110 protein-coding genes (2 of these 110 only partly in view) are annotated in these 115,343 nt (G+C 51.9%); 69 read left to right on the top strand and 41 right to left on the bottom strand.

Translation table 11 applies throughout. From position 1 onward, the window contains the following. Positions 1-172 carry the 5' portion of a LysR family transcriptional regulator gene (locus EVX52_RS10540; protein ID WP_129991275.1) on the bottom strand. It extends 758 nt beyond the left edge of the window, so 172 of the gene's 930 nt are visible here — the first part of the coding sequence; it begins with the start codon at positions 170-172; its stop codon lies off the left edge, out of view. Positions 173-273: 101 nt separating this feature from the next. On the opposite strand from EVX52_RS10540, the gene EVX52_RS10535 reads away from it, so the two are divergent. Next, entirely contained in the window at positions 274-708 is a 435-nt protein-coding gene (locus EVX52_RS10535; protein ID WP_129952429.1) for a DMT family transporter, read from the top strand. Between the two features lie 3 nt (positions 709-711). Continuing rightward, a complete protein-coding gene (locus EVX52_RS10530) occupies positions 712-1,164 on the top strand; it encodes a DMT family transporter (RefSeq protein WP_129952430.1) in 453 nt (150 codons plus the stop codon). A gap of 27 nt (positions 1,165-1,191) precedes the next feature. Here EVX52_RS10530 and EVX52_RS10525 read toward each other — a convergent pair whose 3' ends face one another. Both EVX52_RS10525 and EVX52_RS10520 read right to left on the bottom strand, forming a co-directional pair. After that, positions 1,192-1,650 (bottom strand): RES family NAD+ phosphorylase, encoded by a 459-nt coding sequence (locus EVX52_RS10525; RefSeq protein WP_129952431.1) that lies wholly within the window; start codon positions 1,648-1,650, stop codon positions 1,192-1,194. Further along, positions 1,647-2,108 (bottom strand): antitoxin Xre/MbcA/ParS toxin-binding domain-containing protein, encoded by a 462-nt coding sequence (locus tag EVX52_RS10520; RefSeq protein ID WP_129952432.1) that lies wholly within the window; start codon positions 2,106-2,108, stop codon positions 1,647-1,649. The genes EVX52_RS10525 and EVX52_RS10520 overlap by 4 nt, the downstream gene beginning before the upstream one ends. A 350-nt stretch (positions 2,109-2,458) precedes the next feature. On the opposite strand from EVX52_RS10520, the gene EVX52_RS10515 reads away from it, so the two are divergent. Continuing rightward, complete coding sequence (locus EVX52_RS10515) at positions 2,459-3,346, top strand: nucleoside-specific channel-forming protein Tsx (protein WP_129952433.1); 888 nt, start codon at positions 2,459-2,461, stop codon at positions 3,344-3,346. A 185-nt stretch (positions 3,347-3,531) separates the two neighbouring features. After that, a complete protein-coding gene (locus EVX52_RS10510; protein WP_129952434.1) occupies positions 3,532-5,127 on the top strand; it encodes an ABC-F family ATPase in 1,596 nt (531 codons plus the stop codon). 268 nt (positions 5,128-5,395) lie between these two features. Here EVX52_RS10510 and moeB read toward each other — a convergent pair whose 3' ends face one another. After that, the gene (moeB, locus tag EVX52_RS10505; protein ID WP_129991242.1) at positions 5,396-6,157 is read right to left on the bottom strand and encodes a molybdopterin-synthase adenylyltransferase MoeB; all 762 of its coding nucleotides are present in this window, start codon (positions 6,155-6,157) and stop codon (positions 5,396-5,398) included. 2 nt (positions 6,158-6,159) lie between these two features. Then, a complete protein-coding gene (gene moeA / locus EVX52_RS10500; protein ID WP_129952436.1) occupies positions 6,160-7,401 on the bottom strand; it encodes a molybdopterin molybdotransferase MoeA in 1,242 nt (413 codons plus the stop codon). Between the two features lie 245 nt (positions 7,402-7,646). On the opposite strand from moeA, the gene EVX52_RS10495 reads away from it, so the two are divergent. Beyond that, positions 7,647-7,880, top strand: a complete 234-nt coding sequence (locus EVX52_RS10495) for a DeoR family transcriptional regulator (RefSeq protein WP_013574728.1) — start codon at positions 7,647-7,649, stop codon at positions 7,878-7,880. Positions 7,881-7,947: 67 nt separating this feature from the next. On the opposite strand, the gene tsgA (EVX52_RS10490) is transcribed toward EVX52_RS10495, so the two are convergent. Further along, positions 7,948-9,144: an MFS transporter TsgA gene (gene tsgA, locus EVX52_RS10490; protein WP_129952437.1), complete on the bottom strand. Its 1,197-nt coding sequence runs from the start codon at positions 9,142-9,144 to the stop codon at positions 7,948-7,950. Positions 9,145-9,153: 9 nt separating this feature from the next. Next, positions 9,154-9,987: a xanthosine phosphorylase gene (gene xapA, locus EVX52_RS10485; RefSeq protein ID WP_129952438.1), complete on the bottom strand. Its 834-nt coding sequence runs from the start codon at positions 9,985-9,987 to the stop codon at positions 9,154-9,156. A gap of 158 nt (positions 9,988-10,145) precedes the next feature. Between xapA and EVX52_RS10480 the strand changes: the two genes are divergently transcribed. After that, a complete protein-coding gene (locus EVX52_RS10480) occupies positions 10,146-11,066 on the top strand; it encodes a LysR family transcriptional regulator (RefSeq protein WP_129991241.1) in 921 nt (306 codons plus the stop codon). Between the two features lie 34 nt (positions 11,067-11,100). On the opposite strand, the gene tsgA (EVX52_RS10475) is transcribed toward EVX52_RS10480, so the two are convergent. Further along, positions 11,101-12,300 (bottom strand): MFS transporter TsgA, encoded by a 1,200-nt coding sequence (tsgA, locus tag EVX52_RS10475; RefSeq protein WP_129991240.1) that lies wholly within the window; start codon positions 12,298-12,300, stop codon positions 11,101-11,103. A gap of 278 nt (positions 12,301-12,578) precedes the next feature. On the opposite strand from tsgA (EVX52_RS10475), the gene EVX52_RS10470 reads away from it, so the two are divergent. The 5 genes from EVX52_RS10470 (at position 12,579) to gsiD (ending at position 19,044) form a co-directional block, all read left to right on the top strand. After that, on the top strand, positions 12,579-13,592 hold the full coding sequence (locus tag EVX52_RS10470) for an isoaspartyl peptidase/L-asparaginase family protein (RefSeq protein WP_129952441.1): 1,014 nt from the start codon (positions 12,579-12,581) through the stop codon (positions 13,590-13,592). After that, positions 13,589-15,457: a dipeptide ABC transporter ATP-binding protein gene (locus EVX52_RS10465; RefSeq protein ID WP_129991239.1), complete on the top strand. Its 1,869-nt coding sequence runs from the start codon at positions 13,589-13,591 to the stop codon at positions 15,455-15,457. The genes EVX52_RS10470 and EVX52_RS10465 overlap by 4 nt, the downstream gene beginning before the upstream one ends. Positions 15,458-15,528: 71 nt before the next feature. Continuing rightward, entirely contained in the window at positions 15,529-17,085 is a 1,557-nt protein-coding gene (gsiB, locus tag EVX52_RS10460; protein ID WP_129991238.1) for a glutathione ABC transporter substrate-binding protein GsiB, read from the top strand. 109 nt (positions 17,086-17,194) lie between these two features. Next, on the top strand, positions 17,195-18,115 hold the full coding sequence (gsiC, locus tag EVX52_RS10455; RefSeq protein ID WP_129991237.1) for a glutathione ABC transporter permease GsiC: 921 nt from the start codon (positions 17,195-17,197) through the stop codon (positions 18,113-18,115). An 8-nt stretch (positions 18,116-18,123) separates the two neighbouring features. Continuing rightward, positions 18,124-19,044, top strand: a complete 921-nt coding sequence (gene gsiD / locus EVX52_RS10450) for a glutathione ABC transporter permease GsiD (RefSeq protein WP_129991236.1) — start codon at positions 18,124-18,126, stop codon at positions 19,042-19,044. 98 nt (positions 19,045-19,142) lie between these two features. On the opposite strand, the gene fghA is transcribed toward gsiD, so the two are convergent. Genes fghA through EVX52_RS10435 form a run of 3 tightly spaced genes read right to left on the bottom strand, consistent with a single transcriptional unit; the run spans position 19,143 to position 22,110 of the window. After that, complete coding sequence (gene fghA, locus EVX52_RS10445) at positions 19,143-20,000, bottom strand: S-formylglutathione hydrolase (protein WP_129991235.1); 858 nt, start codon at positions 19,998-20,000, stop codon at positions 19,143-19,145. Between the two features lie 11 nt (positions 20,001-20,011). Then, positions 20,012-21,136, bottom strand: coding sequence for an S-(hydroxymethyl)glutathione dehydrogenase/class III alcohol dehydrogenase (locus EVX52_RS10440; protein WP_129952447.1), 1,125 nt, complete (start codon positions 21,134-21,136; stop codon positions 20,012-20,014). A 44-nt stretch (positions 21,137-21,180) separates the two neighbouring features. Further along, a complete protein-coding gene (locus tag EVX52_RS10435) occupies positions 21,181-22,110 on the bottom strand; it encodes a LysR family transcriptional regulator (RefSeq protein WP_129952448.1) in 930 nt (309 codons plus the stop codon). A 199-nt stretch (positions 22,111-22,309) separates the two neighbouring features. On the opposite strand from EVX52_RS10435, the gene EVX52_RS10430 reads away from it, so the two are divergent. The 7 genes from EVX52_RS10430 to mglC all read left to right on the top strand — a co-directional run bounded on the left by EVX52_RS10430 (position 22,310) and on the right by mglC (position 30,852). After that, positions 22,310-23,437: a YbfB/YjiJ family MFS transporter gene (locus tag EVX52_RS10430; RefSeq protein WP_129952449.1), complete on the top strand. Its 1,128-nt coding sequence runs from the start codon at positions 22,310-22,312 to the stop codon at positions 23,435-23,437. A 142-nt stretch (positions 23,438-23,579) separates the two neighbouring features. Further along, positions 23,580-24,245: a GTP cyclohydrolase I FolE gene (gene folE / locus EVX52_RS10425; protein ID WP_129952450.1), complete on the top strand. Its 666-nt coding sequence runs from the start codon at positions 23,580-23,582 to the stop codon at positions 24,243-24,245. A gap of 113 nt (positions 24,246-24,358) precedes the next feature. Next, positions 24,359-25,513, top strand: a complete 1,155-nt coding sequence (gene yeiB, locus EVX52_RS10420; protein WP_129991234.1) for a DUF418 domain-containing protein YeiB — start codon at positions 24,359-24,361, stop codon at positions 25,511-25,513. 270 nt (positions 25,514-25,783) lie between these two features. Further along, positions 25,784-26,815, top strand: coding sequence for an HTH-type transcriptional regulator GalS (gene galS, locus EVX52_RS10415; protein ID WP_129952452.1), 1,032 nt, complete (start codon positions 25,784-25,786; stop codon positions 26,813-26,815). Between the two features lie 250 nt (positions 26,816-27,065). After that, positions 27,066-28,064, top strand: a complete 999-nt coding sequence (gene mglB, locus EVX52_RS10410) for a galactose/glucose ABC transporter substrate-binding protein MglB (RefSeq protein WP_129952453.1) — start codon at positions 27,066-27,068, stop codon at positions 28,062-28,064. A gap of 226 nt (positions 28,065-28,290) precedes the next feature. Continuing rightward, entirely contained in the window at positions 28,291-29,823 is a 1,533-nt protein-coding gene (gene mglA / locus EVX52_RS10405; protein ID WP_129952454.1) for a galactose/methyl galactoside ABC transporter ATP-binding protein MglA, read from the top strand. An 18-nt stretch (positions 29,824-29,841) separates the two neighbouring features. Then, complete coding sequence (mglC, locus tag EVX52_RS10400) at positions 29,842-30,852, top strand: galactose/methyl galactoside ABC transporter permease MglC (RefSeq protein ID WP_129952455.1); 1,011 nt, start codon at positions 29,842-29,844, stop codon at positions 30,850-30,852. A gap of 139 nt (positions 30,853-30,991) precedes the next feature. Here mglC and sanA read toward each other — a convergent pair whose 3' ends face one another. The 9 genes from sanA to EVX52_RS10355 all read right to left on the bottom strand — a co-directional run bounded on the left by sanA (position 30,992) and on the right by EVX52_RS10355 (position 39,719). Then, entirely contained in the window at positions 30,992-31,915 is a 924-nt protein-coding gene (gene sanA, locus EVX52_RS10395; RefSeq protein ID WP_129952456.1) for an outer membrane permeability protein SanA, read from the bottom strand. Positions 31,916-32,143: 228 nt separating this feature from the next. Further along, entirely contained in the window at positions 32,144-33,841 is a 1,698-nt protein-coding gene (locus EVX52_RS10390; RefSeq protein WP_129952457.1) for an NAD-dependent malic enzyme, read from the bottom strand. 158 nt (positions 33,842-33,999) lie between these two features. Next, positions 34,000-34,884 carry a cytidine deaminase gene (gene cdd, locus EVX52_RS10385; protein WP_129991233.1) on the bottom strand — a complete coding sequence of 295 codons (885 nt, stop codon included), beginning with the start codon at positions 34,882-34,884 and terminating at the stop codon, positions 34,000-34,002. A gap of 174 nt (positions 34,885-35,058) precedes the next feature. After that, a complete protein-coding gene (locus EVX52_RS10380; protein WP_129952459.1) occupies positions 35,059-35,793 on the bottom strand; it encodes an arginine ABC transporter substrate-binding protein in 735 nt (244 codons plus the stop codon). 230 nt (positions 35,794-36,023) lie between these two features. Beyond that, positions 36,024-36,692, bottom strand: a complete 669-nt coding sequence (artM, locus tag EVX52_RS10375; protein WP_129952460.1) for an arginine ABC transporter permease ArtM — start codon at positions 36,690-36,692, stop codon at positions 36,024-36,026. Then, positions 36,692-37,408: an arginine ABC transporter permease ArtQ gene (gene artQ, locus EVX52_RS10370; protein WP_129952461.1), complete on the bottom strand. Its 717-nt coding sequence runs from the start codon at positions 37,406-37,408 to the stop codon at positions 36,692-36,694. The genes artM and artQ overlap by 1 nt, the downstream gene beginning before the upstream one ends. 12 nt (positions 37,409-37,420) lie before the next feature. Further along, the gene (artJ, locus tag EVX52_RS10365) at positions 37,421-38,152 is read right to left on the bottom strand and encodes an arginine ABC transporter substrate-binding protein (RefSeq protein ID WP_013574754.1); all 732 of its coding nucleotides are present in this window, start codon (positions 38,150-38,152) and stop codon (positions 37,421-37,423) included. A gap of 47 nt (positions 38,153-38,199) precedes the next feature. Continuing rightward, entirely contained in the window at positions 38,200-38,928 is a 729-nt protein-coding gene (artP, locus tag EVX52_RS10360; protein ID WP_129952782.1) for an arginine ABC transporter ATP-binding protein ArtP, read from the bottom strand. A gap of 209 nt (positions 38,929-39,137) precedes the next feature. Then, positions 39,138-39,719 carry a lipoprotein gene (locus EVX52_RS10355; RefSeq protein ID WP_129952462.1) on the bottom strand — a complete coding sequence of 194 codons (582 nt, stop codon included), beginning with the start codon at positions 39,717-39,719 and terminating at the stop codon, positions 39,138-39,140. A gap of 188 nt (positions 39,720-39,907) precedes the next feature. Here EVX52_RS10355 and EVX52_RS10350 point away from each other — a divergent pair, with 188 nt between their 5' ends. Together EVX52_RS10350 and EVX52_RS10345 are read left to right on the top strand one after the other, a co-directional pair. After that, entirely contained in the window at positions 39,908-40,234 is a 327-nt protein-coding gene (locus EVX52_RS10350; protein WP_013574757.1) for a heavy metal-binding domain-containing protein, read from the top strand. An 11-nt stretch (positions 40,235-40,245) separates the two neighbouring features. Then, positions 40,246-41,079, top strand: a complete 834-nt coding sequence (locus EVX52_RS10345) for an N-acetylmuramoyl-L-alanine amidase (RefSeq protein WP_165383712.1) — start codon at positions 40,246-40,248, stop codon at positions 41,077-41,079. A 22-nt stretch (positions 41,080-41,101) separates the two neighbouring features. Here the strand turns inward: EVX52_RS10345 and EVX52_RS10340 are convergent, their stop codons facing one another. The 7 genes from EVX52_RS10340 to EVX52_RS10310 form a co-directional block, all read right to left on the bottom strand. Then, positions 41,102-42,136, bottom strand: coding sequence for an NAD(P)-dependent oxidoreductase (locus EVX52_RS10340; RefSeq protein WP_129952464.1), 1,035 nt, complete (start codon positions 42,134-42,136; stop codon positions 41,102-41,104). A gap of 157 nt (positions 42,137-42,293) precedes the next feature. Then, a complete protein-coding gene (locus EVX52_RS10335) occupies positions 42,294-43,748 on the bottom strand; it encodes a DUF2867 domain-containing protein (protein ID WP_129952783.1) in 1,455 nt (484 codons plus the stop codon). Positions 43,749-43,832: 84 nt separating this feature from the next. After that, positions 43,833-44,846, bottom strand: coding sequence for a low-specificity L-threonine aldolase (gene ltaE, locus EVX52_RS10330; RefSeq protein ID WP_129991232.1), 1,014 nt, complete (start codon positions 44,844-44,846; stop codon positions 43,833-43,835). Between the two features lie 75 nt (positions 44,847-44,921). After that, positions 44,922-46,643, bottom strand: coding sequence for a ubiquinone-dependent pyruvate dehydrogenase (gene poxB, locus EVX52_RS10325; RefSeq protein WP_129952466.1), 1,722 nt, complete (start codon positions 46,641-46,643; stop codon positions 44,922-44,924). A gap of 179 nt (positions 46,644-46,822) precedes the next feature. Beyond that, a complete protein-coding gene (hcr, locus tag EVX52_RS10320; RefSeq protein WP_129991231.1) occupies positions 46,823-47,836 on the bottom strand; it encodes an NADH oxidoreductase in 1,014 nt (337 codons plus the stop codon). A 6-nt stretch (positions 47,837-47,842) separates the two neighbouring features. Beyond that, positions 47,843-49,495, bottom strand: a complete 1,653-nt coding sequence (gene hcp, locus EVX52_RS10315; protein WP_129991230.1) for a hydroxylamine reductase — start codon at positions 49,493-49,495, stop codon at positions 47,843-47,845. Positions 49,496-49,660: 165 nt separating this feature from the next. After that, entirely contained in the window at positions 49,661-50,560 is a 900-nt protein-coding gene (locus EVX52_RS10310) for a lysine exporter LysO family protein (RefSeq protein ID WP_129952469.1), read from the bottom strand. A 189-nt stretch (positions 50,561-50,749) separates the two neighbouring features. Here EVX52_RS10310 and EVX52_RS10305 point away from each other — a divergent pair, with 189 nt between their 5' ends. Further along, on the top strand, positions 50,750-52,483 hold the full coding sequence (locus EVX52_RS10305) for an ATP-dependent endonuclease (RefSeq protein WP_129952470.1): 1,734 nt from the start codon (positions 50,750-50,752) through the stop codon (positions 52,481-52,483). On the opposite strand, the gene EVX52_RS10300 is transcribed toward EVX52_RS10305, so the two are convergent. Together EVX52_RS10300 and cspD are read right to left on the bottom strand one after the other, a co-directional pair. Next, a complete protein-coding gene (locus tag EVX52_RS10300; RefSeq protein ID WP_129952471.1) occupies positions 52,480-53,469 on the bottom strand; it encodes a VirK/YbjX family protein in 990 nt (329 codons plus the stop codon). The two genes, EVX52_RS10305 and EVX52_RS10300, sit on opposite strands and share 4 nt — an antisense overlap. Before the next feature lie 292 nt (positions 53,470-53,761). Then, on the bottom strand, positions 53,762-53,983 hold the full coding sequence (cspD, locus tag EVX52_RS10295; RefSeq protein ID WP_015696601.1) for a cold shock-like protein CspD: 222 nt from the start codon (positions 53,981-53,983) through the stop codon (positions 53,762-53,764). A 393-nt stretch (positions 53,984-54,376) separates the two neighbouring features. On the opposite strand from cspD, the gene clpS reads away from it, so the two are divergent. Next, positions 54,377-54,697: an ATP-dependent Clp protease adapter ClpS gene (clpS, locus tag EVX52_RS10290; RefSeq protein ID WP_013574769.1), complete on the top strand. Its 321-nt coding sequence runs from the start codon at positions 54,377-54,379 to the stop codon at positions 54,695-54,697. Positions 54,698-54,724: 27 nt separating this feature from the next. Continuing rightward, a complete protein-coding gene (gene clpA, locus EVX52_RS10285; protein ID WP_120506948.1) occupies positions 54,725-57,007 on the top strand; it encodes an ATP-dependent Clp protease ATP-binding subunit ClpA in 2,283 nt (760 codons plus the stop codon). Positions 57,008-57,228: 221 nt separating this feature from the next. Here the strand turns inward: clpA and infA are convergent, their stop codons facing one another. The 5 genes from infA to trxB all read right to left on the bottom strand — a co-directional run bounded on the left by infA (position 57,229) and on the right by trxB (position 62,933). Next, positions 57,229-57,447 (bottom strand): translation initiation factor IF-1, encoded by a 219-nt coding sequence (gene infA / locus EVX52_RS10280; RefSeq protein WP_002211347.1) that lies wholly within the window; start codon positions 57,445-57,447, stop codon positions 57,229-57,231. Between the two features lie 93 nt (positions 57,448-57,540). After that, a complete protein-coding gene (aat, locus tag EVX52_RS10275) occupies positions 57,541-58,275 on the bottom strand; it encodes a leucyl/phenylalanyl-tRNA--protein transferase (protein WP_129952472.1) in 735 nt (244 codons plus the stop codon). A gap of 50 nt (positions 58,276-58,325) precedes the next feature. Beyond that, positions 58,326-60,047 (bottom strand): cysteine/glutathione ABC transporter ATP-binding protein/permease CydC, encoded by a 1,722-nt coding sequence (gene cydC / locus EVX52_RS10270; RefSeq protein ID WP_129991229.1) that lies wholly within the window; start codon positions 60,045-60,047, stop codon positions 58,326-58,328. Positions 60,048-60,049: 2 nt separating this feature from the next. Next, a complete protein-coding gene (gene cydD, locus EVX52_RS10265) occupies positions 60,050-61,816 on the bottom strand; it encodes a cysteine/glutathione ABC transporter permease/ATP-binding protein CydD (RefSeq protein ID WP_129952474.1) in 1,767 nt (588 codons plus the stop codon). Positions 61,817-61,964: 148 nt separating this feature from the next. Further along, positions 61,965-62,933: a thioredoxin-disulfide reductase gene (gene trxB, locus EVX52_RS10260; protein WP_120161190.1), complete on the bottom strand. Its 969-nt coding sequence runs from the start codon at positions 62,931-62,933 to the stop codon at positions 61,965-61,967. 733 nt (positions 62,934-63,666) lie between these two features. Here trxB and lrp point away from each other — a divergent pair. From lrp to EVX52_RS10200, 12 genes are all read left to right on the top strand, one after another. Further along, positions 63,667-64,161 carry a leucine-responsive transcriptional regulator Lrp gene (gene lrp, locus EVX52_RS10255; protein ID WP_013574775.1) on the top strand — a complete coding sequence of 165 codons (495 nt, stop codon included), beginning with the start codon at positions 63,667-63,669 and terminating at the stop codon, positions 64,159-64,161. A 120-nt stretch (positions 64,162-64,281) separates the two neighbouring features. Continuing rightward, complete coding sequence (locus EVX52_RS10250) at positions 64,282-67,758, top strand: DNA translocase FtsK 4TM domain-containing protein (protein ID WP_129991228.1); 3,477 nt, start codon at positions 64,282-64,284, stop codon at positions 67,756-67,758. A gap of 196 nt (positions 67,759-67,954) precedes the next feature. After that, on the top strand, positions 67,955-68,566 hold the full coding sequence (gene lolA, locus EVX52_RS10245; RefSeq protein ID WP_129952476.1) for an outer membrane lipoprotein chaperone LolA: 612 nt from the start codon (positions 67,955-67,957) through the stop codon (positions 68,564-68,566). A 7-nt stretch (positions 68,567-68,573) separates the two neighbouring features. Then, a complete protein-coding gene (locus EVX52_RS10240; RefSeq protein ID WP_129952477.1) occupies positions 68,574-69,917 on the top strand; it encodes a replication-associated recombination protein A in 1,344 nt (447 codons plus the stop codon). 107 nt (positions 69,918-70,024) lie between these two features. Then, the gene (serS, locus tag EVX52_RS10235) at positions 70,025-71,317 is read left to right on the top strand and encodes a serine--tRNA ligase (protein WP_015696611.1); all 1,293 of its coding nucleotides are present in this window, start codon (positions 70,025-70,027) and stop codon (positions 71,315-71,317) included. A 199-nt stretch (positions 71,318-71,516) separates the two neighbouring features. Beyond that, positions 71,517-73,964 (top strand): selenate/tellurate reductase subunit YnfE, encoded by a 2,448-nt coding sequence (gene ynfE, locus EVX52_RS10230; protein ID WP_129952478.1) that lies wholly within the window; start codon positions 71,517-71,519, stop codon positions 73,962-73,964. 82 nt (positions 73,965-74,046) lie between these two features. After that, entirely contained in the window at positions 74,047-76,494 is a 2,448-nt protein-coding gene (gene dmsA / locus EVX52_RS10225) for a dimethylsulfoxide reductase subunit A (RefSeq protein WP_129952479.1), read from the top strand. 11 nt (positions 76,495-76,505) lie between these two features. Next, entirely contained in the window at positions 76,506-77,123 is a 618-nt protein-coding gene (locus EVX52_RS10220; RefSeq protein WP_129952480.1) for a DMSO/selenate family reductase complex B subunit, read from the top strand. 1 nt (position 77,124) lies between these two features. Then, the gene (locus tag EVX52_RS10215; RefSeq protein WP_129991227.1) at positions 77,125-77,982 is read left to right on the top strand and encodes a dimethyl sulfoxide reductase anchor subunit family protein; all 858 of its coding nucleotides are present in this window, start codon (positions 77,125-77,127) and stop codon (positions 77,980-77,982) included. Positions 77,983-78,052: 70 nt separating this feature from the next. Beyond that, positions 78,053-78,661 carry a Tat proofreading chaperone DmsD gene (gene dmsD / locus EVX52_RS10210; protein WP_129991226.1) on the top strand — a complete coding sequence of 203 codons (609 nt, stop codon included), beginning with the start codon at positions 78,053-78,055 and terminating at the stop codon, positions 78,659-78,661. Beyond that, on the top strand, positions 78,661-79,233 hold the full coding sequence (gene napF, locus EVX52_RS10205) for a ferredoxin-type protein NapF (RefSeq protein ID WP_129991225.1): 573 nt from the start codon (positions 78,661-78,663) through the stop codon (positions 79,231-79,233). The genes dmsD and napF overlap by 1 nt, the downstream gene beginning before the upstream one ends. Positions 79,234-79,366: 133 nt before the next feature. Further along, positions 79,367-80,512 carry an MFS transporter gene (locus EVX52_RS10200; protein WP_129991224.1) on the top strand — a complete coding sequence of 382 codons (1,146 nt, stop codon included), beginning with the start codon at positions 79,367-79,369 and terminating at the stop codon, positions 80,510-80,512. 195 nt (positions 80,513-80,707) lie between these two features. Here the strand turns inward: EVX52_RS10200 and pflA are convergent, their stop codons facing one another. The 3 genes from pflA to EVX52_RS10185 all read right to left on the bottom strand — a co-directional run bounded on the left by pflA (position 80,708) and on the right by EVX52_RS10185 (position 82,934). Next, the gene (pflA, locus tag EVX52_RS10195) at positions 80,708-81,448 is read right to left on the bottom strand and encodes a pyruvate formate lyase 1-activating protein (RefSeq protein WP_015689580.1); all 741 of its coding nucleotides are present in this window, start codon (positions 81,446-81,448) and stop codon (positions 80,708-80,710) included. A 97-nt stretch (positions 81,449-81,545) separates the two neighbouring features. Then, positions 81,546-82,532: a tyrosine-type recombinase/integrase gene (locus EVX52_RS10190; RefSeq protein WP_015689581.1), complete on the bottom strand. Its 987-nt coding sequence runs from the start codon at positions 82,530-82,532 to the stop codon at positions 81,546-81,548. 102 nt (positions 82,533-82,634) lie between these two features. Beyond that, entirely contained in the window at positions 82,635-82,934 is a 300-nt protein-coding gene (locus EVX52_RS10185; protein WP_013574789.1) for a helix-turn-helix transcriptional regulator, read from the bottom strand. Between the two features lie 106 nt (positions 82,935-83,040). On the opposite strand from EVX52_RS10185, the gene EVX52_RS10180 reads away from it, so the two are divergent. The 9 genes from EVX52_RS10180 (at position 83,041) to EVX52_RS10140 (ending at position 91,078) form a co-directional block, all read left to right on the top strand. Next, positions 83,041-83,415 (top strand): Cox family DNA-binding protein, encoded by a 375-nt coding sequence (locus EVX52_RS10180; RefSeq protein WP_129991223.1) that lies wholly within the window; start codon positions 83,041-83,043, stop codon positions 83,413-83,415. A 178-nt stretch (positions 83,416-83,593) separates the two neighbouring features. After that, entirely contained in the window at positions 83,594-84,094 is a 501-nt protein-coding gene (locus EVX52_RS10175; RefSeq protein WP_013574791.1) for a hypothetical protein, read from the top strand. Between the two features lie 59 nt (positions 84,095-84,153). Next, positions 84,154-84,396 (top strand): DUF2732 family protein, encoded by a 243-nt coding sequence (locus EVX52_RS10170; RefSeq protein ID WP_129991222.1) that lies wholly within the window; start codon positions 84,154-84,156, stop codon positions 84,394-84,396. Further along, positions 84,396-84,614: a TraR/DksA family transcriptional regulator gene (locus EVX52_RS10165; RefSeq protein ID WP_129991221.1), complete on the top strand. Its 219-nt coding sequence runs from the start codon at positions 84,396-84,398 to the stop codon at positions 84,612-84,614. The genes EVX52_RS10170 and EVX52_RS10165 overlap by 1 nt, the downstream gene beginning before the upstream one ends. A 2-nt stretch (positions 84,615-84,616) precedes the next feature. Next, positions 84,617-84,895 (top strand): DUF5405 family protein, encoded by a 279-nt coding sequence (locus tag EVX52_RS10160; RefSeq protein ID WP_129991220.1) that lies wholly within the window; start codon positions 84,617-84,619, stop codon positions 84,893-84,895. A 7-nt stretch (positions 84,896-84,902) separates the two neighbouring features. Next, a complete protein-coding gene (locus EVX52_RS10155; protein ID WP_240783461.1) occupies positions 84,903-87,227 on the top strand; it encodes a replication endonuclease in 2,325 nt (774 codons plus the stop codon). 145 nt (positions 87,228-87,372) lie between these two features. Next, a complete protein-coding gene (locus EVX52_RS10150; RefSeq protein ID WP_129991219.1) occupies positions 87,373-88,584 on the top strand; it encodes a DUF3696 domain-containing protein in 1,212 nt (403 codons plus the stop codon). Next, positions 88,581-89,522, top strand: a complete 942-nt coding sequence (locus EVX52_RS10145; RefSeq protein WP_129991218.1) for a hypothetical protein — start codon at positions 88,581-88,583, stop codon at positions 89,520-89,522. Before EVX52_RS10150 ends, EVX52_RS10145 begins: the two co-directional genes overlap by 4 nt. Further along, the gene (locus tag EVX52_RS10140) at positions 89,519-91,078 is read left to right on the top strand and encodes a DUF262 domain-containing protein (protein ID WP_129991217.1); all 1,560 of its coding nucleotides are present in this window, start codon (positions 89,519-89,521) and stop codon (positions 91,076-91,078) included. The genes EVX52_RS10145 and EVX52_RS10140 overlap by 4 nt, the downstream gene beginning before the upstream one ends. Positions 91,079-91,524: 446 nt before the next feature. On the opposite strand, the gene EVX52_RS10135 is transcribed toward EVX52_RS10140, so the two are convergent. Then, entirely contained in the window at positions 91,525-92,538 is a 1,014-nt protein-coding gene (locus tag EVX52_RS10135) for a phage portal protein (protein ID WP_129991216.1), read from the bottom strand. A 1-nt stretch (position 92,539) separates the two neighbouring features. Continuing rightward, positions 92,540-94,309, bottom strand: coding sequence for a terminase ATPase subunit family protein (locus EVX52_RS10130; protein WP_129991215.1), 1,770 nt, complete (start codon positions 94,307-94,309; stop codon positions 92,540-92,542). 164 nt (positions 94,310-94,473) lie between these two features. Here EVX52_RS10130 and EVX52_RS10125 point away from each other — a divergent pair, with 164 nt between their 5' ends. The 11 genes from EVX52_RS10125 (at position 94,474) to EVX52_RS10080 (ending at position 100,131) form a co-directional block, all read left to right on the top strand. Then, positions 94,474-95,319, top strand: coding sequence for a GPO family capsid scaffolding protein (locus EVX52_RS10125; RefSeq protein ID WP_129991214.1), 846 nt, complete (start codon positions 94,474-94,476; stop codon positions 95,317-95,319). A 43-nt stretch (positions 95,320-95,362) separates the two neighbouring features. Continuing rightward, positions 95,363-96,463 carry a phage major capsid protein, P2 family gene (locus EVX52_RS10120; protein WP_129991213.1) on the top strand — a complete coding sequence of 367 codons (1,101 nt, stop codon included), beginning with the start codon at positions 95,363-95,365 and terminating at the stop codon, positions 96,461-96,463. 2 nt (positions 96,464-96,465) lie between these two features. Continuing rightward, complete coding sequence (gene gpM / locus EVX52_RS10115) at positions 96,466-97,212, top strand: phage terminase small subunit (protein ID WP_129991212.1); 747 nt, start codon at positions 96,466-96,468, stop codon at positions 97,210-97,212. Positions 97,213-97,307: 95 nt separating this feature from the next. Continuing rightward, entirely contained in the window at positions 97,308-97,802 is a 495-nt protein-coding gene (locus EVX52_RS10110; protein WP_112151133.1) for a head completion/stabilization protein, read from the top strand. Continuing rightward, entirely contained in the window at positions 97,802-98,005 is a 204-nt protein-coding gene (locus EVX52_RS10105; protein ID WP_015689595.1) for a tail protein X, read from the top strand. Before EVX52_RS10110 ends, EVX52_RS10105 begins: the two co-directional genes overlap by 1 nt. A 2-nt stretch (positions 98,006-98,007) precedes the next feature. After that, entirely contained in the window at positions 98,008-98,217 is a 210-nt protein-coding gene (locus EVX52_RS10100) for a holin (protein ID WP_015696635.1), read from the top strand. After that, entirely contained in the window at positions 98,201-98,710 is a 510-nt protein-coding gene (locus tag EVX52_RS10095) for a lysozyme (RefSeq protein ID WP_129991211.1), read from the top strand. Before EVX52_RS10100 ends, EVX52_RS10095 begins: the two co-directional genes overlap by 17 nt. Continuing rightward, positions 98,707-99,129, top strand: coding sequence for an Rz-like lysis system protein LysB (lysB, locus tag EVX52_RS10090; protein ID WP_129991210.1), 423 nt, complete (start codon positions 98,707-98,709; stop codon positions 99,127-99,129). Before EVX52_RS10095 ends, lysB begins: the two co-directional genes overlap by 4 nt. Next, entirely contained in the window at positions 99,011-99,256 is a 246-nt protein-coding gene (gene lysC / locus EVX52_RS25550) for an Rz1-like lysis system protein LysC (protein ID WP_240783457.1), read from the top strand. Before lysB ends, lysC begins: the two co-directional genes overlap by 119 nt. Next, entirely contained in the window at positions 99,219-99,686 is a 468-nt protein-coding gene (locus EVX52_RS10085) for a phage tail protein (protein WP_129991209.1), read from the top strand. Before lysC ends, EVX52_RS10085 begins: the two co-directional genes overlap by 38 nt. Then, positions 99,679-100,131 carry a phage virion morphogenesis protein gene (locus EVX52_RS10080; protein ID WP_129991208.1) on the top strand — a complete coding sequence of 151 codons (453 nt, stop codon included), beginning with the start codon at positions 99,679-99,681 and terminating at the stop codon, positions 100,129-100,131. Before EVX52_RS10085 ends, EVX52_RS10080 begins: the two co-directional genes overlap by 8 nt. A gap of 196 nt (positions 100,132-100,327) precedes the next feature. On the opposite strand, the gene EVX52_RS10075 is transcribed toward EVX52_RS10080, so the two are convergent. Beyond that, positions 100,328-101,308: a hypothetical protein gene (locus EVX52_RS10075; protein WP_129991207.1), complete on the bottom strand. Its 981-nt coding sequence runs from the start codon at positions 101,306-101,308 to the stop codon at positions 100,328-100,330. Between the two features lie 346 nt (positions 101,309-101,654). Here EVX52_RS10075 and EVX52_RS10070 point away from each other — a divergent pair, with 346 nt between their 5' ends. The 14 genes from EVX52_RS10070 (at position 101,655) to EVX52_RS10005 (ending at position 112,874) form a co-directional block, all read left to right on the top strand. Further along, positions 101,655-102,296: a phage baseplate assembly protein V gene (locus EVX52_RS10070; RefSeq protein ID WP_129991206.1), complete on the top strand. Its 642-nt coding sequence runs from the start codon at positions 101,655-101,657 to the stop codon at positions 102,294-102,296. 17 nt (positions 102,297-102,313) lie between these two features. Next, positions 102,314-102,664 carry a GPW/gp25 family protein gene (locus tag EVX52_RS10065; protein ID WP_129991205.1) on the top strand — a complete coding sequence of 117 codons (351 nt, stop codon included), beginning with the start codon at positions 102,314-102,316 and terminating at the stop codon, positions 102,662-102,664. A 4-nt stretch (positions 102,665-102,668) separates the two neighbouring features. Beyond that, complete coding sequence (locus EVX52_RS10060) at positions 102,669-103,577, top strand: baseplate assembly protein (RefSeq protein ID WP_129991204.1); 909 nt, start codon at positions 102,669-102,671, stop codon at positions 103,575-103,577. Then, positions 103,570-104,100, top strand: a complete 531-nt coding sequence (locus tag EVX52_RS10055; RefSeq protein ID WP_129991203.1) for a phage tail protein I — start codon at positions 103,570-103,572, stop codon at positions 104,098-104,100. The genes EVX52_RS10060 and EVX52_RS10055 overlap by 8 nt, the downstream gene beginning before the upstream one ends. Positions 104,101-104,114: 14 nt before the next feature. Next, complete coding sequence (locus EVX52_RS25755) at positions 104,115-105,665, top strand: phage tail protein (protein ID WP_370278330.1); 1,551 nt, start codon at positions 104,115-104,117, stop codon at positions 105,663-105,665. A gap of 7 nt (positions 105,666-105,672) precedes the next feature. Further along, positions 105,673-106,125: a tail fiber assembly protein gene (locus EVX52_RS10045; protein WP_129991202.1), complete on the top strand. Its 453-nt coding sequence runs from the start codon at positions 105,673-105,675 to the stop codon at positions 106,123-106,125. Between the two features lie 134 nt (positions 106,126-106,259). Then, the gene (locus EVX52_RS10040) at positions 106,260-107,447 is read left to right on the top strand and encodes a phage tail sheath protein (RefSeq protein ID WP_129991201.1); all 1,188 of its coding nucleotides are present in this window, start codon (positions 106,260-106,262) and stop codon (positions 107,445-107,447) included. An 11-nt stretch (positions 107,448-107,458) separates the two neighbouring features. Then, positions 107,459-107,977 carry a phage major tail tube protein gene (locus tag EVX52_RS10035; RefSeq protein WP_129991200.1) on the top strand — a complete coding sequence of 173 codons (519 nt, stop codon included), beginning with the start codon at positions 107,459-107,461 and terminating at the stop codon, positions 107,975-107,977. Positions 107,978-108,034: 57 nt separating this feature from the next. After that, entirely contained in the window at positions 108,035-108,337 is a 303-nt protein-coding gene (locus EVX52_RS10030; protein WP_129991199.1) for a phage tail assembly protein, read from the top strand. A gap of 32 nt (positions 108,338-108,369) precedes the next feature. Then, positions 108,370-108,489, top strand: a complete 120-nt coding sequence (locus EVX52_RS10025) for a GpE family phage tail protein (protein WP_198659659.1) — start codon at positions 108,370-108,372, stop codon at positions 108,487-108,489. Beyond that, on the top strand, positions 108,482-110,932 hold the full coding sequence (locus tag EVX52_RS10020) for a phage tail tape measure protein (RefSeq protein ID WP_129991198.1): 2,451 nt from the start codon (positions 108,482-108,484) through the stop codon (positions 110,930-110,932). Before EVX52_RS10025 ends, EVX52_RS10020 begins: the two co-directional genes overlap by 8 nt. 13 nt (positions 110,933-110,945) lie before the next feature. Next, complete coding sequence (locus EVX52_RS10015) at positions 110,946-111,410, top strand: phage tail protein (protein ID WP_129991197.1); 465 nt, start codon at positions 110,946-110,948, stop codon at positions 111,408-111,410. Then, positions 111,407-112,570: a phage late control D family protein gene (locus EVX52_RS10010; protein ID WP_129991196.1), complete on the top strand. Its 1,164-nt coding sequence runs from the start codon at positions 111,407-111,409 to the stop codon at positions 112,568-112,570. The genes EVX52_RS10015 and EVX52_RS10010 overlap by 4 nt, the downstream gene beginning before the upstream one ends. A gap of 85 nt (positions 112,571-112,655) precedes the next feature. After that, a complete protein-coding gene (locus EVX52_RS10005) occupies positions 112,656-112,874 on the top strand; it encodes a DNA-binding transcriptional regulator (RefSeq protein WP_129637984.1) in 219 nt (72 codons plus the stop codon). Between the two features lie 417 nt (positions 112,875-113,291). Here the strand turns inward: EVX52_RS10005 and pflB are convergent, their stop codons facing one another. After that, positions 113,292-115,343, bottom strand: the 3' portion of a protein-coding gene (gene pflB / locus EVX52_RS10000; RefSeq protein ID WP_129952485.1) for a formate C-acetyltransferase. 231 nt of this gene lie beyond the right edge of the window; 2,052 of the gene's 2,283 nt are visible here — the last part of the coding sequence; its start codon lies beyond the right edge, outside the window; its stop codon occupies positions 113,292-113,294.

The raw sequence follows: 115,343 nt of genomic DNA, 5'->3' as shown, positions 1-115,343 counted from the left end.
TATTGCGATACAGCAGTTGTGTTTGTAATGCCTGTTCCAGCTGGGAAATCACCCGCGATACGGTTGACGGCGACATCGCCTCACGCCGCGCCACTTCTGAGAAATTCCCCTGGTCGAGTACTGCGATATACAGGCGTAAAGACTGGATGTTGATCTGATTAAAACCGTTCATCTGTGCATTTTCCGCAAAACTATTTTCCTGATTGTGCTGTTTTTCGCATAGTTGTGCCACGTTATAGTTGCCGTTTCGAAAAAACTAAAAGCAGGACAATGATGAATCTGATGTTAATTCCGCTGGTCATCCTGGCGGGGATGGGGCTTTCACTGGAGGCCGGGCTGATAGGCCCGCTGGGTACTGAAGTGGGGCATTTATGGGCCACACTGAGTATTTTTGGCGTGGGTGCGGTGCTGACCGGGCTGCTGGTGCTGTTTTTCAGCCCGCGTAATGCACCGTCGTTCAGTACGCAACCGGGCTGGAAGTTATTGGGCGGCGTGCTCGGGCCGGTCTATGTGGTAGTACTGACGCTCGCGACACCGGTTATTGGTATCGGCATGACCATGATCGCGATTTTGTCAGGGCAGGTGGCGAAAAGTGTGCTGATCGACCATTACGGCTGGTTCGGTACGCCACATAAGAAAGTCGGCGGTGAGCGCCTGCTGGCACTGCTGTTTATCGTTGTAGCACTTGTTTTGATTGCCTGGGACTGAACCATGACTGAACTGATTATGATCATTCTGGCCATTGTGGCGGGGGCCGCGCTGAGTATGCAGGCGGCAGTGAACGGACAGTTAGGCGAGAAGGTGGGGGTGCTGAAAAGTGCATTCCTGACGTTCAGCGTCGGAGCTGCCATTACCGCGGTACTGGTGCTGTTTTTGCAAACACCGCAACCGGAAACCTTGCTCACCGTGCCGAAGTGGCAACTTGCGGGCGCATTATTTGGCGTGCCTTACATTATTGTGATGGTGACTGCGGTACCCCGGGTCGGGACGGCGGCGGCAACGGTCGCGGTTATTCTCGGTCAACTGTCGATGGGCATGCTTATTGATAATTTCGGCTGGCTGGATAACCCGCAGATCGCGCTGTCATGGCACCGGGTGGCGGCTATTCCCTGTCTTGTCATCGCGCTGGCACTGATTTATCGCAGCAACCGGAAAGCACAGTGATCTTCTGACCGGGAGCGGGCCCGTGCTTTACTGAAGGCGCGGGTCAAACATCATCGGTTCGCGTTCGACAGAACTCAGCAAATCCCCAAACGTCGGGTGCAGCGGATTAAGTAATACGTTGTATTCTGACGGCACAATCACTGACGGCACTTTCAGCCCGACATACTCACCTTCCTCCAGCCAGTCATCACCCTGACGTTGTGTGCTGTCAGGTGCTGATGCACTGCGCCAGTCGGCGGGCAGCTCTGAAACTTCAAGCGTATCAAGCCATTCCTCCGGTACTTCAATACTCAGTAAAGTATAGGCGCGCATCAGCATACTGTTTTGCACATGCACCAGAATTTCCAGAATCGCCAGCGAGATGCTGGTGGTGACATAGACTACCGGTCTGCCCGGAGGATTCCAGCGGCCGCCATAAAGTTGCGCACCGGCTCCCGACCAGGCTGTGGCCAGATGACGGGTCTGCACGATACGAAACAGCTTCAACTGAAAACACCGTGCTGGAGACGACCAATCAGACGGCTGACTTCTACCGCGCCAGCTTCAGAAGACAGCAGTTCCAGCGGACGTGAACCATCGAGTGCCGGAGCAGGGCGGGTGAACCATTCGAGCGCCGAGACACGATCACCTTCGAACAAATCAGTGGCGGCATCCACGATGCGAACCAGCCGTGCCACCCGTTCACTCTCTTCACTTTTCAGCAAGCCGTTCCCGGCTTTACGCCGCGCATAGTTGCGTTCATTAATGCCCATGATTTCCAGTAACACCATTTTTGGCCATCCCAGCTCAGTATTAAGACGGCTGATACTATCAACCGGAAACCCTTTTTGTATGGCATTTATCAAACTGATTCCGCTGCTTGCGGGCAGGCCCGCAGATTGCCAAAGCGGCGTTGCAGAATCTTGCACAGAGCCGGAAGACAGCCCGGTAATTTTTGAATTCATGATGTATACCTCCATACCGTTATTTGTCGTAATTATAGCATGACAAATAACGGTATGGTCATTTTATCAACAGTGATTTTCTGCATCAGACCGTAGAAATAAAATTATGCTGAAACATTATTGTGATCGATATCACATTGGAGATGTATCGGAATGAAACAGAAATTGACAAACCTTGACCAAATCTATTTATTAGCTAAGAAAAGTCGACTCTTGTAGGAAGTAACTGGAAATTGCAGGTTTTTTGCACTATGTGCAGCAATCGGTTGCGGATCACAGTTTTAGGGTTTGTTTTATGCAACGCCTGAAGGTGGCAAGGCGTTGTTCCACCCCCCGCTTCTGGTAAAAATATGAAAAATACAATTATTGCAGCAGGCGCTTTGATGGCTTTGTCCTACAGCGCGACCGTGCTCGCTGATGATAGCAAGGGCGAATTTGTTTCTGACTGGTGGCACCAGAGTGTCAACGTTGTAGGTAGCGCCGATACCCGTTTCGGGCCTACGCTGCGTAACGATGTTTACCTTGAATATGAAGCGTTTGCACACAAAGACTGGTTTGATTTCTACGGCTATATCGATATTCCTAAAACCTTCGGCGCCGGTAACGGCAATGATACCGGTATCTGGGATAAAAACGGTTCTCCGCTGTTTATGGAAATTGAACCTCGTTTTTCTATCGATAAACTGACCGGTACTGATCTGAGTTTCGGTCCGTTTAAAGAATGGTACTTCGCCAACAACTATATCTACGATATGGGGCCGGACAGCGATAACCGTCAGAATACCTGGTACATGGGTCTGGGCACCGACATCGACACCGGTCTGCCGATGAGCCTGTCCCTGAACGTGTATGCGAAATATCAGTGGGAAAACTACGGCGCGGCGAATGAAAACAGCTGGGACGGTTACCGTTTCAAAGTGAAATACTTCGTTCCTCTGACGCAATTATGGGGCGGCAACCTGAGCTATATCGGGTTCACCAACTTTGACTGGGGTTCCTCACTGGGCGATGACGATTTCCGTGATCTGAACGGCAATAAAGCGCGTTCTAACAACTCTATCGCCTCCAGCCATATCCTGTCGCTGAACTACACACATTGGCATTACTCGTTCGTGGCGCGTTACTTCCATAACGGCGGCCAGTGGGCTGACGGCGCTGAGCTGAACTTCGGTAACGGTAACTTCGATGTGAAGTCCACCGGCTGGGGTTACTACGGTGTAATCGGCTACAACTTCTGATTTCAACCGTTGTTCTGGAAAACCCGGCTTATGTCGGGTTTTTGCTTTTGTTGCTTTCTGAAAAGTCCCCTGTCAGGCATTTTTTTAGCTATTGAATGAAAAATGACCACAACTACAGGCGATCCTGACGCGCCGTTGTGGCATAATGCGCGCCAAATCACATTTCCCAATTAAGAGCGAGCGTTGTGCTAAGTACTTACAACATCACCATGCAATTCGGCAGCAAGCCGTTATTTGAAAACATTAACGTGAAATTTGGCGGCGGTAACCGTTATGGCCTGATTGGCGCGAACGGTTGTGGCAAGTCCACTTTCATGAAGATCCTCGGTGGCGACTTAGTGCCTTCTGGCGGTAATGTCGTGCTGGACCCGAACGAGCGTCTGGGTAAATTGCGCCAGGATCAGTTCGCCTTCGAACAGTTCAGCGTGCTGGACACCGTTATCATGGGCCACACTGAATTGTGGGAAGTGAAGGAAGAGCGCGACCGTATTTACGCAATGGCGGAAATGAGTGAAGAAGACGGCTACAAAGTGGCTGATCTGGAAGTCGCTTACGGTGAAATGGACGGCTACAGCGCAGAATCCCGTGCGGGTGAATTGTTGCTGGGTGTGGGCATTCCTGTCGAACAACATTATGGCCCGATGAGCGAAATCGCACCGGGCTTTAAACTGCGTGTTTTGCTGGCGCAGGCGCTGTTCTCCGACCCGGAAATCCTGCTGCTCGACGAACCGACGAACAACCTGGACATCGATACCATTCGCTGGCTGGAGCAGGTGCTGAACGAACGTAACAGCACCATGATCATCATTTCGCATGACCGTCACTTCCTGAACATGGTGTGTACGCACATGGCGGATCTGGATTACGGCGAACTGCGTGTTTATCCGGGCAACTACGATGAATACATGACGGCGGCAACGCAGGCCCGTGAACTTCTCAGTGCCAATAACGCCAAGAAGAAAGCGCAGATTGCAGAACTGCAATCGTTCGTCAGCCGCTTCAGCGCGAACGCCTCAAAATCTAAACAGGCGACTTCCCGTGCCCGTCAGATTGATAAAATTCAGCTTGATGAAATCAAAGCATCCAGCCGTCAGAACCCTTACATGCGTTTTGAACAGGACAAGAAATTGTTCCGTAATGCGCTGGAAGTGGAAAAAATCACCAAAGGTTTTGACAACGGTCCGCTGTTTAAAAATCTCGGCCTGATGCTGGAAGTGGGCGAAAAAGTCGCGATTCTGGGCGCCAACGGCATCGGTAAATCCACCCTGCTGAAAACGCTGGTCGGTGAGCATGAGCCGGAAAGTGGTTCAGTAAAATGGTCTGAAAATGCCAAGATCGGCTATTACGCGCAGGATCACGAATATGAATTCGACGAAACCCTGAACGTCTTCGACTGGATGAGCCAGTGGAAATCCGAGAAAGACGACGAGCAGGCCGTACGCGGTGTGTTAGGCCGTCTGCTGTTTGGTCAGGACGATATCAAGAAGAAAGTGAAAGTGCTTTCCGGTGGGGAAAAAGGTCGTATGTTATTCGGGAAACTGATGATGCAACGCCCTAACATTCTGATTATGGATGAACCAACCAACCACCTTGATATGGAATCCATCGAGTCGCTGAACATGGCACTGGAAATGTACGAAGGCACGCTAATCTTCGTTTCTCATGACCGTGAATTCGTCAGCTCTCTGGCAACCCGTATTCTGGAAATGACCCCGACGCGTGTGATCGACTTCTCCGGTAATTATGAAGACTACCTGCGTAGTCAGGGCATCAATAGTTAATTCGCTGCATCCTTCGCGTTGTCTCGGCGTTGGCTGCGTTACTCGGCCCATCCATGGGCCTCGCTCCTGAAGGAGCCGCTGCAAGCAGCGTTCCAATCTGCTCCCGGCAGATTGGTCACTCACCCCGGTCACTTACCGATGTAAGCTCCCGGGGATTCGTGCAGTTGCCGCCTTGATACAACGCGAATGATTTTGCGAATTGTTTTGGGTGTCATAAAAAATAGAAAACCGCCGATAAAGGCGGTTTTTTGTGTCTGAATTTACTGATTCAAAAATCCCCACACACTTCGCAATGCGGGTCTTTCATCAGTTTCATTTCGCGGAACTGCAACGTCATGGCGTCATACATCAGCAGTTTGCCGCGCGGCGTTTCGCCGAATTTCGTCAGCAGTTTGATGGTTTCCATCGCCTGTAAACTGCCGATGGTGCCGACCAGAGGGGACATAACCCCGGCTTCCACGCAGGTCAGCGCATTTTCACCGAATAACCGGCTCAGGCATTGATAACAAGGTTCATGTGGCTGATAAGTAAATACGCTGAGCTGGCCTTCCATGCGGATGGCAGCGCCGGAAACCAGCGGTTTTTTCTGCGCGAAACATTCACCGTTCAGCTGATTCCGGGTGGTGACGTTGTCGGTGCAGTCGACCACCACGTCACAGGCAGCAATCACCTCACGCAGCCTGTCGTCGCTGGCCTGTGCATTAATCTGATGGATAACGATATGCGGATTAATTGCCGCCAGCGCTATAGCGGCAGATTCTACTTTCGATATACCGATCCGGGCATCAGTATGCAGCGTCTGGCGTTGCAGGTTTGACAGCGAGACGGTGTCATAATCCAGCAATGTTAACGTGCCGGTACCTGCGGCAGCCAGATACTGAGCGGCGGCGCAGCCTAAACCGCCCAGACCAACAATCAGTGCGTGGCTGGATTTCAGCTGTTCCTGACCGTCGAAATCAAACCCTTTCAGTACGATCTGGCGGTTATAACGCAGGGTTTCGGCGTCCGTCAGTTCCGGCAATTGAGACATGTTCAGCTCCGCAGCAGGGCGTTAAACGGTTCGATTTCAACGGATTCGCCCGCTGCTACGTTGCCGCGCCCGCGTTCAAGCACGATAAAACAGTTGGCCTGACTGAATGAACTGAATACATGCGACCCCTGATGGCCGGTGGTAAGTACTTCCAGTTGCCCCCCGGCGCTGGTGCTGAATATACCGCGCTGAAAATCGAGACGTCCGGGAGATTTTTTCAGTGGCGTCACCGCTATTGCCTTCAGCCGTGGCGGGAACTTCCAGGCCGTATGGCCGGATAACTGCGCAATAAAGGGCTGAACCAGTTGATAAAACGTCAGTGCGGCCGACACCGGATTCCCCGGCAAACCGCAGAACCAGCTGTTTTTCAGTTTGCCGAAAGCAAAAGGTTTGCCCGGTTTCATGGCAAGTTTCCAGAAACCGATTTCACCCAGTTCATCCAGAATTTGCCTGGTGTAATCGGCTTCACCGACCGACACGCCGCCGCTGGAAATCACCAGATCCGCAAAAGCATTGGCTTCTTCAAAAGCTTTACGCAGCGCCTGCGGATTGTCGCGAATAATACCTAAATCCAGCACGGTGCAGCCCAGTTGTTCCAGCATCAGGCGTACAGCGAAACGGTTGGTATCGTAAATCTGCCCCTCCTGCAAAGGCGTCCCCACCGGCTGCAGTTCATCGCCAGTCGAAAATACGGCGACTTTCAGCGGCTTCCAGACATTCACATCGGTGACGCCCAGAGAAGCCAGCAGTGGCAATTCTGCCGCACCCAGCCGGACACCGGCAGGTAGCACGCTGTCGCCCCGTTTTATGTCATCACCGGTCAGACGGATATTCTGGCCCCGGGTGATTTCAGCCGTGAAACGTACACCGGCATCCGAAACGTCGGTCTGCTCCTGCATGATCACGGCGTCAGCGCCCGCAGGCACCGGCGCACCGGTCATGATACGGATACAACTTCCGGCTGGCCATTCGCCATGAAAAGGCGCACCCGCAAAGGCTTTGCCCGCGACCGGGAAAACCGCACCATCCTGTAAATCTGCGCAGCGCACGGCATAGCCGTCCATGGCTGAGTTATCAAAAGGTGGGACGAAAACCGGCGAAAGCACCGGGGTGGCGGTAATGCGGCCAGCCGCGCCGGCGAGCGGGAGGGATTCGGCATCCTGAATTATTTTAGGCGATACACAGGCACGCATTTTATCCAGCGCTTCGTCGAGCGAGATCAGACCGGCAGTATTGAATTCCATGAAAAATCCTCAGTAATTCGTCCCGGTTGTGCAGATAATTTCACCAGAGCCGGGCAGGGAAATGAAGCATACGCACAGTATGACAGAGAAACGCAGCGAACCAAAAATCGCTAAGGGCGTAAAAATTCGACGGAGATTCCTGAATAATTGAGATCGATCCCAAAATTAACAATGTAACGCGGGTATGATAGTTACCGTTATTTGTGATTCAAGTCACACAACTGTCATATAAACAGGAATAACCGGTGCTTAAAAAAAATCGCCATCAGGCCATCCTTCAGTTGGTTGAACAACATGAAGTACTACAGGTAAGCGAACTGGCACAATCGCTGGATGTAAGTCTCGAAACGATCAGACGCGATCTGAGTGAAATGCAGGACAAAGGATTGATTTTACGTCGCCACGGACGCGCGCGTCGTCTGGCCGCTCAGCCTGAAACATCCTGGCTAAACAGTTTGCAACGTTGCCCGCAGCTATAAACGCAGCAACGAAGAGGGAAAAGGAAGGCTTTTAAGCCTTCCTTTTTTTATATGCACGATACCGCGTTCAGCGTGCAGGCTGTTGTTCCAGGGCTTCCGCTTTGCTGTTTACTGCGGCGAAAATCAGCGCCAGCAGCAGGAAAACGTAAGCCACAGTCGCGCTATTGAGCGCCCAGAACAGACCGTACCGGCTGTATACCAGCGACGAGAGTGTGGAAAAAATTAGCGTGCCAAGGGTGCCGAGGGTAAGCAAGGCAGAGGTCAGCGTCGGCGGAGAATTACTGACTTGCAAGCTGCCATAACTCATGATGCCCGAGAACAGCCCCGAATTGCAGAAACCGAACAAACCGGCACAAACAAGGATCAACATCGGGTCCGCGCTGTTAGCGGCAACCGCCAGGCACATCAGTCCGACAAACGCGGAAAGCAGCAGATAAGTGCGCAGCTTAACGAAGCGGACAGTGAACTGATTCACAAACAGGCCGATGGATTTCACCGTCCAGTACGTCGTGATATAAAATGCGGCCCGATCCGCCGCCATGCCGAAATGCGCTTTCAGCCAGCTCGGCAGCCACATGGTAAAAATCGGCTCGGCCAGCAGGAAGGCAAACAGTGCAAAACACAGCACCCAGACCGACATCCCCCAGCGCGTCACCTCAGTTTCAGTTGCCATCGTGGTTTGTGCGGCCTGCGGAATCGACGGGAATGTCTGCCCGACGCACAGCACAATCATCGCCAGACTCAGCACCGCCATTACGCCATACATCGCCAGCCAGCTTGCGCCATGCTGGAACAGATAGCCCAGCAGCAGCGACAGCACCACGCCCGCCAGAGCGAAAAAGAAATCGGTGAGGATTAAATTCGCCGAGCGTTTTTTCGGATCTTCATTAATACGTACCACCAGATAACTGCCGATGGACATCATGATCCCCGACGACGCGCCAATCAGGAACACGCCGATACCAAACATCGTGATGGTGGGCATCAGGAAAAGCGCAATGCAGGCCAGCACGGAAACGGCTGAACCGGTGATCAGCTGTTTGCCCGGATTGAATTTACGCATCAGCACGCCGCTGACCATGATCGGCAGGAACAGACCGATATTCATCAGCGTAAACATCTGGCCGATAAATCCCGGATCTTTGCCAAAGGCCTGCGAAACGGGGCCGATAACAATCCCGAGTGTGGAGACCAGCGCGCCGGTAAAGAAATAGCTTAGCCAGGAAATCATATTGATCCGCTGGCGGTTGAATGCCTGTTCCATAGCCGCTCCTTATTTTACGCTGGCTGAAAGATGGGCGAAAAAGGCGCGGATCAGTCGCGTGAAATCTCCGACGGCCAGTCTGGCGCAACGTAAGGTTTGTTCGTGGGAAAGCGGTGTATCAGAAAGCCCTTCGGCGAAATTGGTCATGGCGGAAATCGCCAGCACTTTCAGCCCGCAGTGACGGGCAGAAATCACTTCCGGCACGATGGACATGCCCACTACGTCGCACCCTAAAATTTGCATCATGCGGATTTCCGCCGGGGTTTCGAAATTCGGGCCGGTATAGGCCGCGAATACGCCTTCTGCGACCTCAATGTTCAGCCCTGCGGCAACGGTGTGAAGTTGTGCGCGGAGATCTTTGTCGTAGGCATTGGCGAGACTGAAAAAGCGCGGACCAAAACGCTCGTCATTCGGGCCTGTCAGCGGCGATTCGGGCATGAAACTGACATGGTCGGTCAGCGCAACTAACCGACCCGGCGCGACGCTTTTACGCATCGACCCGGCGGCGTTGGTGGCCAGCATAAATTCGCAGCCGAGCAGTTTAAAAGTGCGCACCGCACAGGTCATCACTGACATACCGTGCCCTTCGTACAGATGGCCGCGACCCTTCATGCACATCACCGGCACATTTTCCAGATAACCCAGTACCAGTTCACCGGCATGACCGGCGACACTGCTTTGCGGAAATCCCGGCAGTTCGTTGTAGGGAATGGTCACTGCGTCGCTCATGTCGTCGCACAACGTACCGAGGCCGGAGCCTAAAATCAGTGCGGCCTGCGGAATAAAATCAGGGGCGCGCTGGCGAATAATCGCGGCGCAGTCAAAAGCATGGTTATTGAGCATGATCACTTCTCTCATTTTTCACAGTAGGGGGAGGATGCGGGCAATGCTAGTGTGAGCAGCGTTTACGGTCTAATACCGTTCTTTATGCGGATTTATAGACAAAATCTATAAATGTAACTCATTAAATTTAAGAGAGAAATTATGTTGCGGAGTCCGGCATGACACGTCCGTTTACCGATTCGGTGTTTGATCTCGGCCAGATCAATCTCCGGTTATTGCACTATTTTCGCGTGGTGGCCGAAGAACTGAGTTTCAGTAAGGCGGCGGTACGGCTGAATATGTCGCAACCGCCGCTGAGCCTTCACATTAAAGAGCTGGAACATCTGCTGGGTACGCCGTTATTTCTGCGTACCACGCGATCTGTTTCGCTGACGCCGGCGGGCGCGGCGCTGATGCGTGAGGCCGGGCTGATGCTCGACGGTATCAACCGATCGTTACATCGGGTACGTAAAATCGGGCGCGGGGAGGTCGGGCATATTCAGCTGGGGACCGTCGGTACCGCAGTCTGGGGCCCGCTGATGCCTGCCCTTAACCGCTTTGGAAAAAATGCACCGGAAATAAGCTGGACGATGACCGAACTGACCCCGGTGCAGCAAATCGATGCCTTACAATTGCAGCGGATCGATATTGGCATCTGGCGTGAGGCTAAACTGACGCTGCCACAGGGGCTGAAAAGCCGGCTGATGGGACGGGAAAACGTCGCGCTGGCGATTTCAGAACACCACCGGCTGGCGACAAAAAACAGCGTGGTACTGAGTGAGCTGGCGCATGAGGATTTCATTGTGATGCCGATGAGTGCTTCAGGTCTTGGCAGTTATCTGTATTCGATGTGCCGGCAATACGGCTTCTTACCGCAGGTGAAACATCAGGTAAACGAACCGCAAACTGCGCTGGCACTGGTGGCCAACGGGAATGGCATTACACTTTTACCGGAAAGCTACGCGCGCATTCACTGGCCGGGCGTGCGTTTTTGTGCGCTCAGCGAACGGCTGCCTGCAGATTTGTATGCCATTTATCAGGCGGATTCGGTGACGCCAGCGGCAACACGTTTTCTGGATTCACTGGGCGAGGTGAATTGAGAAAGCAGGGCCGGAGCCCTGCTGCGGGGAGAGTTTAGTGCGCGGTGACTTCGTGGTTAATTTTCTCTGCCTTGCTCTTCAGGCTGGCAAGCACCACCATCAGCACCAGCAATGCGTAAGAAACGGTCGCAATATTCAGCGCCCAGAACAAGCCGTACTCGTTGTAGATGAAAGAAGAGAAGGACGCGAAAATCAGCGTGCCGACGGAGCTGGTGGTCAGCAGTGCGGATGTCAGCGTAGGTGGGGAGTTTTTCACCTGCAAGCTGCCGTAGCTCATCAGCCCGGAGAACAGACCGGAGTTACAGAAACCGAACAGACCCACAGCGAAGAGCACCAGTACCGGTGAATTGCTGGTGGTCAGCACCGCCAGGCTTGCCATACCGACAATCACGGAAACCAGCAGGAAAGTACGCAGTTTGACGAAACGCACGGTGAACTGATTCAGGAACAGGCCAATCGCTTTCACCATCCAGTAAGTGGTGATGTAAATCGCGGCACGGTCCGTTTCCATACTGAAATGCTCATGCAACCAGCTTGGCATCCACAGTGTGAAGACCAGTTCAGTAAAGACAAAAGCAAACAGTGCGATACACAGGAAGAAGACCGCAATGCCCCACGGCTCTTTCGCCACGTTGTGCGTCGATTCGTTTTTAACCGGTTGCGGCACGTGCGGGAATTTCTGACCTGCGCACAGCAAAATCATCAGCAGGCTGAGTGCACCCATGATGCCGTACATTGCCAGCCAGCTTGCGCCGTGTTTGAACAGGAAGCCCAGCACCAGTGACAACGTCATACCGGAAAGCGCGAAGAAGAAGTCGGTGAAGATTAAGTTTGCGGAACGTTTTTTCGGGTCGTCATTAATACGGACGACCAGATAGCTGCCGATAGACATCATCAGGCCCGCCGTGGCACCGATCAGGAATACGCCCACGCCAAACAGGGTAATCGACGGCACAATAAATAGCGCGATACAGACCAGTACCGAAATGAAAGAGCCGGTCATCAGTTGTTTGCCCAGATCAAACTTACGCATCAGGATGCCGCTGATCATAATTGGCAGGAACAGGCCGATGTTCATTAAAGAAAACATCTGACCGATAAAGCCCGGATCTTTGTTAAATGCAGTGGCCACCGGCCCGATAACAATGCCCAGAGTGGAAACCAGTCCACCGGTAAAGAAATAGCTGAGCCACGAGATCACATTAATCCGACGGCGGTTATAAACAGTTTCCATAAACTGATTTCCTAAAAAGAGAAAATAAAAAAAGCTGCAGGAAGTTTATCCGGAGAGGCATTTATCCGCAGTTAAGACGTTTATTATTGCTGTTCTTTGGTCATTTGTCCCGCGGGTATATTCAATTGCAGCATTTGTTTTTCTTAAACAATCTAAGCAATTAGCGACCTTTTGATGGCGCGACATTTCTGCTTTACATACTGTTGCGGGCTAAATATAGTCAAAAACAGCTCAACATTTTCCTCTACATAAATACAACATCGAAAGGTGCAGCGCTAATGAGTTTTTCTACTGATAATTCAGCGGCTTCCGTTTCGGACAAGAAGCGGCCGGTTATTGCGATCCACGGTGGTGCAGGGGCGATTACCCGCGCGGCGATGAGCGCTGAAAAAGAACGACTTTATTTAGCCGAACTGGAGAGAATAGTCGCCAGCGGACAGGCTATTCTGGCCTCCGGCGGCAGTGCACTGGATGCGGTCACCGAAGCGGTGCGTTTGCTTGAAGAGTGCCCGTTATTTAATGCCGGAAAAGGGGCGGTTTTTACCCATCAGGGCACGCATGAGTTAGACGCCTGCATTATGGATGGCCGTACGCTCGATGCCGGTGCCATCAGTTGTGTGAACCATATTCGCAATCCTGTTCTCACCGCCCGTAAGGTGCTGGAAGTCAGTCCGCATGTGATGTTTACCGGCGCGGGCGCGGAAGCCTTTGCCCGCGAACACGGCCAGGAAATGGTCGGACCGGACTACTTTTTCACGCAGGAACGTTATGATCAGTTGCAACGTGCCATCGCGGCAGATAACGGCGTGATGCTTGATCACGATGGCGCGTCGCTCAGTGCCCCCGTGTCTGATGATCCGCTGGATCCTGAACATAAATTTGGCACCGTGGGTGCCGTGGCGATGGATGCGCTGGGTAATCTGGCGGCGGCGACATCAACCGGCGGTATGACCAACAAACAGGCCGGGCGCGTCGGCGATTCACCGGTTATTGGCGCGGGCTGTTACGCCAATAACAATACGGTAGCGATTTCCAGCACCGGTACCGGCGAAGTGTTTATGCGCACGGTGGCAGCCTACGATGTGGCGGCGCTGATCGAATATGCCGGTCTTTCTCTGGAAGAAGCCACACATAAAGTGGTGCAGGAAAAACTGCTTTCTCTGGGCGGAAGCGGTGGAATGATTGCCGTGGATAAATTTGGCAACGTGGTGCTACCTTTTAACAGCGAAGGCATGTACCGCGGCTTCGCCCGTGTGGGTGACGCTCCCTGCGTCAGTATTTACCGGTCATGAACAGCCCGATGAACAGTTCGCTTATTCTGCCACCCGATCACGTGGTTGCCGTCAGCCAGCTCAGCGTGCAGTTTGCTCATGAAGGGCAGGTCACTCAGGCGGTCAGTAATCTCAGTTTTCAGGTAAAGCGCGGTGAAACGCTGGCGATTGTTGGCGAATCGGGTTCCGGAAAATCCGTGACCTCGCTGGCGCTGATGCGGCTGGTGGAGCAGGGCGGCGGAAAGATTTTACAGGGTCAAATGCAGTTTCGTCGTCGTAACGGTGAGGTAGTTGATTTGATCAACGCCACGCAGCCTGCCATGCGTAATCTGCGTGGTGCGGATATGGCGATGATTTTTCAGGAGCCGATGACGTCGCTCAATCCGGTCTTTCCGGTGGGCGAACAAATTGCCGAATCGATCCGCTTGCACCAGAACAAAGATCACCGCGCCGCCCGTGCGGAAGCGCTGCGGATGCTTGATCTGGTGCGCATTCCTGAAGCCCGGAATATTCTCGACAGTTATCCGCATCAGCTTTCCGGCGGCATGCGCCAGCGGGTGATGATTGCGATGGCGCTCTCCTGTAAGCCTGCGTTACTGATTGCCGATGAACCGACGACGGCGCTGGATGTCACCATTCAGGCACAAATTCTGCAACTGATCCGTGTGTTGCAAAAAGAGATGCAGATGGGGGTGATTTTTATCACGCATGACATGGGAGTAGTGGCCGAAATTGCGGACCGTGTGCTGGTAATGCATCAGGGCAACAGTGTCGAAACGGGGGACGTGAACGCTATATTCCGTTCACCGCAGGCGCCTTACACTCAGACATTGCTGGCGGCGGTGCCCAAACTCGGCTCGATGGCCGGTAAAGCGCTGCCCGCACGCTTTCCCGCGCCTGAACAGCCGGAAAGTGATCCGGCGCTGATACAAAATACTCTCACACCAGGCGCGCCTCCTATATTGCAGGTGCGCGATCTGGTGACGCGTTTTGACCTGCGCAGCGGTGTTTTCAATCGCGTAACCCGACGGGTTCATGCCGTGGAAAAAGTCAGTTTTGATTTGCATCCCGGTGAAACGCTGGCGCTGGTGGGGGAATCAGGCTGTGGTAAATCCACCACCGGCCGTTCGCTGTTAAAACTGGTGAAAAGCCAGGGCGGTACTATCACCTTTAAGGGCCAGACGCTGACCGATATCGGGGGCAGTGAACTGCAACATCTGCGCCGTGATATTCAGTTTATTTTTCAGGACCCTTACGCCTCGCTCGATCCGCGCCTGACGGTAGGTTATTCCATTATGGAGCCGCTGCTGGTTCACAACCTGGCAAAAGGCGCAGAAGCCGAAGCCCGCGTGGCATGGTTACTGGAAAAAGTCGGGCTGTTGCCGGAACACGCGCAGCGTTATCCTCACGAATTTTCCGGCGGTCAGCGGCAGCGAATTTGCATTGCACGCGCGTTAGCGCTTAATCCAAAAGTGGTGATTGCCGATGAATCGGTTTCGGCGCTGGATGTGTCTGTCCGTGCGCAAATCATCAATCTGCTGATGGATTTGCAGAAAGAGTTTGGTCTGGCATTTTTGTTTATTTCACACGATATGGCCGTTGTTGAGCGCATCAGCCACCGTGTGGCGGTGATGTATCTCGGACAGATCGTGGAAATCGGCTCGCGCCGTGCGGTATTTGAAACGCCGCAACATGCCTATACCCGCAAACTCATGGCGGCGGTGCCGGTCGCCGATCCGGCGCACAAACGAAAAGATCAGGCGCTGCTGGTTGATGAAATCCCAAGTCCGGTTCGCGGGCTGCACGATGAGCCGGTGGTGATGCCATTGGTAAAGGTGGGCGAAGGCCATTTTGTCGCCAGGCACAGTATTGCGGGTATTTACTGATTTTTCTGGCGGCTTATTTAAGCCGTCAATTCTTCGCAAGATAAACGGGTAAGACAGGAAAAGGAACTGACATGAATCAGCAGAAATCTAAAGGTAAGAACGTTGTCCGTCAGGCCGTGCTCGCTGCCGCTGTTTTTGGTTCGCTGGCGTCGGCTTCTGCATGGGCGGCAAAAGACGTGGTCATCGCCGTAGTTTCTAACTTCACCTCGCTCGATCCGTATGACGCCAACGACACCCTGTCGCAGGCTGTCGCCAAATCCTTCTATCAGGGCCTGTTTGGCTTTGATAAAAATATGAAACTGGAAAACGTCCTGGCGGACAGTTACACCGTCAGTAAAGACGGTCTGGTTTACACCATCAAGCTGCATCCGGGCATCAAGTTCCAGGACGGCACCGACTTCAATGCGGCGGCGGTAAAGGTTAACTTTGACCGCGCCAGTAATCCGGACAGTCACCTTAAACGCTATAACCTGTTCAAGAATATCGCCAGCACCGAAGCCGTTGATGACAACACGGTGAAAATCACCCTGAAAGAGCCGTTCTCAGCCTTTATTAATATTCTGGCACACCCGTCTGCGGTGATTATTTCCCCGGCGGCGCTGACCAAATACGGCAAAGACATCGGTTTCCATCCGGTTGGCACCGGCCCGTATACGCTTGAACAATGGAATCAGACTGACTTTGTGAAAGTGAAGAAGTTTGACGGGTACTGGAAAAAAGGCGAGCCGAAACTCGACACCATTACCTGGCGTCCTGTGGTAGATAACAATACCCGGGCGGCAATGTTGCAAACCGGCGAGGCTGACCTGGCATTCCCGGTGCCTTACGAACAGGCGGCCTTGCTGGAGAAAAACGCTAAACTGGATCTGGTGACCGCGCCGTCGATTCTGCATCGTTACATCAGTTTCAATGTCACGCAAAAGCCGTTCGACAATGTGAAAGTGCGTGAGGCGATTAACTACGCGATTAACAAACAGGCGCTGATCAAAGTTGCATTTGCCGGTTACGCCGTGCCGTCTGAAGGGCCGCTGCCGCAGGGCATCGAATACGCGGCGAAATTTAAACCGTGGCCGTATGATCCGGCAAAAGCGAAAGCGTTATTGAAAGAAGCCGGTTATCCGGACGGTTTTACCACCACGTTGTGGTCTTCACATAACAACAGTACCGCGCAAAAAGTGTTGCAGTTTACCCAACAGCAACTGGCGCAGGTGGGTATTAAAGTGACAGTCACCGCAATGGATGCCGCGCAGCGTGCGGCGCAGGTTGAGAACGTCGGACAAAAAGAGGCGGGCATCCGTATGTTCTACACCGGCTGGTCTGCCTCTACCGGTGAAGCAGACTGGGCACTGTCTCCGCTGTTTTCCACCCAGGCCGCGCCACCGAAGCAGTTCAATACTGCCTTCTACAGCAACGCACAGGTGGATAAAGATCTGTCCGATGCGCTGAAAACGACCGACAAAGCCGAGAAAGCCAAACTGTACGCCGATGCCCAGAAACAAATCTGGACCGATGCGCCGTGGGCATTCCTGGTCACTGAACGTCTGGTTTCAGCCAAAAATAAACGTCTGACCGGTTTCTATGTGATGCCGGATACGGCTTTCAGCTTTGACGATGCAGATGTGAAATAATACGCGGTGAAGCCTTCAGGGCGTGTCATGTAACAGCATGGACGCCCTGAAATCGTGTGTTCCGGGGCCGGAACATAGATGTCTACCGTGAAATCACAGACAGCCAATCATGCTTAATTATTTTTTAAAACGATTACTCGGACTGATACCCACGCTGCTGATTGTGGCCGTGCTGGTCTTTTTGTTTGTGCATCTGTTGCCGGGCGATCCGGCGCGGCTGATGGCCGGCCAGGATGCTGATGCCAGCGTGGTTGCGCTGGTGCGTCAGGATTTAGGGCTGGATAAGCCGCTTTATCAGCAATTTTTCACTTTCTTCGGCAATGCGCTGACCGGTGATTTCGGCCACTCGATGGTTTCAAAACGCCCGGTCATTGAAGAAATCAGTTCGCGCTTTATGCCGACGTTTTGGCTGACGCTGACCAGTATGGTGTGGTCAGTGGTTTTCGGTCTGGTGATTGGCGTGGTCTCCGCCGTGTGGCGTAACCGCTGGCCGGACAGACTGGGCATGGCGCTCGCCGTCTCAGGTATTTCCTTCCCGGCTTTCGCGCTGGGTATGTTGCTGATGCAAATTTTTTCCGTTGAACTGGGCTGGCTGCCTACGGTCGGTGCCGACGGCTGGCGGCACTATATTCTCCCTTCTGTTACGCTCGGTGCAGCGGTGGCGGCGATCATGGCCCGCTTTACCCGCGCGTCCTTTGTCGACGTTATGCAGGAAGATTATATGCGTACCGCGCGCGCCAAGGGCGTGCACGAAGCGGTGGTGGTGGTCAAACATGGCCTGCGCAACGCGATGATCCCGGTTGTGACGATGATGGGGTTGCAATTTGGCTTCCTGCTCGGCGGGTCGATTGTGGTTGAAAAAGTGTTCAACTGGCCGGGGTTAGGGCGGTTGCTGGTTGATTCGGTCGAGATGCGGGATTATCCGGTGATACAGGCAGAAGTGCTGCTGTTTTCGCTGGAGTTCATCCTGATCAATCTGCTGGTAGACATGCTGTACGCCGTCATTAACCCTTCCATCCGATACAAGTGAGTAAGCGCATGAAAAACTGGCGGCGAAATGCCGTACTCGCGAGTTTACCGGTCATCACGCCGGAAACTGCGCCATCACAGGCGGGAAGGACACCGTGGAAAGCGTTCTGGCGTCGTTTTCGCCGGCAGCATATTGCGATGATTGCGGGGGCTTTTATCCTGCTGCTGATCGCGGCGGCCATTCTTGCGCCGTGGCTGGTGCCGTTTGATGCGGAAAATTACTTTGATTATGACCGTCTGAACGACGGGCCATCGCTGGTCCACTGGCTGGGCGTGGATTCTCTCGGGCGTGACATTTTCAGCCGCATCCTGATGGGCACGCGGATTTCACTCGCCGCAGGCGTACTTTCTGTGGTGCTCGGCGCGGCAATTGGTACGGTGTTCGGCTTGCTGGCGGGATATTACGAAGGCTGGTGGGATCGCATTACCATGCGCGTCTGTGACGTCCTGTTTGCTTTTCCCGGGATTTTACTGGCAATCGCCGTCGTTGCGGTAATGGGCAACGGTATGTCGAACGTGATTATCGCTGTGGCGATTTTCAGCATTCCTGCCTTCGCACGTCTGGTTCGCGGCAATACGCTGGTGCTGAAACAGCAAACTTATATTGAATCGGCGCGCAGCATCGGCGCATCCGACGCCACGATTTTGTTCCGCCACATTCTGCCAGGCACGTTGTCGTCCATAGTGGTGTATTTCACCATGCGTATCGGCACGTCGATCATCACCGCCGCCAGCCTGTCGTTTCTGGGTATGGGCGCACAGCCCCCGACGCCGGAGTGGGGCGCGATGCTCAACGAAGCCCGCGCCGACATGGTCATGGCTCCCCATGTGGCCATATTCCCCAGTCTGGCCATATTCCTGACCGTACTGGCGTTTAATTTGCTGGGTGACGGATTACGGGATGCGCTGGATCCAAAATTGAAGAATTGATTTTTGCTCCCTTCCCTGCGAAGGGGAGGGAGCAAGGCGAAACACTGCCCTATCAGCAGGGAGAGGAGCCGGTTGCTTCTATTTTTAGGATCCTGCACTCATGCCTTCGGGTGCAAAAACTCCGCATGGAATCTCAGGTGATCTTCCACAAACGAGGCGATGGTGAAGTAGCTGTGATCGTAGCCCGGCTGAACCCGCAGTTGTAACGGCCAGCCGCGCTGACGCGCTATCTCTGCCAGTTTTTCCGGTTGAAGCTGATCCGCCAGAAACTGGTCGCTGTCGCCCTGATCGACCAGAATCGGGAACGGCTTTTGATCCGCTGGCAATGCACTCAGCAGGTGACAACTGTCGTATTTCAGCCACTGGCTTTCATCATCGCCCAGATACGCACTGAACGCTTTACGCCCCCACGGTACCTGAGCCGGATTGACGATCGGCGCAAACGCTGATGCCGAACAGAAACGTTGCGGATTACGCAATGCCAGCATCAGCGCACCGTGGCCGCCCATTGAGTGACCGAAAATTGACTGACGCTCGCTGATTTTGAAATGGTCGCGGATCAGCGCAGGCAGTTCATCAAGCAGATAATCGTACATCCGGTAATGGGCAGCCCAGGGTGCCTGAGTCGCGTTCAGGTAAAAACCGGCGCCCTGACCCAGATCATAACCGTCATCGTTGGCAACACCCTCACCGCGCGGACTGGTATCAGGCATCACCAGAATGATGCCGAGTTCAGCTGCGACGCGCTGCGCCCCGGCTTTTGTCGTGAAGTTTTCATCATTACAGGTCAGGCCCGACAGCCAGTACAGGACGGGCGGCGGCGCGTCATCGGGTGACGGAGGCAGATAAACGCTGAACGTCATGCTGCAATTCAGGCTCTCAGAGGTATGGCGGTAGCGCTGCTGCCAGCCGCCAAACATCCGGTGTTCTTCGAGTAGTTCAACCGAGCTGCTCATTGACACATTCCTTACTTATTAAAATGAATAACCGTGCGGATAGATTTCCCTTCATGCATCAGGTCAAAGGCTTCGTTGATGTCTTCCAGCGGCAGGGTGTGGGTGATGAAATCGTTCAGGGCAAATTCCCCGTCCAGATAACGTTCCACAATACCTGGCAACTGACTGCGGCCTTTCACACCACCGAACGCAGAACCACGCCAGACGCGGCCGGTGACCAGCTGGAACGGGCGGGTAGAGATTTCTTCGCCCGCACCTGCCACGCCGATGATGACAGATTCACCCCAGCCTTTATGGCAGCATTCCAGTGCGGAACGCATCACGTTCACGTTACCGATACATTCGAAGGAAAAGTCCACACCGCCGTCGGTCATTTCAACAATCACATCCTGAATAGGCTTGTCGAAATCTTTCGGATTGATCAGGTCGGTTGCGCCGAGTTTACGTGCCAGATCGAATTTACTGGTATTCAGATCAATACCAATGATGCGGCCTGCACCGGCCATCACCGCACCGATAATCGCAGAAAGACCAATGCCGCCGAGACCGAAAATGGCCACGGTGTCACCTTTTTTCACTTTAGCCGTGTTGATGACCGCGCCCATACCGGTGGTCACGCCACATCCGAGCAGACACACTTCTTCCAGCGGCGCTTCTTTGTTGATTTTTGCCAGTGAGATTTCAGGTACTACGGTGTATTCAGAGAAGGTTGACGTGCCCATGTAATGGAAAATCGGCTTGCCGTCTTTGAAGAAACGCGTGGTGCCGTCCGGCATCAGACCTTTACCTTGTGTGGTACGGATCGCCTGACACAGGTTGGTTTTACCGGATTTGCAGAATTTACACTCGCCACATTCCGGCGTGTACAGCGGGATGACATGGTCGCCTACGGCTACGCTGGTGACCCCTTCGCCCACGGCTTCGACTACGCCGCCGCCTTCATGGCCAAGGATTGCCGGGAATACGCCTTCCGGATCTTTGCCGGAGAGTGTGTAGGCATCAGTATGACAAACACCAGTGGCAACAATACGCACCAGCACTTCGCCTTTTTGCGGCGGCATTAAATCCACTTCTTCGATGGACAGAGGTTGGTTCGGGCCCCAGGCGACAGCCGCACGTGTTTTGATCATTTGCATTTTTTAGCTCCAGTCAGGTGTTTTTGCTTATTCAGGTTTTTAACTTAATAGGTGGGATGCAGCACCGGATCATGTTCCCCGGCGAGCGGATGCTTCAGTAACGGGATGACCCCGTCATTTTGTTCAATAATCAGTTCCTTCAGCGCCCGGACATTCGGGCTGAACGCATCCCGGCGCCAGATAAGCCAGGTGGCGGTATCGGCGAATTCATCCGGAATGTCGTGAATTTCTACCCGCTCGTGGCCGGGCAGTTGTTCCAGCACAGAACGTGGGATCATGGCAATACCCGCACCGCTGGCGACACACGCCATCATGGAGTGGTAGGACTGAATCTCCAGAGTATTGGCGACCGGAACGTTCATCTGTCTGATCCATCCCTGTAAACGCTGGCGGTAGGAACAGCTGGGACGGAATGCAAAAACGGTGTGGCCGCTGCGACCGTCAGGCACTTCCAGCGGTGATTCACCCGGCGGGGTGATCACCACCATCCTTTCACGAAAAGAAATACAGCCGTTGATATCATCAAAATCGATCGGGCCATCAACCAGTGCTGCGGCGAGACGGCCGGCACGCACGCTGTCGATAATTTCACCGGAAGTCGCCGTCACCAGCGACAGTGCCACCTGTGGAAACTTCTGATGATAAGCCGCCAGCAACGAAGGCAGGCGGGTTGCCGCCGTGCTTTCCATCGAACCCAGCGCGAAATTCCCGGCGGGTTCACCGGCATGCATGATGCTCATGGCCTCATCACTGAGCGCCAGAATGCGCTCGGCATAGTTGAGGAAGTTATGCCCCATGGCGGAAAGACGGATGCGCTGCTTCTCGCGGATAAACAGATCAGTGCCCAGTTCAAGTTCGAGCTGACGCAGACGGGTGGTCAGGTTCGACGGCACACGATGCAGTTGCTCGGCCGCACGCGCCAGCGAACCGGTTTCCGCTACGCAGCAAAACATCCGTAACTGAGTCAGATCCATGGTGGGTTCCTGTGTTCTCTAATCGTAAACAAGTTGGTTTGTATTATTCAGTTTTCGTGATTGTACCCATAAGGCATCATAGCGACAACTTCCAATTAACTTTCTTTTAAGAAATCTGCTGTTTTCCGCGACAGGCTTTGAGTATGTTTATTCATTGTTTCTAATATGTTGCATTGCAGTTTCTTCTGACGGAGCAATTATGGCTTTTCGCATTGCGCTAAGTGGTTTTCTGGCTTTTGTGGTCGCGATGGGTATCGGGCGCTTCGCCTTTACACCGCAGGTTCCTTTAATGATAGCTGAACATCAGTTCAGCCTGACCGGCGCAGGTCTGGTCGCCGCGTTCAATTATCTCGGTTATCTGTGTGGCGCGTTTGATGGCATGCGTGCCAGCAAACATCTTGAGCGTCGTTTGTGGCTGGGGGTATGGGGTGGGGTGATCCTGACCTTACTGTCGGCGGTGATTTCCGGCGAAGTGCTGCACAGTATTGTACGCTTCCTGATCGGCTGGACCAGCGGCTGGGCGATGGTGATGGTATCGGCATGGTGTAACGAACGGCTGGCGCACTATGGTCGTCCGGCGCTTAGCGCGGCAGTCTTTGCCGGGCCGGGCGCGGGGATTTTCCTCAGCGGCATGCTGGCGGTGGGGATCCACAGTTTACAGCTGACCTCAGCGCAGGCCTGGTGCGTTTACGGTGTGCTGGCGCTGATTTTTGTGGCGATCATTACACCGAATCTGCCGCGAAAAGGGGATTTGCACCGGTCGCATATGGCGTCATCACCGCTGGTGATGACGCCTGCGCTCAGACGTCTGGTGTGGAGCTACAGCCTGGCAGGTTTCGGTTACATTCTGCCCGCGACCTTTTTATCGCAGATGGCGAGTGCACGTTTCCCTGACAGCCTGTTCGCCCAGTTTGTCTGGCCGGTGTTTGGCGGTGCGGCGGTCACCGGCATTGTCATCGGTATTCTCACCCGGCATTGTCTGACCACCCATACCCGTCTGGCGCTGACGCTATGGATCCAGGGACTGGGGATTTTGTGTGCGGAAGTGGTGCCGGGTGTCAGCGGACTGGTGCTCGGGGCATTACTGACCGGCGGTGGTTTCCTCAGCGTGGTGCAATTAGCCTTACAATACAGCCGCGAGCTTGCGCCTGACCACAGCCGTTATATGGCCGGGTTGCTGACGACCGGTTATGCCGTCGGCCAGTTATTCGGCCCGGTGCTCTCCGCCATTTCTACCGCGCTGACCCATCGGCTGGAGCCCGCGTTGTACGTTGCGCTGGCCGGTTTCATTATCGCCGGTGCGCTGGTGGTTCGCCACAAACGATAACTTGCCGCTATTTCATCCATCAGGGCTATTTCATCCATCAAGAAAGCAATCACTGGATTCTGAACCGGCTCTCTACTACAGTAAGCCACCTCACTTTGGCGTGATCTGCGTCAAAGTGATTACATCTGCCGGAGAAGAAACAATGCCAACCCTGAGTAAAGAAGCCGTCTTGGTTCACGAGGCCCTGTTAGCCCGTGGTCTGGAAACCCCTCTGCGTGAAGCTTTGCCGATCGACAACGAAACGCGCAAGCAGCGGATCCAGGAGCATATGACCGGTATTATGCAGCTTCTCAATCTGGATCTTTCCGATGACAGTCTGGCGGAGACGCCGCACCGCATCGCCAAGATGTACGTGGATGAAATTTTCTCCGGGCTTGATTATGCCAACTTCCCGAAAATCACCGTCATCGAAAATAAGATGAAAGTGGATGAAATGGTCACGGTGCGCGATATCACGCTGACCAGCACCTGCGAACACCATTTCGTGACCATCGACGGTAAAGCGACCGTGGCGTACATCCCGAAAGAGACCGTAATTGGTCTGTCCAAAATCAACCGCATCGTGCAATTCTTCTCGCAGCGCCCGCAGGTTCAGGAACGCCTGACCCAGCAGATACTGGTTGCACTGCAAACCCTGCTCGGCACCACCAATGTGGCGGTATCGATTGATGCAGTGCATTACTGCGTGAAGGCGCGTGGTGTCCGTGACGCGACCAGCGCGACCACCACGACCTCTCTGGGCGGTCTGTTTAAGTCGAGCCAGAATACGCGACAGGAATTCCTGAGAACGGTCAGACACGCCAGCTAACAGCGGCGTTTTAACCGGTCAGACACTTTATATTGCGGCACCTTACGGGTGCCGTTAGTCTGTCTGAAGCCCGCACAATTTTCAGCTCCTTACCGTTAACAGGAACGTCAGGTATGCGCTCACGTATTGCCACGCTCGACTTTGCCCGTGGTCTCGCCATTTTTGGCATTCTTCTGCTCAATATCAGCGCCTTCGGTTTGCCGAAAGCCGCTTATCTGAATCCGGCATTTGCCGGGACACCTTCTGCTTCTGACACCTGGACCTGGGCGGTGCTTGACGCTGTGGCGCAGGGCAAGTTCCTGATGATGTTCGCCATGCTGTTTGGCGGTGGCCTGTATTTATTACTGCCACGCGGCAAACACTGGATCCAGGCGCGGTTGTCAATTTTATTATTGTGCGGTTTTCTCCATGCCACGTTGTTATGGGACGGCGATATTTTGCTGTCTTACGGGCTGATTGGTCTGGTGTGCTGGCGGATGGTGCGGGAAGGGCGCAGCAGCCAGTCGCTGATATCAACGGGCATTATTTTGTATCTGATCGGTGTGGCTGTGCTGGCAATGCTGGGATTTATTTCCTCACCAAAACCTGGCAGCTTCTGGCTTCCGGGGCCGGCGGAAATTCAGTATGAGCAATACTGGCGACTGAAAGGCGGGTGGGAGGCGATTCAGAACCGGCTCGATCTGTTGTCGTCCAGTTTGCTGGCGATCGGCGCGCAATACGGCTGGGAACTGGCGGGCGCCATGCTGATTGGTGCCGGCCTGATGCGCAGCGGGTGGCTGAAGGGTGAATTCCGTTCATCCCATTACCGCAAAGTCGCAGCCGTGCTGTTACCGTTTTCATTACTGATTCAGATCCCGGCGATTTATCTGCAATATCGTACCGGCTGGGACTACCGGTGGAGCGGTTTTTTGTTGCAGGTGCCGCGTGAGATTGGCTCGCTGATGCAGGCGGTGAGTTATCTGGCGCTGTGTTACGGCTTCTGGCCGCTGATTTCGCGCTGGCGCGTGACGCACTGGCTTTCGCAGATTGGCCGCATGGCGCTGACCAACTACCTGTTGCAGACTGTCATCTGTACCACATTTTTCAATACCTTTGGTTTCTATCAGCATTTCGACCGGTTGCAACTGGTGGCGCTGGTGCCGCTGATCTGGGTATGTAATTTGCTGGTGACAGTGCTGTGGTTGCGTCATTTCCGGCAGGGACCGGTGGAGTGGCTGTGGCGGAAACTCACCATCAAAGCCTCCGGCGTAGAACTGAAAACAGCCTGAACCCGATGACGTTACATCATCCTAAATGATAGATTTGGGATGAAGGTTGCAGATTTGTATGTAAACGTTTTCTTTCCTGTGACGAGATTCACGCAGGCGTTTTCGCAAAATGTTTAGGATAGCGGTCGTGCCACTCCGATGACCACTACACTAAAAAAGGAAACGCCATGCGCACTTCACCTCGCTTCTCTTTGTCTGGTTTTTTTACTTCCTGGGTCAAAAATTTCCGTATTCCTCCGTACCATTCCCTGACTGATCACGGAGCGACGCATGGTCACAATTCGTGATGTCGCCCGGCTGGCGGGGGTTTCTGTCGCCACCGTGTCACGCGTTCTGAACAATCCGACCATTGCCAGCAAAGAGGCGCGCGAGCAGGTGCTACAGGCTGTCGCCACGCTGGGATACCGTCCTAATGCCAATGCGCAGGCACTGGCCACGCAAAGCAGCGATACTATCGGCGTTGTGGTTATGGATGTTTCAGACCCGTTTTTTGGGGCACTGGTGAAAGCCGTTGATACTGTCGCGCAGCAACATCAGAAATATGTCCTGATAGGTAACAGCTATCATATTGCCGAAAAAGAAAGGCACGCCATTGAGGTTTTGATTCGTCAACGCTGTAACGCGCTCATTGTGCATTCTAAGGCACTGGGTGATGACGAGCTTTCGCAGTTTATGGATCAGGTGTCGGGTATGGTGCTGATTAACCGTGTCATTCCGGGCTACGAACACCGCTGTGTCTGGCTTAATAACGTCAGCGGCGCAGAAATGGCAACCCGGCTGTTACTGTCGCAGGGACATCAGCGCATCGGTTACATTGGTTCAAGTCATGGCATTGAAGACGATTTGCAGCGTTATCAGGGCTATTCGCAGGCAATGACGCAGGCACATCATAGCGCTGAAGCGCCACCTGCCGCATGGCGGGCGCAAAGTTCGCCCGATCTGCAGGGCGGGGAAGCCGCCATGGTGGAACTGCTCGGGCGCAATCTGCACCTCAGTGCGGTGTTTACCTACAACGATTCAATGGCTGCCGGGGCGATGGCGGTGTTGAAAGAAAACGGAATTAATATTCCTGATGACTTTTCGCTGATCGGTTTCGATGACATTCCGATTGCCCGTTATACCAGCCCGAAAATGACTACCGTGCGTTATCCCATCGTTTCCATGGCGACGCTTGCCACGGAGCTGGCGTTAAAAGGCGCGGCAGAACAGTTAGCTACGGGGGTTTCGCATTGCTTCATGCCTACGCTGGTCAGACGCCATTCGGTAGCACCGTGGCAAAATGTGGCACCCGTCACCTTTTGATCAAATAACGCGATGTAACCGTTTTCAATCTGTGAGAACTTTCACAGTTTATTAACATCGCCCACATTATGATTCATTCGTTTTCAATATGATTCAATTTGGGTCCGGTTTGCCGGACTTGTTACACAGCGAGTCAGGACGTTATAAGTCAAGGATGGCAGGCACCCACAATCATGATGTGGAGCTGTACTGCTCCCGCAAGGATTTCCGGTGCCAAATTCTGTAACACCCTACATAACCGGAGATACAAATGAATAAGAAGGTCTTCACCCTGGCGACTCTGGCTGCAAGCATGATGTTTGGTTTTGCCGCACATGCTGCTGATACTAAAATCGGCGTCACCATCTACAAATATGACGACAACTTCATGTCCGAAGTTCGCAAAGCCATTGAGAAAGATGCGAAAGCGTCTCCAGATGTGCAACTGCTGATGAATGACTCGCAAAACAGCCAGTCCACGCAGAACGACCAGGTTGACGTTATGCTGGCGAAGGGTGTTAAAGCGTTGGCCATTAACCTGGTTGACCCGGCTGCTGCCCCGGTAATCATTGAAAAAGCCCGCGGTGCCGGCATTCCTGTCGTTTTCTATAACAAAGAACCTTCCCGTAAAGATTTAGACAGCTACGACAAAGCCTATTACGTCGGGACTGACTCTAAGGAATCTGGCGTTATTCAGGGTGAGCTGATTGCTAAACACTGGAAAGCTAATCCGGCCTGGGATCTGAACAAAGACGGCGTGATCCAATACGTGCTGATCAAAGGCGAACCTGGCCATCCTGATGCTGAAGCGCGTACCAAATACGTCATCAGCACCCTGAACGGCAAAGAAGGTCTGAAAACTCAACAACTGCAACTTGATACCGCTATGTGGGATACCGCCCAGGCGAAAGACAAGATGGATGCATGGTTGTCCGGCCCGAATGCTAACAAAATCGAAGTGGTTATCGCCAACAACGATGCCATGGCAATGGGCGCTGTAGAAGCGCTGAAATCCCATAACAAAACCAGCATTCCGGTATTTGGCGTGGATGCCCTGTCAGAAGCGCTGGCACTGGTGAAATCTGGTGCAATGGCCGGTACCGTGCTTAACGATGCAAACAACCAGGCGAAAGCCACGTTTGATCTGGCGAGAAACCTGGCTGACGGTAAACCCGCCGCTGAAGGGACTACCTGGAAAATTGAAAACAAAGTTGTACGTATTCCTTACGTTGCCGTGGATAAAGACAATCTGTCTTCCTTTGTGAAATAAGACTACGTCAACAGCAGTAAAGGCAGGCAGCAATAACAAACAAAGCTAAGCAGTGGCAAAAATAATTGCGGTTAAGCCGTAAATAAAGACTAAGTATGATTAGACGTTAATGCTTATCTGACAGGACGTCATGTCGCTCTGCGTGCGGTGCGTTTACCGGCTGCACGCAGGGCTGACATCAGGTATTAATACACCCGTTTATTTTTATCTTTAGCCAGGTATAACTATGGCCGATAATACGTTATCTGACACAACACATAAACCGGACGAATTCCTTCTGGAAATGAGTGGCATTAATAAATCATTTCCTGGCGTCAGGGCGTTAGATAATGTGAATTTAAAGGTGCGTCCTCATTCCATTCACGCCCTGATGGGTGAAAATGGCGCCGGTAAATCCACATTATTAAAATGCCTTTTCGGGATATACAGTAAAGACTCCGGTACTATTCTTTTTCAGGGACAGGAAGTTAATTTTAAAAGTTCGAAAGAAGCGCTTGAACAAGGCGTGTCGATGGTCCATCAGGAATTAAACCTGGTGTTACAACGTACGGTCATGGATAACATGTGGCTGGGACGTTACCCGACCAAAGGACTTTTTGTCGATCAGGACAAAATGTACAAAGACACCAAAGCGATTTTTGACGAATTGGACATTGATATCGATCCGCGTGACAAGGTCGGTAAGTTGTCCGTTTCACAGATGCAGATGATCGAAATCGCCAAGGCTTTTTCTTACAATGCAAAAATCGTCATTATGGACGAACCGACATCTTCCCTGACGGAAAAAGAAGTGAACCATCTGTTCACGATTATCCGTAAACTGAAAGATCGTGGCTGCGGCATTGTGTATATCTCTCATAAGATGGAAGAAATTTTCCAGCTATGTGATGAGATAACCATCCTGCGTGATGGGCAGTGGATCATTACCCAGCCGCTGGAAGGTCTCGACATGGATAAAATTATTTCCATGATGGTCGGCCGTTCACTGAGCCAGCGCTTCCCTGACCGCCAGAACGTACCGGGTGAAGTTATCCTCGAAGTGCGAAATCTGACTTCACTGCGCCAGCCTTCAATTCGTGATATTTCCTTTGATTTACATAAAGGGGAAATTCTCGGGATTGCCGGTTTAGTCGGTGCAAAACGTACAGATATCGTCGAAACATTATTTGGTATCCGTGAGAAAGTTGCCGGAACCATTAAATTACACGGCAAAAAAATTAATAATCACAGCGCTAATGAAGCCATTAACCATGGTTTTGCGCTGGTAACAGAAGAACGTCGCTCAACCGGTATTTATGCATATCTGGACATTGGCTTTAACTCGCTGATTTCCAATATTCGTCAATATAAAAATAAAGCCGGTTTACTTGATACTTCCCGGATGAAAAGCGACACCCAATGGGTTATCGATTCCATGCGGGTAAAAACGCCGGGACATAAAACCAGTATTGGTTCATTGTCAGGCGGAAATCAGCAAAAGGTTATTATCGGGCGCTGGTTATTGACCAACCCTGAGATATTGATGCTGGACGAACCGACGCGCGGCATTGATGTTGGCGCTAAGTTTGAAATTTACCAGTTAATCACCGAGTTGGCGAAAAAAGAGAAGGGGATCATTATTATCTCCTCTGAAATGCCGGAGTTGCTGGGTATTACTGACAGAATATTGGTTATGAGTAATGGACAGGTGGCGGGTATAGTTGAAACTAAAAATACCTCGCAGAACGAAATATTACGCCTGGCTTCCTTGCATCTCTAATTTTTAAGGGTTCTTATTATGAAAGCATTAAATAAGAAAAGTGTGCTCACTTATTTAAAAGAGGGCGGGATTTATGTGGTATTGCTGGTCTTACTGGCGATTATTATCATCCAGGATCCAAGCTTCCTCAGTCTCGTCAACTTAAGTAACATCCTTACTCAGTCCTCCGTGCGTGTCATTATTGCACTGGGTGTGGCGGGGCTTATTGTCACGCAAGGTACTGACCTCTCCGCCGGGCGGCAGGTGGGTTTAGCGGCGGTGGTCGCCGCCACCATGTTGCAGGCGATGGATAACGTCAATAAAGTTTTCCCGCATCTGGAAGTAGTGCCTATTCCGCTGGTTATTCTGACTGTATGTATTGTTGGCGCGTTAATTGGTTTGCTGAACGGTATTATTATCGCTTACCTGAACGTAACGCCATTTATTACCACACTGGGCACGATGATTATCGTCTACGGGATTAACTCCCTGTATTACGATTATGTCGGTTCTTCACCGGTGGCGGGTTTTGACCCGGGCTTCTCCCTGTTCGCACAAGGCTTTATCCATTTAGGTGGCCTGAAGCTTTCCTATATTACGTTCTATGCGCTGATTGCTATCGCCTTTGTCTGGGTGCTGTGGAACAAAACGCGCTTCGGTAAAAACATCTTTGCTATCGGTGGCAATCCGGAAGCAGCAAAAGTCTCCGGCGTTAACGTCCCGTTAAACCTGATCATGATTTATGCATTGTCTGGCGTGTTCTACGCGTTCGGTGGTTTGCTGGAAGCGGGGCGTATCGGCAGTGCCACTAACAACCTCGGATTCATGTACGAACTCGATGCTATCGCGGCCTGTGTGGTCGGCGGCGTGTCCTTCGCAGGGGGGGTGGGTTCTGTGGCAGGGGTGGTGACCGGTGTACTGATATTCACCGTTATCAACTACGGCCTGACCTATATCGGCGTGAATCCGTACTGGCAGTACATCATCAAGGGCAGCATCATCATTTTCGCGGTGGCGCTGGATTCTTTGAAATACGCCAAGAAGAAATAAGCTATCAGGCAGTAAAACAAAAGGCCGCTTATGCGGCCTTTTTTGCTGTCTTAAATTCGGAACTCGATCAACTCCCTCCCCTGCGCAGGGGGAGGCGCTAAAGGCCAAACCCTTCGCAGGGGAGGGAGCAGTCCGGAGATCACTGCTGGAATGGATTTCTGCCTACCGGCTTTGCCGGTTCGGGTTTCGCGGTCGGCTCAACATCTTCCGTTTCATCTTCTGCCGCGTCATTGGCTTCCTGTTCTGCTTTCAGCCGGGCCGCTTCGTCTGCGGCCGCTTTGTCTGCTGCGGCCTTTTCAGCTGCTGCCTTATCGGCCGCGGCTTTGGCAATAGCCGCTTTCTTTTCGGCTTCCAGTTGTTGTTGCAGTTCAAGCAGTTGTTCCGGGGTTACTGCCGGATAGCCCTGAGCATCGTCCGGAATAGTGTGTACCGCAGGAATGGGGATCAGCGGGCCGAGGAAGCGGGGTTCGCGCTTAAGCAGATACAAATCCGTCAGTGCGCCGAGGCGGGCGAAGATCTCGCGGCTGCGTACACTGAGCATATTCTTCGGCGAAGGGACGGCGAAACATTGCGCCTGAATGCCCATATGCAATGCGATGAATAATGCCCGCTCGCAGTGGAAACGCTGCGTAATGATGATGAAATCGTTGGTGTCGAAGACCTTGCGGGTTCTGACGATGGAATCCAGTGTACGGAATCCGGCGTAGTCGAGCACGATATCGCTGGCGGGGATACCCGCAGCGATCAGGTCACGGCGCATGGTGCTTGGCTCATTATAACTTTGCTGTGCGTTATCACCGCTCAGCAGCAGATATTTTACCTTGCCGCTGTTGTACGCGTTAATCGCGCCCTGGATGCGGTACAGATAATACTGATTGATGACTCCGGTCCGGTAATACTTCGCCGTTCCGAGCACCACGCCAACCTGACGGTGTGGCAGGGTCTGGACCTCATCATAAATATAGGGCTGGGTACGTAAACTGATCCACTGATCAAGCCCAATAGCGACAGCCAGCATCAGAATCATGATGCCGAAAACGCCAGCTATAAGTCGCTTAATCATAGGTATCCCTGTTATGACCAGATGGAAATCGGATCCAAGGCTACTTTACCTCTTCGGGCTTCGCAATACGTGGGACTCCGCATCCACAGGCTTCGCAGGTTTTTTCAGCATTTTTCAGTAAATTACTTCTTAATCTGCGCGACGTACTGCAATTTGGACGAAAAAAAAGACCAACGCACCAAGCATTGGTCTGGATCATGGTCTCTGAACTCTTTTGCTACAGCGGGATCAGAAAGACGTACGTTTATAACTCCGGTACTGCGGTGCCCAGAAGTTGTGCTCGATGGCTTTCGACAGCGAATCTTCTGACGTGACCATCGCCACGCCCTGCAATTGGGCGGCTTTACCGACGGCCATCGCGATGCATTTAGATACACCCTGAATATCATCAACGTCCGGCAGCAACGAACCTGTGCCTTCAGTGGCCAGCGGCGAACACTCTGCCAGCGTCCGGCTGGCAGCCATCAGCATACCGTCAGTAACGCGGGTGGCACCCGAGGCAATCACACCCAGCCCGATACCCGGGAAGATAAAGGAGTTGTTACATTGTGCGATAGGGTAAAGCTTGCCTTTGTGACTCACGGGAGCAAACGGGCTGCCGGTGGCGACCAGCGCGGCGCCGTCGGTCCAGTTCAGAATATCAGCCGGTGTGGCTTCAACGCGGGATGTCGGATTACTGAGCGGCAACACCACCGGACGGGCGCAGTGTTTGTGCATCTCACGAATGATTTCTTCGGTGAACAGGCCTGGCTGGCCGGAAACCCCGATCAGTACCGTTGGCTTGGCGTTACGCACCACATCAAGCAGGGAGACACTGTCGCTTTCCATGCCCCAGCTGGCCAGCGCGCTGCTTTTTTGTACCAGTTTACTCTGGAAATCCAGCAGGTTAGGCAGTTTGTCGGTCAGTAAGCCAAAGCGGTCGACCATAAAGACCTTTGCACGGGCTTCTTCTTCGCTCAGACCTTCAGATTTCATCTGCGCAACGATTTGTTCTGCGATACCACAACCGGCAGAGCCAGCGCCGAGGAAGGTGACGGTCTGATCGCTCAGTTTGCCACCGGCGGCTTTACTGGCGGCGATCAGGCTGCCCAAGGCCACGGAAGCTGTGCCCTGAATATCGTCGTTAAAGCAGCACAGCTCATCACGGTAGCGTTCGAGGATCGGCATGGCATTTTTCTGTGCGAAATCTTCAAACTGCAACAGCACGTTCGGCCAGCGGATTTTTACCGCCTGGATGAACTGATCAACGAACGCTTCATATTCTTCGCCGGTAATGCGCGGATGACGCCAGCCCATGTACAGCGGGTCATTCAGTAATTGCGGATTGTTAGTGCCGGCGTCGAGTACCACCGGCAAGGTATACGCCGGGCTGATGCCACCACAGGCGGTGTACAGAGAAAGCTTACCGATAGGAATGCCCATGCCGCCGATACCCTGGTCACCCAGGCCGAGAATGCGTTCGCCATCGGTCACCACCACAACTTTAACGTGTTGCTTGGTGGCGTTTTGCAGCATGTCGTCGATGTGGGCGCGGTTCGGATAAGAGATAAACAGGCCACGGGCGCGGCGGTAAATATCGGAAAAGTGCTCACAGGCTTCGCCGACCGTCGGTGTATAAATCACCGGCATCATTTCGCTGAGATGACTGTCCAGCAGACGGTAAAACAACGTCTCATTGGTGTCCTGAATATTTCTCAGATAGATGTGTTTATCAATATCGGTTTTGAAATTCTGAAACTGGCGGTAGGCACGGTCAGCCTGTTCTTCGATGGTCTCTACTGCTTCAGGCAGCAAACCATGAAGGTTAAAGTTACTGCGCTCTTCTTCAGTAAAAGCGCTGCCTTTATTCAGTAACGGAAACTCTAACAGGATCGGGCCAGCGTGAGGAATGTACAGGGGGCGTTTACTTTCGTATTCAAGTTCCATCGTTTTACTCTTCCGGTTGTCAGAATGTTGTTTTTTATATTTCGGAGCGGTGAGGGTAACAGAGAGGAAATAAGTATTACAAATGACAAATGTAATGAAAATGTTATGTAACTAAAGACTCCGGAAACGGAGCCTTTAGTGTTAACCGGCTCACATTATCAGCAGGTCAGCGTGGTGATATCTTCGCAGCCCAGCGCTGTTAAGGTGGCACGCGTAGCATCGTTTTGAGTGATCAACGCTTCTTTTTGTTCAACCAGTATTGCCCGGCGAACGTTGTGGCAATCTTCCCCTGACATATTCAGCAGGATTAACGCGGCTTGCAACGGAGGAAGGCCCGGGTTGAACGCGGCATTTTCGGCATAACGTCCCCCGAACTGCTTACCGTTGTGCGTTTCCAGCGCCACACCGCTGTGTGACTTACTGTAAGGTGCATGACTTTGATTGCAGGCATCCAGCGCAATAAGTGCCAGGGAGTCAGCATCTTTCAGTGTATAACCGTGGTTTACCTGGTCCATCAGCAGGGTCGTGATGTCCAGATCTTTCGGGCCAAAGGAGTGCGGCAAATAATCGCCAAGTGTTGCCACATCACGATCGGGCAGATGAATATCCAGTGCCGTGCCGCTGGCCAGCTCATTCATAAACTGGCGGCAATGGCCGCAGGGGGTGTAATTCACGGTAATCGACACCAGACGGGTTTCACCGCGCAACCAGGCGTGGGTTACCGCTGACTGTTCTGCATGCACTGTCTGTTGCATGGGGGCACCGGCAAACTCCATATTGGCACCGAAATACAGGTTACCCGACGTGCCGCGCGCCACTGCGCCCACATTAAAATGAGAGATAGGTGTAACGGAGCAGGCCGCGGCCAGAGGCAACAGAGCAAATGCCAGCGCGCCATCGTCCAGCCCGGTCGCCTGTTTTATCTGCGCAACGTCAGCCGCAGTGAGCATTGCCGGGAAGTCATCATGTCGCAGAAACGGCTCAAGGGCGGAGGATAAATTTTCAGGGAGTGCCGCAAAGGCGGTGTGAAAACGTGCGTGCATAAACATTCGATCTCGCAGTGATTACGGTTGAACAGTGTAAAAGTCATTCCATGAATGTAGTGTGACGAATATCACTTTTTAGATGTAATAAGTTCTGCTTCGTTGCATATTTGGGAGATATTACGCATAACAGCCGCCTTTTCAGACGACTGTTAAAAGAGATTTAAGCGGGAATCAGTGAGCCGGGAACCACTTGTCATTGATCTTTTGGAATTCGCCGTTGGCTTTAATTTCTTCAAGTGCCGTGTTTAGCTTCGCCAGCAGTGCCTGATTATCAGGGCGCACTGCCATACCAACGCCGGTACCAAAGTATTGCGGATCTTTAATCAGTTCACCGACTTCACCCAGGTTCGGATTGGATTTCAGCCAGCCGTTCAGGACCGCGGTATCCCCTAACAGTCCGTCCAGACGACCACTCTTGAGATCCAGAATCGCGTTCTGATAGCTGTCGTAGCCGACCGTGGTGATTTCAGGATGCTTTTCCATCAGGTATTTCTGGTGTGTGGTGCCATTCTCCAGGCCGACGCGTTTACCTTTCAGGTCTGCAACAGAAGCGAACTTGCCTTTCGGCCCGATGATCATCGCGGTGTTGGCATAGTAAGGCTGGGTGAACGTCACCTGTTTGCTGCGCTCTTCGGTGATATCCATACCGGAAATAATCACATCGAAACGACGGAATTTCAGTGCCGGGATCAGACCATCAAACGGCTGATTGGTGAAAGTACAGGTTTCCTGCATTTGCTTGCACAGCGCTTTCGCCAGATCGATATCAAAACCAATAATCTGGTTATCAGCTCCGATCGATTCAAACGGCGGATACGTGGCGGAAGTGCCGAAACGAAGAGTATCAGCGCCGGTGGCAGCAAAAGCACTGGCAGACAAGAGGGCAGCGAGGATCAGCTTTTTCATGCAATACGTTCCTGTTTAAAAAATGACATTCCCTTCTTGGTACAGTTTACTGATTTTATTACTCTAATCTGGCAACTGGCAGGAAGTGAGACCGTCTGATAAAGTGCCACTAAATGAATTTATATGCAATAAAATTGATTAAAAAACTATAAAAATGGAATGAGGCTGGTTTTCAGACACAAAAAAGGGACGATTTCTCGTCCCTGCAGAGTGCTATCTGGCTATCAGTATCAGTTGCGACGTTCAAACGCCAGGGCGCGACGCTCAATCAGGCGCATCATCAGGGTCAGCAACCCGTTCACACAAAGATAAACCACCCCTGCGGCACCGAACACCATCACGTCATAGGTCCGCCCGTACATCAGCTGACTGTGGCCCATCACATCCATCAGCGTAATGGTGTAGGCCAGCGAGGTACTTTTAAACACCAGCACCACTTCGTTAGAATATGACGACAATGCGCGCTTAAAGGCATAAGGCAACAGAATGCGCAGGGTCTGTGGTTTAGACATGCCCAGCGCTTCGCAGGATTGCCACTGACCAGACGGAATGGCACGTACCGCACCCGTAAACAGCTGTGTGGTATACGCCGCGCTGTTCAGCGCCAGCGCAAACATCGCACAAAGCCACGGCTGCGACAGCACCTCCCATAACCAGGGAATCTCCCGGATCGACGGAAACTGACCGGGGCCGTAGTAAATCAGGAAGATTTGCACAAGCAACGGTGTACCGGTAAACAGCGTGATGTAACCTTTGACGATCTGGCTGGCAATCTGCACTTTCAGCGTCAGCATAACGGTGAAAATCATCGCCAGCAGCAGCGCCACAAGCAGCGCAGCCACGGTCAGCGTCAGGCTGGTGTGCAAACCTTTCAGAACTTCAGGTAAATATTCCCACATCAGGAAGCACTCCGTTCAAAGCGTGTGGTACGCAGTTCGATGCGTTTAATCACGAACTGGCTGAACAGGGTGACAAGCAGATAAATACACGCCGCAATCACATACCAGGTAAACGGCTCCTGCGTGCGGGTGGCAATGCTTTTGGTTTGCAGCATCAGATCATTGACGCTGATAAGCGACACCAGCGCGGTATCTTTAAGCAGAACCAGCCACTGATTACTCAGCCCCGGCAACGCATGGCGCCACATCTGCGGCATGATCAGACGGAAGAAAATCGCCGATTTTTTCATGCCCAGTACCTGACCGGATTCCCATTGTCCTTGCGGTACGGCTTTCAGTGCACCGCGCAGAGTCTGTGAAGCGTAAGCCGAATACAGCAAAGAAAGCGCGATCACCCCGCACACAAACGGGCTAACTTCGAAGTTCTCAATGGGCAGTTTGACCGGAATAGCGAACAGGCCGAGATTGATATTAAAGCCGTCAGCCAGCACCATCAGCAGTTGCGAGGAACCAAAATAGATGAACAGCACCACCAGGATTTCCGGCAGACCGCGCAGCACGGTTACCCACGCGGTGCCGAGCCAGCTAAGCGGCTTCCACGGCGCGGATTCCCAGACGGCGAAGATCATCGCCAGCACCAGGCCGAGGATCAGCGCACAAACGGCAAGGCCGACGGTCATCCCGGCGGCGCTTGCTAAAGGTTGGAATTCAGTCATTGATAGGCAAACTTATTGCTGGAACCATTTTGAATACAGCGTCTTGTAAGTGCCGTCTGCTTTCACTTTTGCCAGAGCATCATTCAGTTTAGTCAGCAATTCCGTATTGTTCTGACGAACCGCAACACCCAGGCCGGTACCGAAGTAGGTCGGGTCAGTGATTTTGTCACCCACAGCGGCCAGATTTTTGTTTTGTTTCAGCCATTCGTTCACCACGGCGGTGTCACCAAATACGGCGTCCAGACGACCATTTTTCAGATCCAGCACGGCATTCTGATAGCTGTCGTAAGGAACAGCAGTGATTTCAGGGTGCTTATCCATCAGGTATTTCTGATGAGTCGTGCCGTTTTGCATACCGACACGTTTGCCTTTGAGTGCTGCAACGTCAGTGAACTGACCAGAATGGGCGATGAAAATCGCAGAGTTGTCATAGTACGGGTTGGTGAAAGCCACTTGTTTCTGACGTTCAGGCGTGATGTCCATGCCGGAAATGACCGCGTCAAAACGGCGGAACTTCAGGCTTGGGATCAGGCTGTCGAATGCCTGATTAGTGAACGTACAGGTCGCCTGCATCTCTTTACACATGGCATTAGCCAGATCGACGTCAAAGCCCTGGATCTGATTGCTGGAGTCTACAAACTCAAACGGAGGATAAGACGCTTCCATCGCGAAACGGATGGTATCAGCAGCGCTGGCAGACAAACTGACGGTAGCCAGAACCGCGGCAATTACTAATTTTTTCATCGCAAACTCCGTAGAAACATCAATCAATATATTGATAGAAAGACCGTTTAGTGGGAAAGGTAGCTGGCAAACTCTTTGGTTTGCGGCTGTGCGAAAACGGAGGCATCGCCTTGCTCGACAATGCGGCCATTTTCCATGTACACCACGCGGCTGGCGGTTTTACGCGCAACTTCAACTTCGTGGGTCACGATAACCTGAGTAATGCCGGTACCGGCCAGTTCGCGAATAATGCTGACGATCTGGGCGGTGATTTCCGGGTCAAGCGCGGCGGTCGGTTCATCAAACAGCAGAACCTGAGGCTCCATCATCAGCGCACGGGCAATAGCCACACGCTGTTGCTGGCCACCGGAAAGATGCAACGGAAAACGATCGGCGTAATCGGTCAGACGCAGACGGGTCAGCAATTTCTGGGCACGTTGCATCGCGACCTCTTTTGTCAGCCCCAGTACACGTATCGGGGCTTCCAGTAAGTTGTCGAGCACGGTGCGGTGTGGCCACAGATTGTATTGCTGGAAGACCATGCCGACATTCTGACGCAATTCGCGAACGGCTTTTTCATCCGGCTTGCGGGTGAAATCGAAGGTGTTACCGGCGATCTGCAATGTACCCGAACGCGGCATTTCCAGCAGGTTCAGAACCCGCAACAGGGAGCTTTTGCCTGCACCACTTGGCCCGAGTAAAACCAGAGTTTCACCGGCGGGGCAGTCCAGCTGAATGTCAAAAAGCGCCTGATGCACGCCGTAGAAGCAGTTGATGCTATTTAGTTGAATACTCATGCGCAAATAGTGAATAGCCATTGATGCCGCAGATGGTAACTTCCACAGCATAGTTATGCAACGATCGCGGCTTAAAAATTATGTGTTGCCGCAGGAATGCCAAAGTCTAGCACAACATGTTGTTGCGTAATTGTAGGGTACATGTTGAACGGCGATGAAATTCATTGCCGTCCAACATGATGCATACGCTTTTTTACATAAAGAAGGGATTACTGATGTTCTAAAACCTGGCGCAGTGTGCCGCTGGAAGCGAAATCGAGATTTGCCATGTACCGCACATCATCTACCGTCCAGCATTTACCCTCACGGACCATCAGCACTTCATCTTTCCAGCTTGTCGATGCGCCTTTGTCTTTTTCATGCGTGAAGGTGACTCGCAGGGGAATGTTACGGGCGTCGGTATTCGGAATGCTGGAGGCGCTGTCAACGGAGGCCGATGTCGGGCCATCAAACAAGCTGGAGAAAATGTCGCCGTCACCTGAGCCAGCACCGGTTTTTTCGTTCGGTGAGGCGGCGATATCCACTTTCGGCTGCGACTGCGCTTTCAGCAGCGCATCATACAAGGCAGTGCTCAGATAAGGGCGGTACGCGGCAAGCTGGCTGGAATTGGGTAATCCACTGCCGCCTTGTTTGATGCGAAAATCATAAAATTGCTGGGCAACGCTGTCAGGGCCGCCGTCGACACAGGGTGCGGTGCGGCTACCAATATCCTTATAGGCAGGTTCTACCGTGGTGCAGGCACTTAACATCAGCACCAGCGGGATGACGGCGACGAGAGTTTTCTTTTTCATTGTATTCCTTACTGAAAGATTGAACATTTTCACCATGACGTTCTTTACCATACAGTATAAAACCGATTTGGCTTAATGCATGGCGATGAGAAAAACAGTCACAGGCAATAACCGGATCGCGCGCGCAGGGTTTATGCTATTAATGGCATTATTGCCAGGATCTGGACGACAACTGATAAGGAATACTCATGCAAATTTCTACCACCCCGACTCTCGAAGGTTTCACCATCGCTGAATATTGTGGCGTAGTCACGGGCGAAGCGATTTTAGGGGCGAACATCTTTCGCGATTTCTTCGCGGGTGTACGCGATATCGTTGGCGGACGTTCCGGCGCTTATGAAAAAGAGCTGCGTAAGGCGCGTGAGATTGCTTTCCGTGAACTGGAAGAACAGGCCAAAGAGCGGGGGGCAAATGCGGTTGTCGGTATTGATATTGATTATGAAACCGTGGGCAAAGACAGCAGCATGCTGATGGTCAGCGTGTCCGGCACCGCAGTGATTGTGCACCGCAAATGATCTGCCGACGTATGAAACGTGGCCTGCTGACTGCCGCATTGTTCATGCTGGCCGGTTGTCAGCACGCCGGCCAGCAGAACGCTGATGCGCCGTTCCGGCTGGAAACGGCGAGACAGGCGCAGGGCGCGGATCAGCGGATACGTTTTCTGGTGATCCATTACACGGCGGAAGATTTCAACAACGCATTAAATACGCTTACAGATGAGCACGTCAGCGCACATTACCTGATCCCGGCACAGCCGCCGCTTGAAGAGGGTAAACCGGTGGCGTGGCAACTGGTGCCGGAAAATATGCGCGCCTGGCATGCCGGCGTCAGCGGCTGGCGCGGGCGAACCAATCTCAATGATACGTCCGTGGGAATAGAACTGGAGAACAAAGGCTACAGTAACGCTTTGCTCGGCAAAAAATTCTACCCTTTCCCGCCCGGGCAAATCGATTTACTGGCTAATCTGAGCCAGGAAATTGTTGCGCGTTATCAGATAGAACCGCGCAATGTGGTGGCGCACAGTGATATCGCGCCGCAGCGCAAAGATGACCCCGGCCCGCTGTTTCCGTGGCAGGAGATGGCCGAACGCGGTATTGGCGCGTGGCCGGATGCGGCGCGTGTGAATCAGTACCTGGCGGGACGTAATCCGCTGCAACCTGTCGGCCAGGCGCAGTTGCTGGCGTTGCTGAAAGCGTACGGATATTCAGTGGAAGATAATATGACGCCGCGTCAGCAGCGTCGTGTGATTGCGGCATTCCAGATGCATTTCCGCCAGAATGATTATCGTGGCAATGCGGATGCTCAAACCGAAGCGATTGTCCGGGCGTTATTACAGCAGTTTCCGGATAAGAACGACTGACATCAGCGGCTGAAGATGTCGGTCAGTCGCGTTTCGGGCCGATGCCGTGCAACCCCTGAAGTTTACCATGATCACGCAGCCAGTCGGCGGTACGGATTATTCCCTGATCGAGTGAAATCACCGGCACATAGCCCAGCTCTTTCTGCGCACGCTGTGTGTCGAGCGTGAGATCAAAATTCAGTTTTGCCACGCTGTAATGCGTCAGCACCGGTTCTTTCTGCGAGCTTTTGCTGATGTGCTCCATACCCCGGGCCATCATATCCAGCAGCGGATACGGCACTGAACGGATGCGGTATTTGATATCCAGATTTTCCATCAGCTGTTTCACCAGCGTACGCAGCGGACGCGGTTGCTGATTGGTGATATTGAATGCGCGGCCAGATTCTGTCGCCTGTGATTGCGTCGCCAGCCACATGGCATGCACCGCGTTCCCGACATAGGTCATGTCCACCAGCGCTTCACCGCCGCGAGGCAACATCAGCGTTCCGCCATATTTCAGCATTTGCAGTAAACGCGGCAACATCACGTTGTCATGCGGGCCGAAAATACCCTGCGGGCGCAGAATCGTAAAATGCGTGTGTGGATTAGACAACGCCAGCGTGTGGATCACCTGTTCTCCGGCGGCTTTACTGCGGGCAAAGGAGTTGGCGAAACGGTGGGGGCGAAAGTCTTCCTGGATATCGCGGTGATGGTGAAAATCGAAGTAGATGGCCGGTGACGAAATATGCACGAAGTTTTCCACGCCATACGCGGTGGACCATTCGCCCAGACGTCGTGTGGCGCGCACGTTCGCCAGCTCGAATTCCTGTTCACTGCCCCACGGTGACGTCAGCCCTGAGCAGTGCCAGACGGTATCGATGTCTGCCAGCAGGGCTTTGGCCTGAGCAGACACCAGCGTGGTGAGATCGGCGTGAATGAATTCTGCGCCCATTTTCTGCAAAAGCGAGCCCATGGCGGCATTACGGCCCGTCGCCCTGACTTTGATGCCTTTATTTCGCAGAAACTCAACGGCATTTCGTCCAAGACCGCCACTTGCACCGGTAACCAAAACCTTCATATACAGGCCAATGCCTTCAAAAATAGAGAAAAATAGTTTTCAGCGTCAGGGGCTCTGGCACCCCTGAGCAATAAGGGTGCCATTCTTTCGTGAAATTGTGCGGGTTGCAATGGGAAAGGGGGAAAGCTGTGTCTGAAAGCAGATTAAATGACCCTCTTTAGCGTCCGCAACGGTCTTTCTGCCGGGCAAGGCTGGCGATGCGTTTTGCCATGCCACGAAAAATAAACTGATGAGCGGGCATCATACTGAACCAGTAAAGCAGTCCGCTGAACCCCGCCGGATGCCACCATGCACGCACATCCAGGCTGCGGCTTTCACCGTTGTCGGTAATCGTGAAGGTTAAACGACCGAGTCCCGGTGCCTTCATGCCAAATAACAACGCCAGTTCCCGCTGCGGTTTCAGCCCGATGACTTTCCAGCCATCAATTTTATCGCCGGGTTTCAGGAAATCCCGTTCAGGGCGGCCATATGTCACGCCACCGCCCAGTAAATCGTCGATCCGTGCCCGCGTTTTCCACAAGCCGTTGGCATAGAAATACCCTTCAGCGCCCCCGGTTTGCTGAATAACTTTCCATAATGCAGCTTTTGACGCCGACGTTTCCAGGGTGAATCCCGCCTGTTTCGGATAATAACCGTAGCCAGGCCGCCAGCGCGCGCGCGCGTCAGGATCGTATCCCCAGTCCGGCGAATCCATGATTTGTTGCTGTTCTTTTTCCAGCGTACTGCGGATCGCCTCATCAATGGGGATCAGAGTCTGCGGTATCAGCCTTTGCAGTTTCTCACTGTCGGCGGGCAGATCGTGGTTCAGCCCCTGGATCAGCGCTTTTGCCAGCGACGTGGGAACGGAGGTGATCAGGCTGAGAAAATATACCGAAACAAAAGATGTCGGCAGGGGAACGGGGATCAGCCAGCGGCGTTTACCGCTCATCGCAATGAAGCGTTTAAACAGCGCCTGATAACTGAGGTATTCCGGTCCTGCAGCCTCCAGAATCTGATTCTCTGTGGCAGGCTGCGCTACCAACCCCTGTAGGTAATTAAGCAGATTTTCCAGTGCGATAGGCGAGGACTTCGAGCGAACCCAGCGCGGCGGTGTCAGCACCGGCAGGTTGTATACCATGTCACGCATGACTTCAAAGGCAGCAGAACCCGCACCAATCACAATGCCGGTACGCAGTTCTGTCACCGGGATCGTGCTCATGCGCAGTAAATCACCCGTCAGCTTTCTCGCCTGCAAGTGCGCAGAATGGTTACCTTCGGGCTGCATCGAGCCGAGATAAACAATGTGCTTAATGGAGGAATCTTTCAGTGCAAGAAGGGTGTGCTGTGCCGCCTGCCGTTCTTTTTCGAGTAAATCATCATCTTCTGCCATGGCATGCACCAGATACACCAGTACGTCAGCGCCTTCGAAGGCGGCAGCCAGCGTTTTACTCTGATAGACATCCGCGAAGCAGCAGCGCACGTTTGGCCATTTTTGCTGTTGCAGCCATTCGATACGACGCGCGGCTGCTGTGACCTGAAAACCTTGCCGGCTCAGATGTGCCGTCAGATGTTGTCCGATATACCCGCTGGCACCGAGAACGACGATCCGGCCAGTGTGTGTGGTGATTGGCATTTCCATTTGCTCGGTCAGTGTAAGGGAGATAAAGCAGAAAGTACGGCGATACCGGGCAGGCATCGCCGCCAACCGGTCAGACTGTCAGGCGTGCTGATGCAGGAATTCCTGCCACAGCGCCACGACTTTTTGCAGATCTTCACGGCTGATATTGATATGCGTCAGCACCCGTGTGACCGGTCCCGCACTGATGATCACACCGCGTTCCTGCATCCATGGCCCCATTCGGGCTGCCAGTTCCGCGCTTTGTTTAATGTATAACACATTGGTTTGCGCACCGGGCTCAGCGATTTCAACGCCGATTTTACGCAGTTCCTGTGCCAGCCACTGTGCATTGTCGTGGTCGTCTTTCAGACGCGCAACGTTATTTTCCAGTGCGTAAATCGCCGCTGCGGCCAGAATACCGGACTGGCGCATACCGCCGCCGGTCATTTTGCGCCAGCGGTTCGCACGCCCGATGTACTCCTTGCTGCCGACCAGCAGGGAACCAATCGGCGCACCCAGACCTTTCGACAGGCAGATGGTCAGGGTGTCGCAATACTGGGTTATCTCACGCAATTCTACGTTCAGCGCCACTGCCGCATTCATGATGCGCGCACCGTCGATATGCAATGCCAGCCCTTTTTCGCGGGTGAAAGCGAATGCTTTTTGCAGGTAATCCAGCGGAAGCACTTTGCCGCTGTGAGTGTTTTCCAGGCTGAGCAGGCGGGTGCGGGCAAAATGGATATCATCCGGTTTGATAGCGGCAGCGACTTTATCCAGCGGGATAGAACCGTCAGCATCCATGTCCAGAGGCTGCGGCTGAATGCTGCCAAGCACCGCAGCGCCACCCGCTTCGTACATATAGTTGTGGGCTTTCTGACCCACAATATATTCTTCACCGCGCTGGCAATGCGTCAGTAACGCCACCAGATTGGCCTGCGTACCGGTCGGTAAAAACAGCGCGGCTTCTTTACCGCACAGTTTTGCTGCCATGTCCTGCAAAGCGTTGACCGTCGGGTCATCGCCGTAGACATCATCGCCGACTTCAGCGCGGGCCATAGCCTGACGCATCGCTTCACTGGGGCGGGTTACGGTATCACTGCGTAAATCGATCAACGTGGCTTCCTTCTGGTAATTGCCCCTTAAGGGGCAGGTATGATTATTTAATCATGCACTATAGCCCTGTCGGGGTTATCGCAGCCAGTTGGTTTTTGCCAGTTCAATCACTTCGTCGCCGCGACCGCTGATCACCGCGCGCAGCATGTACAGGCTGAAGCCTTTGGCCTGCTCAAATTTGATCTGCGGTGGCATCGCCAGTTCCTCAGTGGCGGTGATCACATCAATCAGCACCGGTCCTTCGTAAGCGAACGCATCCTGCAGGGCGGTGTCGATGTCTGAGGCTTTTTCGACACGAATGCCTTTGATGCCTGCGGCTTCGGCAATGGCGGCGAAATCCGGATTTTTCAGCTCGGTGCCATCCGTCAGGTAACCGCCGGATTTCATTTCCATTGCCACAAAGCCCAGTACGCTGTTGTTGAAAATGATGATTTTCACTGGCAGTTTCTGCTGTGCCAGCGTCAGGAAATCGCCCATCAGCATCGCAAAGCCGCCGTCACCGCACAGCGCAACCACTTGCCGTGAACGGTCGATGGCCTGTGCGCCAATCGCCTGCGGCATGGCATTGGCCATCGAGCCGTGGTTAAACGAACCGAGCAGGCGGCGCTGGCCGTTCATTTGCAGGTAACGGCAGGCCCAGACGGTTGGCGTGCCGACGTCGCAGGTGAAAATCGCGTCCGAAGCGGCGAAGCGACTGATTTGCTGCGCAAGATATTGCGGGTGGATCGGCTGCTTGTCGTTTGGCGTCGCCAGCCCGTCGAGGTCTTTGCGGGCTTCTTCGTAATGCCTGAGCGCCTTGTCGAGGAACTTGCGCTCATTTTTCACCTGTAACTGCGGCAGCAGTGCGGTGAGGGTCGATTTGATGTCGCCGACCAGCGCCATATCCACATGGCAATGTGCGCCGATACTGCCCGGATTAATATCAATCTGGATGATTTTGGCATCGGTCGGATAAAACGCCCGATACGGGAATTGCGTGCCGAGCAGGATCAATGTGTCGGCATTAAGCATGGCATGATAACCGGAAGAAAAACCTATCAGCCCGGTCATACCAACACTGTACGGGTTATCCCACTCGATATGCTCTTTGCCGCGCAGGGCATGCACCACCGGCGCTTTCAGGGTTTCCGCCAGTTTAATCACTTCGTCGTGCGCACCTGCGCAGCCGCTGCCACACATCATCGTAATGTTGGTTGCGCCGTTCAGCAGTCCGGCCAGCTTTTCCAGTTCTGCCGGCTGCGGGGTCACTTTTGGCAAGACGGGCGGATACCAGCTGACTTTGGCATCTTCCGGCGCGGGCCTGAGCGCCACGTCCCCCGGTAATACGATGACTGAGACACCACGGTTAAGAATGGCTTTGCGCATGGCGATTGCCAGTACCTGAGGAAGTTGCTCGGGATTACTGATCAGTTCGCAGTAATGACTGCATTCACGGAATAACTCGGTGGGATGGGTTTCCTGAAAGTAACCGCTGCCGATTTCACTCGACGGGATATGTGCGGCAATGGCGACCACCGGGACGTGATTGCGATGGCAATCGAACAGGCCGTTGATCAGATGCAGGTTACCGGGCCCGCAGGAACCGGCGCAAACCGCCAGTTCGCCGGTAATTTGCGCTTCGGCACCGGCGGCAAAGGCGGCCACTTCTTCATGGCGCGTGCCCAGCCATTCGATGGTGCCCATGCGGTTCAGACTGTCGCTTAGCCCGTTCAGGGAGTCGCCGGTGACGCCCCAGATCCTTTTTACGCCTGCGGCTTCAAGAGTTTTTGCCAGATATGACGCTACGCTCTGCTTCATCTTTATATCCCTCGGTGAATTTCATAAAAAAGACTGGATTAAGCATAGTCCACTGATTACATCCTTGAATGTTCAGTCTTAAACCATACAAAAATACACAGAGGAGGGAGGTGAAGATTTGTAAATCTGCCCGAGCAGACTGTAAAAAGCCATGTGCGGGCAGACGGCAGGTGCGGGGATCAGGCGAGGGTGACGTCCCCCTGAAGCTGACAGCTACAGGCCAGCACATAACCCTGAGCGACTTCCTCATCGGTCAGCGTCATGCGGCTGGTCGTCTGATAATCACCGGAAAGTATGCGGGTTTTACAACTGCCGCATACACCTGCACGGCAGGCCGCGGTCACCGGTAAATGATGCTGTTCCATGGCAGCCAGTAAAGCAGAGCCCACCGGTACGCGGTAATTCTGTAAGGGTTTCAGGCAGGTCAGCGTCAGTTGCTGATCAGCCGATATTTCAGTTTCCGCAGCCTGAAACTGTTCCTTAATGATATTTTCTGACGTGGTGCCCAGTGCTTTTGCCCATTCTCCGGCCAGTTGCATATAAGGCGCAGGGCCACAAATCATTACCCGGCGTTCACTGATATCCGGCACCTGACTGTGCAGCAAGTCCTTGCTCAGACGCCCGGCGATGTGCCCCGGTGCGGCATCATGTTCCGCCAGGATAGTCAGGTTTAGCTGTGAATATTTAGCCGCCAGTTGCTGCCACTCTTCGGCAAAGATAATGTCCTGCGGACGGCGCACGCTGTAAAAAACTTTTACGCTTTGTGCCGGATGATGCGCCAGAATATCGCGTGTAATCGACATGACCGGCGTCACGCCACAGCCAGCCGCCAGCAGTAATAAAGGCTGTTCCGTGTCACAGGTAAATTCCCCCTGCGCATCGCTCAGCCAGAGATAATCACCGGCTTTTATCTGCTGTGTCAGCCATTGCGAACTTTCACCGCCTTCAATGCGTCGTACCGTCAGTTGAATAAAACGGCTCTTGCCCGGCGTGGAGGACAGCGTGTAGGCACGCTGTATGTCGCCACTCTGACCAATATTCACCAGTGCAAACTGGCCGGGACGATAGGGATACACATCGTGATTAATCAGCGACAGCGTGCGGACATCCGGCGTTTCCTGCGTCACGGAATATACCTGCATACGGTTCTGGCACAATGCGGTCGGCTGATCGGGAAATAAGGGAAAATTCATTTCAGCTTACTCCGGCAACATGGTTTTCAGATCCTGCTCAACCGAGGTAATTGCACGCAGGCCAAATTTTTCATTCAGGATCGTCAGCAGGTTTTCGGTAAGGAAGGCCGGTGCTGTCGGGCCGGTGGCAATATTTTTTACGCCCAGTGACAGGAGGGTCAGCAGGATCACGATCGCTTTTTGTTCAAACCACGACAGCACCAGGCTCAGGGGCAAATCGTTCACGCCGCAGCCTAATTTCTCGGCCAGGTTCACGGCCAGAATAATGGCGGAATAAGCATCATTACACTGCCCGACGTCCAGCAGGCGAGGCAGGCCTTCAAGTGTACCGAAATCCAGTTTGTTGAAGCGGTATTTGCCACAGGCCAGCGTCATGATCAGGCAGTCCTCGGGGACGCTGCGTGCCAGATCGGTGAAGTAGCTGCGTTCACCGCGGCTGCCGTCACAGCCGCCGATCAGGAAGATGTGGCGCAGTTTTTTGGCGGCAACCAAATCAATCACGGTGTCTGCCGCGCTGAGTAATGTCTGGCGGCCAAAGCCGACGGTAATTTCCTGCTCAATTTCGCTGTAACGGAAGCCCGCAAGCTGCAACGCCTGCGCAATCACCGGTGCAAAGTCTTCACCTTCCAGATGTTGTACGCCCGGCCAGCCGACGATGCTGCGGGTCCAGATCCGGTCGCCATAATTGCCGACGTTCGGGTCAATGATACAGTTTGAGGTCATGACGACAGGACCAGGGAATTTAGCAAATTCCACCTGCTGATTTTGCCAGCCGCTGCCATAGTTACCGGCCAGATGCGGGAATTTTTTCAGTTCGGGATAACCGTGCGCCGGCAACATTTCGCCGTGAGTGTAAATGTTGATGCCGGTGCCGGCAGTTTGCTCAAGCAGCATCTGCAAATCTTTCAGGTCGTGACCGGAAATCAGAATTGCTTTGCCTGCCAGCGGACGGACGTTGACTGCCGTTGGTTGCGGATGTCCGTAAGCGTCGGTTTCGCCTTTATCCAGAATGGCCATCACGCCAAAGTTCATTTTGCCGATAGCCATCGCGTTTGCGAGCAGTTCGCCCATGTCCGACGGTTGTGTGCCCAGCCAGGCCATCAGACGATGATATTCGGCGTAAAGGGCGGTATCAGACTGACCCAGAACATGCGCGTGTTCCATATACGCGGCCGCACCTTTCAGACCATACAGACACAGCATACGCAGGCCGTGAATGTCATCGCCTATCTGCGCTTTGTCACCGTTGAGCGCAAATTGCCCGGCCTGTTGTTGCAGCTCGCTGAGGTTATTGCTGACCAGTTCCAGTGAGGCGAGGGGGTGACTGACGGTGACTTGCGGATCCGTCAGACGGCAGCGGACAGCCAGCGATTCGCGGTAAAGAATGGCTTCCCGGGCATACCCGACGATACGCTCAGAATCGAAGTTTACATTGGTCAGTGTGGAGAAAAAAGCGCGGGGCGCGAAGCTGTCGATCTCTTCATCGATGATGCCATAGCCTCGTGCGGTCAGTGCCCAGGCGGATAACCCTTCTAACACCGCAACCAGTAAATCTTGTAAATCAGAGGTTTCTGCCGTTTTGCCACACATACCCTGCGCATACGCGCAACCATTGCCCGCCGGGGTACGGACTGTTTGTTCACATTGCACACAAAACATAAGGAGGTCCTTTTAAAGTTGCATTTGAAATGCTTGTTTTAATGCAAGCCTAGAACCGGCTGAGACAGAATTGAAGGGATTTTTAAGACAAAGTGATGCGGAGTTGATTTATCGCAATTTTTGAGGGAGTTTCCCGCTGCACAACGGCAACGGGACGGGCAGGGGTCAGGCAGAGAAAAAGGCCATTAAGACCGGGGCAATCAGGCTGAGGATAAATCCGTGTACCACGGCCGGAGGCACCATATCCAGCCCGCCACTGCGCTGTAATACCGGCAGGGTAAAGTCCATGGATGTGGCACCGCACAAGCCAAGTGCCGTCGAACGGCTGCGGCGCACCAGTGTCGGGATCAGCATAATGGCGCAGAGTTCGCGGGCCAGATCATTAAAGAAGGCCGCGCTGCCAATCACCGGTCCGAAAGAATCCGTCAGCACGATGCCGGAAAGCGAATACCAGCCATAACCGGAGGCGATGGCCAGCCCGGTTTTCAGTGGTAAACCCAACAGCAGAGCGGCAAGAGCGCCGCCAGCCAGTGCGCTGAGGGCCACCACTATCGCCACCATCATGCCGCGCCGGTTCAGGATAATCTGACGCAGGGTCATACTGCTGTTACGCAGTTGCAGACCGACCAGTGCCAGCAGGAATAACAGCGCAATTTCACTGGCCTGCGACGCGAAAGTCAGCCAGTGCCATTGTGTCAGACCCAGGGCAAAACCGCCGACCACCACGCCGCACAGTTTCAGTGATTCCAGCGCCATATGAATGCGGGACGGTAATTTTTCCTGTTTATACTGTGTTTTCCAGGGCCTGCGGCGTTCCAGCAGCCACAGCGCGGCATAGTTCATCACGAAGATGCACAGGAAACTGACGGCGGCATATTTGAAAATCAGTACCAAATTCGCGCTGAGGTTATCGAGGAAAGCCAGACTGACGCCCATAATGAACAGGATGACGTACACCATCCAGCTCAGTAACTGGTTTACAAGATGCAACAGGGCACGGTTTTTTAGCGGAATGAGATAGCCGGCAATCAGCGGCAGGAGAATAATTAACAACCCGGAGTACATGATGCAAAAGTCCCTGAAAAGTGAGGTTCCGTGAGTAGAGCGCAGTACAGAAAATACCGCCCGCCACGCTAACGAAAAGTTATCTGACTGTAAAGCAGCTTTGGCACACAGAGATATCGTTGTGAGCTTGACCTGAACCAATTTTTAACGCCATGCTCAGGAAAGCTTTGAGCGCACAGGAGGCGTCTGATGTATCTGGAACGTATTGATATTGTCGGTTTTCGCGGGATTAACCGCCTGTCTTTGACGCTGACGCAGCCCGCGCAACGTGGCGCATCGATCACCGGTTCTTCTCATCAGGGGCAGGCCGAATCCTTTCTGACCAACACGGTGTTAATCGGCGAGAATGCCTGGGGGAAATCCAGCCTGCTCGATGCGTTAACTTTGCTGCTTTCTCCCGAACCCAAACTGTATTGCTTTAAGGAGGAGGATTTTTATTTCCCGGCGGGCGAAGAAGAATCTAAATCACAGTATCTGCACGTAGTGTTTACCTTTTGTGAGAATCAGGCCGGGCATCACATGTCGCCCCGTTTTAATCCGCTGTCACCGCTCTGGGTTAAATGTGCTGACAAACTGAACCGTATTTATTACCGGCTGGAAGGTGAACTGGACGATGATGGCAGTGTGATGACGCTGCGCAGTTTCCTGTCGTCGAATGGTCAGCCTTTAAACCTGGTGACAATAGATCCGCTGGCGCAGGCGCTGATCCGTCTGAATCCGGTATTACGTTTGCGCGATGCCCGCTTTATCCGTCGCCTGCGCAGTGAAACACTGGCACCAAGGCTGGCAGCCAATAATGAAGAACTGGCAAAACAGCTGGATGAACTGACGCGCGAGTTGGTTCACAGTCCGCAGACCCTGAAAAACAGCGAGCTGCGCAGCGGCCTTTCGGCGATGCGACAGTTGCTGGAGCATTATTTTGCCGAGCAGGGCACTTCCAGCAGCGCGCCGTGGCAGCAAAAGCGTCATGGCCGCGCGGAGAGCCGCCGTGCCTGGCGTTCACTGGATAACATCAATCGTATGATTGCCGAACCCAACAGCCGCAGTATGCGGGTGATGTTGCTTGGCATGTTCTCGACATTATTACAGGCCAAAGGCTCGGTGGTACTGCACCCGGATGCACGGCCGCTGTTACTCATTGAAGACCCCGAAACCCGTTTACATCCGATCATGTTGTCAGTGGCCTGGGGATTACTGGATCAGTTGCCATTGCAACGCATTACCACGACCAATTCCGGTGATTTGCTGTCGCTGGTGCCGGTTGAGCAAATATGCCGGCTGGTGCGTGAGTCCGGTCGCGTCGCGGCTTACGCCATCGGGCCGGAAGGGTTAAGCATGGAAGACAGCCGCCGCATCGCTTTCCATATCCGCTTTAACCGCCCCTCGTCGTTATTCGCCCGGTGCTGGTTGCTGGTGGAAGGCGAAACCGAAGTCTGGCTGCTGAATCAGCTGGCGCGCCAGTGCGGCTATCATTTTGAATCGGAAGGGATCAAGGTTATCGAGTTTGCGCAGTGCGGCCTGAAGCCTTTGCTACGCTTTGCCCGGCACATGGGTATTGAATGGCATGCGCTGGTCGACGGTGACGAGGCAGGGCGCAAATATGCGGCAACTGTGATTGCTAATGTCGAAAACCACGACGATACGCTGCGTTACCGTCTGACAGCGTTACCCACTCAGGACATCGAACATTTCCTGTATCGTGACGGTTTCGAAGACGTTTATCGCAAAAATGCGGCGATACCGGCCAATGTGCCGATGTCGCCGAGAAGAATTATCGATAAAGCGATTCACCGCAGTTCGAAACCGGATCTGGCGATTGATGTGGCACTTGCGGCGTCACTGAGGGGAACCTCGTCGATCCCTGCGCTGTTGCGGCAAATGTTTTCCCGCGTGGCATGGCTGGCACGCGGCAGGGCAGATTAAGCAGCCTGGCTGTTTTCAGTCAGCACCGGATGACCATGACCGCCGGAGAAAGTTTGACGGATCTGCGTTTCCAGATCGTCTAACAGCTGGTAACGGCGACGGTATTCCGAGCGTCGTTTACTGGCAATTTCTTCCAGCGGGCGGTGGGCAATTTGCGACGGTAAGTGGAAGTAGCCATCATCGCCCGGTTTGGCGTCCAGGGTTTCCCAGAAACTGTCGTAATCGGCAAACACCATTCCTTTGCGTTTTTTGTAACGCGGATTTTCATAGATATGGGTGTGATTACCCACCGCGATGATTTGCTTCATGCCAGTCACATCCGCAAGGGTGGTCAGTGCTTCAATCACCAGGCGTTTAGGGAATAAGCCGTGGCAGGCTTTGGTCGCAGTCTGAATTTCCTGATGATCGACATGCGCGCGGGGTCCCTGCAATGCACCGATGAACAGCGTCGGACGGTCCTGATAGTTGATAAACGAGAACGTCACAATCGCAATCGGTTCACCCTGAGGATTATTAAAGGTCAGCGTGGCTTCCCCTTCTTTATCCAAACGGCTGATGGCATTAAAAGTGACAGAAAAATGCTGTCCTTCTTTGCCGGTCACCGTGGCAATGGCCATCGTTTTTTTATTCAGATAGCCATGATTAATCGCTTCAGGCAGACAGTGGCCAATCATATCGTAATGATCGGTGATACGTTTCATTGCCTGTTCCTGCGTGATATTTGCTGCCTGATATACCCGGTGTAATTTACACGGCAGGCCTGGCATCGCGGTCAGGATCTCGTCGCGCTGCGGGTGTTGTGCCAGGTAACTGAGTAATCCGAACGTTCTGTACGGATTGATCAGCGTGCGGAAAAGGAATTTTAAGCGATAGCGCGGTAATTCCCATGACGGCCCGGGCGTTATCTGACGGGAGAGCAATGCTTTCATTAACTGAAGGCCGGAAAGTGGCGCCTTTTCTACGGAAGGGTAGCCGAAAGTAGTCATGGAAATACCTGTTGTTATAAGCCAGAGTTTTGTAGTGGCTATTTCATCAGGCCAAGAATAAACGGGTGTACAACGGCGTGAATTAGGGAGAAATAGAACGTGATTTGTTGAGATTATGTTTAGACTTACTTCGTTATATGTCATGTCTTAGCAATTGGTGTCTAAAAAATGTACTTTTTTTCACGCTGAGGGCTTGAAGCCGGAAGCATTCTCCCCCATAAATGAAAATGCCAGTCAGTGATTGACCGGCATTTGCAGTTGAAGCGTTATCTGATGCGTGATGCTGAACCGGTCAGGCGACCGCTTCACTTTCCACCGGGATAATGAGACTGGCATGATTCCCCTTTGGGCCTTCATGAACGTCGAAATTGACCTGCTGGCCGGCCTTCAGTGTCCGGTATCCCTCCATCTGGATAGTGGAGTAGTGAGCGAAGATGTCTTCACCGCCATTTTGCGGGCAAATGAAGCCAAAGCCTTTAGCATTATTGAACCATTTAACAGTACCCGTCTGCATGCTTCTACATCCCTCTCATGACTAGTCTGGTAGTAAATAGATAAAGCCAGTTGAGTGAGCACGAAGGCCGGAACACAGCGGATAAGCGTCTGTTCAGGCCGGCTTAAACTCCGTTCAGCTCACGAATTTACACTCTAGTGGAATAGAGTTAGACGTCAAGGAAACGGCATTTGTGGCGGGGGAGCAGATAACCAAAGTTTGAAGCAGGTAACGCTATTGACATATTTTGTTAATTTTCGACCAGCGTTATCTGATGCACGCAGACATTTTGTGCAGCGGCAAGGTGAGGCCAGAGATGGTAAAATACAGGAATAACAGCGTGAGGCTCTGCAGAAGGCCTTCCCGTTTATGTATTTGGCTTCCAATACGATCTTCACAGGTGATGAACAGGCAATGGGTAACAATCAAGACTGGTTAAATTTCGAACATTTGGCGGCGGATAAGCAAAAGGATGAGGTAAAACCGCCATCTATGTATAAAGTTATATTAAACAACGACGATTACACTCCAATGGAATTTGTGATTGACGTTCTGCAAAAGTTCTTTTCTTATGATATTGAACGTGCAACGCAACTGATGCTCCAGGTGCACTACAGAGGTAAAGCGATATGCGGCGTTTATACCGCCGAAGTCGCGGAAACCAAGGTCGCACACGTAAATGAGTACGCCAAGGAGAATGAGCATCCGTTGCTGTGTACGCTGGAAAAAGCCTGATTAAGGCAATCTATTTGGGAGGTGCCTATGCTCAATCAAGAACTTGAACTCAGTCTCAACATGGCTTTCGCAAGAGCCCGTGAGCACCGGCATGAGTTTATGACCGTGGAGCACCTGTTGCTGGCACTGCTCAGCAACCCTGCTGCCCGTGAAGCGCTTGAAGCTTGTACAGTGGATTTAGTGGCCCTGCGCCAGGAACTGGAAGCCTTCATCGAGCAAACCACACCTACCTTACCTGCCAGTGAAGAAGAACGTGACACCCAGCCTACGCTGAGTTTCCAGCGCGTTCTGCAACGTGCGGTATTCCACGTGCAATCTTCTGGCCGCAGTGAAGTGTCCGGCGCCAACGTTCTGGTCGCAATTTTCAGCGAGCAGGAATCTCAGGCAGCCTACTTACTGCGCAAACATGATGTCAGCCGCCTTGATGTGGTGAACTTTATCTCGCACGGTACCCGTAAAGATGAATCGGGCAGCCAGGCGCAAAACAATGCGGAAAACCCAGTTAACGAAGAACAGTCGGCAGGGGAAGATCGTATGGAGAACTTCACCACTAATCTTAACCAGTTAGCGCGTGTAGGTGGTATCGATCCGCTGATTGGCCGTGATAAAGAACTGGAGCGCGCCATTCAGGTGCTCTGCCGTCGTCGTAAAAATAACCCGCTGCTGGTGGGTGAATCCGGCGTTGGCAAAACAGCCATTGCTGAAGGGCTGGCATGGCGAATCGAGCAGGGCGATGTGCCTGAAGTCATGGCCGATTGTACCCTGTATTCTCTGGATATTGGTTCGTTGCTGGCGGGAACGAAATACCGCGGCGATTTCGAAAAACGTTTCAAATCTCTGCTCAAACAGCTGGAGCAGGATAAGAACAGCATTCTGTTTATTGATGAAATCCACACGATTATTGGTGCCGGTGCGGCGTCCGGTGGTCAGGTGGATGCGGCAAACCTCATTAAACCGTTGCTGTCGAGCGGTAAAATCCGGGTGATCGGTTCGACAACTTATCAGGAGTTCAGCAATATTTTTGAAAAGGACCGTGCCCTGGCGCGTCGTTTCCAGAAAATTGATATTACTGAGCCAAGCGTTGAAGAAACCGTCCAGATCATTAACGGCCTGAAAACCAAATACGAAGCGCATCACGATGTGCGTTATACCGCGAAAGCGGTGCGTGCGGCGGTTGAGCTGTCGGTTAAATACATTAATGACCGCCACCTGCCGGACAAAGCCATCGACGTGATTGACGAAGCAGGCGCACGCAGCCGGTTAATGCCGGTCAGCAAGCGCAAGAAAACCGTCAATGTCAGCGATATTGAAAGCGTCGTGGCACGTATTGCCCGTATCCCTGAAAAAACGGTGTCTGCAACCGACCGTGATGTGCTGAAAAACCTGGGCGACCGTCTGAAAATGCTGGTCTTCGGACAGGATCCGGCCATCGAAGCATTGACTGAAGCCATCAAGATGAGTCGTGCCGGTCTGGGTCAGGATCATAAGCCTGTCGGTTCATTCCTTTTCGCCGGTCCGACGGGTGTAGGGAAAACCGAAGTGACCGTTCAGCTGGCGAAAGCGCTGGATATCGAACTGTTGCGTTTTGATATGTCTGAATACATGGAACGTCATACGGTCAGCCGTTTGATCGGTGCACCTCCGGGCTATGTTGGTTTTGATCAGGGCGGTTTGCTCACGGATGCAGTGATTAAGCATCCTCACGCCGTCGTGCTGCTCGATGAAATCGAGAAGGCACACCCGGATGTCTTCAACCTGCTGCTGCAGGTCATGGACAACGGTACGCTGACCGATAACAACGGCCGTAAAGCAGATTTCCGTAACGTGATCCTGGTGATGACCACTAACGCCGGTGTTCGCGAAACGGAACGTAAATCGATTGGTCTGGTGCATCAGGATAACAGCCCGGATGCGATGGAAGAGATCAAACGGACCTTTACGCCGGAATTCCGTAACCGTCTGGACAATGTGATCTGGTTCAACCATCTGTCTACGGAAGTTATCCAGCAGGTTGTCGACAAATTTATCGTCGAACTGCAGGCGCAGCTGGATGCGAAAGGCGTTTCTCTGGAAGTCAGTGACGAGGCTCGCGACTGGCTGACAGTGAAAGGCTACGACCGTGCGATGGGTGCACGTCCGATGACCCGTACCGTTCAGGAAAACCTGAAAAAACCACTCGCCAACGAGCTGCTGTTTGGCTCACTGGTAGACGGGGGTTCCGTCTCGGTTGCACTGGATAAGGCTGCTGACAAGCTCACTTATCACTTCATGAGTGCGCAGAAGAAAAAACCGGAAGGTGCGGTGCATTAATTTTTCATAAAGCATGAAAAAACAAAAGGCGATGTGAAAACATCGCCTTTTTTCTTTCTGAAACTCTGTGTTTAATTGCAGTAATTAGTGAGGGGTTTCAGAAAGGATAATGGAACAAAATGCCGGATTGCGGATACCACAAAACGCCCTTGCAACAGCAGGAAGGGCGAAGAGGGTATCCTCAGGTATCGCCGGAAAATCAGCGATGAGTGAGCCGCTTATTAACGGCTACGGAAGACAATGCGGCCTTTGCTCAGGTCGTACGGGGTCAGCTCTACAGTGACTTTGTCGCCCGTCAGGATGCGGATGTAGTTCTTACGCATTTTACCGGAGATGTGAGCGGTAACTACGTGTCCGTTTTCTAATTCTACGCGGAACATAGTGTTTGGCAGCGTATCAAGTACGGTGCCTTGCATTTCAATGTTGTCTTCTTTGGCCATCGAATCCTCTAGGTCTAACTACCATAGTTTTTAACCGGCAAGATAATGCCGAAAAACCCACATTATGTAAAGAAGTATGGTCCATGACCGCACCTATTCCCTATCCTTCGGGAACACCGGCAGGTCTTCATCATGTGGGGATAAGTCTTGTGGCAACCAGCAATCCGGCGCTAACGCATGTTGTGAAAGTTCGGATAACTGCTGCAAAAATTGGCGGCGGGGGATCTCTCTCGCACCCAGCGACGCAGTGTGAGGGTTGAGCACCTGACAGTCAATCAGTTCTCCACCATTGCGGGAAAAATGTTGGCAAAAAAGCATAAGCGCGCATTTGGAGGCATTTTCCCGGCGGCTGAACATCGACTCGCCGCAAAATAATTTGCCAACAGAAACGCCATATAAACCGCCAACCAGCTCATCACCTTCCCAGACTTCTACCGAGTGCGCGCGCCCGGCTTCATGCAATTCCTGATACCCGCGCTGTACCAGCGGCCCGATCCAGGTGCCATCTTCACGCTGCATGGCGCAGGCATGAATCACCCGCTCAAACTGCTGATTGAGGGTGAAACGGAACGGCATCTTGCGCATAAAACGTTTCAGACTGCGGCTGGCATGGCGTTCTCCGGGAACCAAAATCGCACGCGGGTCAGGCGACCACCAGAGGATCATCTCTCCGGGCTCGAACCAGGGAAAAATGCCATGCTGATAAGCGGAAAGCAGACGGGGGGCGGTGAGATCGCCTCCGATAGCCAGCAGGCCATTCGGCTCCTGCAATGCAGTTTCAGGCGCCGGGAAATTCACTGAATTGGCCTCAAGCTTAACTAACCGCATAGATCTCCTTATCCGGCGGACAGGTCCGCCGTAAACCATAAACAACCACCTCAGGCGCGGGCGAGGAATCTGGCATAACGACTTTGTGCCGCGGCTAACGTCTGGTGATCACCTTGTTCAACAATCTGCCCCTCTTCCATGACGCATATCCTGTCGAGGGCTTCCAGACCGTGTAAACGGTGCGTCACTAAGAGTAGCGTCTTATTCTGACAATGTTTATGCAGCAGAGCCAAAATATGCTGTTCTGTTTCTGCATCCAGCCCTTCCGTCGGTTCATCCAGCAACCAGAGGGGTGCATTATGCAATAACGCACGGGCCAGTCCGATCCGGCGCTGTTCGCCGCCGGAAAGCTGACGTCCGCCTTCACCGAGCCAGGCATTCAGACCTTCGTTTTCTAAAAGTTTATGTAAATCAACCTGTCTCAACGCTTCTGCAAGCTGTTCATCGGTGCTTTGCGGTGAGGCCATGCGCAGGTTTTCACGCAGCGTGGTATTAAATACATGCGCACGCTGGCTGACCACCGTGATCATTGTGCGCAGCGTGGCTTCGTCGTAGCCCTCAATGGCATGACCGTTGATTTCCAGTGACCCGCTGCTGATATCCCAGCCGCGGGTCAGCAATTGCAGCAGGGTGGATTTACCACAACCGGTCTGGCCGAGCAGGGCGATATGCTCACCGGCGCGGATATTCAGCGTAATATTTTGGAGAACCGGCAAAGGCTGGCCAGGATAAGTGAAATTCACCTTTTTCAGCGACAGGCTGATCTGTTCACCAGCCAGCGGGCCTTGTGACGGGAAGGTCACATCGGCGGGTTGATCAATGATCTGGCTGACGCGCTGGGCGGAGGCGATGACCTGCCCAAGATGCTGGAATGCGGCGGCTACAGGTCCCAGCGCTTCGAATGCTGCCAGCGGGGTGAAGACAAACAGTGCAATCAGCGCGCCCGGTTGCGGAAATTCACTGATGCCTCCTGCCGCCAGCCACAGCATCAGTGTGACAGTCAGACCGGCCGCCGCAATCACCATAGCCTGCGATAAACCGGTAAGTTTTGCCTGCTGTTGCTGGCGCAACATCCATCGCTGTTCGATATCATTGAGTTGCTGGCGGAAACGTGGCTGAGCGCCGAAAACCACCAGTTCAGACTGCCCCTGTAACCACGAAGCCAGTTGCATCCGGTAGTCACTGCGCAGCGCCGTCAGCTCGCGGCCTGCGGGTTTTCCTGCACGATAGAAAATCACCGGCAGGATCAGCATCAGCACCAGCATAATCCCACCCAGCGTCAGCGCCAGCTTCAGGTCAAGGAAACTCAGGCCCGCTGTCACAAGGATGATGACAACCAGTGCACTTACCAGCGGAGATATTACCCGAAGGTATAAGTGATCGAGCGTATCGACATCAGCGACCAGACGGTTGAGCAGATCTGCCTGACGGAAATGCGCAATGCCGCCCGGCGACAACGGCATGATTTTTGTGAAAGTAAACACCCGCAAATGCGCCAGCACACGGAAGGTTGCGTCATGACTGACCAGACGTTCGGCGTAGCGACCTGCGGTACGAAATATGGCGGCACCCCGTACACCGGCGGCGGGAAGCATGTAGTTGAAGCTGTATAAACCGGCGATACCGGCCACCGCAGAGGCCGCCAGGAACCAGCCGGAAAGCGTCAGCAGGCCGATGCTCGCCAGTAAGGTGACGATAGCCAGAATGACGCCCAGTGACAAACGGAACCCGTGGCGGCGGTACAGGGCGAGATAAGGCAGAAGAGTTTTCATGATTACAGCTCCTTATTCCGCCGGGAAAGCAGACGGGCGAATAAACCGTTCTGAGCCACCAGTTGCGCGAAGGTGCCGCGCTCAGCGATCAGGCCTTTATCCATCACCCAGATTTCATCGTAGTCACGCGTATCTTCCAGTTGATGTGTGACCAGCAGGGAGGTTTGTGCTTTTGACGCGTCGTTCAGCGCATTCATCACACGCTTTTCGCTGTGCGCGTCAAGACTGGCCGTGGGTTCATCGAGCAGCAGCAAACGGCACGGACAGAGCAGGGCGCGGGCAACGGCGACACGCTGAGCCTGGCCGATGGATAACCGCGCCGCGCTGTCGCCCAGTTCGGTTTCCAGCCCCTGTGGTAAGAGCGGCAGGAATTCGTTCACATAGGCACGGTCGATGGCGGACTGAAGCTGCTCGTGGCTGACATCCGGCTGACTGAGGAGGATATTGGCGCGCAGGGTAAGTTCCGGCAGGTGCGGATTCTGGCCGACCCAGCTTAGCTGTTTACGCCATTCTTCTTTACGTAATGATTGCAATTCAATGCCGCTGACGGTAACGGAACCCTGATAGGGCAGGAAGCCCAGCAAGGCGTTGAGCAACGAACTTTTACCTGCACCGCTCAGGCCGACGATCGCGATACGCTGCCCGGTTTGAACATTAAATGTTAACGGGCCGGCCAGCGTTTTACCTTGCGGCGACTGAATAATGACGTCGCGGGCTTCCAGTGACACTGCCTGTCCGGCTGGCCAGTGTTGCTCGCCGTCCCCCATATCAGCACTTTCTGCGCTGAGGAAGGTGACGAGACTTTCGGCAGCCCCCACCGCCTGCGCTTTGGCGTGATAAAACGCGCCCAGATCACGCAGAGGCTGGAAAAATTCAGGGGCGAGTATCAGCACCAGGAAACCGGCGAACAGGGTAACAGGGGTACCGTAGCTGCCGAAATTGAGCTCACCGAGATAGGAGAAACCGAAGTAAACCGCGACAACTGCGATGGAAATAGACGCGAAGAATTCCAGCACAGCGGAGGATAAAAAGGCCAGGCGCAGGACGTCCATCGTGCGGGCACGAAAGTTTTCAGTTGAACGTTTGATCTGATCGATTTCCGCTGTGCCGCGATGGAAAAGACGAAGCGTATCGAGGCCGCGCAGGCTGTCTAAAAAGTTCCCGCTCAGACGTGCCAGCGCCACAAAGTTACGTCGGTTCGCCTCCGCTGCACCCATCCCGACCAGTGCCATAAACAGCGGAATAAGCGGGGCGGTCACCAGCAGTATCAGCCCGGCAGCCCAGTTAACCGGGAAGACGCTGACCAAAATAAGCAGAGGGATGATACCTGCCAGGGCAATCTGCGGCAGGTAGCGGGAATAGTAATCCTGCATATCTTCGATTTGCTCAAGAATGATGCTGGCCCAGCTGCCCGCCGGTTTTCCATGGATCCAGGCAGGACCGAGTTTTTCCAGACGGTCGAGTACTCGCTTGCGCATTTCCTGACGTATCACCCGTCCGCAAATAAAACCCACCTGTTCACGCAGCCAGGTGACGACAGCGCGCAGAACAAACGTCAGCGCCATTAACAGGAAACTTTGCAGCAAGGCATCTCGCGGGGTGTGCTCAATGATCAGGCTGTGCAGTAATCCGGCCATCAGCCACGCCTGCGCGAGGATCAGCAAACCGGAAAGTAAACCCAGCATCATAGACAGACGTATCCAGCCTTTGGCGCGTGAGCTTTGTTGTTTTAACCAGCGGATAAGTTCTTGTTGTCGTGTTTTATTCATCAGGCATCAGTCTGTGCAGCAATCCGGATGGGAGGGCGCTCATGTTACATGCTTGGCTCAACACTGAAAACAATAAGGCGGCAATTAAGCCGCCTTATTCGTTACTCTTTGTGTGGACTCTTCGTCCGATAACTCGCCGCAGGCGTAATTATAAATCTGGTGCCTGGGATAAACCGTCCAGATAGCGTTCTGCATCCAGTGCGGCCATACAACCGGTTCCGGCGGAAGTGATCGCCTGGCGATAGATGTGGTCCATCACGTCACCCGCGGCGAAGACGCCCGGAATGCTGGTCTGGGTGGCATTGCCATGCGAGCCGGACTGCACTTTGATGTAGCCATCTTTCAGTTCCAGCTGGCCTTCAAAAATACCGGTATTCGGGCTGTGGCCGATAGCGATGAACACGCCTGCCACATCCACTTGCGATTTCTCGTCAGTGCGTACATCAAGCAGGCTCGCGCCCGTTACACCCATCTGATCGCCAACCACTTCATTGAGGGTCTTGTGGGTATGCAGAACGATATTACCGCTGGCCACTTTGTCATTGAGGCGGTCTACCAGAATTTTTTCTGCACGGAAGCTGTCACGACGGTGAATCAGATGCACTTCAGAGGCAATGTTTGCCAGATAAAGGGCTTCTTCGACAGCGGTATTGCCGCCGCCGACAACCGCGACTTTCTGGTTGCGGTAGAAAAACCCGTCACAGGTTGCACAGGCTGAGACGCCGCGACCTTTGAACGCTTCTTCGGAAGGCAGGCCGATATAACGTGCCGAGGCGCCGGTAGCGATAATCAGCGCGTCACAGGTGTATTCGCCACTGTCACCGGTCAGACGGAACGGACGATTCTGCAAATCGACTTTATTGATGTGGTCGAAAATGATCTCAGTATTAAATTTGGTGGCATGCTCGTGCATACGTTCCATTAAGCCCGGACCGGTCAGACCTTCCGGATCACCCGGCCAGTTTTCCACTTCGGTGGTGGTAGTCAGCTGCCCACCTTTTTCCACCCCGGTAATTAATACCGGATTGAGGTTTGCACGCGCGGCATAAACCGCTGCGGTATAACCCGCCGGACCGGAGCCCAAAATCAATAATTTACTGTGTTTAACCGTACTCATGCGTAATTCATCTCCGCGATGGCGACAAGCGATAAACCGATTGTAGGGAAAACGGCGCAGTAAAAAAAGTAAACTCAGATGTTGTTAACGATTTGTCTGATAGTTTTTATTGTGCAACCCGCGTAAAAAGAGTTTCGTCAATATCGATGAAGCAGGTAACTGTTTGATGGATAGGATGAAAAACAACCATTCTGACGACCATACGTGATGAACGTTGCTCATCAAAACGTGTTAATTCGGGCATAATTCAGGACGCTTTGTAGGGATTTTGCAGAAATAACGCGTGAGATGCGTTGTTATTGTTCAAAGAGAAAAGATAGCTAAAAAGGGGGTACCAGCTTTTCAATCTGGCACGTTCTTCTGATTTTGCTTCTTTTACTTTGACAATCCGCTGTGCATTTGCGAAAACATCAGGGGAAGGAGAAATTAACTGCCTGTCTGTGACTTGAATTTATGCCATTGGCTGCTACCGGACCTGTTCCGGTCTTGTTTTTTGGCTTTTCGGTTGCAGCAGGGATGAGTGAATCAGGTTGTTTGTTGACAACCTATTAATTTCGCAGGGTTATTTCTTTTGAGTATCCGCTTTACGGCCGTGTTCCTTTTGACAGGGGATCAACGCGGCTTTTGGATGCGTAAACCTTAATCATCGGGTCTTCGCTTGGGACAACCCTTAGACATTGAAGTTGGCTGGGGTATGGCAGGTGCAGGGAAGGACAGCAGAGAGACAATAATAATGGTAGACAATAAAAAGCGTCCGGGAAAAGATCTCGACCGTATTGACCGTAACATCCTCAATGAATTGCAGAAGGATGGCCGGATTTCAAACGTCGAGCTTTCCAAACGTGTGGGATTATCTCCAACTCCATGTCTGGAGCGCGTTCGTCGTCTGGAACGTCAGGGCTTCATCAATGGTTATACTGCATTGCTCAACCCGCATTATCTGGATGCCTCGTTGCTGGTATTTGTTGAAATTACCCTCAATCGCGGCGCGCCGGATGTGTTTGAGCAGTTCAATGCGGCAGTGCAAAAACTCGAAGATATTCAGGAGTGTCATCTGGTTTCAGGGGATTTCGACTATTTGTTGAAAACCCGCGTACCTGATATGTCTGCTTACCGTAAGCTCTTAGGTGAGACTTTACTTCGTCTGCCTGGTGTTAACGACACCCGCACCTACGTGGTGATGGAAGAAGTGAAGCAGACAAATCGCCTGGTCATTAAGACCCGGTAATTGTTCTGGTGCAAAACCTTGTCATTTTAGCTACACTCCTGTGTATCTATACAGCTATGGCGCCGGGGAGTCTCGGCGCTGTTGCTTTTTCTCAGTTCACAGGAACCTGGAGAGCCTTTCTTGAGCCAGGAATATACAGAAGATAAAGAAGTTACCCTAAAAAAACTGAGCAATGGCCGCCGTCTGCTGGAGGCTTTGCTGGTTGTGGTGGCGATTTTTGCTGCTTATTTAATGGCAGCATTGGTGAGTTTTAACCCCTCAGATCCCAGTTGGTCTCAGACCGCCTGGCATGGGCCAATTCATAACTGGGGTGGAGGTGTAGGTGCATGGATGGCCGACACGCTGTTCTTCATCTTTGGCGTATTTGGCTACGCGATACCCCCTATTATTCTGTGTCTCTGTTGGGCGGCTTTCCGTCAGCGGGATAGACAGGATTTCGTCGATTATTTTGCCCTTTCGCTGCGCCTTATTGGCACGCTGGCGCTCATTGTCACGTCTTGTGGTCTTGCGGCCGTCAATATTGATGACCTGTATTACTTCGCTTCCGGCGGTGTAATCGGCAGTTTGCTCAGTACCGCGATGACCCCGTACTTCAATAACGTGGGGGCGACCCTGGTTCTGCTGTGCGTCTGGGCTGCCGGTCTGACTTTATTTACCGGCTGGTCCTGGCTGACCATCGCTGAAAAGATCGGCGGCGCAGTGCTGGGTGTGACGAATATCGTGACCAACCGCTCCCGTCGCGATGAAGATTATGATTACGACGAGCATGACGATCCGCTACTGGAAGACGACGCAAAACCTGTCGCTAAAGTTGCGCCTGCCGTCGCTGCGGCAAGCGTTGTCACAGCATCGGCAGTTGCTGCTGAAGCCGATGAAGATGATGTGCTGTTTTCTGCACCTTCCGTGAATGAGCCTGCTGCTCAGGTGTCTTCGGTAGCCAGCCCGGCGGAAGCTGAACCTGCAGCGGTTGTGAGCCCGGCACCGGCAGCCGATCCTTATGCCGCTGAACCGCCGGTTGCTAATATTGCACCGCCGCCGGCACCGGCTGCAGCTACTCCGCCGTTATACAATTTCGAGATCCCGGAAGAAACACCGGTACCGCGCCATCCGCAACCCGTTCAGCAATCCCCTTCACCCGCGCCCGTTGAGCGCAGAGAGGACGATGGGCCGAGCCTGGGCAACTGGCAAACGGCAGTGGAACATTCCCGTTCTCCGTTTGATTTCAGTTCAGCGGTGCCTGATGCCGGTCAGGCAGCCAGCGTGGCGGCCACCGCAGCACTGGCGACTGGTCTTGCGCAGGCAGGACAGTCAGCGGCATCTTCTGTGGGTAACACCTTTATGCCGGCTTTCAGTGCGGTGAGCGATGAAAATCCGCAGGTGAAAAAAGGCTTTGGCCCTGAGTTACCACGTCCTAATCCGGTGCGTATACCTACGCGCCGTGAGCTGGCCTCATATGGCATTAAACTTCCTTCCCAGCGTATGGCAGAGCAGCAGGAACAGGCGCAGTCAGCGACGACGCAACGGGATGCCGAACAAAGCGTATGGCATAACGACTCTCTGGCGCAGGCTGACGAGGAAGCCATGCAGGAAGCAGCATTGCAGCAAGCCTTTGCGGCTCAGCAGCAAGCGCGTTATGGCGATGCAGAGCCTGCTGATGAACCGGATGCCGCCGCCTTGCAGGAGGCCGAATTACGCAATGCGTTTGCGGCGCGTGAGCAGGCCCGTTATGAGCAGGATGTCGAACCGCAAAGTGGTGTGCTTCAGCATCATCATTCACAAAGTCACCAGGCTGTATCACCCGCTGTTGCAGCGGATGATTTTGCCGCTGCGGCCATGAAGCTCAGCCAGCATGATGCCTTCAGTTTCTCGCCAATGGCTGATCTGATTGACGATACGCCTTCTGAGCCGCTGTTTACCTTGCCGGCACAAGCGGAAGAAGAACCGCAACCTGCTTTTGCGCAGCAACCTTATCAGCGCGCTGCGGCCTCTGAGCCCGTGCAGCATGCCCAGGAATATAAGGCTCCTCGTCAGTCTGCGCCATCGGTACAGCCGGATATGGACAGTTTGATCCACCCGTTCCTGATGCGTAATGAGCAGCCGCTGATTAAACCGACCACGCCGCTCCCATCGCTGGATTTGCTCACTTCGCCTCCGGCTGAAGCGGAGCCGGTGGATGAGTTCGCGCTGGAACAGATGGGCAATCTGATCGAAGCACGCCTGAATGATTACCGGATTAAAGCCGATGTCGTCGGGAAATTACCCGGGCCGGTGATCACCCGTTTTGAACTGGATCTGGCGCCGGGTGTTAAAGCCGCACGTATTTCCAACCTTTCGCGTGACCTTGCCCGCTCATTGTCAGCAGTTGCGGTGCGTGTTGTGGAAGTGATCCCAGGCAAACCGTATGTCGGCCTGGAGTTACCCAATAAAAAGCGCCAGACCGTCTATCTGCGTGAAGTGCTGGACTGTGCGAAATTTAAAGAAAGTACATCACCCCTGACGATTGTCCTGGGTAAAGATATTTCCGGTGAACCTGTTATCGCCGATCTGGCGAAAATGCCTCACTTGCTGGTTGCCGGTACGACCGGTTCCGGTAAGTCCGTCGGCGTTAATGCCATGATCCTGAGTATGTTGTACAAGTCCAAACCGGAAGATGTGCGCTTCATCATGATCGATCCGAAAATGCTCGAATTGTCAGTGTATGAAGGTATTCCGCATCTGCTGACCGAAGTCGTGACCGATATGAAAGATGCCGCCAATGCGCTGCGCTGGTGTGTCGGTGAAATGGAGCGTCGCTATAAACTGATGTCGGCGCTGGGTGTGCGTAACCTTGCCGGTTACAACGAGCGGGTACTGGAAGCGGAAGCAATGGGGCGTCCGATTCCTGATCCATTCTGGAAGCCCGGCGACGGAATGGCTGCGGAGCCTCCGTATCTGCAGAAAGAACCGTTTATCGTGGTGATGGTCGATGAGTTTGCCGACCTGATGATGACCGTCGGTAAAAAAGTGGAAGAGCTGATTGCGCGTCTTGCTCAGAAAGCCCGTGCGGCAGGTATTCACCTGGTTCTGGCGACGCAACGTCCTTCCGTTGACGTCATTACCGGTCTGATTAAAGCCAATATTCCGACCCGTATTGCTTTTACGGTGTCGAGTAAAATTGACTCTCGCACTATCCTGGATCAGGGCGGCGCAGAATCCCTGTTGGGGATGGGTGATATGCTGTATATGGCACCCAACTCCTCGATTCCGGTTCGTGTTCACGGGGCTTTTGTCCGTGACCAGGAAGTGCACGCGGTCGTGCAGGACTGGAAGGCGCGCGGTCGTCCAAAATACATCGAAAGCATTGTTTCCGGTGGCGATGATGGTGAAGGGGGCGGTTTAGGTCTGGACGGTGATGAAGAGCTTGATGCTCTGTTTGATCAGGCTGTTGCATTCGTTGTCGATAAACGTCGTGCGTCAATTTCCGGCGTTCAGCGTCAGTTCCGTATCGGTTATAACCGTGCGGCGCGAATTGTTGAGCAAATGGAAGCGCAGGGCATTGTCAGTACGCCGGGCCATAACGGTAACCGTGAAGTCCTGGCACCGCCGTCACACGAATAAAACTGTACCGATCTGCCTGTATTTTGTTAAGAAGGGTCGCGAATGCGACCCTTGTGCAAAGAAGCGTAAAACAACGTTTTTTCAGATGATTGAGCTACCTTCTGGGCGTCGCCTCGGATAGAGTTCGCACCATACGTCTTTTGCCTGTGTAAAAGGCATCGTCTGAAGTTTATGGATTTCTGAGGTAAGAATAAGAATGAAAAAATTGTTAATGGTAGGGTGTTTACTGACCGCATTTACCTCCGCTTCCGTATTAGCGGATGCCAGCAGTGACCTTAAATCCCGTCTGGGTAAACTTAATACTTTCCATGCCAGTTTTACACAGACGGTCACCAGCGATGATGGTGCAGCTGTTCAGCAGGGTGAAGGTCAGTTGTGGGTGAAACGTCCAAACCTGTTTAACTGGCATATGACCACGCCAGATGAAAGCATTTTAGTTTCTGATGGTAAAACCCTGTGGTTCTACAACCCGTTCGTTGAGCAGGTCACGGCGACCTGGCTGAAAAATGCTACAGGCAACACGCCGTTTATGCTGATCACGCGTAATGACAGCAGTGACTGGGCAAAATACAACGTGAAGCAGAAAGGCGATGATTTCGAATTAACGCCGAAAACGGCGACCGGTAATCTGAAACAATTCGCGATCAACGTGACCCCTTCAGGCACTATCAAAAGCTTCACTGCCGTTGAGCAGGACGGGCAGAAAAGTGCTTATACATTGAAAGGCGAGCAAAATGCGTCTGTTGATGATGCCAAGTTTAAATTTACTCCGCCGCAGGGTGTGACGGTGGACGACCAGCGTCAGTGAGGTTAGTTTGAGTAATCTGTCACTCGATTTTTCCCAAAACGAATTCCAGCCACTGGCCGCCAGGATGCGGCCAGTTACCCTTGCAGAATATATCGGACAGCAGCATCTGTTAGCGCCAGGCAAACCTTTGCCACGGGCGATTGAAGCAGGGCAATTGCATTCTATGATTCTATGGGGTCCGCCGGGCACCGGGAAAACAACGCTGGCAGAACTGATTGGCCGCTATGCAGACGCCGACGTCGAACGGATATCGGCGGTGACCTCCGGCGTCAAAGATATTCGTGAAGCGATTGAACGTGCCCGGCAGAATCGCGATGCCGGACGCCGTACCATTTTGTTTGTTGACGAAGTTCATCGCTTTAACAAAAGTCAGCAGGATGCATTCCTGCCGCACATTGAAGATGGCACCATCACGTTTATTGGTGCGACCACCGAAAACCCCTCTTTCGAACTCAATTCCGCATTGCTGTCTCGTGCCCGTGTGTATTTGCTGAAATCACTGACCTCCGAAGATATCGAGAAAGTGATTGATCAGGCATTGACGAATGCGGAGCGCGGTTACGCCAACGAGAAAATCCGTGTTCCGCCGGAAACCCGTCGTATGCTTTCGGAGCTGGTGAATGGCGATGCACGCCGTGCGCTGAACAGCATTGAAATGATGGCTGATATGGCGGAAATTGACGCCAAAGGTTACCGGACACTTACGCCGGAATTGCTCACTGAGATTGCCGGTGAACGCAGTGCGCGCTTTGATAATAAAGGCGATCGTTTTTACGATTTAATCTCTGCTTTGCATAAATCAGTACGGGGTTCTTCGCCTGATGCGGCGCTTTACTGGTACGCCCGCATCATCACCGCCGGTGGTGACCCGTTGTACGTGGCGCGACGTTTGCTGGCGATTGCGTCAGAAGATGTGGGTAATGCGGATCCGCGTGGCATGCAGGTGGCTCTCGCTGCCTGGGATTGTTTTACTCGTGTGGGTCCGGCTGAAGGTGAGCGTGCAATTGCGCAGGCTATCGTATATCTGGCCTGTGCTCCGAAAAGTAATGCGGTTTATACGGCGTTCAAATCAGCCATGCGTGATGCCCGGGAAATGGCAGATTTCGATGTACCGGAACACTTACGTAATGCACCGACGAAGCTGATGAAAGAAATGGGGCTGGGTGCCGAGTATCGTTATGCGCACGACGAACCGAATGCCTATGCTGCGGGCGAAGATTATTTCCCGCCTCAAATGGCCCGTACGCAGTATTATTACCCGACATCACGCGGCCTTGAAGGCAAGATCGGCGAAAAGCTGGCATGGCTTGCCGAACAAGATCAAAATAGCCCGACAAAACGCTACCGCTAATTTTATCGTTGCGGTAAGGTTATCCGTGATAACTCTTTGACACGCTGTCGTTTCAGTCAGTGTGCATCGTCAAATTAACATTCAATAACGACACGTACAGGATTAGCATGCTGGATCCCAATCTGCTGCGTAATGAGCTAGACGCAGTTGCAGAAAAACTCGCTCGCAGAGGTTTTAAACTCGATGTGGAAACGCTGCGTTCTCAGGAAGAACGCCGCAAAGTCTTGCAGGTAGAAACGGAAACTCTACAGGCTGAACGTAACTCCCGATCGAAATCTATCGGTCAGGCAAAAGCCCGTGGCGAAGACATCGAACCCCTGCGTCTGGAAGTGAATACGCTGGGTGAGAAGCTGGATGCCGCGAAAGCGGAACTGGATGCATTGCAAAATGATATCCGCGATATCGCTTCTGCTATTCCAAACATGCCTGATGACTCTGTGCCCGCCGGTAAAGATGAGAACGATAACCAGGAAGTCAGCCGCTGGGGTACGCCGCGTCAGTATGATTTCGCCGTGCGTGATCACGTATCGTTGGGCGAAATGGCAGGCGGTCTGGATTTTGCCGCGGCCGTAAAACTGACGGGTGCGCGTTTTGTGGTGATGAAAGGGCAAATCGCCCGTATGCATCGCGCGCTGTCGCAGTTCATGCTGGACTTACACACAGAACAACATGGTTATCTGGAAACGTATGTTCCGTATCTGGTCAATCAGGAAACGCTGTTTGGTACCGGTCAGCTGCCAAAATTTGGCGAAGATCTGTTCCATACCAAACCACTGAGTGAAGAAGCGGGCAGCAGCAATTATGCGCTGATCCCAACGGCAGAAGTGCCGCTGACTAACCTGACTCGTGATGAAATTCTTGAAGAAGAATCTCTGCCACTGAAGATGACGGCGCATACCCCTTGTTTCCGTTCAGAAGCCGGCTCTTATGGCCGTGATACCCGCGGGTTGATCCGTATGCACCAGTTCGACAAAGTTGAAATGGTGCAAATTGTGCGTCCTGAAGATTCAATGGATGCACTGGAAGAACTGACCGGTCATGCGGAAAAAGTGCTACAGTTGCTGAATTTGCCATACCGCAAAGTTCTCCTGTGTACCGGCGATATGGGCTTTGGCTCTTGCAAAACCTACGACCTGGAAGTTTGGCTGCCAGCGCAGGACACTTATCGTGAAATTTCCTCATGTTCAAACATGGGCGATTTCCAGGCCCGCCGTATGCAGGCGCGTTGCCGCAACAAAACTGACAAAAAACCACGTCTGGTTCATACACTGAACGGTTCTGGTCTGGCTGTGGGGCGTACACTGGTTGCGGTGTTGGAAAACTATCAACAAGCTGATGGCCGTATTGAAGTGCCGGAAGTATTACGTCCATACATGGGCGGTTTAGAATATATCGGTTAAGCCCGTGATATATGCATTAATATAGCGAAAAAGCGCCTAAGGGCGCTTTTTTTATGCATAAAAACGTGCGCTACGCTAAGAAATCCTCATTTCACCTGATCCAACCCCGGCTTTTTTGATAGCAGACAAGGTTTCATACCTCCTGCTGAGTAGTATCCATGCAGTCAGAGTGGGTATTGCCTCGTTACCGGAGTGGAATATGTCAGAAACCAAATCAGAAATTACCACGGTAAAGAGTGGTATCAGCCGGCGGAGGTTGATGAAGACATCAACACTGGCCGGGCTGGTCATTGCTGCGGGTGGCGTATCGTTGCCTTTTAGCCGTAAAGCACTGGCGCAAGCGACAGAGAAGCCAAAGCATGAAGATAAAGTGGTGTGGGGCGCCTGCTCGGTCAATTGTGGCAGCCGCTGTGCACTACGTTTGCACGTGCGCGATGATGAAGTTTACCAGGTTGAAACGGATAATACCGGGCAGGATATTTATGGCGATCATCAGGTACGCGCCTGCCTGCGCGGGCGTTCTATCCGTCGCAGGATAAACCATCCTGAGCGTCTGAATTACCCAATGAAGCGCGTCGGTAAGCGCGGTGAAGGTAAGTTCAAACGCATCAGCTGGGAAGAAGCCTTTGATGAAATTGCCGGTAATTTGCAGCGTATTGTTGCGAAATATGGCAATGAAGCCGTGTATATCAATTATACCTCCGGCGTGGTAGGCGGCAACATTACCCGTTCTTCTCCTTACGCCTCGCTGGTGGCGCGTCTGATGAATTGCTATGGTGGTTTTCTCAGTCATTACGGCACCTACAGTACCGCGCAAATCGCCTGCGCTATGCCATATACCTATGGTAGCAACGACGGCAACAGTACGTCAGATATTGAAAACAGTAAACTGGTCGTCCTTTTCGGTAATAATCCGGCGGAAACGCGCATGAGCGGCGGCGGGATTACGTACTATCTCGAACAGGCGCGCCAGCGTTCCAATGCCCGGATGATCGTGATCGACCCGCGTTATACCGATACCGCCGCAGGCCGGGAGGACGAATGGATCCCTATCCGGCCGGGAACGGATGCCGCACTGGTGGCAGGCCTTGCACATGTGCTGATCACTGAGGACAGGGTCGATCAAGACTTCCTTGATTCGTATTGCGTGGGCTACGACGAAAAAACCTTGCCTGCGGAGGCACCGGCTAACAGTCACTACAAAGCCTATATTCTCGGTCAGGGCGAAGATGCGACGGCAAAGACACCTGAATGGGCATCCCGTATTACCGGCATTCCTGTGGATCGCATCGTTAAACTGGCCCGGGAAATCGGACAAGCCAAACCTGCTTATATTTCTCAGGGCTGGGGCCCGCAGCGTCAGGCCAATGGTGAACTGACGTCCCGGGCTATCGCTATGCTGCCGATTCTGACCGGCAATGTCGGTATCAATGGTGGTAACAGCGGGGCGCGTGAGTCAACCTATACCATTACTATCGAAAGAATGCCGGTGCTGGAAAATCCGGTGAAAACACAGATTTCCTGTTTTAGCTGGACCGATGCCATTGCGCGCGGACCTAAAATGACTGCCAAAGCAGATGGCGTGCGCGGTAAAGACAAGCTGGATGTGCCGATCAAATTCATCTGGAACTATGCCGGTAACACCATCACCAACCAGCATTCCGATATCAATAAAACCCACGATATTCTGCAGGATGACTCGCAGTGCGAAATGATCGTTGTGCTGGAAAACTTCATGACGTCATCGGCGAAATACGCCGATATCCTGTTGCCGGATCTCATGACCGTCGAACAGGAAGACATTATTCCCAACGATTACGCCGGCAATATGGGATACCTGATTTTCATCCAGCCCGCGACCTCTGCCAAATTCGAGCGCAAAGGAATTTACGAGATGATGAGCGAAGTGGCGCGTCGTCTTGGTCCGGATGTTTACAACAAATTCACCGAAGGCCGCACCCAGCGGGAATGGTTGCAGTATCTGTACACCAAAATGCTGGCGAAAGACCCGGCGTTACCTGCGTATGAAGAATTGCGCGAAATGGGAATTTATAAACGTAAAGATCCGGCAGGGCATTTTGTGGCCTATAAAAAATTCCGTCAGGATCCTGTCGCTAATCCGCTGAAAACACCCTCAGGAAAGATCGAAATTTATTCCTCGGCACTGGCGAAAATTGCCAGCGAATGGGAGCTGCAAAAAGACGAAACAATCAGTCCGCTGCCGGTCTATGCCTCAACCTTTGAAGGTTGGGATGACCCGAAACGCAGCCAGTTCCCTCTACAGATGTTCGGTTTCCACTACAAAGCCCGCACCCATTCCACTTACGGCAATATCGACGTGCTGCAGGCGGCCTGCCGTCAGGAAGTGTGGATCAACCCGCTGGATGCCAAAACCCGTGGTATTGAGAACGGTGACAAAGTGAAAGTGTTTAATGACCGTGGCGAAGTGCGTGTGGCAGCCAAAGTTACGCCGCGGATCATGCCCGGCGTTGTTGCTATGGGGCAGGGCGCATGGCATCAGGCCAATATGAGTGGTGACCGTATTGACCATGGTGCCTGCATGAACACGCTGACGACCCAGCGCCCGTCCCCGCTGGCGAAAGGTAATCCTCAGCATACGAATTTGATTCAGATAGAAAAAGTCTAAAGAAGCCACGGCCCAGGAGCCAGGTTCAGTGACATGGTTGTTAAATTTTCGTCCTTAAGATAAGGGCGCAACGGAGTAAGCAATGTCGGATTCAAACAGCAAGAAAACGGGTTCAGGCGGAGGGATCAGCCGCCGTGATCTGGTTAAGGGAACTACGCTCGCCGGTATGGCAGCTGCCGTCGGGGGCATATCACTGCCATTTAAATCAATACGTGCTGAAACACGTCAGGATTCGGTTAAAACCGCAGATGAGAAAATTGTCTGGAGTGCATGCACCGTCAATTGTGAGAGCCGTTGCCCGCTGAGAATGCATGTTGTCGATGGGGTGATCCGTTATGTCGAAACGGATAACACGGGTGATGACAATTACGAAGGATTGCACCAGGTCAGGGCTTGTCTGCGCGGCCGCTCTATGCGGCGGCGGGTCTACAATCCTGATCGTCTCAAGTACCCAATGAAACGTGTAGGTAAGCGCGGCGAAGGTAAATTTAAGCGTATCAGCTGGGATGAAGCCTTAGACATGATTTCGGGTAGCCTGAAAGATGTTATTCAACGCTTTGGCAATGAAGCGGTTTATCTTAACTACGGTACCGGTACATTAGGCGGCACGATGACCCGTTCATGGCCACCGGGAAAAACGTTGATTGCCCGCCTCATGAACTGCTGCGGTGGTTATCTCAATCATTATGGTGATTATAGTTCTGCACAGATTGCTGCGGGTCTCAACTATACCTACGGTGGCTGGGCGGATGGTAACAGCCCGTCAGATATCGAAAACAGCAAGCTGGTGGTTTTCTTCGGTAATAACCCTGGTGAGACCCGTCTTAGCGGCGGAGGGGTGACGTACTATCTTGAGCAGGCGCGACTGAAATCTAATGCGCGCATGATCATTATTGATCCCCGTTATACCGACACTGGGGCCGGTCGTGAAGATGAATGGATACCGATTCGTCCGGGGACTGACGGCGCACTCGCCGCGGCGTTAGCGTATGTGATGATTACTGAAAATCTGGTCGATCAGCCGTTCCTGGACAAATATTGCGTTGGTTACGACGAGAAAACTTTGCCCGCAGGCGCACCCGCCAATGGGCATTACAAAGCGTACATTCTGGGCGGTAGCGAGGACGGTGTCGCCAAAACGCCTGCATGGGCGTCAAAAATCACCGGCATTGCTGTGGATAAAATTATCAAACTTGCCCGCGAAATAGGGCAGGCAAAACCAGCATTTATTGCGCAGGGCTGGGGGCCTCAACGCCACTCAAACGGCGAAATTGCAACCCGTGCGATTGCTATGTTAGCGCTCCTTTCAGGAAATGTGGGCATTAACGGCGGTAACTCAGGCGCAAATTCGGGTTCTTACAGTCTGCCATTTGTACGTATGCCGACGTTCGATAATCCGGTGACTACAAGCATTCCGTTTTTCCTTTGGACGGATGCGATCAAGCGTGGACCCGAACTGACGGCGGTGCGAGACGGTATTCGGGGTAAGGATAAGCTGGATGTTCCTATCAAGTTTATCTGGAATTATGCCGGTAATAGCTTGATCAATCAGCACTCTCAAATCAATCGCACTCATGACATTCTTCAGGATGATAAGCAGTGCGAGATGATTGTCGTCATAGATAACCATATGACCTCTTCGGCAAAATATGCCGATATCCTCCTGCCTGATTGTACGGCTTCCGAACAGATGGATTTCTGCCTGGATGCTGAGTGCGGCAACATGGCTTATGTAATTTTCGCCGACCAGGCTATTAAACCGCGCTTTGAATGCAAAACCATCTATGAGATGACTACAGAACTGGCTAAACGCATGGGGGTTGAACAGAAGTTTACTGAAGGGCGCAATCAGGAAGAATGGATGCGCCATTTGTATCAACAATCTGTGAAGGCTATTCCTGAACTTCCCGATTTTGACACTTTCCGCCAGCAGGGAATTTTCAAAAAGCGTGACCCGGAAGGACATCATGTTGCCTATAAGGCATTCCGTGAGGATCCTGAGGCTAATCCTCTGGAAACAGCTTCGGGAAAAATTGAGATCTATTCCGCCCCACTGGCTGAGATCGCCGCGAAATGGCAACTGGAAAAAGATGATGTCATTGATCCGTTGCCTGTTTATGCCGCCGGATTTGAAAATTACGATGACCCGATTGCGAGCCGCTTCCCGTTGCAACTGACAGGCTTCCATTTCAAAGGGCGTGCGCATTCCACCTACGGTAACGTCGACGTGCTTAAAGCGGCCTGCCGGCAGGAAATGTGGATCAACCCGATGGATGCTGCGCAGCGTGGCATCACCAACGGCGACATGATCCGTATTTTCAACGACCGTGGTGAAGTGCAGATCGCCGCCAAAGTGACCCCGCGCATGATGCCAGGCGTTGTGGCGCTCGGTGAAGGAGCGTGGTATTCCCCTGACAGCAAAAAAATTGACCGTGCGGGCAGCATCAACGTACTGACTTCTCAAAGACCTTCACCGCTGGCGAAAGGTAACCCCTCTCATACCAACCTTGTGCAAGTGGCTAAGGTTTAACGGAGTAAAACATGACAACTCAATATGGTTTTTATATTGACTCAAGCCGCTGCACAGGATGCAAAACCTGCGAACTGGCCTGTAAAGATTTCAAAAACTTAACGCCGGACGTCAGCTTCCGCCGCGTTTATGAATATGCCGGTGGCGACTGGCAGAAGGACGGCGACGGCTGGCATCAGAATGTCTTTGCGTATTATCTGTCGATTTCCTGCAACCACTGTGCGGATCCTGCCTGTACCAAAGTGTGTCCGAGTGGCGCGATGCATAAGCGTGAAGATGGGTTTGTGGTGGTGAACGAAGACGTTTGCATCGGTTGCCGTTACTGTCACATGGCATGTCCCTACGGTGCGCCACAGTACAACGAAGCCAAAGGTCACATGACCAAATGCGACGGCTGCTATGAGCGCATTGCGGAAGGCAAGAAACCGATTTGTGTGGAGTCCTGCCCGCTGCGTGCGCTGGATATGGCGCCAATTGAAGAACTGCGTGCGAAATACGGTGATCTGGCTGAAGTGGCCCCCTTGCCGGCTTCACATTTCACTCACCCAAATATCGTCATCAAACCCAATGCGAATTGCCGTCCTGTAGGCGATACAACGGGTTATCTGGCTAACCCGAAGGAGGTTTGAGATGGGAAACGGATGGCATGAATGGCCTTTAATGGTCTTTACGGTCCTGGGGCAATGTGTGGTTGGTGCGTTTATCGTGCTGGCTATTGCGCTTCTCACTCAACGCAGTAAAGAAGAGACCCGTCGGATACATCTTTCAATGTTCTTCCTGTGGGCGCTGATGGCGATCGCTTTTATCGCTTCGGTGCTGCATCTGGGATCGCCCCTGCGGGCATTCAATTCGCTTAACCGTCTGGGTGCGTCGCCGCTGAGCAATGAAATCGGTAGCGGATCATTCTTCTTTGCCTTAGGCGGAATTTACTGGCTGCTGGCGATGCTCAACAAGATGCCGCGCGCACTGGGTAAAATCTGGTTGATCGTCACCATGCTGGCGGGTATCGGTTTTGTTTACGCGATGTGCCGCGTTTATGAAATTGAGACCGTGCCGACCTGGGATAATGCGTATACCTTTTTCCATTTCGGGCTGACGGTGCTGATCGGTGGTCCGGTTCTGGGTTCTCTGCTGCTTCGTGGTGCGAATATCAATGGTTGCGGGTTGCGCCTGTTGCCTGTTATCAGTCTTGCTGCGCTGGTCGTGAGTATGGCAGTTGTCATGCTGCAAAGCGCAAGTCTGGCAGGCATCAGCAGTTCTGTTCAGGCTGCTGATGCCCTGATCCCGCAATACGGTTCGCTGTCAGTCTGGCGGCTGGTGCTGGTAATTCTCGGTCTCGGCTGTTGGTTCTGCCCGCTGATTATGCGCAAGCGTCCGGCACTGGCATCAATGATTCTGGCGTTCGTGCTGGTATTTGCCGGTGAGCTGATTGGTCGCGCCATATTCTATGGTTTGCATATGACCGTGGGAATGGCCGTCAGCGGCTAATGATCAGTAGTCCGATTTATCAGAGAACGCGTCGCTTGTGGTGGCGTGTTCTCTCTAATCAGAGTGAATTATGTCAGCAGAATCAATCAGTTTAACCGGTAAAATTTTAGGCGCCGTCTTATTTTATCCGCCAGATTCCCGAGAAGTTCAGCCTTTAATTGCATTACTGGAAAACAGCGAATGGGCACCCTTGTGGCCCTGTGCCAGTGAAGATGCCAAAGCGCAGGTCACTGAATATTTCAGCCAGATTGATCTGGCGAAGGAAAGTCTCGGGGACGCCTATCAGCGCCTGTTTGTAGGCCCTTACGCGCTCCCTGCGCCGCCGTGGGGCTCGGTCTATCTGGACAAAGAGTCCGTCGTGTTTGGCGATTCCACACTGGTGCTTCGGCAGTGGATGCGCGAAAACGGCATCGAACCGCACCTGACCCAGGCAGAACCAGAGGATCACATTGGTTTGCTATTGATGATGTCTGCCTGGCTGGCTGAAAACTCTCCGGCATTGTTGAATGAATTTTTAACAATGCATTTGCTGCCTTGGGCAGGTCGTTATCTGGAATTGTTGCGGCAGAAAGCCGAACATCCGTTTTACGTGGGTGTGGCCATACTGGCTGAATCCACGCTCTGTGGCTGGAAACAGCTGCAGGATCTGGAAGTAAAAGCCGCGGATTTGTATTTCTGATGAGCGATCCACGTGATGCTGGCTTTTACCGGGCCTGGATGAGCAGCAGAACTGTCAGCCGCCGTGGATTATTTCGCGGCCTGCTGTCAACGGGTAAGCAGGCCATTAAACAAGCACAACCCCCTTCAGCAAAGTTGCCGGTGCGCACAGTTGCCCGTCCGCCTCAGGCCGTTGCCGAACCGGCGTTTCTGCAGCAATGTGATGGATGCGGGCACTGCGTACAGGCATGTCCGGTCGGCATTATAAGCGTTCAGGAAAGGGTGGCCTCGCTGGCTATCGATTATGCCGAATGTGATTTTTGCGGGGCCTGCACGCAGGCTTGCGAAAGCGGCGCGCTGGATGAACGTGTCCCGATGGATATCAGTCTGCGTCCGGTAATTTCGGCTCAGTGCCTGGGGCGGTTAGATGATATGTGCAGGATGTGCGAAATTGCGTGTCCCCGCACGGCAATTTTTTTTAATCAACAAAATCAACCTGTGGTTGATGACAAGAAATGTAACGGGTGTGGTAAATGTAAACTCGTTTGTTATCATGGTGATATTGCATTGTCATTAAAGCATCATAATTCTTAATCTCAGGACTTGATTAACGATTTCAATCATCACTCTTCCGTTTGTGCTCAGGCTGGTTTTTGCCGGATTGACTTTTAAACCGCCGGTGGCATGATGCGCGCAATTTCTTCCTCTTTGTGGTCATCACCATCCTATGTCCGCCTATTCCCGTCCTGTTTCTCTGCTCCTGTGCGGACTCCTGCTGTTGACGATTTCTATCGCTGTTTTAAACACGCTGGTCCCCTTGTGGCTCAGTCATGAGCAACTTCCGACCTGGCAGGTCGGGCTGGTTAGTTCATCTTATTTTACCGGGAACCTGTTGGGTACTTTGCTCGCGGGCGGGCTGATTAAACGTATGGGTTTTAACCGCAGTTATTACCTCTCCTGCATTTTGTTTGCTGTTGCGACGGCAGGTCTGGCGCTCTCAATGAGTTTCTGGAGCTGGATAACGGCGCGTTTTGTTGCGGGGATCGGTTGTGCGTTGATCTGGGTTGTGGTGGAAAGTGCGTTGCTACGCAGCGGAACTGTCAAAAATCGCGGCCAGTTGCTGGCGGCGTATATGATCATGTATTACATCGGCACAGTGGTTGGGCAGCTCCTGGTGGGCACAGTGCCCACAGCAATTTTAAGCGTGTTGCCTTGGGTGACGGCGCTGATTGTCATTGCGATGTTGCCGTTGCTGTTGACGCATATTGAAAACCAGGACAGTGAGCAACCGCGTTATGCCGTAATGCCGATGTTCAGACGCAGAAATGCCCGCCTGGGAATTAACGGTTGTATTATTTCCGGCATCGTTCTGGGCTCTCTCTACGGCCTGATGCCGCTGTTCCTGACGCATCAGGGAATGAGTGATGCGGATGTGGGTTACTGGATGGCATTGCTGGTCAGTGCCGGAATTGTCGGGCAGTGGCCGGTGGGACGACTGGCCGATCGCTACGGACGCCTTATGGTACTGCGTATTCAAATCTTCGCCGTTATTCTCGGTAGCATTGCGATGCTCAGTGGTTATGCGATGGCACCGACGCTATTCATTCTGGGATGTGCTGGTTTTACGTTGTATCCGGTTGCCATGTCCTGGGCTTGTGAAAAAGTAAATGCAGAGGAATTAGTAGCGATGAATCAGGCATTACTGATGAGCTACACCATCGGCAGCCTGGCAGGACCAACGATGACTGCGATACTGATGCAAAGTTATTCAGACCGCCTGCTGTTCGTGATGATTGCGGTTGTCTCGCTGGTCTATCTGGCGATGCTGATGCGCAAAGCGGATCATACGCATAACCCGGTTGCTGCCGCCTGATACCCTTCATACTTGAAGCTACAACTGAGTTAGCTACGCTCTGGGACCCGAATCACTGACTTATGTCAGCTCATCGGGATCTCGTCACCTTGTTGCAACTCCAATTATTTTGGGTATGGTTTCATTGAGAATCTTAGTCTCATAAAGCGAAAAAGACGCCAGATGGCGTCTTTTTAATGGGCAGGATATCGGTGTTTAATAAATCACTTTATGCCCGTAGCTGGCCAGAATGTTTTTCACTCTTTCCATGATCTCTTTGGTCGGCGGATTTACGCCATCCAGACCGTATTTCTCACCCATTGCCGTCCATTTGTGTTTACCCAACTCGTGATATGGCAACAGTTCAATCTTCTCGATATTGGTCATATCTTTGGTGAACTCACCCAGTTTATGCGCGGAGTCATCATCATCAGACCAGCCCGGCACGACGACATAACGGATCCAGGTTCGCTGATTACGTTTAGCCAGGTAGCGGGCGAAGTCCAGGGTGCGGTGATTGGAGACACCTACCAGATTCTGGTGAATATCGTCGTTCATCTGTTTTAGATCAAGCATGACAAGATCAGACACATCCAGTAATTCGTCGATCACCGGATCATAACGACGAACAAAACCGTTGGTATCCAGACAGGTATTAATCCCTTCTTTCTGGCAGGCGCGGAACCAGTCACGCACAAATTCAGCCTGCAGTATGGCCTCGCCACCGGAGGCTGTTACGCCGCCACCGGAAGCATTCATAAAATGACGATATGTGACGACTTCTTTCATCAAGTCATCGACATTGATCTCTTTCCCGCCATGTGTGTCCCAGGTATCGCGGTTATGGCAATACATGCAACGCATCAGGCAACCCTGGAAAAAAACAATGAAACGGATACCTGGGCCGTCAACGGTGCCACAGGATTCATATGAGTGGATGCGACCTTGAACGGACATATGCCCCCCTGACTCGGTGGTGCTTTCCGTGGAAATACAATCAGTTAAGTTACTCATAAGGTTTCACTTAGTCCTAAATAGTGCAGATTCGTGGACATTATATGGACACTCCGTTAAGTGGGTTTAATGAGACTGCATCCTGCAAAAAGTCCGGTGCAAAGTGCGCATAAACCATGGTCTGTTGTACGGTGGAATGTCCTAAAATTCGCTGTAGTGTAATAATATTACCTCCATTCATCATAAAATGCGTGGCGAATGTGTGCCGCAGAACATGGACAGCCTGTCCGGCGGGTAGGTCTGGCTTCATAGTTCGCAGTGTGTTTCGCACCGTGTCGTAATTGGGCGTAAACAGTTTCCCGGTACTACGTTTTTTCACCATTTTAACCAAGCCCTCTGACAGCGGTATTGTTCTGCGTCTACCATTCTTCGTTTTCATGAATGTCAGCATGCAGTTGATAATGTGCTCAGCTTTAAGATCTGCAACTTCACTCCAGCGACCACCGGTGGCCAGACAAAGCAGCACAGCGTTGCGGTTGTCTCCTTCCAGCATATCGAGCAACTGCGTGATTTCTTCCGTGGAAAGAAACGCCATTTCTGGCTCAGCCTCTTTAAGCTTTTTCACGCCTCTGAAAGGATGCTCGCTGTGATATTCATTGGCATCAATCAGCTTGGTAAACATGCCGCTGAATATAGCCTGATGACGGTTCACACTGGCTGGTTTCAAGCCTTCATTCATCATCTTGACCCGATAATCCGTTATAGCTTTCTTGGTTATCTGGTCAGCTCTGGTCACCCCGATTTCAGCAAACTTAATCATGATTGCTGAAAGCCTGCCTTTTTCTATCAGACCACGGTTATGGTGCTTACCGTGGTATAGCCACCACAATTCCAGCAAATCAGTCAGTTTGCGGCGGTCTGCCGGTTTCTCTAACCACTCTTTATTATGGTAGTTAACCAGCACATGACGCTCATAAATCTGAGCCTCACCTTTCGTATTAAATTTACGCCGGATTCTTCTTCCCTCGGAACCCTGCGGCCTTACGTCCACTTCATATCGACCATCATCGAGCTTCTTAATTGACATAGCGAAGCCCTCCAATGGTTACAACTTTGTTCGGTACTGTCTGTTTGTGGCTGTAACAGTCGACGACTGTACAAAAATCACATATTTGTGCGGCGTATATGGTCAGCCAGTCTTTTGGTCTGAGTGGGACGAGGTTGGATTTTCTTGCCCAGAGTGTGCGAGTGCCGGCGCTATTTGGCCGGATGCGGGATCGGTCTCATCGAACATGAACCAGTTCTGATATTTGCGAAAACGAGGAAGCTTGAACAGCTTGACGCCAGATTCAAAGGTCATCTTTGATTTGTCATTTTCATAGCCGTGATAGGTGGTGTAACTAATTCCAACGATATCAGTTAGTTCCCGAATGCTTAGCCTTTCGGAGTCACGGATGAGTTTAAGTTTTTCGCCTTGAGATGTTGACATAATATCGAGTTCTCGTAATTATATTGAAAACTAAAAACCGCAATCACACTCAAAGCAGCCTAAATGGTGCCAGAACGTGATACGGAGCCAAGTCGGAGAATAGCAAATGACAGTAGAAGCGAAAACCATTGAATCTGAGAGCTCAGATGAAAATGCCACCATCAATCCAGAGGCTGGGGCAAAGCGGAAGCCAATCAATTTGTCGGAAAAGCCCGGCAACCTACTTTCAAAGGAAGGCTTTGCGCTTTACGTGGGTAAAACCCCAGCCGCAATTGTAGCCATGGCCAAGGCCGGAAAACTCCCAGCTTTTTACATGGCTGATCCACTAAAGCCCGGAGGGCATGCAGAGTTATGGATTAGCCGTAAAGAGTGGGACAAGTTTGCTGATCAGCTTGTTGAAGATGCACCGGCAGAATGGCACGGATGGAAAGACCGTATTAGTGCAAGTAAGCCTTGCCGTGGACGCGGCCGCGCAGCATAGAAGAGGCCAGTGATATGCAAAACCCAATCTCTTTAGCACCACTGCTCTGGAATCATCAAACCGCACGTCCCATGAATAATTCAATTACACATGGGAAAGGCCGCAAAGGAATCATTATCTGCTCACGCCGTTCTATGCGCGCGGTAGCAGTAAAACGGTTTTTATCATGGGGGAAGAAATGACAGTAATCACTGCGGCTATCGTAATGAATCAGCCTGCCGGGCTTCGCGCTGCTGTTGGTGAGCGCCTTGCGCCTGCTCGCTGGCAAACCTCGTGTGATTTCTATAACAAGATGAGCGAACGTGAACGTCTGACCATCTGTTTTCATGCTCAGTTAAGACAACGGCATTCAGTTATGAAATTGCAGGAAATGAACGATTGCGATCGTGAGCGTATTGTCTGCGCAATTGATGAGCTCCGGGCTGCTTTTGCAAAGTATCGTAGTTTCAGGATCACCAAGTCATGTTTTATCGGACGTTTAAACATTAGCGAACGCCGCACTTTATATTTTCATGCAGGATTAACGGAAGAGGAATTCAGCCAGCCATATTGGCGAATCGATGACGAAACCTGCTCATGGAGAGAAGCTTTATTCCGGGCACTGCGGGAATTATTTAGCCTGTTCGAAAATGCGCCGACTGTATTAACGTCGGTTCGCCCCGAAACTTACCTCCACTAATTAACCATTTTTAATTCTGCGCTTGATTGCGTAGGGAATCCCTTTGTCTGGAGCCAGAGATGAGCTTAACAGTTGGTCAGGAAATGAGAAATAAAGCAGACAGCGAAGCAACGAATTGGATGTTAAATCAGGCACAAAATCAGGCTAAGGCTGATGCAGCAATCACCTTTTCTTCGCATCTGGATTCGCTAATTAGTCACGCGATTCAAGAGCAATTAGACAGGGTTCAAATTCTTGAATTACTCGGACAAGAGTCCATCCGTTTTCACAACGAAGGTTTAGAAAATAAAGGGGTGATGTAATGCCAGATTTAATGGATTCCGTGCAGGAAAGAAATCTCGAAATTTTGACTCATCAGGTAGCTGCACATCGTATTCATAGCAATGGGGTATCGGCCTCAGTCTGTGAAGACTGCGACCAGCCAATCCCTTTGGCTCGCCGTGCCGCATTTCCCGGTGTAGTGCGTTGTGTGCCATGCCAAGAAATCACCGAACAACAGAAAAAACATTTCAGGAGCTAAGCATGATTCGAATTTCTGTAGGTGACAATTGGGTTGTGACAAGTGACTGCTACCAGTTCATTCTCAACAAAAAGAAAACTGTTCTTTCTGGCGATAAGAAAGGGCAGGAATATTTAGAAGCCACGGCTTACTACGCCAAAATTGACCAGTTGGTGAAAGGATTACTGCATTTTCATATCAGAGATTCTGATGTCCGTACCCTTGCGGAACTGGCTGATGAGATAACTGATATTGGGGATCTTTGCCGGGTTGCTTTTAACGTGACGCAGTCCGGTAAATAACGTGCTGATGAATGCAAGAGGGCGTATCGCGCCCTCGCCACCACCTAAACTAATAAAAGCCGACAAGGTTCCTTTTGTCGGCGCATACCCTTGGAATGCTCCCCGTCCTGCAATATCAAAAGAAAGACCTCTTACCCGTGATGAATTCCATCAGGGGCAAGATGCCTTACGCAAGATCCACGCGCTGCCATTTTTTCTAAGTGGCATTTTCTCTAGCCGGTATGAATATCTTAAAGAAAGCTCAGGGCTGCTGGCTGCACATCGTTACCTCATCAATGTTTTTATGCCACGGATTTGGCCTCGCATCGAGGTTGTACAGACTAAATATGCGTTGGCCTTAAGTGGCAGAGCTAATGAAATTTTTACTGATGAGGCTGAGAGTTATCGCCAGTTAGCTGGAATGAATGATAAAGCGCTGAAACGTCTCGCTATGCAAATTTCATCCCGGCTGTTCACAGAATATGAAGAGCAGAGCGATCGGCTTCTTAGTCAGCACAACGGGGTTCAAGCCAAGTTATTCACCGATAGCGCACAGCAGAAAATTTATGGTGAGGTTGCCGGTGCTGCCCGCGTTTTTAATATCACTCCAATGCACTGGCAAAAATACTGTAAACGCAAACTGGATATGCGCTCAGCGTTCTCCAGCATCGCGCGATTAGTAAATGATGAGTGGTGGATTCGACAGTTAAAAGCGCAGCGCACTCAATGGCGCGAATCTCTCCTGATTGCTGTTGGCGAGGTTAGTCTGCAAAAGTCTGGCTATGCCAGCAAACAGGCTATCCGGGATGTTCGGGCGCGCCGCTTAGCAAACATGGAATATCTGAAATCCTGTGATTTAGAAAACATCGAAACAGGGGAACGTATAGATCTCATCGATAAGGTAATGGGGAGTATTTCTAACCCTGAAATCCGTCGTATGGAGTTGATGAGCACTATTGCAGGAATTGAAAAATATGCCTCAGAAGTTGGTCATGTTGGCATGTTCCTCACGATAACCACACCGTCAAAATACCATCCAACACGCATGGTCGGGAAAAAGACTGATCGCCGCGTTAATTTCAATCATAAGTGGGATAAAGAGGCGTTTTCACCAAAGGATGGCCAGCGCTATCTGGTGAAAATCTGGGGCAAGATGCGTACAGCATTCAAAGATAACGGCATCAAGGTATACGGAATGCGCGTAGTTGAGCCTCACCACGACGCTACACCTCACTGGCATATGATGTTGTTTTGCGATAAAGCTCACCGTCAGCCTGCCGTTGACATCATGCGTCGCTATGCACTCCAAGAAGATGGAGATGAATGTGGGGCACAAGCTCAGCGTTTTGAGTGTAAGCATTTAAATAAAGGCGGGGCGGCAGGCTATATCGCTAAATACATAGCCAAGAATATTGATGGTTATGCTCTGGAAGGTGAGATAGACCATGAGACTGGCCGATCATTGTCAGAGACTGCCGCAGCCGTTACTGCATGGGCTTCTACATGGCGTATACCGCAATTTAAATCTATCGGTGTACCAACAATGGGAGCCTATCGCGAGCTGCGCAGATTGCCGCGTGGCGTGAGTATCGCTAGCGAGTTTGACGAACTTGTCGAAGCTGCAAGAGCAGCGGCAGACGGTGGTGATTTCGCCGCATATATTTCTGCGCAGGGTGGGGCGAATGTCCCACGCGATGAGCAAACGGTAAGAACTGCCCGCCAAGTGATTGATGAGTTAAACGAGTACGACGAAGAGATCCAGAAAATCATCGGCGTTTATGCCCCTCATCTTGGCACTGACCTCATCCACGAAACACGCACAACAAAATGGCGCATTGTCGCCAAGGCTGTTGAAGTTGCCGTTCATCCTTTGAATTTAATAAGCGCCTCCGGCGCGCCTCGGAGTCCTGTCAATAACTGTGGGAAGGTTCGGGCGAGGCTCGGAGATGTTTTGCCTACCAATCCCGCTGAGTACGCCGCAGCGGTGATGAAATTAGTTGAGAGTGCGAGTGTTGATTGGAGTGAGCCAGACGTCGCCAAAGTGTTGGGAGACGCAGTAAGGCGACAATCACCGGCGGTAAATCATCGGCAGCAAAGTTTTGATCCGTCCAAATCTCGTAAGCTTGCTCCTTCGGCACGATTAACAAGGTGCGAAAGGGCCAAAATACCGCATATTTATAGAGAGTTAGTGAGCCATGGCATCACGCCGGAGCGATGGGAGCTAGAAGCCTTGGCGCGTGATGCGTCTGTGATGATCGACGGTATTAAATTTTGTACTCAAGCATTGATAGTTGGTCAGATTTTTGCGCAAAATAATGAGGAGTTCAATGGTCCGCTAGCTAATACTGTTTGACGCTTTCGTTGATCAGAGACAAACTTAGGGGGAAATTACAAACCTTCTCGCATGTTAATCTAAAGGGACTAGTTCATCATATGCTGTCTCTCAATGCATGAGACTTAGGTTCATAGAATGATTTTTTAACACAGAGAAGTAAAAGATGATTAAACCCACAAAATTCTATGCAAAAAACTATAAAGCGTATAAAGAAGTAAATCTAGATGTTGGTAAATTCAACGTTTTTATCGGGAAAAACAGTGCAGGGAAAAGTGCTTTAGCAAGACTAGCCCCCTTAATTTTAAAGTCGCTAAATGTAGGTTCCGATAATGTAATCGATTTCGCTCCTTTAGGTATCGATATTGGGGCGTCTTATCAAGATATAGTTCACGGACATAACGAATACACTAGACTTGAATTAGGTGCCTCTTTTGACTGTGATGGGGAGGATATCTCATTCTTTACGGAATTGATTTTTTCCACAGAATTAAAAACACTTCTAGTGTCTAAGTTTAATGCGATAAATAAAGGTGTGACTTATCAAGCTGAGTTGGATCTAGAAGGATTAGAAAAAAATGGTAATGTAAATTATGTTTCTAATGGTAAAAGACAAGACATTGTTTTTGAAGGATTAATCCCAAAAACAACTGAAGATGACAATATTTTCGTTTTATTGGAAATGGTCAGGGTTTATAACTTTGACATAAGTTATTTAGGTCCTTTCAGATCAGAGTTGAAAAGAACATATACTAATAAGGCAATAAAAAATCTTGAAATAGGCGATAAGGGTCAAAATGCCCCTTATATATTTAAAACTATAGATTTTAAATCAAATGGTGTTTTAAGCAATAAAATTAAAGAGTGGATGCATAGTAATTTTGATGGGAAATACTTTTCCTTGCGCTCTTATGATCAATCTTTCTCGGTTATTTGCAGTAGCCAATACAATGAGTCAAATATAATTGATGAAGGTATGGGGTTTGCTCAAATATTTCCTAGCATAATAAATAGAAATGTACGAGATCTAAAGAAAATCAAAGGCATTGAAATAATAGAACAACCGGAGCTACATATCCATCCAGCAGCATGCGGAACAGTTGCTGATTTATATTTGAATGCTAGAAATAGTAATGTAATCTTTGTAGAAACGCACTCAAAAGAATTTGTTTTGAGGGTTAGAAGGCGTGTTGCGGAGGGGATTGAGTCTGATGATGTCAATATTATTTATATTGATTACGACGCTGATAATAAGACAGCACGACTTACTCCTATCAAAGTAGATGATAAAGGGGCCGTTGATTGGTGGCCTAAAGGTATTTTTGAAGAAGATTTTGATGAGGTAATAGCGTTAGCGATGGCGGGTTCGTCAAAATGAAAATCAAGTGCGAATTAGACGTATTAGACTCACCTGAAGATAAGTTACTCTTTTTTAGTGGCATGATTTCACATAAAAACTCACACTCAATTGATTTGTCAAATATTGAAGAATTAATAAGTAATGAGAACATTAATGAAACTGAGAGGCTTTATCTTAAAAGATTGGCTGTCGCAGCTATCAATACAAATTATCAGTTAGCAATAACCATCTCCAAGCATGGAGGTGGAGATAATCAATTTCAGGCATCTGATTTAAATGGAATACTAAGTCGTAAGGCAGTTGTAATCCTTGAAAATGAATTCAGTGATGCTTTATTTATTAATGCTGTACTAAAAAGTCAAAAAAAAATATCACTTTTGCAGTCAAAAGACGTTTCATGGGAGATAAAAGGCGCCGGGGGGTGCGGGGAGATCCCTAAACATATATTAAGCGAAGTAACTAAAATGAAAACCCTTAAGAGAATTTTAGTTATTCATGATTCAGATCGATTATATCCAGATAATGAGATTAACGAAGTGCAGAGGAAGATAATTGAAACTGCTGAGCAGAATAATGTCACTTGTTGTACTTTAGATAAAAGGGAAATAGAGAATTACATACCGGACGAAATCATAGCGAAGTTAGACTTTGCAAGAAAAAAAATAATTGAGTCATTTTCAAATCTATCATCTACGCAAAAAGATTTCTTTGATTATAAATTTGGATTTAAGAAAAAAGGTGGACATAAAAGAAAAAGCGATGCCAGCTTTAATGGTCTATATGCAAATATTCCTGATGAAGTTTACAATGCAATAAAAAATGGTTTTGGAAAGGAAATTTCAGATTTTGCTTATAAAGATGACACTTTAATAACAAAAGATGACTTTACGCTACGATGTGATAAGATAAATATAGAGTTTAGTAAAATCTGCGTGGCTATTGAGAGAATATTATGATTAATAAAGATAACGAAATACCTTCAGTAAGCCCAGAAGTAATGTTTATCGATGATCTGGTTTCTAACATCGAGAATGGTAAGATTGTCTTACCCGAGTTCCAAAGACCTTATGTCTGGAAAGAGAAAGATATTAAATATCTCTTTGATAGCATATATAAAGGATATCCAATTGGTTCTATACTACTATGGAATGGTGGTGGCAAAGAAATCCCGACACCGAATTATTTTGGTGGAAGGACTGTAAATCAATCAAGTGGTGATAAATATTACATAGTTGATGGGCAACAACGTCTCACAACTCTTTTTTGCTGTCTTTCAGATGATATATTTGATGAGAATGGGAAATGGGACCTATATTTTAATCTCAAAGAAGATGTTTTTACATACTCTCGAGGTAACAAGGGAGATGACTCTCACCTTATAAGCATAAAATCTCTCAGAAAAACCACCTCATTCTTAAAGGAGGCTCGTAGAATTATGGATAACACTTCAGACGATTCTTTAATAGAAAAGGCCGAGGTGTTAGCTGATAAAATTAGAAAATATAAAATGGCAGTCATAAAACTTGACGGAGGGGATTTATCAGCTGTTGTTGAGGTATTTTCTAGATTAAATTCTATGGGTAAAAATATAGGGCAGCAAGATTTAGTTTATGCGTTGACATATAATGGCACCTCTGAAAGCGGAATCAATAAATTCATTGATGATGTTCGCATATGTTTCAAAAAACATTTCATTGATGAAAATAATAAAAATGAAGTCTTCCTTCAGTTAATTAAAACAGCAATTGGATTTGAGGTCTATGACCAGGATAGAAATAAAATTGTTGAAAAGCTAAAGTCCATCAACCAAAAAAACCCTCAACAATTAAAAGATATACTTACCTCCCTAGATGAAACATTAGGTTTCTTTGTTAAAGAAATGTTGGTTAATAAATTCTCATTGCTACCATATGCAAATCTTTTATTTATGGCGTTTCACTACTTCCATTCCTATAATGGCAATAAATCCACTAAACATCTGAAAAATTGGTTATTCTTTATTTCGATATATGAGCTTGGAAGAGCCAGTCCTTCCAAAATTGAAGGTATTATACTCTTCTTTAAAGACGGTTTAACTAGGGATGCACTCTCACATCAAGTAGGTTTAAGTAAGCAGCTAAAATCTGCAACCTCACCTGATTTGTCTGCTAAGTACTCAGCCGGTTCAGCTTCTGGTAAAATATTAGCTATAGTCCTGAAAAATCACGTAAACTCGGTCTTGTTAAATGAAGAAATAATTTGTGATGTCAACTCTATTTCTATTTTCCCACCACAGAGTTTATTTCGATCAAACTTTAGTAATTTTCTTGGTAGTAAAATATTTTTCGCATACACTCACAGTGATGATAAGTTGGCTGTGAAAGTGATTGAAAACGCTGTTCCTACATTTTCGCTTTCGTCAAATGATAGAAGCAAGGAAGAAATCATCGAATACAGAAGAAGCAATATAGAGAAAGTTTATAATTCATTTGCAAATAATGTTTCTTCTTTCTTGAAGATTGAATATCTTTAATTCTTGCTATTACAATGTAAATATAGGCTTTATGATGATCCAAGATCAGACATCATAAAGCTTTACATTCTTTTAGCATATAAATAAATGAATGACTTTGGAATCGCCATATTTCATTATTCTGGATGCATAAAATTGCATTACTTTGCGTAATGAATTTGTTCAATTATTTTAGCCTCTTCACCAGAGTCAGTATGGCTTAAGACATCACAGGCAACTGCATTAAAACCAACACACAAAGCGGGCAGGCGTGGCGGGGATAGCATTGCGCGCAAACCCACTTTTTTATATTTATTCTCGCGCCTGAGCGCGCCGTGGTGGCTTTTTGTTGGTTCGGTCAGGTTTGAAGCTGTTCGGCGGGGACGCCCCGTATCGCGGCGTTCATGGCCTTGAATAGGGCGTAAAAAAACCGCCGTTGTCCCGGCGGTTCTTCTCAATGGTTGGTTTTAAAGTTCGTAATCAGTAAACCTGACCACCTCTTTTCCTACCCACTCGTTTAACTCCTTCATGCGCTCCTGCAACGGGACCAGCTCATTACGCACAAATACCTTTGCTGCTTTCTCAACATCACCAAAGCCGCCGGTGTTGTTTGGGATAATGCCCATCATCTGCGGTGGCACCCGGTGCGCGCTAAGCAGGTCGTCGCGTGTTGCGTTCTTGATGTTAAAGAAATCGTCCTTGGTCGCCACTTCGCTGAGGGGAATGATTTTGATCGCATCCGATTTTCCGCCGGGTGCGTGGTAGAAAATATTTTTAAAATTCCCTGACCCTTTGGATTTCGTCATCATGTCGCGCAGTGCGGTCACGTCCTGCGAGTTTTGCGCCGGGTCGGTCACATACATGACATAGCCCGCGTGTGCGCCGTTGAGGAAATATTTCCGACGGTACAGCGTCGCTGACTCATTGAGCCATGCGCTATTTAATGCGCTCAGGTATTCCGGCAGGCCGTACAGTTCCTGATTAATGTCCGGCTCTTGCAAATGAAAAACGTCCCCCTGACCAAAGGTGTGGGGGGTTATGTAATTCTCCACGAACCAGTAAACATCTTCCTCAACACCCCGGCGTGTGTACTTGGCCGGTGACGCCTCCAGCTTGAGAAGCTGGCCGGTCACGCTCAGGCGTTTTTCGATGAACGCATTACCAAAAACAATGTAGTCCAGCGCGTAGCGGCTGAATTGCTGCTGAGAAAGCAGTGGGTGAGGGATGAACGTACTCGCCAGAATATTACGCTTAACGTACATCGGCGAACTGTGGTGAACGGCGGCGCGGAAGCTTTTAGCCAACCCGGAGAAAGTGACCGGCGGCTCGTACCATTTCCCGTTGCTGAGGCATTCTAGATAATTAAGAATATCGCGGCGATCCATCACCGTGGCCGGTTCGTCAAAGCGGAAAATCTCACTTTTCTGGGCGTCGGATTGCGGCGTCAGTTTTTTATTGATGCGGTTTTTTTTACGGGTCATATCAGAACATCACCAAGGTAGATTTTATTTGTTTGCCGGAGGCGGCGGTCAGCGGCTCGTTAATCAAAACGTGCATCGTTGCCCACGCGACGTCGGCGTGGCTGGCTTCTTCACTGCGGCTCGCGCGGTAGGTTGATTTCGCCCCGCTGGCCGTCATTGTTTTCTGAATGGCCATGAATGACGCCGTGATATCCGTGTGGCCAGCGTCGTATTGCAGACAGCCGCGATGGATGGTGTTTTTCGCTTTCAGTACCATTTCCGTCTTCACTTCCGGCGTGTATTTGATTTCACGCGCCGCCGGGTAAAACTGCCTGACGAGCTGATAAACGCCCTGACCCACGGTGGTGGCATCGATACCGATGTATTCAACGTTATATTTTTCTGTCAGTGCCTCGATGGCTTTGGCCTGCGCATCAAAATCCATACCCTGCCACTGGTGACGTTCCAGAATGCGGAAAATGCCGCCCGGCTGATCGGGTGGAGCAATGACCACACACCCGGCACTGTCGCCGCCGTTCGCTTCCGACGGGTCGTAACCAATCCACACTGGATTGTCATCGAACGGGTGAAATACGTAGGGATTAAAGTCTGGCCACTCTTCGAGACTGTCCACCATGCAGCCCTGCAACTCCTCAAACGGGAATACCGAGGACTTATCATCGACAAATTCACACATCAGCAGGTTCTGATATTCAGATGGGCTGTATTCCAGTGAAAGCTGATTAATGTCGAACAGATCGCAGCCCCCGGACAGCGCATCTTCCACGGTGACAATTTGCCGCCACTGGCCGTCGGCACATTCCACACCGGCGGCTAAATGGCTGTGGCTGAGGTCGAGCTGAATTCGCTGGTCTTTATGCCGACGCCCTTTATTAAATAACTCACCAGACCAAAACGGATAGGCGCTGTGGGCTAGGCTCGACGGCGTGGAGAAATAGGTGGTACGCCATTTTTTATGCAGTGACATCCCGGAGGCCACTTTGCGCAGCTCCTGAAATTTCGGGATCCAGAAATATTCATCCAGATACAGATTGCCGGTGTAGCTCTGCGCGGTGCGGATATTTGTTCCGAGAAAGAACAGGCGCGCCCCGTTTGAAAGCTGCATCGGGTCGCCTTTGAGGTCTACGTCAACCTGACGGGCAAAGTCGATAATGTAATTTTTAAAGACGTGCGCCTGTGATTTACTGGCCGAAATAAATATCTGATTACGTCCGGTGGTCAGTGCATCAAGCAGTGCCTCGCGGGCAAAAAAGAAGGTCGCGCCAATCTGGCGAGATTTGAGAATATTGCGGATGCGGTGCTGTAAACCCGCCTGATGCCAGCCGCGCTGATACTCAAACGCCTCATCGAGAAAAATGTCATTGAGTTTGGCAATAGCGTCATCCGTGAAAACGTTTTTCTCCGCCTTTTTTCGCTCCCCTTTGTTGCGGTTCGCCACGTTCGGATTTAAATCCGCTTCGCTGCCGGTGGACATGTAGCGGTTAACCCTTGCGAGGCGCTCAATCTGTCGGCCCAGCAGGTCGATTTCTTTAAAATCCTGCCCCTCTTTTTTACTCTTCATCACCAGTTGAATGACCCGCGCCTCGATGCTGGTTTCAATGCGGGAAATAGGGGCGACGGCGTCCCATTTCTCCCGCTGTTTCCAGCTCTGCACTGTGGGTTTTTTCAGGCTGAGCATTTCCGCTATTTGCGTGACGGAAAAACCCTGCCAGTAAAGCAGTGCCGCCTGTCTGCGCGGGTCGCTGATTAATCCTGCGTTGTTCTCGGTCATTGTGTCGCTCCGCTGAATGGATGAGCGTCACGCTACGCAACCACTCACACCCTCGCATTAACCCCCTGTTGTGTAATGGATCGTCAGACGGCCGCCGCTGGCCGTGCGGGCGTCAGGTCGGGAAACTAGCCCCGAACCTAACTCCCACTCAGGACATCTGAACAATGGCAAAGAAAGTATCGAAATGGTTTCGAATCGGCGTTGAGGGTGATACCTGCGACGGCCGCAATATTGAGGCAAGCGACATTCAGCAAATGGCCACAGCGTTTGATCCGCGTGTCTACGGTTGCCGCATCAATCTGGAGCACATCAGAGGCTTATTACCGAGCGGTGACTTTAAGCGTCTCGGTGATGTCGTCGAACTGAAAGGCGAGAAAATTGATGATGATTCAGCCCTGAAGGGTAAGTGGGCGCTGTTTGCCAAAATCACCCCGACTGACGAGCTGGCCGCAATGGTCAAAGCGGGGCAGAAAATTTACACCTCTATGGAAATTCGCCCGAATTTCGCTAACACCGGTAAAGCCTATCTGGTGGGGCTGGCCGTGACCGATGATCCCGCCAGCCTTGGAACGGAAATGCTCGAATTCAGCGCCCGCGCTAAGGTCAACCCGTTCGCCGGTAAGAAAGACCAGCCGGATGATTTGTTCTCCGTGGCCACCATTGCCGAGCTGGATTTCGAAGACCTGCCCGACAACCTGCTCACTAACCTGACTGAAAAGATCAAAGGGATGTTCAGCACCAAGCAGACCACCGATGACGCCCGTTTTTCTGACGTGCAGGGCGCAATCACTGTCGTGGCCGAGGAATTACAAACCGCCGGTGAAACCACCGCAAAACGCTTCTCTGAACTGGAGCAGGAAATTACCGCGCTGAAAGGGCAGGTGAAAACCAGCGATGCGGCGCTTAGCTCGTTAAAAACCTCCCTCGATAGCACCGAAAGTTTCAAACAACCGAAACGCCCGGTATCTCCGGGTGGCAACGGTGAAAGCACCTTTTTGACGAACTGCTAACCGGCGGCGTTCCCCTTTATTCCTGATAAACAGTGAGAGAAACATGCGTAAGAACACCCGTTTTAAATTTAATGCCTACCTGTCCCGTCTGGCCGAGCTGAACGGCGTCGATGTGGAGGATTTAAGTAAAAAATTCAGCGTTGAACCCTCTGTAACGCAGACCTTAATCACCACCGTGCAGGAGTCCTCTGAATTTCTGAGTCGCATCAACATGGTGCCGGTTGATGAACAGGAAGGTGAAAAAATCGGCCTTGGCGTGACCGGCTCTATTGCCAGTACCACGGATACCGACGGCGGCAGCGAACGTAAAACCGCAGATTTTCAGGCGCTGGCTTCACGCAAATATAAGTGCGAGCAGGTCAATTTCGATTTCCATATCCGCTACAACACCCTCGATTTGTGGGCGCGTTATCAGGACTTCCAGACCCGTCTGCGTGATGCAATCGCTAAACGTCAGGCACTGGATTACATCATGGCCGGTTTCAACGGCGTAAGCCGCGCGGAAACTTCTGACCGCAGCAAGTTCCAGATGTTGCAGGACGTGGCTGTCGGCTGGTTGCAAAAGCTGCGTAACGAAGCCGCCGAGCGCGTGATGGATAAAATCACCGATGATGACGGCGCAATTGTCTCTGCCACTGTGCGAATCGGTAAGAACGGTGATTTCGAAAATATCGACGCCGCTGTCATGAACGCCACCGATTTTCTGCTGGATGCGTGGCACTCAGAAGACCCCGGACTGGTAGTGATTTGCGGCCGCAAGATGCTTTCCGATAAGTATTTCCCGCTGATTAACAAGTCGCAGGAAAACAGCGAAAAACTGGCCGGTGACATTATCGTCAGCCAGAAACGCATCGGTAATTTGCCTGCGGTGCGTGTGCCTTACTTCCCGGACAATGCCCTGCTGATCACCCGTCTGGATAACCTGTCTATCTACATCATGGACAGCTCACACCGTCGCCATATCGAAGAAGTAGCGCGCCGTGACCGCATCGAAAATTACGAGTCCCTGAAAATTGACTTTGTGGTCGAAGACTACGGTTGCGCGGCGATGATTGAAAACATCGAGCTCGGCGATTTCACCCCTGAAAAAAACGAGCCGGCCTCATCACCGGTGACCGAAACCCAACCTGAAACAGAGGCGTAACCATGCTGAGTCCCGCACAGCGTCACATGATGCGGGTCTCTGCTGAAAAAGCCTCATCGCAGCGGGTCAGTGATCCGCTGCGTTCGGCACTGCCCTACGGTCAGATGCTGATGAAGCTGCGCGGAGACCGCCAGATACTCAAATCCATTTATTCCGTTGAAGACAAAGCCCGACGCAAGCGCGACATGTTGCCAGCCTATGCGCCGTGGATTGCCGGTGTGCTGGCCAGCGATGCCGGAAATCAGGATGACGTCCTGATGACGATGTTGCAGTGGTCACTCGATGCCGGGGACATTCGCGGCACGTTCGACATGGCGCGCTATGCGCTAAAACACGGCCTCAGTGTGCCGAATAACAAGCGCCCGACGCCGTATTTATTTGCCGAAGATGTTGCGCTGGCCGCGATGCGCGCCCGCAGTGCCGGGGAATCCGTCAGCGTTGATGATCTACTGACCGTGATTGATATGACCCTCCCGCATGACATGCCGGATCCGGTACGCGCCAAGCTGCACAAAATTACCGGTCTGGTACTGCGTGACAACGGCCAGCCCGAACAGGCGCTTAATCAGCTAAAGCGCGCGATGCAGCTTGATAGCGTCGCTGGTGTGAAAAAAGACATAGAGCAACTGGAGAGGGCGCTGCGGCCAGCGGTGGTGGTGGCGAAGCCTGATGCCGCCCCGCGCAAAACCAAGCCTAAAGCCACCCCGGCTAAGCGTGGTCGCCCGCGTAAGACAAAGCCCAGTTGTTAACAGAAAGCGCCCCGCGCCGGACGGCACGCAGGCCGATGCAGGTTTTCACCTCGTCTGACGCCTGCGTCCACCGTCCACCTATTTGAGGTTTGAACATGGATATTGTCATGACCGCAGCAGCGGCGAGCTCCACCGTAGTGATCCCCCCAGAGCAGGCGGTCATTCCCGTTATCACCAATACGTTTTTTTTCCCGGACGTTGACCCAAAACTGGTGAGCGAACGTATCCGCCTCGGTCACGTCGTGACGGATGAAAGACTGCGCGCCGCGATTAAGTCCGCAATGGCCGAGGTCAACGCTGAGCTTTATCTCTTCCGGGAGGCGCAGATCGAGGCGGGATTTAAAACGCTGGCGGATGTGCCCGCTGAAGCGCTCGACGGGGAAAGCGTGAAGTGTTTCCACTACCTGAGCGCGGTCTGTGCGATGACCACCGCCGTGATTTATGAGCGTTACCGCAGCTATGACGCCAGCGCGAAGGGTGACAAAAAGGCCGATGCGCTGGAGGTGTCGGTGGATGACCAGTGGCGTGACATGCGCTGGCATTTGTCCCGGTTACAGGGGCAGGCGCGCGGCATGGTGAGCCAGCTCTGATGAAAGTCATCGCACAGCAGGGCGACACGCTCGACGCCCTGTGTTTTCGCTACTACGGGCGAACCGGGGGCGTCGTTGAGACGGTACTGACCGCGAATCCCGGTCTGGCTGAATTAGGCGAAGTCCTGCCGCACGGCACCACCGTGATTTTGCCAGACGTTGATACCGCCTCCACTTCTGAAACCGTCCAGCTATGGGACTGACGATGGAAAAAATATCTTCAATGTTTGCCTATGGGCTCGCGGCATTGCTGGCTTTTATCGGCGCGCTGACGCCGCAGGATTTCGCCTTTCTGGTGGGTGCTGCGGTGGCCGTGGGGACGTTTTTCGTTAACTGGTACTACCGGCGCAAAAGCTACAAGTTGCTGGAGCGTAACGGTCTGAGTCAGAGGGTTTTCGATGAACTCAATCGTTAAACGTTGCAGTGTGGCCATCGTGCTGGCACTGGCCGCGCTGATGCCTGATTACCGGTTTGTCAAAACCTCCGCCGAGGGTCTGGCCATTATTGCCAACCTCGAAGGGTGCCGCCTGAATCCGTACCAGTGCAGCGCCGGAGTCTGGACATCTGGCATTGGCCACACTGCGGGGGTGAAGCCCACGCAGAACATTACGGAGCAGGATGCCGCCAGTAATCTGATTGCTGACATCATCATGACGGAGCGCGCCGTGGATAAATGCATGCCGGTGACCATGCCGCGGCCGGTGTATGACGCCGTGATCAGTCTGGCGTTTAACATCGGTACGGGAGCGGCATGTAAATCCACACTGGCCTATTTCATCAGGCACGGTGAATGGTCGCAAGCCTGCCAGCAGCTTCCCCGCTGGGTGTATGTCAATGGCGTGTGGAATAAGGGGCTCAACAACCGCCGGGCGGTTGAGCTGAAACACTGCATGAAGGGGGTGCCATGAAATACATCATCACGGTGTTAGTGCTGACGCTCGCGGGTGCGCTCTTTGCGTGGCGGGGAGCAAATCAAAAAGTAGCAGCGGCCAATCAGCACATTCAGCAATTAAAAACGACGCTGGAAGCCAGCGCGCTGGCCATCAGTGAGCTGAAAGCCAGCGGTCAGCGTAATGAGCGCGCGCTGGTTGTGCTCCGTCAGCAGGTTAATGCGGCGGGTGCGCTGGCCGCGCGTCGGAATCAGACGATTACGAGGTTACTCAATGAAAATGAAGCGCTGCGCGGCTGGTTTCAGTCTCCTTTGCCTGATGACATTATCCGGCTGCACACTCGCCCCGCGTTCGACAACCCCGGCGATTATTTACGTTGGCTGTCCGAAAGTCAGCAGTTGTCCGATGCCGGGAAGTACCCCGAAAACCAACGGTGATTTAAGCGAAGACAATCGCCAACTGGAGAGCGCGCTGGTGAACTGTGCGCTGCAAGTCGAGACTGTTAAACAATGTCAGGAGTCCCACGATGTTGAAGCCCGCCAGCCTGAAAAACGCGATCTTTAAGTCCGTTCCGTTGCTGCGTGATAATCCGGACATGCTGCATATGTTTGTTGATGGCGGCACGATTAATGCCACGCTGGCCACGTCGTTATCGTTTGAGAACCGCTACACGCTGGATATTGTCGTAACAGATTACATCGGAGATTTAAACCTGCTGATTGTGCCGGTTAACGTGTGGCTGCGTGAGCATCAGCCGGACATCATGACCACAGAGGAAGGGAAAAAACGCGGCTTCACCTACGTAGCGGATATTAATAACGACGACAGCAAAGACGTGCGCATGAGCCTGCAACTGACCGAGCGCACCATCGTCAAAGAAACTGACCGCAGGCTAACCGTTACACCACTGGATGAGCCTCCGCTGCCGGTGCCGGTACACCGGCCAATGGAGCTGTATGTGCATGGCGAACTGGTGAGTAAATGGGATGAATGAGCTCAAGCCCTTTGACGATAAGCTCGCCGGATTGCTGGCCAGCCTGTCCCCCGCTGGCCGTCGCAAAATGGCCGCTGAAATAGCTAAAAAGCTGCGAGCCAGCCAGCAGCAGCGCATCAAGCAACAAAAGGCACCCGACGGTACGCCGTATGCAGCCCGTAAGCGGCAGCCTGTCCGGGGGAAAAAGGGCAGGGTGAAGCGAGAAATGTTCGCCAAATTGCGCACCGCGCGATACCTCAAGGCGAAATCCACCGATGAGGCTGCGGTGGTCGAATTCGCTGGCAAGGTACAGCGGATTGCGCGCATTCATCAGGAAGGTTTACTGGATAGACCGAATAGACATAGTGCGCTTCTGCGTTATGAAACCCGATGTTTGTTAGGAATTAGTGATGTTGATATCCAAGAGTTACAGGGTATTATCATTAATAAAATCTTGAAAAGTTAAAGTGTCTCATAGAAATAATAGCTATTATGACGATAAAAATTCATGCATCCATTAATGGTGAGGAAAAGTCATAGTTCATTTATGTTTTTGGCTGAGGTTTTTTTTATGCATTATGTGGGGGCAGAGAAGCTAATCTAATAGCTCCCCTGATAATTTCATTGAAATGTAATGACTTACTGCTTCATGATAAGCTATTTTAAATATCACTCATAATTTTTCTTGCTAGATCTTGCCTAAGATATTGTGTGTTAATAAGTTTTTTATAAAGGAATATATGCTGCTTAAAGAAATCAAAACCTGACACACTGAATTTTTCCTCAAACTCCTTTAGCTGCGCGTAATGAATCGATGCTGAAGAGTTACCGATATCATGGATAAAACGTGCAAGTTCTAATAACTGATAGTTGGCCATTTTTGCCACTTTAATAAATTCATCTTCATTATATCTCCAATGGTTAATTTCAATGTCAGCCTCTGCATGATTAAAGTAACCGCTATTTTTTGCAATCTCTGTAATCTCTGCGTCGTGAGTTGGCTCTTTCATAATAAAATCGCAAACATTACCAATTGTTTGAATGTTCTGGCCGAATTTATTACGGATCTCAATTAGCATTTTTATAGTATCGTCCTGTGTCTCTTGCCCAGGATCCCTAGTTGTTGAAAAATATATTTCCTCTTGGGTTGCCTCCCTTACGCAATTGTTAACTCGCATTAGGATTTTTTGGGATTTGTTTATTTCCTCTGGGCTGCAATAATCAGGGTTTTTCACAATTTTTATTCCTGCATTATAATATGTCTGGGCCACAAGTCTTGAGCAGAATTGCTTGTAGGTAGCTTTAGGTTTTATTGGCCTTTTTACGGCAATGGCTTCCTTAACCGAATAAACAGTTCCTACGAGGGAACGAGGGTAATTTATTATTATTCCTCTTTGTAAGGCATTCAGTTTTATCCTAGGCCGTAGTACAATAACTTCAGATAATTTATCGAATAATAATCTTTGAGTGTTTTTTGAATATACTCCTCCGCCATCAGAATGGATCAGTGTGCCATCGGCCCATATCATGGCATGAGAAAACTCACCCCATGTAAATAATCTGACCGTTTTACTTTGTAAAGTTTTTTCAGCGGTGAGAATAATGTCACCAACTTGTAGCTTTTCATGATCAATAATGTACATTTGAAAACTCCTTTTTTATAAATACTAATTATTAGAATGCTAAAGAATAATATAAATATAAAAAACTCTAAAGATGAAGGGGTGGTTTTCGAGAGCATTTAATTTTCCATGATTATCCAGTGGTGCCACATACTCTTAATTGTATCTCTTCTCAAACCTGTGTTTGAAATTAAATTATAAATCTAAAAACCTTAATGTTTGCAAGGAAATTCTATCAAGCGGATTAAAAGAGCACAACTGTCTTTTAATATTAGTAAATATCTCAAAACTCACTAGCGAGTTGTGCCAAGGTTCATCCTACGCTTGTGTGTTGCCTTTGGATCCCTCGGGCGGCATCCTTCCTGTCATGAATACACACGAAACACTCTCCGAAGTTTCCCGCGCGATGCGCGACATTATCCGAATCGGTGTGGTCGCAAAAGTCGATACCGAGCTGGCTCTGTGCCGCGTCCAGACGGGCGAAATTCTCACTGACTGGCTTCACTGGCTGACGCCCCGCGCCGGTAGTTCGCGTACTTGGTGGGCTCCTTCCGTCGGTGAGCAGGTTCTGCTTTTATCACTCGGTGGTGAGCTCGATACCGGGTTTGTTTTGCCGGGCATTTACAGCGATGACTTTTCCGCACCGTCTGTATCCGCAGAGGCGTATCACGTCAGCTTTTCTGACGGCGCTCAATTTCAGTATGAACCGGCCAGCGGTGCGCTGACGGTCAGTGGTATTCAGACCGCTGAAATTTCCGCCGCAACGTCAATCAGCGCCACCGCGCCGAATGTCACCGTCACGGCCAGCGGGAAAATCACGCTCGATACGCCGGAGGTGGTGTGTACCAACAAGCTGACTACCGGCTCATTAGAGGTGAAAAAAGGCGGTGCGATGAAAGGCAATATTACGCACACCGGCGGCGCGTTTACCTCCAACGGTGTGCAGGTAGATACCCATACACACGGTGGCGTTCAGACCGGCGGTGGAAATACCGGTAAACCGAATTGATAGCTGAGGTCTTGATAATGAGTAATGCGAGGTATCTCGGCATGTCCCGCCATTCGGGGCGCGCGGTTGAAGACATGGCGCACCTCAACCAGTCGGTGAGCGATATTCTGAGAACGCCGATAGGTTCGCGGGTTATGCGTCGTGATTACGGCTCGTTGCTTTCCGAACTGACGGACCAGCCGCAAAACGCCGCGCTCCGCCTGCAAATCATGGCCGCGTGTTATTCCGCGATCCTCAAATGGGAACCGCGCATCAGTCTGACGGGCATCACCTTTGATTCGACTTTTGACGGCGTGATGGTGGTCAATATCACGGGTAACCGAACCGATACCCCCGGCAGTTTCTCCTCTTCCCTCTCACTGAGTTAACGCTATGGCCACGATTGATTTAAGCCAGCTCCCCGCGCCGGATGTGGTGGAGGAACTGGACTATGAAACCCTGTTTGAAGAACGCAAAGCCACGTTACTGTCACTGTATGACGAGAGCGAACGCGAGGCCGTCGCCCGCACCTTGGCGCTGGAATCTGAGCCTATCGTCAAGCTGTTGCAGGAGAATGCTTACCGTGAGGTGATTTTACGTCAGCGGGTAAACGAAGCGGCGCGCGCCAATATGCTGGCCTACGCCACCAGCGCTGACCTCGACCAGCTCGGTGCAAACTATAACGTTGCACGTCTGGTTATCACGGAGGCTGATGATTCCGTTTTGCCGCCGGTGGCTGAGGTGCTGGAAAGTGACGGGGATTTCCGCGTGCGCATTCAGCAGGCTTTTGAGGGGCTGAGCGTGGCCGGATCAACCGGCGCTTATCAGTTTCATGGCCGCAGTGCTGATGGCAGGGTGGCGGATGTGTCAGTGATTAGCCCGGCACCGGCCAATGTGACTATTTCCGTGCTTTCGCGTGAAGGTGACGGTACGGCCAGCTCGGAGCTTATCGGGATTGTAAATACCGCGCTTAATGCTGAGGACGTGCGCCCGGTGGCTGACCGCGTGACGGTGCAATCGGCGCAGATTATCCCTTATCAGATTGCCGCCAAGCTCTATGTTTATCCGGGGCCGGAATTAGAGCCCGTCAGGCTGGCCGCAGTGGATAAGCTTAATGCCTACACGCTGGCACAGCACCGGCTGGGGCGAGATATTCGTCTCTCGGCTATCTATGCCGCGCTGCATGTTGAAGGTGTGCAACGGGTCGAACTCACGCAGCCGCTGGCCGATATCGTGCTGGATGATACGCAGGCGTCTTATTGCACTGAGTCCTCAATCACTATCGGGGGCACCGATGAGTAATGCGCGCCTGTTACCTGTGGGCTCCTCGCCGCTGGAGGTTGCCGCCGCTGAGGCCTGCGCTGCGCTGACCGCTGTCCCCGTCCCGCTGCGCGATTTATGGAACCCGCAGACCTGCCCGGCGAAGTTCTTACCCTATCTGGCGTGGGCATTTTCGGTTGACCGGTGGGACGAAAGCTGGCCGGAGGCAACGAAACGCGGCGTGATCCAGTCGGCTTATTTCATCCATACCCATAAAGGCACTATCAGCGCGATCCGCCGGGTGGTTGAGCCGCTGGGGTACGTCATCAAGATTTCTGAATGGTGGGAAACCAACAGCCCGCCCGGCACGTTTCGCCTCGATATCGGTGTGCTGGAAAGCGGTATTACCGAAGAAATGTATCAGGAAATGGAGCGGCTCATTGCGGATGCGAAACCCGCCAGCCGCCACCTTGAGACGCTGACCATTATTCAGGATATCCCCGGCCATATTTTCGTAGGCGCACTTTCTTACGACGGCGACATCATCACCGTTTATCCGGCCTAAGCAGAGGAAAACTTATGGCGACTTATAAAGCATTACTGACTACCGCCGGAGCGGCAAAAATCGCCGCCGCCACGGCTGGTGGAACGCAGGTCAAAATCACACATATGGCCGTTGGTAATGGGGGCGGAAAACTCCCAACCCCTGACCCAAAACAGACCAAACTTGTTAATGAGGTTTACCGCGCTAATCTCAACCGCTTAAGCATCGATGCCAAAAACAGTAATTATCTGGTGGCCGAGCTGGTTATCCAGCCTGATGTCGGCGGCTTCTGGATGCGTGAAATGGGCTTATATGATGCTGACGGCGTGCTGGTTGCTGTCAGTAATATGGCTGAAAGCTATAAACCCCAACTGGCCGAAGGGTCAGGCCGGTTACAGACGCTGCGCATGGTGCTTATCGTCAGTGAAATTGATGCCGTAGCGCTGAGCATTGACGGCTCTACAGTGATGGCCACGAAAGACTATGTTGACGATAAGCTGGCCGCACATGAAAAATCCCGTAACCACCCGGACGGCACCCTGACAGATAAAGGATTTGTGCGGCTTAGCAACTCTTTTACCAGTGATAGCGAGTCATTGGCCGCAACACCAAAAGCGGTAAAAGCAGCCAATGACAATGCAAACGGGCGTTTACCATCCGATGGAACGGCGCAAGCGGCCAGTAAGCTGGCGACGGCGCGAAAAATTGCCGGTGTTGATTTTGATGGTACGAAAGACATTAGTATTACCGCTGCCGGTGTCGGAGCTTTACCTGCTGCCGGAACTGCCGCCGCAGCGACCAAGCTGGCGACGGCGCGAAAAATTGCCGGTGTTGATTTTGACGGCACGAAAGACATCAGCATTACCGCAGCGGGTGTGGGTGCCTTTCCTGCGCAGGGTGGCACGGTTGGCAGTGACGGCGTAAGCACCCCATATCTGGCGGTGACTGGCCGTGACTGGATGACCAAAAACGGCAATTATGCCTCCGGCAATGACTATCAAACGAACTGGACGCGCATTAACGGCAGGTCAAGTTCTGACGCCAAAGTTGATGTGTACCATTATGAAAGCACGGGGCATTACCACTCACTCAACTTTCATGTATTCGGCGGCGGAAATGAAGGGTATTTCAATCATCGAAATGATGGGACTTTCTTTTGTACCGGGGCTCTGATTGGCGCTGCTGCAACAGCTAACGAACATGCCGTCAATCTCGCCCAACTTAATGCCGCCGTGGCGCGGAGGGCATTGCTTGCAGGCTCTACGGTGCAGACATTCGATGTCGCGCAGGCAGCGTCATGGGGGCATGCGGTGCGTCTTGACCAATTCCAGTCCGGCAGTAATGGGAATGGTGCGTGGGTTAAACTGCCAAATGGCCCACAGTGGTGCAGACAAAACTTATCTTTACCCGCCAATACGACAACAACGTGGACATTCCCCGCCGGATTTTCCGGTACTCCGGCTTTATTTATTTCAACGTTCAACGGGGAGTTGAAAGCATGGTTCAACGGTGCCTCTGGCAGTGGTGCGAATATTTATAACGCCAGCAATTCCGCTTTGAACGTCAATTTATTAGCAATTTGGTGAGTAAATTATGAATACAAATATTGAGCCGGACAGTGATATTGAGCAACCTGTTTACGAAACACGATATTTCATTGGTGTGGATAAAAACAATTACGTCAATAGTATGATGATTGCATTTACCGCAGAGGAAGCGGAAACCTATACACAGCAGGGGCTTCTGATGTTATCTGCTGATGTATTTGAGTCCATCGGGCAGGATTCCCAATATATTGATGGTGAAGTTATTCAGGGAGCGCCAAGGGTCGTCGAACTTACGGCAGAAGCCGCGAAAACTATCGCCGCGTCCAAGATTTCTGAAGCGACCATCCGCATCAATATATTGCAGGATGAAATAGATTTGGATCTGAGTACAGAGGCTGGTGTAGCGGAGTTGAAAGTCTGGAAGGCATACCGCATAGCTCTTAACCGTCTGGATTTATCCGCTGCACCTGATATCGAATGGCCACAATATCCGGGCTAATTTATGCTTGGTCTCATTGCCCCGAAAGGGGCTTTTTTTCGCGTGTTGTACTGACTCCCTCCCAACGCTCACCCCTCGCCCTGACTCCCGTTAAACAACAAAATTACCTTGCCTATTTTAACGGAGTTAAGCCGATGAGTGATTTTCACCACGGCGTGCAGGTCGTCGAAATCAACGACGGAACGCGCGTCATTACCACCGTATCCACGGCCATTATTGGCATGGTCTGTACGGCCAACGATGCTGACGAAAAAGTCTTTCCCCTAAATACGCCGGTACTTATCACCGATGTGATCGCCGCGCAGGGCAAGGCGGGGAAAACCGGTACGCTGTTACCGGCGCTGACGGCCATTGGCGACCAGTGCAAACCGGTCACTGTCGTGGTGCGCGTGGCTGAGTCAGAAAACGAAGACGAGGAAGTCGCCGCCGCCGAAACCCTTTCCAACATCATTGGTGGTGCGGATGAAAACGGTCAGTACACTGGCCTGAAAGCCTTGCTAACTGCCGAAGCTGCCACCGGCGTGAAGCCGCGCATTCTCGGCGTACCGGGGCTGGATCCGCAGGAAGTCGCCACGGCGCTGGCCACGGTTTGTCAGTCGCTGCGCGCGTTTGGTTATATCAGCGCATGGGAATGCAAAACACTCTCTGATGCGATTAAGTACCGTGACAATTTCAGCCAGCGTGAACTGATGCTCATCTGGCCTGATTTTATTTCATGGGACACCACGGCAAACACCAGCTCTACCGCCTACGCCACGGCGCGCGCGTTAGGTCTGCGCGCCAAAATAGACCAAGAAACCGGCTGGCATAAAACTCTGTCTAACGTCGGCGTTAACGGCGTGACCGGTATCAGCGCCTCGGTGTTTTGGGATTTGCAGGCATCCGGTACTGATGCTGACCTGCTCAATGAGGCCGGTGTCACGACGCTGGTACGCAAAGACGGCTTCCGCTTTTGGGGTAACCGCACCTGTTCTGATGACCCGCTTTTCCTGTTTGAGAACTATACCCGCACCGCGCAGGTGCTGGCTGACACAATGGCCGAGGCGCATATGTGGGCGGTGGATAAACCGATGACCGCCTCGCTTATCCGCGACATTATTGACGGTATCAACGCCAAATTCCGTGAGCTCAAATCGAACGGCTACATCATTGACGGCACCTGCTGGTTTGATGAATCGGCCAACGATAAAGACACCCTGAAAGCCGGGAAACTTTACGTCGATTATGACTACACGCCGGTGCCGCCGCTGGAAAGTCTGACCCTGCGTCAGCGCATCACTGACACCTATCTCGTCAATCTGGCCGCATCCATTAAAAGCTAAGGGCATTCACCATGGCACTTCCTCGCAAACTGAAATACCTCAACCTGTTTAACGACGGTCTGAGCTACATGGGCGTGGTGCAGTCTGTCACGCTGCCCAAGTTGACCCGCAAGCTTGAGAACTATCGCGGCGGCGGTATGAACGGCTCCGCGCCGGTGGATTTTGGTCTGGATGACGACGCGCTGACCGTTGAGTGGTCAATGGGCGGGCTCCCGGACGAAACCCTGTGGGCGCAGTATGCCGCCGCCGGTGCGGCGGATGTGCCGCTGCGTTTTGCCGGGTCATTCCAGCGCGACGACACCGGCGATACTTCCGCCGTGGAAATCGTCATGCGGGGGCGTCACAAAGAAATCGACACCGGCGACATGAAGCAGGGCGAGGACACCGAAAGCAAAATCACCACGCAGTGTACGTATTACAAACTGGTGATTGACGGTAAAACCCTGATTGAAATCGACACCGTGAACATGGTCGAAATCGTCAACGGAACGGACATGCTGGAAAAACACCGCCGCAATATCGGCCTGTAATCGCTGCGTGGCCGGTGAGCGCTGGCCATGCCCATAATCTGATGTGGAGATAATCTTATGAGCAATAAAGACCTGACTACTGCCGACGAAAACACCAGCGTCGTGACGCTGGATAAACCCCTCAAGCGCGGCGAAATCCTGATTGATTCGGTGACGGTTATCCGTCCCACTGCCGGAGCATTGCGCGGCGTGGGTCTGGCTGACGTGGCTAATGCGCAGGTTGATGCGCTGCTGGTGGTACTGCCGCGCATCACTTACCCGAGCCTGACAAAAGAAGAATGTAACGCGCTGGAGCTGCCAGACCTTGTGTCGCTGGCGGGCAAGGTGATTGGTTTTTTATCGCCGAATTCGGAACACTGAAGTTCCCGCCCCGGTTTGGGGTAGATGACCTGATGGCTGACGTGGCGGTGGTCTTTCACTGGCCACCGTCAGAGCTCTATCCGATGAGCCCCGCCGAGCTCGCACAATGGCGCGCAAAGGCAATCGAACGAAGTGGACACGCCAATGAGTAACGTTAAGTTGCTGGTTCTGCTCAAGGCCGTTGACCAAGCAAGTCGCCCGTTTAAATCCATCCAGACAGCGAGTAAGTCGCTGTCCGGGGATATCCGAAATACTCAAAACTCCCTCAAATCCCTGAACGCCCAAGCCGGGCGTATTGAGGGCTTTCGTAAAACGAGCGGTCAGCTTGCCGTTACCGGCCAGTCTCTTAAAAATGCAAAACAGGAAGCCGCCGCGCTGGCTGTCCAGTTTAAAAACACCACCAATCCAACGCGGGCGCAGGCCAAGGCGCTGGAAGATGCCAAGCGCGCCGCGTCTGACCTGCAAATTAAATACAACGGACTGCGGCAATCGGTGCAGCGTCAGCGTCAGGAACTGGCGCAGGCCGGGATCAATTCGCGCACGCTGTCCGCCGATGAGCGCCGCCTGAAAACCTCAGTCAGTGAGACTACGGCACAGCTCAACCGTCAGCGCGATGCGCTCGCCCGCGTCAGTGCGCAGCAGGCCAGACTCGGTACGGTAAAAAAACGCTATGACTCCGGCAAGCAGTTAGCCGCCGGTGCGCGCGGGGCGGGCATGGCTGGGGTCGGTGTGGCTGCCGCCGGGCTGTATGGGGAGGCCCGGTTTATCGCGCCGGGCATTGGTTTTGATAAACAGATGTCAGGCACGCAGGCCATTCTTGGCCTTGATAAAGGCGATGAGAAACTCGGCCAAATTCGTAAGGAGGCGCGTGATATCGGCGCGACAACGGCGTTTTCTCCGGGCGACGTTGCCCGCACGCAGACCACGCTTGCCCGCTCGGGCTATGACGCCGATTCAGTGCTGGCCGCAACGGGGTCCACCGTTAACCTGAGCCTTGCGGCGGATGTGGACATTGCCGAAGCCGCCGACATCATCACCAATATGCAATCGGCGTTTAACCTGCCGACCACGGAAATTCAGCGCGTAGCGGACGTGATGACCAAGGGGTTTACCTCGTCAAATACCGGGCTGATTGAGCTTGGCGAAGCGATGAAATATGTGGCGCCCATTGCTGAGGCGGCGGGTGCCAGCATCGAAGACACGACAGCCATGCTCGGCGTGATGGCGGATAACGGGATTAAGGGGTCGATGGCCGGTACAGGAGCAAGCGCTATTTTTAGCCGCCTGCAAGCTCCCATCGGTCAGGCTCCGGCGGCGCTCAATGAACTGGGTATTAAAACCCGAGACGCAAAAGGCAACATGCTGCCGGTTGTGGGGATCCTCCAGTCTATTGACCGGTCTTTTAAAAAGAACAAACTCGGCACCGCACAGCAGGCTGAATACCTGAAAGTTATTTTTGGTGAGGAGGCCATGAAGGGCGCGGTCAAGCTGGTGGCCGCTGCGGGTAACGGCAACCTTGCCGAGAAGCAAAGCGCGATTAAAGACTCTGCCGGCACCACGGAGCGTATCGCCAAAGTCCAGACCGACAACCTCGACGGCGATTTAAAAAATCTCGCGTCGGCATGGGAAGACTTACAGATTGAGGTTTTCGAGAAACAGGATAGTACCTTGCGCCGCCTGACCACCTCGGCCACCGAGTGGTTAGGGAAAATGGGGGCATGGGCTAAGGCCAATCCTGAGCTGACAAAAACCCTCTTTGCGCTGACCACCGGTGCGCTGGCCATTATTGGTGTGCTGGGCGGAATTGGTCTTATCGCGTGGCCAGTTATCGCAGGCATTAATGCGATTATCGCCGTCGCCGGTACGCTCGGGGTGATATTCAGCGCGGCGGGAACGGCCATTGTCACTGCGCTGGGCGCAATAACCTGGCCGGTGCTGGCCATCGGCGCGCTGTTTGTCGCTGCGGCTCTGCTTATCCGTAAATACTGGGAACCTATCAGCGCCTTTTTCAGTGGCGTGATAGAAGGGTTGGGTATTGCGTTTGAGCCGGTGAAAGAAATGTTTGCGCCGTTGAAGCCGGTTTTTGAATGGCTTGGGGATAAGCTCAAGATCGTGTGGCAGTGGTTTAAAGACCTGATTCAGCCAGTGAAATCAACCAAGGAAACCCTCGATAGTTGTAAAGATGCGGGGGTGTCGTTTGGTCATGCTGTGGCAAATGCACTTACCGCGCCATTGCAGGTGGCCAATAAGCTGCGTAGCGGCGTGGTTTGGCTGCTGGAAAAACTCGGCGTAGTGAAGAAAGAGTCTGACGACCTCGACAAAAATGCTGACAAAGCGGAGCAGCGTTCAAAATCTGATGCCGGTAATGCGGCGGAGTATCAGCCGCCGGGCGGTAATTTTGGATTCAGTTACGGCTACGTGCCGGTGTCGGCGGGTGGTGGACGTTCTTACACCGACAACAGCAAAAACAGTTATCAAATTTCCGTCGGTGCCGGTATGGGCGCACAGGATACCAGCCGCCAAGTGATTGACGCGCTGGACGCACGGGAAAGGCAGCGTCGCGCTGAGGCTCGCGCCCGCATGGGGCATGATTAAGAGGATTTTACGCATGATGTTAACGCTCGGATTATTTGTGTTTCAGCTTCAGACCGTCCCTTATCAGAGCCTGCAACGCAATGTGGATTACCGCTGGCCGTCAAATAGCCGTGTTGGCCAGCGTTCCGCGCTGCAATTTCTCGGTGTGAATGAGGAAAAAATCACCCTGTCAGGGGTGCTGATGCCGGAAATCACCGGCGGACGCATGTCACTGCTGGTACTTAATCAGATGGCGGATGAGGGTAAGGCGTGGCCGCTGCTGGAGGGCTCCGGCACTATTTATGGCATGTTTGTTGTGGAAAGCCTCAGCGAAACCCGCAGTGAATTCTTTGCCGATGGTAGCGCGCGAAGCATTGAATTTACGCTAACGCTCACCCGCGTGGATGAGACCCTGACCTCCATGTTTGGTGACTTGCAGGCGCAGGCTGACGGATTGCTGAATAAAGCCAGCTCGGCGGTACAAGGGGTGTGGTCATGATCACGGGTATGACACTCGATGCCGGGGCGAAACTGGCTCCGGCGTTTATGCTGACGCAGTCGGGTAATGACATCACGAAAGATATCAGCGCCCGGCTGTTATCTCTGACGCTCACGGATAACAGGGGGTTTGAAGCTGACCAGCTCGACATTGAGCTCGATGACAGCGACGGTCTGGTGGAAATGCCTGCTCGCGGCGCGGTGCTCTCCCTGTTCTTGGGCTGGCAGGGTGCGGCGCTGCTGGGTAAGGGAAAATTTACGGTTGATGAAGTTGAACACCGTGGCGCGCCGGATACGTTGACCATCCGGGCGCGCAGTGCTGACTTTCGCGGCACCCTGAACTCACGGCGTGAAATATCTTACCACGACACTACGCTCGGTCAGGTGGTTGAACAAATCGCCGCGCGCAATAAGCTGACGGCCAGCGTAGCCACGCAGTTGAACGCCATCAGTATTCCGCACATCGATCAGTCTCAGGAATCTGACGCCAAGTTTTTGACCCGACTGGCCACGCGCAACGGGGCTGATGTCTCAGTGAAAGCCGGTAAGTTACTTTTTCTGAAAGCGGGGAGCGGCACCACCGCCAGCGGCAAGCCCATACCGACCATGACGATTGAGCGCGCAGACGGTGACCGACATCAGTTTGCTATTGCTGACCGGGGCGCATACACCGGCGTAACGGCTAAATGGCTACACACCAAAGACCCTAAGCAGAAAAAGCAAAAGGTTAAAATCCAGCGAAAGCCAAAGTTTAAACAACTGCGCGCACTTCAACACCCCAAAGCAAAACCGGTTAAAGCCAAGGCATCGGCAGTCAAAACACCCGAAGCCAAAGAAGGTGAATACATGGCCGGTGAAGCGGATAATGTATTTGCACTGACTACTACCTACGCCAGTAAAGCGCAGGCCATGCGCGCAGCGGCGGCAAAGTGGGATAAGTTACAGCGCGGGGTGGCGGAATTCTCCATTAATCTGGCCATAGGGCGCGCGGATTTATATCCTGAAACGCCGGTGCAGGTTAAAGGGTTTAAGCGCGTCATAGACGACCAGCCATGGATTATCACTAAGGTGGTTCACTCACTCAGTAATAGTGGCTACACCACGTCCCTAGACCTTGAGGTAAGGCTTTCAGATGTGGAGTTTGATACGCAGGAAGAATGATGAATTAATTTGTTAACTGTTTGTTTTAATAGGATTTAGCGGTTAAAATGAACGCATCTTAAAGTGATTCATTGAGGTGGTGATCATGTTCCATTGTCCAATCTGCAAATACGCTGCACATACCCGTTCCAGCCGTTACCTGAGTGAGAACACCAAAGAACGTTATAACCAGTGCCAGAACATAAATTGTGGCCACACGTTTAAGACGATGGAATCATTTGACGGCTCAATTATGAAGCCGGGACATATCAATGCAGTGATGCCTCACCCAACCTCGCACGGTCAGCAAACCTTCCTGATGTGATCGCAGAAACAAAAAAGCCCCGCACAGTTAAATGCGGGGCTTTTTTGTCATTAAATCTCGAAATGGTCAATATATGGACGTGGTTTGAAATAAATCCTTATATTTCAATTAAATAAATCCTAAATTATGTCACCTTGAACTGACATTGCGGGTTATTCTCCATATTGACCAATGAATAGCAGTCTACGTGTGCGGATGCTGGCCTGGCAGAGATAAACTGGAAACAACAGGTTTATGATACCAGACAATCATTAAGGTTGATTGTCAGCAATGGCGATACTGCTTTGCCAGAAGTCCACAACGTATAGCGCTCTGGCAAAACAGACTGTCGTGCAGACAGTGCAGGGCAGGGAGAGATGAAACAAAGGCTCCACATTGTGGAGCCTTTTTATCAGACCAGATTACAAGGCTGAGTTATTACAGAGACTTGGTGAAAGTACGGGTAATAACGTCTTGTTGCTGTTCTTTAGTCAGTGAGTTGAAACGTACCGCATAACCGGAAACACGGATGGTCAACTGAGGATAGTTTTCAGGATGTTCCATCGCATCTAACAGCATTTCACGGTTCATCACGTTCACGTTCAGGTGTTGACCACCTTCAATGGACGCTTCGTGGTGGAAGTAACCATCCATCAGACCCGCGAGGTTTGCTTTACGTACATCATCGTCTTTACCCAGCGCGTTTGGAACGATAGAGAAGGTATAAGAAATACCATCTTTCGCGTAAGCAAACGGCAGTTTAGCAACGGAAGTCAGAGAGGCAACCGCACCTTTCTGGTCACGACCGTGCATTGGGTTAGCGCCAGGGCCGAATGGAGCACCAGCACGACGACCGTCCGGAGTGTTACCTGTTTTCTTACCATAAACCACGTTAGAGGTGATGGTCAGAACGGACTGAGTGGCTACAGCGCCACGGTAGGTACGCAGTTTCTGAATTTTCTTCATGAAACGTTCTACCAGGTCGCAGGCGATGTCATCTACGCGAGAATCGTTATTACCGAACTGCGGGTATTCGCCTTCAATCTTGAAGTCTATCGCCAGGCCGTCTTCATCACGGATAGTGCTAACTTTTGCGTATTTGATAGCGGACAGGGAGTCAGCAGCAACTGACAGACCTGCGATACCACACGCCATGGTGCGATAAACGTCACGGTCATGCAGAGCCATCAGCGATGCTTCGTAGCTGTATTTGTCATGCATGTAGTGAATGATGTTCAGCGCAGTCACGTACTGTTTAGCCAACCAGTCCATGAAGTGATCCATGCGGTCCATGACTTTATCGAAGGTCAGGACTTCATCCATCATTGGTGCTTCTTTAGGACCCACCTGGATTTTCATTTTTTCATCAACGCCGCCGTTGATTGCGTACAACATGGTTTTCGCCAGGTTTGCACGAGCGCCGAAGAACTGCATTTGTTTACCCACAACCATCGGGCTCACACAACAAGCGATGGCATAGTCATCGTTGTTGAAGTCAGGACGCATCAGGTCATCGTTCTCATACTGTACAGATGAGGTATCGATAGACACTTTCGCTGCGTACTTTTTGAAGTTCATTGGCAGTTTTTCAGACCACAGAATGGTCATGTTCGGCTCTGGTGAAGGCCCCATAGTGTACAGGGTATTCAGGAAGCGGAAGCTGCTTTTGGTCACCAGAGTACGGCCGTCAACGCCCATACCTGCCAGAGATTCAGTTGCCCAGATTGGGTCACCGGAGAACAGTTCATCATACTCAGGGGTACGCAGGAAACGAACCATACGCAGTTTCATTACCAGATGGTCAATCAGTTCCTGAGCTTGTTCTTCAGTCAGTTTGCCTGCTTTGATATCACGTTCGATGAACACGTCAAGGAAAGTAGATACGCGGCCAAAGGACATTGCAGCGCCATTCTGAGATTTAACTGCAGCCAGGTAGCCGAAGTAAGTCCACTGTACAGCTTCTTGTGCGTTGGTCGCAGGACCAGAAATGTCACAACCGTATTTAGCAGCCATTTCTTTAATCTGGCCCAGAGCACGGTGTTGTTCAGAGATTTCTTCACGCAGCTGGATGGTCATTTCCAGGTTTACGCCATTTTCCAGATCACTTTGCAGAGACTGGAACTGTGCATATTTGTCGGCCATCAGGAAGTCGATACCGTACAATGCAACACGACGGTAGTCACCGATGATACGGCCACGACCGTAGGCATCTGGCAGACCGGTCAGAACACCTGATTTGCGGCAGTTCAGGATGTCTTTAGTGTAAACATCGAAAACGCCCTGGTTGTGGGTTTTGCGGTAATCAGTGAAGACTTTTTTCAGTGCTGGATCCAGTTCACGACCATAAACTTTACATGAACCTTCCACCATTTTGATGCCGCCGAATGGGATCAGGGCACGTTTCAATGGCGCGTCAGTTTGCAGGCCAACGATTGTTTCCAATGATTTGTTGATGTAGCCGGCATCGTGAGAAGTGATGGTAGAGGCAAC

The sequence above is a fragment of the Rahnella sp. CFA14(1/10) genome (genome assembly GCF_004195095.1).
GTDB lineage: Bacteria > Pseudomonadota > Gammaproteobacteria > Enterobacterales > Enterobacteriaceae > Rahnella > Rahnella perminowiae.
The sequence above is the reverse complement of the archived record's forward strand: the minus strand, read 5'-3'. Positions and strand labels throughout refer to the sequence as shown.

Bases quoted from the DNA above. Each gene is read 5' to 3' on its own strand.
- EVX52_RS10535 (WP_129952429.1), top strand. From the start codon at position 274: ATGAATCTGATGTTAATTCCGCTGGTCATCCTGGCGGGGATGGGGCTT.
- EVX52_RS10530 (WP_129952430.1), top strand. From the start codon at position 712: ATGACTGAACTGATTATGATCATTCTGGCCATTGTGGCGGGGGCCGCG.
- EVX52_RS10520 (WP_129952432.1), bottom strand. From the start codon at position 2,108: ATGAATTCAAAAATTACCGGGCTGTCTTCCGGCTCTGTGCAAGATTCT.
- EVX52_RS10515 (WP_129952433.1), top strand. From the start codon at position 2,459: ATGAAAAATACAATTATTGCAGCAGGCGCTTTGATGGCTTTGTCCTAC.
- moeB (WP_129991242.1), bottom strand. From the start codon at position 6,157: ATGTCTCAATTGCCGGAACTGACGGACGCCGAAACCCTGCGTTATAAC.
- moeA (WP_129952436.1), bottom strand. From the start codon at position 7,401: ATGGAATTCAATACTGCCGGTCTGATCTCGCTCGACGAAGCGCTGGAT.
- tsgA (WP_129952437.1), bottom strand. From the start codon at position 9,144: ATGGAACAGGCATTCAACCGCCAGCGGATCAATATGATTTCCTGGCTA.
- xapA (WP_129952438.1), bottom strand. From the start codon at position 9,987: ATGCTCAATAACCATGCTTTTGACTGCGCCGCGATTATTCGCCAGCGC.
- EVX52_RS10480 (WP_129991241.1), top strand. From the start codon at position 10,146: ATGACACGTCCGTTTACCGATTCGGTGTTTGATCTCGGCCAGATCAAT.
- tsgA (WP_129991240.1), bottom strand. From the start codon at position 12,300: ATGGAAACTGTTTATAACCGCCGTCGGATTAATGTGATCTCGTGGCTC.
- EVX52_RS10470 (WP_129952441.1), top strand. From the start codon at position 12,579: ATGAGTTTTTCTACTGATAATTCAGCGGCTTCCGTTTCGGACAAGAAG.
- EVX52_RS10465 (WP_129991239.1), top strand. From the start codon at position 13,589: ATGAACAGCCCGATGAACAGTTCGCTTATTCTGCCACCCGATCACGTG.
- gsiB (WP_129991238.1), top strand. From the start codon at position 15,529: ATGAATCAGCAGAAATCTAAAGGTAAGAACGTTGTCCGTCAGGCCGTG.
- gsiC (WP_129991237.1), top strand. From the start codon at position 17,195: ATGCTTAATTATTTTTTAAAACGATTACTCGGACTGATACCCACGCTG.
- gsiD (WP_129991236.1), top strand. From the start codon at position 18,124: ATGAAAAACTGGCGGCGAAATGCCGTACTCGCGAGTTTACCGGTCATC.
- fghA (WP_129991235.1), bottom strand. From the start codon at position 20,000: ATGAGCAGCTCGGTTGAACTACTCGAAGAACACCGGATGTTTGGCGGC.
- EVX52_RS10440 (WP_129952447.1), bottom strand. From the start codon at position 21,136: ATGCAAATGATCAAAACACGTGCGGCTGTCGCCTGGGGCCCGAACCAA.
- EVX52_RS10435 (WP_129952448.1), bottom strand. From the start codon at position 22,110: ATGGATCTGACTCAGTTACGGATGTTTTGCTGCGTAGCGGAAACCGGT.
- EVX52_RS10430 (WP_129952449.1), top strand. From the start codon at position 22,310: ATGGCTTTTCGCATTGCGCTAAGTGGTTTTCTGGCTTTTGTGGTCGCG.
- folE (WP_129952450.1), top strand. From the start codon at position 23,580: ATGCCAACCCTGAGTAAAGAAGCCGTCTTGGTTCACGAGGCCCTGTTA.
- yeiB (WP_129991234.1), top strand. From the start codon at position 24,359: ATGCGCTCACGTATTGCCACGCTCGACTTTGCCCGTGGTCTCGCCATT.
- galS (WP_129952452.1), top strand. From the start codon at position 25,784: ATGGTCACAATTCGTGATGTCGCCCGGCTGGCGGGGGTTTCTGTCGCC.
- mglB (WP_129952453.1), top strand. From the start codon at position 27,066: ATGAATAAGAAGGTCTTCACCCTGGCGACTCTGGCTGCAAGCATGATG.
- mglA (WP_129952454.1), top strand. From the start codon at position 28,291: ATGGCCGATAATACGTTATCTGACACAACACATAAACCGGACGAATTC.
- mglC (WP_129952455.1), top strand. From the start codon at position 29,842: ATGAAAGCATTAAATAAGAAAAGTGTGCTCACTTATTTAAAAGAGGGC.
- sanA (WP_129952456.1), bottom strand. From the start codon at position 31,915: ATGATTAAGCGACTTATAGCTGGCGTTTTCGGCATCATGATTCTGATG.
- EVX52_RS10390 (WP_129952457.1), bottom strand. From the start codon at position 33,841: ATGGAACTTGAATACGAAAGTAAACGCCCCCTGTACATTCCTCACGCT.
- cdd (WP_129991233.1), bottom strand. From the start codon at position 34,884: ATGCACGCACGTTTTCACACCGCCTTTGCGGCACTCCCTGAAAATTTA.
- EVX52_RS10380 (WP_129952459.1), bottom strand. From the start codon at position 35,793: ATGAAAAAGCTGATCCTCGCTGCCCTCTTGTCTGCCAGTGCTTTTGCT.
- artM (WP_129952460.1), bottom strand. From the start codon at position 36,692: ATGTGGGAATATTTACCTGAAGTTCTGAAAGGTTTGCACACCAGCCTG.
- artQ (WP_129952461.1), bottom strand. From the start codon at position 37,408: ATGACTGAATTCCAACCTTTAGCAAGCGCCGCCGGGATGACCGTCGGC.
- artJ (WP_013574754.1), bottom strand. From the start codon at position 38,152: ATGAAAAAATTAGTAATTGCCGCGGTTCTGGCTACCGTCAGTTTGTCT.
- artP (WP_129952782.1), bottom strand. From the start codon at position 38,928: ATGAGTATTCAACTAAATAGCATCAACTGCTTCTACGGCGTGCATCAG.
- EVX52_RS10355 (WP_129952462.1), bottom strand. From the start codon at position 39,719: ATGAAAAAGAAAACTCTCGTCGCCGTCATCCCGCTGGTGCTGATGTTA.
- EVX52_RS10350 (WP_013574757.1), top strand. From the start codon at position 39,908: ATGCAAATTTCTACCACCCCGACTCTCGAAGGTTTCACCATCGCTGAA.
- EVX52_RS10345 (WP_165383712.1), top strand. From the start codon at position 40,246: ATGAAACGTGGCCTGCTGACTGCCGCATTGTTCATGCTGGCCGGTTGT.
- EVX52_RS10340 (WP_129952464.1), bottom strand. From the start codon at position 42,136: ATGAAGGTTTTGGTTACCGGTGCAAGTGGCGGTCTTGGACGAAATGCC.
- EVX52_RS10335 (WP_129952783.1), bottom strand. From the start codon at position 43,748: ATGCCAATCACCACACACACTGGCCGGATCGTCGTTCTCGGTGCCAGC.
- poxB (WP_129952466.1), bottom strand. From the start codon at position 46,643: ATGAAGCAGAGCGTAGCGTCATATCTGGCAAAAACTCTTGAAGCCGCA.
- hcr (WP_129991231.1), bottom strand. From the start codon at position 47,836: ATGAATTTTCCCTTATTTCCCGATCAGCCGACCGCATTGTGCCAGAAC.
- hcp (WP_129991230.1), bottom strand. From the start codon at position 49,495: ATGTTTTGTGTGCAATGTGAACAAACAGTCCGTACCCCGGCGGGCAAT.
- EVX52_RS10310 (WP_129952469.1), bottom strand. From the start codon at position 50,560: ATGTACTCCGGGTTGTTAATTATTCTCCTGCCGCTGATTGCCGGCTAT.
- EVX52_RS10305 (WP_129952470.1), top strand. From the start codon at position 50,750: ATGTATCTGGAACGTATTGATATTGTCGGTTTTCGCGGGATTAACCGC.
- EVX52_RS10300 (WP_129952471.1), bottom strand. From the start codon at position 53,469: ATGACTACTTTCGGCTACCCTTCCGTAGAAAAGGCGCCACTTTCCGGC.
- cspD (WP_015696601.1), bottom strand. From the start codon at position 53,983: ATGCAGACGGGTACTGTTAAATGGTTCAATAATGCTAAAGGCTTTGGC.
- clpS (WP_013574769.1), top strand. From the start codon at position 54,377: ATGGGTAACAATCAAGACTGGTTAAATTTCGAACATTTGGCGGCGGAT.
- clpA (WP_120506948.1), top strand. From the start codon at position 54,725: ATGCTCAATCAAGAACTTGAACTCAGTCTCAACATGGCTTTCGCAAGA.
- infA (WP_002211347.1), bottom strand. From the start codon at position 57,447: ATGGCCAAAGAAGACAACATTGAAATGCAAGGCACCGTACTTGATACG.
- aat (WP_129952472.1), bottom strand. From the start codon at position 58,275: ATGCGGTTAGTTAAGCTTGAGGCCAATTCAGTGAATTTCCCGGCGCCT.
- cydC (WP_129991229.1), bottom strand. From the start codon at position 60,047: ATGAAAACTCTTCTGCCTTATCTCGCCCTGTACCGCCGCCACGGGTTC.
- cydD (WP_129952474.1), bottom strand. From the start codon at position 61,816: ATGAATAAAACACGACAACAAGAACTTATCCGCTGGTTAAAACAACAA.
- trxB (WP_120161190.1), bottom strand. From the start codon at position 62,933: ATGAGTACGGTTAAACACAGTAAATTATTGATTTTGGGCTCCGGTCCG.
- lrp (WP_013574775.1), top strand. From the start codon at position 63,667: ATGGTAGACAATAAAAAGCGTCCGGGAAAAGATCTCGACCGTATTGAC.
- lolA (WP_129952476.1), top strand. From the start codon at position 67,955: ATGAAAAAATTGTTAATGGTAGGGTGTTTACTGACCGCATTTACCTCC.
- serS (WP_015696611.1), top strand. From the start codon at position 70,025: ATGCTGGATCCCAATCTGCTGCGTAATGAGCTAGACGCAGTTGCAGAA.
- ynfE (WP_129952478.1), top strand. From the start codon at position 71,517: ATGTCAGAAACCAAATCAGAAATTACCACGGTAAAGAGTGGTATCAGC.
- dmsA (WP_129952479.1), top strand. From the start codon at position 74,047: ATGTCGGATTCAAACAGCAAGAAAACGGGTTCAGGCGGAGGGATCAGC.
- EVX52_RS10220 (WP_129952480.1), top strand. From the start codon at position 76,506: ATGACAACTCAATATGGTTTTTATATTGACTCAAGCCGCTGCACAGGA.
- EVX52_RS10215 (WP_129991227.1), top strand. From the start codon at position 77,125: ATGGGAAACGGATGGCATGAATGGCCTTTAATGGTCTTTACGGTCCTG.
- dmsD (WP_129991226.1), top strand. From the start codon at position 78,053: ATGTCAGCAGAATCAATCAGTTTAACCGGTAAAATTTTAGGCGCCGTC.
- napF (WP_129991225.1), top strand. From the start codon at position 78,661: ATGAGCGATCCACGTGATGCTGGCTTTTACCGGGCCTGGATGAGCAGC.
- EVX52_RS10200 (WP_129991224.1), top strand. From the start codon at position 79,367: ATGTCCGCCTATTCCCGTCCTGTTTCTCTGCTCCTGTGCGGACTCCTG.
- pflA (WP_015689580.1), bottom strand. From the start codon at position 81,448: ATGTCCGTTCAAGGTCGCATCCACTCATATGAATCCTGTGGCACCGTT.
- EVX52_RS10190 (WP_015689581.1), bottom strand. From the start codon at position 82,532: ATGTCAATTAAGAAGCTCGATGATGGTCGATATGAAGTGGACGTAAGG.
- EVX52_RS10185 (WP_013574789.1), bottom strand. From the start codon at position 82,934: ATGTCAACATCTCAAGGCGAAAAACTTAAACTCATCCGTGACTCCGAA.
- EVX52_RS10180 (WP_129991223.1), top strand. From the start codon at position 83,041: ATGACAGTAGAAGCGAAAACCATTGAATCTGAGAGCTCAGATGAAAAT.
- EVX52_RS10175 (WP_013574791.1), top strand. From the start codon at position 83,594: ATGACAGTAATCACTGCGGCTATCGTAATGAATCAGCCTGCCGGGCTT.
- EVX52_RS10170 (WP_129991222.1), top strand. From the start codon at position 84,154: ATGAGCTTAACAGTTGGTCAGGAAATGAGAAATAAAGCAGACAGCGAA.
- EVX52_RS10165 (WP_129991221.1), top strand. From the start codon at position 84,396: ATGCCAGATTTAATGGATTCCGTGCAGGAAAGAAATCTCGAAATTTTG.
- EVX52_RS10160 (WP_129991220.1), top strand. From the start codon at position 84,617: ATGATTCGAATTTCTGTAGGTGACAATTGGGTTGTGACAAGTGACTGC.
- EVX52_RS10155 (WP_240783461.1), top strand. From the start codon at position 84,903: ATGAATGCAAGAGGGCGTATCGCGCCCTCGCCACCACCTAAACTAATA.
- EVX52_RS10150 (WP_129991219.1), top strand. From the start codon at position 87,373: ATGATTAAACCCACAAAATTCTATGCAAAAAACTATAAAGCGTATAAA.
- EVX52_RS10145 (WP_129991218.1), top strand. From the start codon at position 88,581: ATGAAAATCAAGTGCGAATTAGACGTATTAGACTCACCTGAAGATAAG.
- EVX52_RS10140 (WP_129991217.1), top strand. From the start codon at position 89,519: ATGATTAATAAAGATAACGAAATACCTTCAGTAAGCCCAGAAGTAATG.
- EVX52_RS10135 (WP_129991216.1), bottom strand. From the start codon at position 92,538: ATGACCCGTAAAAAAAACCGCATCAATAAAAAACTGACGCCGCAATCC.
- EVX52_RS10130 (WP_129991215.1), bottom strand. From the start codon at position 94,309: ATGACCGAGAACAACGCAGGATTAATCAGCGACCCGCGCAGACAGGCG.
- EVX52_RS10125 (WP_129991214.1), top strand. From the start codon at position 94,474: ATGGCAAAGAAAGTATCGAAATGGTTTCGAATCGGCGTTGAGGGTGAT.
- EVX52_RS10120 (WP_129991213.1), top strand. From the start codon at position 95,363: ATGCGTAAGAACACCCGTTTTAAATTTAATGCCTACCTGTCCCGTCTG.
- gpM (WP_129991212.1), top strand. From the start codon at position 96,466: ATGCTGAGTCCCGCACAGCGTCACATGATGCGGGTCTCTGCTGAAAAA.
- EVX52_RS10110 (WP_112151133.1), top strand. From the start codon at position 97,308: ATGGATATTGTCATGACCGCAGCAGCGGCGAGCTCCACCGTAGTGATC.
- EVX52_RS10105 (WP_015689595.1), top strand. From the start codon at position 97,802: ATGAAAGTCATCGCACAGCAGGGCGACACGCTCGACGCCCTGTGTTTT.
- EVX52_RS10100 (WP_015696635.1), top strand. From the start codon at position 98,008: ATGGAAAAAATATCTTCAATGTTTGCCTATGGGCTCGCGGCATTGCTG.
- EVX52_RS10095 (WP_129991211.1), top strand. From the start codon at position 98,201: ATGAACTCAATCGTTAAACGTTGCAGTGTGGCCATCGTGCTGGCACTG.
- lysB (WP_129991210.1), top strand. From the start codon at position 98,707: ATGAAATACATCATCACGGTGTTAGTGCTGACGCTCGCGGGTGCGCTC.
- lysC (WP_240783457.1), top strand. From the start codon at position 99,011: ATGACATTATCCGGCTGCACACTCGCCCCGCGTTCGACAACCCCGGCG.
- EVX52_RS10085 (WP_129991209.1), top strand. From the start codon at position 99,219: ATGTTGAAGCCCGCCAGCCTGAAAAACGCGATCTTTAAGTCCGTTCCG.
- EVX52_RS10080 (WP_129991208.1), top strand. From the start codon at position 99,679: ATGAATGAGCTCAAGCCCTTTGACGATAAGCTCGCCGGATTGCTGGCC.
- EVX52_RS10075 (WP_129991207.1), bottom strand. From the start codon at position 101,308: ATGTACATTATTGATCATGAAAAGCTACAAGTTGGTGACATTATTCTC.
- EVX52_RS10070 (WP_129991206.1), top strand. From the start codon at position 101,655: ATGAATACACACGAAACACTCTCCGAAGTTTCCCGCGCGATGCGCGAC.
- EVX52_RS10065 (WP_129991205.1), top strand. From the start codon at position 102,314: ATGAGTAATGCGAGGTATCTCGGCATGTCCCGCCATTCGGGGCGCGCG.
- EVX52_RS10060 (WP_129991204.1), top strand. From the start codon at position 102,669: ATGGCCACGATTGATTTAAGCCAGCTCCCCGCGCCGGATGTGGTGGAG.
- EVX52_RS10055 (WP_129991203.1), top strand. From the start codon at position 103,570: ATGAGTAATGCGCGCCTGTTACCTGTGGGCTCCTCGCCGCTGGAGGTT.
- EVX52_RS25755 (WP_370278330.1), top strand. From the start codon at position 104,115: ATGGCGACTTATAAAGCATTACTGACTACCGCCGGAGCGGCAAAAATC.
- EVX52_RS10045 (WP_129991202.1), top strand. From the start codon at position 105,673: ATGAATACAAATATTGAGCCGGACAGTGATATTGAGCAACCTGTTTAC.
- EVX52_RS10040 (WP_129991201.1), top strand. From the start codon at position 106,260: ATGAGTGATTTTCACCACGGCGTGCAGGTCGTCGAAATCAACGACGGA.
- EVX52_RS10035 (WP_129991200.1), top strand. From the start codon at position 107,459: ATGGCACTTCCTCGCAAACTGAAATACCTCAACCTGTTTAACGACGGT.
- EVX52_RS10030 (WP_129991199.1), top strand. From the start codon at position 108,035: ATGAGCAATAAAGACCTGACTACTGCCGACGAAAACACCAGCGTCGTG.
- EVX52_RS10025 (WP_198659659.1), top strand. From the start codon at position 108,370: ATGGCTGACGTGGCGGTGGTCTTTCACTGGCCACCGTCAGAGCTCTAT.
- EVX52_RS10020 (WP_129991198.1), top strand. From the start codon at position 108,482: ATGAGTAACGTTAAGTTGCTGGTTCTGCTCAAGGCCGTTGACCAAGCA.
- EVX52_RS10015 (WP_129991197.1), top strand. From the start codon at position 110,946: ATGATGTTAACGCTCGGATTATTTGTGTTTCAGCTTCAGACCGTCCCT.
- EVX52_RS10010 (WP_129991196.1), top strand. From the start codon at position 111,407: ATGATCACGGGTATGACACTCGATGCCGGGGCGAAACTGGCTCCGGCG.
- EVX52_RS10005 (WP_129637984.1), top strand. From the start codon at position 112,656: ATGTTCCATTGTCCAATCTGCAAATACGCTGCACATACCCGTTCCAGC.